The sequence below is a fragment of the Gordonibacter massiliensis (ex Traore et al. 2017) genome (assembly GCF_019731765.1).
GTDB lineage: Bacteria > Actinomycetota > Coriobacteriia > Coriobacteriales > Eggerthellaceae > Gordonibacter > Gordonibacter massiliensis.
The window spans coordinates 1-101,354 of the sequence record NZ_JAASIO010000016.1 but is presented as its reverse complement, the minus strand read 5'-3'; the positions used below and the strand labels follow the sequence as shown (position 1 = coordinate 101,354).

The 101,354-nt window shown below is 66.2% G+C and carries 79 protein-coding genes and 1 riboswitch; of the genes, 28 read left to right on the top strand and 51 right to left on the bottom strand.

Translation table 11 applies throughout. From position 1 onward, the window contains the following. The 3 genes from HCH03_RS14835 to HCH03_RS14825 form a co-directional block, all read right to left on the bottom strand. The coding region (locus HCH03_RS14835) for a 4Fe-4S binding protein (RefSeq protein ID WP_221690116.1) at nt 1-89 on the bottom strand (89 nt) is incomplete at its 3' end. Next, nucleotides 82-2,448 (bottom strand): molybdopterin-dependent oxidoreductase, encoded by a 2,367-nt coding sequence (locus HCH03_RS14830; RefSeq protein ID WP_221690113.1) that lies wholly within the window; start codon nt 2,446-2,448, stop codon nt 82-84. The genes HCH03_RS14835 and HCH03_RS14830, both read right to left, overlap by 8 nt. A gap of 139 nt (nt 2,449-2,587) precedes the next feature. Beyond that, nucleotides 2,588-3,832, bottom strand: coding sequence for an MFS transporter (locus HCH03_RS14825; RefSeq protein WP_221690112.1), 1,245 nt, complete (start codon nt 3,830-3,832; stop codon nt 2,588-2,590). Between the two features lie 261 nt (nt 3,833-4,093). Here HCH03_RS14825 and HCH03_RS14820 point away from each other — a divergent pair, with 261 nt between their 5' ends. Continuing rightward, nucleotides 4,094-5,017 carry a LysR family transcriptional regulator gene (locus HCH03_RS14820; RefSeq protein WP_221690111.1) on the top strand — a complete coding sequence of 308 codons (924 nt, stop codon included), beginning with the start codon at nt 4,094-4,096 and terminating at the stop codon, nt 5,015-5,017. Between the two features lie 54 nt (nt 5,018-5,071). Then, nucleotides 5,072-5,299: a hypothetical protein gene (locus tag HCH03_RS14815; protein WP_221690110.1), complete on the top strand. Its 228-nt coding sequence runs from the start codon at nt 5,072-5,074 to the stop codon at nt 5,297-5,299. Between the two features lie 148 nt (nt 5,300-5,447). On the opposite strand, the gene HCH03_RS14810 is transcribed toward HCH03_RS14815, so the two are convergent. Then, entirely contained in the window at nt 5,448-5,687 is a 240-nt protein-coding gene (locus HCH03_RS14810; RefSeq protein ID WP_221690109.1) for a hypothetical protein, read from the bottom strand. Nucleotides 5,688-5,967: 280 nt separating this feature from the next. Here HCH03_RS14810 and HCH03_RS14805 point away from each other — a divergent pair, with 280 nt between their 5' ends. Next, complete coding sequence (locus HCH03_RS14805) at nt 5,968-7,017, top strand: SMP-30/gluconolactonase/LRE family protein (RefSeq protein ID WP_221690115.1); 1,050 nt, start codon at nt 5,968-5,970, stop codon at nt 7,015-7,017. A 195-nt stretch (nt 7,018-7,212) separates the two neighbouring features. Here the strand turns inward: HCH03_RS14805 and HCH03_RS14800 are convergent, their stop codons facing one another. The 7 genes from HCH03_RS14800 to HCH03_RS14770 form a co-directional block, all read right to left on the bottom strand. Next, entirely contained in the window at nt 7,213-9,555 is a 2,343-nt protein-coding gene (locus tag HCH03_RS14800) for an HAD-IC family P-type ATPase (protein WP_221690108.1), read from the bottom strand. Nucleotides 9,556-9,757: 202 nt separating this feature from the next. Continuing rightward, nucleotides 9,758-10,171 (bottom strand): hypothetical protein, encoded by a 414-nt coding sequence (locus HCH03_RS14795; RefSeq protein ID WP_185904903.1) that lies wholly within the window; start codon nt 10,169-10,171, stop codon nt 9,758-9,760. A gap of 130 nt (nt 10,172-10,301) precedes the next feature. Then, nucleotides 10,302-11,717 (bottom strand): alanine/glycine:cation symporter family protein, encoded by a 1,416-nt coding sequence (locus HCH03_RS14790; RefSeq protein WP_080144845.1) that lies wholly within the window; start codon nt 11,715-11,717, stop codon nt 10,302-10,304. Nucleotides 11,718-11,982: 265 nt separating this feature from the next. After that, nucleotides 11,983-14,265: a lectin like domain-containing protein gene (locus HCH03_RS14785; RefSeq protein WP_221690107.1), complete on the bottom strand. Its 2,283-nt coding sequence runs from the start codon at nt 14,263-14,265 to the stop codon at nt 11,983-11,985. A gap of 292 nt (nt 14,266-14,557) precedes the next feature. Continuing rightward, on the bottom strand, nt 14,558-15,979 hold the full coding sequence (locus tag HCH03_RS14780; protein ID WP_221690106.1) for an alanine/glycine:cation symporter family protein: 1,422 nt from the start codon (nt 15,977-15,979) through the stop codon (nt 14,558-14,560). A 249-nt stretch (nt 15,980-16,228) separates the two neighbouring features. Further along, entirely contained in the window at nt 16,229-16,438 is a 210-nt protein-coding gene (locus HCH03_RS14775) for a hypothetical protein (RefSeq protein ID WP_221690105.1), read from the bottom strand. Nucleotides 16,439-16,655: 217 nt separating this feature from the next. Continuing rightward, nucleotides 16,656-18,059, bottom strand: a complete 1,404-nt coding sequence (locus HCH03_RS14770) for a molybdopterin-binding protein (protein WP_221690104.1) — start codon at nt 18,057-18,059, stop codon at nt 16,656-16,658. Between the two features lie 559 nt (nt 18,060-18,618). Beyond that, nucleotides 18,619-18,813: riboswitch (FMN riboswitch) on the top strand. 154 nt (nt 18,814-18,967) lie between these two features. On the opposite strand from HCH03_RS14770, the gene HCH03_RS14765 reads away from it, so the two are divergent. Genes HCH03_RS14765 through HCH03_RS14750 form a run of 4 tightly spaced genes read left to right on the top strand, consistent with a single transcriptional unit; the run spans nt 18,968 to nt 22,932 of the window. Then, the gene (locus tag HCH03_RS14765) at nt 18,968-19,555 is read left to right on the top strand and encodes an ECF transporter S component (RefSeq protein WP_221690103.1); all 588 of its coding nucleotides are present in this window, start codon (nt 18,968-18,970) and stop codon (nt 19,553-19,555) included. A gap of 57 nt (nt 19,556-19,612) precedes the next feature. Beyond that, nucleotides 19,613-21,670, top strand: a complete 2,058-nt coding sequence (locus HCH03_RS14760) for an energy-coupling factor transporter ATPase (RefSeq protein WP_221690102.1) — start codon at nt 19,613-19,615, stop codon at nt 21,668-21,670. Then, entirely contained in the window at nt 21,667-22,464 is a 798-nt protein-coding gene (locus HCH03_RS14755) for an energy-coupling factor transporter transmembrane component T family protein (protein ID WP_221690101.1), read from the top strand. The genes HCH03_RS14760 and HCH03_RS14755 overlap by 4 nt, the downstream gene beginning before the upstream one ends. A gap of 57 nt (nt 22,465-22,521) precedes the next feature. Then, complete coding sequence (locus HCH03_RS14750) at nt 22,522-22,932, top strand: pyridoxamine 5'-phosphate oxidase family protein (RefSeq protein ID WP_185904911.1); 411 nt, start codon at nt 22,522-22,524, stop codon at nt 22,930-22,932. Between the two features lie 23 nt (nt 22,933-22,955). On the opposite strand, the gene HCH03_RS14745 is transcribed toward HCH03_RS14750, so the two are convergent. Then, a complete protein-coding gene (locus HCH03_RS14745; protein ID WP_185904912.1) occupies nt 22,956-23,174 on the bottom strand; it encodes a helix-turn-helix domain-containing protein in 219 nt (72 codons plus the stop codon). Nucleotides 23,175-23,300: 126 nt separating this feature from the next. Between HCH03_RS14745 and HCH03_RS14740 the strand changes: the two genes are divergently transcribed. Further along, a complete protein-coding gene (locus HCH03_RS14740) occupies nt 23,301-23,495 on the top strand; it encodes a hypothetical protein (RefSeq protein ID WP_080144835.1) in 195 nt (64 codons plus the stop codon). Nucleotides 23,496-23,657: 162 nt separating this feature from the next. Here the strand turns inward: HCH03_RS14740 and HCH03_RS14735 are convergent, their stop codons facing one another. Further along, entirely contained in the window at nt 23,658-23,981 is a 324-nt protein-coding gene (locus HCH03_RS14735) for a DUF1292 domain-containing protein (protein ID WP_080145331.1), read from the bottom strand. A gap of 81 nt (nt 23,982-24,062) precedes the next feature. Further along, on the bottom strand, nt 24,063-25,562 hold the full coding sequence (locus HCH03_RS14730) for a helix-turn-helix transcriptional regulator (RefSeq protein WP_221690100.1): 1,500 nt from the start codon (nt 25,560-25,562) through the stop codon (nt 24,063-24,065). Nucleotides 25,563-25,763: 201 nt separating this feature from the next. Between HCH03_RS14730 and HCH03_RS14725 the strand changes: the two genes are divergently transcribed. The 4 genes from HCH03_RS14725 (at nt 25,764) to HCH03_RS14710 (ending at nt 29,409) form a co-directional block, all read left to right on the top strand. Then, entirely contained in the window at nt 25,764-26,978 is a 1,215-nt protein-coding gene (locus HCH03_RS14725; RefSeq protein WP_221690099.1) for a M20 metallopeptidase family protein, read from the top strand. Beyond that, entirely contained in the window at nt 26,975-28,510 is a 1,536-nt protein-coding gene (locus tag HCH03_RS14720; RefSeq protein WP_221690098.1) for a YfcC family protein, read from the top strand. The genes HCH03_RS14725 and HCH03_RS14720 overlap by 4 nt, the downstream gene beginning before the upstream one ends. Nucleotides 28,511-28,632: 122 nt before the next feature. Continuing rightward, a complete protein-coding gene (locus HCH03_RS14715; protein WP_221690097.1) occupies nt 28,633-28,797 on the top strand; it encodes a hypothetical protein in 165 nt (54 codons plus the stop codon). Beyond that, nucleotides 28,798-29,409, top strand: coding sequence for a Fic/DOC family protein (locus HCH03_RS14710; protein ID WP_221690096.1), 612 nt, complete (start codon nt 28,798-28,800; stop codon nt 29,407-29,409). 51 nt (nt 29,410-29,460) lie between these two features. On the opposite strand, the gene HCH03_RS14705 is transcribed toward HCH03_RS14710, so the two are convergent. Next, a complete protein-coding gene (locus tag HCH03_RS14705) occupies nt 29,461-30,375 on the bottom strand; it encodes a LysR family transcriptional regulator (protein WP_221690095.1) in 915 nt (304 codons plus the stop codon). A gap of 247 nt (nt 30,376-30,622) precedes the next feature. Here HCH03_RS14705 and HCH03_RS14700 point away from each other — a divergent pair, with 247 nt between their 5' ends. The 7 genes from HCH03_RS14700 to HCH03_RS14670 all read left to right on the top strand — a co-directional run bounded on the left by HCH03_RS14700 (nt 30,623) and on the right by HCH03_RS14670 (nt 44,723). Beyond that, the gene (locus tag HCH03_RS14700; RefSeq protein ID WP_221690094.1) at nt 30,623-31,828 is read left to right on the top strand and encodes an MFS transporter; all 1,206 of its coding nucleotides are present in this window, start codon (nt 30,623-30,625) and stop codon (nt 31,826-31,828) included. A 114-nt stretch (nt 31,829-31,942) separates the two neighbouring features. Continuing rightward, on the top strand, nt 31,943-32,839 hold the full coding sequence (locus HCH03_RS14695; protein WP_185904918.1) for a carbon-nitrogen hydrolase family protein: 897 nt from the start codon (nt 31,943-31,945) through the stop codon (nt 32,837-32,839). A 145-nt stretch (nt 32,840-32,984) separates the two neighbouring features. Further along, the gene (locus tag HCH03_RS14690) at nt 32,985-34,055 is read left to right on the top strand and encodes an InlB B-repeat-containing protein (RefSeq protein WP_221690093.1); all 1,071 of its coding nucleotides are present in this window, start codon (nt 32,985-32,987) and stop codon (nt 34,053-34,055) included. A gap of 683 nt (nt 34,056-34,738) precedes the next feature. Further along, nucleotides 34,739-36,217 (top strand): InlB B-repeat-containing protein, encoded by a 1,479-nt coding sequence (locus tag HCH03_RS14685; protein WP_221690092.1) that lies wholly within the window; start codon nt 34,739-34,741, stop codon nt 36,215-36,217. 324 nt (nt 36,218-36,541) lie between these two features. Then, complete coding sequence (locus HCH03_RS14680; protein ID WP_221690091.1) at nt 36,542-39,841, top strand: InlB B-repeat-containing protein; 3,300 nt, start codon at nt 36,542-36,544, stop codon at nt 39,839-39,841. A gap of 334 nt (nt 39,842-40,175) precedes the next feature. Then, entirely contained in the window at nt 40,176-43,001 is a 2,826-nt protein-coding gene (locus HCH03_RS14675) for an InlB B-repeat-containing protein (protein ID WP_221690090.1), read from the top strand. 303 nt (nt 43,002-43,304) lie between these two features. Then, a complete protein-coding gene (locus tag HCH03_RS14670; RefSeq protein ID WP_221690089.1) occupies nt 43,305-44,723 on the top strand; it encodes an InlB B-repeat-containing protein in 1,419 nt (472 codons plus the stop codon). Between the two features lie 298 nt (nt 44,724-45,021). On the opposite strand, the gene secD is transcribed toward HCH03_RS14670, so the two are convergent. From secD to HCH03_RS14655, 3 genes are all read right to left on the bottom strand, one after another. Beyond that, nucleotides 45,022-47,730 carry a protein translocase subunit SecD gene (gene secD, locus HCH03_RS14665; RefSeq protein WP_221690088.1) on the bottom strand — a complete coding sequence of 903 codons (2,709 nt, stop codon included), beginning with the start codon at nt 47,728-47,730 and terminating at the stop codon, nt 45,022-45,024. Between the two features lie 188 nt (nt 47,731-47,918). Beyond that, complete coding sequence (gene tgt, locus HCH03_RS14660) at nt 47,919-49,064, bottom strand: tRNA guanosine(34) transglycosylase Tgt (RefSeq protein ID WP_221690087.1); 1,146 nt, start codon at nt 49,062-49,064, stop codon at nt 47,919-47,921. 1 nt (nt 49,065) lies between these two features. Beyond that, the gene (locus HCH03_RS14655) at nt 49,066-50,055 is read right to left on the bottom strand and encodes an HAD family hydrolase (protein WP_246600062.1); all 990 of its coding nucleotides are present in this window, start codon (nt 50,053-50,055) and stop codon (nt 49,066-49,068) included. Nucleotides 50,056-50,135: 80 nt separating this feature from the next. Between HCH03_RS14655 and HCH03_RS14650 the strand changes: the two genes are divergently transcribed. From HCH03_RS14650 to queA, 4 genes are all read left to right on the top strand, one after another. Further along, nucleotides 50,136-50,906 carry an epoxyqueuosine reductase QueH gene (locus HCH03_RS14650; RefSeq protein WP_221690086.1) on the top strand — a complete coding sequence of 257 codons (771 nt, stop codon included), beginning with the start codon at nt 50,136-50,138 and terminating at the stop codon, nt 50,904-50,906. Between the two features lie 389 nt (nt 50,907-51,295). Next, entirely contained in the window at nt 51,296-51,529 is a 234-nt protein-coding gene (locus tag HCH03_RS14645; protein ID WP_080144821.1) for an antitoxin, read from the top strand. A gap of 9 nt (nt 51,530-51,538) precedes the next feature. Further along, a complete protein-coding gene (locus HCH03_RS14640) occupies nt 51,539-51,952 on the top strand; it encodes a type II toxin-antitoxin system VapC family toxin (RefSeq protein ID WP_185904927.1) in 414 nt (137 codons plus the stop codon). Between the two features lie 84 nt (nt 51,953-52,036). Further along, nucleotides 52,037-53,116, top strand: coding sequence for a tRNA preQ1(34) S-adenosylmethionine ribosyltransferase-isomerase QueA (gene queA / locus HCH03_RS14635; protein ID WP_221690085.1), 1,080 nt, complete (start codon nt 52,037-52,039; stop codon nt 53,114-53,116). Here the strand turns inward: queA and HCH03_RS14630 are convergent. From HCH03_RS14630 to HCH03_RS14540, 19 genes are all read right to left on the bottom strand, one after another. Next, entirely contained in the window at nt 53,113-53,907 is a 795-nt protein-coding gene (locus tag HCH03_RS14630) for a response regulator (protein WP_221690084.1), read from the bottom strand. The two genes, queA and HCH03_RS14630, sit on opposite strands and share 4 nt — an antisense overlap. After that, nucleotides 53,904-55,235: a sensor histidine kinase gene (locus tag HCH03_RS14625; protein WP_221690083.1), complete on the bottom strand. Its 1,332-nt coding sequence runs from the start codon at nt 55,233-55,235 to the stop codon at nt 53,904-53,906. The genes HCH03_RS14630 and HCH03_RS14625 overlap by 4 nt, the downstream gene beginning before the upstream one ends. 196 nt (nt 55,236-55,431) lie before the next feature. Continuing rightward, entirely contained in the window at nt 55,432-55,635 is a 204-nt protein-coding gene (locus tag HCH03_RS14620; protein ID WP_015539962.1) for a cold-shock protein, read from the bottom strand. 203 nt (nt 55,636-55,838) lie between these two features. Then, a complete protein-coding gene (locus HCH03_RS14615) occupies nt 55,839-57,131 on the bottom strand; it encodes a Bcr/CflA family efflux MFS transporter (protein WP_221690082.1) in 1,293 nt (430 codons plus the stop codon). A gap of 772 nt (nt 57,132-57,903) precedes the next feature. Beyond that, the gene (locus HCH03_RS14610) at nt 57,904-58,434 is read right to left on the bottom strand and encodes a hypothetical protein (protein ID WP_221690081.1); all 531 of its coding nucleotides are present in this window, start codon (nt 58,432-58,434) and stop codon (nt 57,904-57,906) included. Nucleotides 58,435-58,533: 99 nt separating this feature from the next. Next, nucleotides 58,534-60,213, bottom strand: coding sequence for an FAD-dependent oxidoreductase (locus HCH03_RS14605; protein WP_221690080.1), 1,680 nt, complete (start codon nt 60,211-60,213; stop codon nt 58,534-58,536). A 186-nt stretch (nt 60,214-60,399) separates the two neighbouring features. Further along, nucleotides 60,400-61,953 (bottom strand): helix-turn-helix transcriptional regulator, encoded by a 1,554-nt coding sequence (locus tag HCH03_RS14600; RefSeq protein WP_221690079.1) that lies wholly within the window; start codon nt 61,951-61,953, stop codon nt 60,400-60,402. A gap of 90 nt (nt 61,954-62,043) precedes the next feature. Beyond that, entirely contained in the window at nt 62,044-62,550 is a 507-nt protein-coding gene (locus HCH03_RS14595; protein WP_221690078.1) for a hypothetical protein, read from the bottom strand. Nucleotides 62,551-62,599: 49 nt separating this feature from the next. Next, on the bottom strand, nt 62,600-63,667 hold the full coding sequence (ruvB, locus tag HCH03_RS14590; RefSeq protein ID WP_080144811.1) for a Holliday junction branch migration DNA helicase RuvB: 1,068 nt from the start codon (nt 63,665-63,667) through the stop codon (nt 62,600-62,602). A gap of 59 nt (nt 63,668-63,726) precedes the next feature. Next, nucleotides 63,727-64,326 (bottom strand): Holliday junction branch migration protein RuvA, encoded by a 600-nt coding sequence (ruvA, locus tag HCH03_RS14585; RefSeq protein ID WP_221690077.1) that lies wholly within the window; start codon nt 64,324-64,326, stop codon nt 63,727-63,729. After that, the gene (gene ruvC / locus HCH03_RS14580) at nt 64,323-64,853 is read right to left on the bottom strand and encodes a crossover junction endodeoxyribonuclease RuvC (protein ID WP_080144809.1); all 531 of its coding nucleotides are present in this window, start codon (nt 64,851-64,853) and stop codon (nt 64,323-64,325) included. Before ruvC ends, ruvA begins: the two co-directional genes overlap by 4 nt. A gap of 201 nt (nt 64,854-65,054) precedes the next feature. Then, nucleotides 65,055-65,855, bottom strand: a complete 801-nt coding sequence (locus HCH03_RS14575; protein WP_221690076.1) for a YebC/PmpR family DNA-binding transcriptional regulator — start codon at nt 65,853-65,855, stop codon at nt 65,055-65,057. Between the two features lie 675 nt (nt 65,856-66,530). Further along, the gene (locus HCH03_RS14570) at nt 66,531-67,808 is read right to left on the bottom strand and encodes an MFS transporter (RefSeq protein ID WP_185904938.1); all 1,278 of its coding nucleotides are present in this window, start codon (nt 67,806-67,808) and stop codon (nt 66,531-66,533) included. Nucleotides 67,809-67,966: 158 nt separating this feature from the next. Continuing rightward, nucleotides 67,967-68,191 carry a hypothetical protein gene (locus HCH03_RS14565; RefSeq protein WP_114600727.1) on the bottom strand — a complete coding sequence of 75 codons (225 nt, stop codon included), beginning with the start codon at nt 68,189-68,191 and terminating at the stop codon, nt 67,967-67,969. Nucleotides 68,192-68,253: 62 nt separating this feature from the next. Next, a complete protein-coding gene (locus tag HCH03_RS14560) occupies nt 68,254-68,472 on the bottom strand; it encodes a hypothetical protein (RefSeq protein WP_080144805.1) in 219 nt (72 codons plus the stop codon). Nucleotides 68,473-68,534: 62 nt separating this feature from the next. Continuing rightward, on the bottom strand, nt 68,535-68,894 hold the full coding sequence (locus HCH03_RS14555) for an oxidoreductase (RefSeq protein WP_080144804.1): 360 nt from the start codon (nt 68,892-68,894) through the stop codon (nt 68,535-68,537). A gap of 15 nt (nt 68,895-68,909) precedes the next feature. After that, the gene (locus tag HCH03_RS14550; protein ID WP_080144803.1) at nt 68,910-71,249 is read right to left on the bottom strand and encodes a molybdopterin-dependent oxidoreductase; all 2,340 of its coding nucleotides are present in this window, start codon (nt 71,247-71,249) and stop codon (nt 68,910-68,912) included. A gap of 439 nt (nt 71,250-71,688) precedes the next feature. After that, nucleotides 71,689-72,828: a hypothetical protein gene (locus HCH03_RS14545; protein WP_221690075.1), complete on the bottom strand. Its 1,140-nt coding sequence runs from the start codon at nt 72,826-72,828 to the stop codon at nt 71,689-71,691. Nucleotides 72,829-72,893: 65 nt separating this feature from the next. Beyond that, a complete protein-coding gene (locus tag HCH03_RS14540; RefSeq protein WP_221690074.1) occupies nt 72,894-73,262 on the bottom strand; it encodes a hypothetical protein in 369 nt (122 codons plus the stop codon). Nucleotides 73,263-73,615: 353 nt separating this feature from the next. On the opposite strand from HCH03_RS14540, the gene HCH03_RS14535 reads away from it, so the two are divergent. The 3 genes from HCH03_RS14535 (at nt 73,616) to HCH03_RS14525 (ending at nt 78,943) form a co-directional block, all read left to right on the top strand. Then, on the top strand, nt 73,616-75,370 hold the full coding sequence (locus HCH03_RS14535) for a LuxR C-terminal-related transcriptional regulator (RefSeq protein WP_221690073.1): 1,755 nt from the start codon (nt 73,616-73,618) through the stop codon (nt 75,368-75,370). 71 nt (nt 75,371-75,441) lie between these two features. Continuing rightward, the gene (gene bfr, locus HCH03_RS14530) at nt 75,442-75,906 is read left to right on the top strand and encodes a bacterioferritin (RefSeq protein WP_080144799.1); all 465 of its coding nucleotides are present in this window, start codon (nt 75,442-75,444) and stop codon (nt 75,904-75,906) included. 205 nt (nt 75,907-76,111) lie between these two features. Continuing rightward, a complete protein-coding gene (locus tag HCH03_RS14525; RefSeq protein WP_221690072.1) occupies nt 76,112-78,943 on the top strand; it encodes a LamG-like jellyroll fold domain-containing protein in 2,832 nt (943 codons plus the stop codon). Between the two features lie 122 nt (nt 78,944-79,065). On the opposite strand, the gene HCH03_RS14520 is transcribed toward HCH03_RS14525, so the two are convergent. Further along, nucleotides 79,066-80,532 carry a LuxR family transcriptional regulator gene (locus tag HCH03_RS14520; protein ID WP_185904944.1) on the bottom strand — a complete coding sequence of 489 codons (1,467 nt, stop codon included), beginning with the start codon at nt 80,530-80,532 and terminating at the stop codon, nt 79,066-79,068. A gap of 271 nt (nt 80,533-80,803) precedes the next feature. Here HCH03_RS14520 and HCH03_RS14515 point away from each other — a divergent pair, with 271 nt between their 5' ends. Then, nucleotides 80,804-82,624, top strand: a complete 1,821-nt coding sequence (locus tag HCH03_RS14515; protein WP_221690071.1) for an FAD-dependent oxidoreductase — start codon at nt 80,804-80,806, stop codon at nt 82,622-82,624. A gap of 741 nt (nt 82,625-83,365) precedes the next feature. On the opposite strand, the gene moaC is transcribed toward HCH03_RS14515, so the two are convergent. The 13 genes from moaC to HCH03_RS14450 all read right to left on the bottom strand — a co-directional run bounded on the left by moaC (nt 83,366) and on the right by HCH03_RS14450 (nt 99,586). Continuing rightward, nucleotides 83,366-83,863, bottom strand: a complete 498-nt coding sequence (moaC, locus tag HCH03_RS14510; RefSeq protein WP_080144795.1) for a cyclic pyranopterin monophosphate synthase MoaC — start codon at nt 83,861-83,863, stop codon at nt 83,366-83,368. Nucleotides 83,864-84,075: 212 nt separating this feature from the next. Continuing rightward, on the bottom strand, nt 84,076-85,077 hold the full coding sequence (moaA, locus tag HCH03_RS14505) for a GTP 3',8-cyclase MoaA (RefSeq protein WP_221690070.1): 1,002 nt from the start codon (nt 85,075-85,077) through the stop codon (nt 84,076-84,078). 105 nt (nt 85,078-85,182) lie between these two features. Continuing rightward, nucleotides 85,183-86,295 carry a sulfate/molybdate ABC transporter ATP-binding protein gene (locus tag HCH03_RS14500; protein WP_221690069.1) on the bottom strand — a complete coding sequence of 371 codons (1,113 nt, stop codon included), beginning with the start codon at nt 86,293-86,295 and terminating at the stop codon, nt 85,183-85,185. Nucleotides 86,296-86,773: 478 nt separating this feature from the next. Then, a complete protein-coding gene (gene modB / locus HCH03_RS14495) occupies nt 86,774-88,303 on the bottom strand; it encodes a molybdate ABC transporter permease subunit (RefSeq protein WP_246600061.1) in 1,530 nt (509 codons plus the stop codon). Nucleotides 88,304-88,380: 77 nt separating this feature from the next. Next, nucleotides 88,381-89,301 carry a molybdate ABC transporter substrate-binding protein gene (modA, locus tag HCH03_RS14490; protein WP_221690068.1) on the bottom strand — a complete coding sequence of 307 codons (921 nt, stop codon included), beginning with the start codon at nt 89,299-89,301 and terminating at the stop codon, nt 88,381-88,383. Between the two features lie 237 nt (nt 89,302-89,538). Continuing rightward, nucleotides 89,539-90,165 carry an ABC transporter ATP-binding protein gene (locus tag HCH03_RS14485; RefSeq protein WP_221690067.1) on the bottom strand — a complete coding sequence of 209 codons (627 nt, stop codon included), beginning with the start codon at nt 90,163-90,165 and terminating at the stop codon, nt 89,539-89,541. After that, on the bottom strand, nt 90,158-91,363 hold the full coding sequence (locus tag HCH03_RS14480; RefSeq protein ID WP_246600060.1) for an ATP-binding cassette domain-containing protein: 1,206 nt from the start codon (nt 91,361-91,363) through the stop codon (nt 90,158-90,160). The genes HCH03_RS14485 and HCH03_RS14480 overlap by 8 nt, the downstream gene beginning before the upstream one ends. A gap of 8 nt (nt 91,364-91,371) precedes the next feature. After that, nucleotides 91,372-92,295, bottom strand: a complete 924-nt coding sequence (locus HCH03_RS14475) for an ABC transporter permease (protein ID WP_221690066.1) — start codon at nt 92,293-92,295, stop codon at nt 91,372-91,374. Further along, nucleotides 92,288-93,271: an ABC transporter permease gene (locus HCH03_RS14470; RefSeq protein ID WP_221690065.1), complete on the bottom strand. Its 984-nt coding sequence runs from the start codon at nt 93,269-93,271 to the stop codon at nt 92,288-92,290. The genes HCH03_RS14475 and HCH03_RS14470 overlap by 8 nt, the downstream gene beginning before the upstream one ends. A 329-nt stretch (nt 93,272-93,600) precedes the next feature. Next, nucleotides 93,601-95,247, bottom strand: coding sequence for an ABC transporter substrate-binding protein (locus HCH03_RS14465; RefSeq protein WP_221690064.1), 1,647 nt, complete (start codon nt 95,245-95,247; stop codon nt 93,601-93,603). Nucleotides 95,248-95,454: 207 nt separating this feature from the next. Next, entirely contained in the window at nt 95,455-97,587 is a 2,133-nt protein-coding gene (gene ligA / locus HCH03_RS14460) for an NAD-dependent DNA ligase LigA (protein ID WP_221690063.1), read from the bottom strand. Nucleotides 97,588-97,771: 184 nt separating this feature from the next. Beyond that, entirely contained in the window at nt 97,772-98,296 is a 525-nt protein-coding gene (locus tag HCH03_RS14455) for an HdeD family acid-resistance protein (RefSeq protein ID WP_185904956.1), read from the bottom strand. Between the two features lie 414 nt (nt 98,297-98,710). Next, nucleotides 98,711-99,586: an NAD(P)H-hydrate dehydratase gene (locus HCH03_RS14450; RefSeq protein ID WP_221690062.1), complete on the bottom strand. Its 876-nt coding sequence runs from the start codon at nt 99,584-99,586 to the stop codon at nt 98,711-98,713. A 468-nt stretch (nt 99,587-100,054) separates the two neighbouring features. On the opposite strand from HCH03_RS14450, the gene HCH03_RS14445 reads away from it, so the two are divergent. Beyond that, nucleotides 100,055-101,089, top strand: a complete 1,035-nt coding sequence (locus HCH03_RS14445; RefSeq protein ID WP_221690061.1) for a hypothetical protein — start codon at nt 100,055-100,057, stop codon at nt 101,087-101,089. The last annotated feature ends 265 nt before the right edge of the window (nt 101,090-101,354 follow it).

Here is a 101,354-nt window from a genome sequence, read left to right as displayed (position 1 = left end):
TGCGGCAGGCCGAGGTGCTTCTTGCAGGCCACCTCGCAGGCGTGGCAGCCCGTGCAGAACTCGTAGTCGATCAAGAGTGCGTTAGCCATAGATGGCACCTACCTTCACGTCGCCGTTGGACTCGTCGATGACCTTGGAATAGCCGCCGTGCTTGGTCACCTGCTCTCCGGGCAGAACCTCGCTGTTCTCCTCGGTGCACCGGTAGACCCGGCACAGCTGGTTGGCGTACGGGGCGCCGAACCCGGTGTCGCCGTTCTCGCACTGCGGGGTGAGGTTGTTGATGTTGGAGTCGAACACGCCGAAGAGGTTGGGTTCGGCGCCCTCGGTCTCGGGGAACCACCAGCCGTGCTCGGCGCGCACGACGCGGTCGTCGAGCGACGGGTTCACGTGCAGCCTCTGGCGGCAGCGGCCGCGCTGGTTCTCGATCCACGCCCAGTCGCCCTCGCTCAAACCGTGCTCGGCGGCGCTCTTGGCGCTCATCTCGAACAGGGGGTCGGGGTGCAGCTCGCGCGAGACGGTGCCCGCTTGGCGATGCTCGGAATGGAAGAACTCGAAGGAGCGCGCGCCGGTGGTGAGCACCAGCGGGTACTTCTCGGCAAGCTCGGGATTGCTCACCGGCGAGCAGCTGGGTTCCTTGAAATCGGGGAGAGGATCGTAGCCCCACAGCATCAGGTTCGTGTTGTACAGCTCGATACGTCCGGACGGCGTGTTGAAGCCCGGCTGGCCGTCGGGGCGCAGCAGGCCCTTCTCGTGCTTGAAGTACTGGAACTCGGGGTAGGACCACACGACCTTCTGCGCTTCCTCGAAGCTCTTGTACGGCAGCTTGTCGTTGGTCTCGTGCTCGAAGATGTGGTTGATCCAGCCGATGTTGTCGTCCCACGGGAAGTTCTCGGGGTGCAGGCGCTTGCCCACCATGGTGACCAAATCGTCGTCGGACACGCACTCCTCGTACTGGGTGACCTTGGTGAGCGTGCGGTTCGGCACCCACCAGCAGCGCTGGGAGTTGCGCTCGGGAGACATGGCGGCCGGCAGGACCAAGTCGGCGAAGGCGACGGCGGTGGGCGTCATGAACAGGTCGTTGACCACCACGAAGTCGACGCCCTTCAAGGCGCGGTAGATGCGCGGCGCGTCGGCGCCCATGTTGGCGATGGGGTTCGTGGACGTCATCCACACCATGCGGATGGGATACGGCTCGCCCGTCTCGATAGCCTGCAGCACGGAGTCGGCGTGGGCCGAAGAGCTGTAGCCCGCCCGGCTCATCAGCGGGAACTCGGCGCCCAAGCGCTTCGCCTGGACCTCGGGCGACAGCAGGTGGTAGCCGTAGCCGTAGGACAGGTTCTGGTCGAAGGCGTTGCGGATGACGATGTTGCCGCCGGGGTTGTCGACGTTGCCCGTCACGACCCAGAGCGAGTTGACGGCGCACGCCGTCGCCGTGGCGTTCGTGGTCTGGTCGAGCTTCAGGCCCCATTGAATGGCGGCGGGCTTGGCCTGGGCGTACAGGCGGGCGGCGCCGACGATGTCCTCGGCCTCGACCCAGCACACCTCGGCGGCGCGTTCGGGCGTCCAATCGCTCACGCGCTCGGCCAGCTCGTCGAACCCGTAGCACCAGCACTCCACGAAGTCGTGGTCGTAGAGGTCCTCGGAGATGATGACGTTCAGCATGGCCATGGCCAGCGCCGCGTCGGTGCCGGGGCGCACGCGCAGCCAGTACTCCGAGCGCGCGGCCAACCAGGTGAGCGACGGATCGACGGTGATCATCTTCGATCCGCGCTGCATGCAGTCGACGATCCAGCCCCCGTAGAAGTTGTCGGAGTTGGACACGACGGCGTTGCATCCCCAGTTCACGATGACCTCGGGGCAGCGCCAGCCCGTGCTCTCGTCGTAGCGCTTCTCGAACTGCTGGGAGCAGTCGGCGATCATGAAGTCGCCGTTTTGGGACGCCATGGACGCCGAACGCGGGCAGAAGCAGGAATCGCCGGCCAGGTAGCCCATGGAGAAGTTCGGCGATCCGAAGGCCGCGTAGCACAGGTAGGGTATCTGGTCGCAGTTGTTGCGGCCGGTGCCGATATGGCAGACGATGGACTCGGGGCCGTAGTCCGCCCAGATGGCGCGCACCTTCTCCTCGATGATGTCGAGCGCTTCCTCCCAGGTTATGCGCTCCCACTTGTTCTCGCCGCGCTCGCCCGCGCGCTTCATCGGGTGGCCCAGGCGGGTGGGGTTGTTCACGAACTCGGGCATCTCCAGGCAGCGCATGCACAGCGTCCCCTGGTTGAACGGGTTGTCGGGATCGCCCTCGACCTTTTCCAGCTTGCCGTTCTTGGTGTAGTACAGAACGCCGCAGCCGTCATGGCAGCCCGGTCCCGACCAAGCGGTGGTGCGCGTGACGGTGTATTCGCCGTCCTGCCATTGCCACTCACCTCGATGGCTCTCGTAGTAGTCTTGCGACATGTGCAGCTCCTCTCTTAGGACTCTCTCGCCTTGGACGTTCAGATAGGTGGAATCGAATCGAAACAAGCAACGCTTTCCCAAGCGCTTCCCTCGGAAGCGCGATTCTCGCCTCTCGAAGAGGCCTATGGTTCGGTTGTGGTTAGTCTTCCGCTGATCCCGCGTCGATCTTGCCGTAGGCGTCGCCGTACTTCTCTATCTTGGTGCAACCGACCAGGATGAGGTCGATCACGCCCAGGACGACGATCGCGATGGCCGTGGGCAGCAGCACGTCGATAACGGACGCCCCGCCGACAAGGCTCATGACCAGCGCGGCGATGGGCGTGCCGATGAAGCAGCCGAGCTGATGGAACGCGGTGTTGAATCCCATGGCCCGCGTTGCCGCCGCGATGGGCGTGAGGTTGGTGACCATGTCGCCCGTGCCCGGGATGATGATGGCGAAGCCCCAGTGGCCGACGAGGAAGGCGACGGCGTACAGCGCCAGGTTGAACGAGCCGGGCTGAGACAGCAGGGCGGCCGCCACGTAGAGCACGCCGAGCACGAGGATGGACACGGGAAGCGTCCACTTCCCCAGCTTCTTGTACACCGGGCCGAGAGTCAAACCGGAAACCGCGCCCACGAGCGTCATGGCGGACAGGATCCATCCCGCGACGATCGGATCGGCTATGACGAACGAGCAGTACAGGATGGTCGGCATGGCGAACCCGGTCACGAGCGTGAGCATGAGCATGTAGCAGAACGTGATGGGCGGGATCTTCGCCTTCACGGCCTGGCCCGTGGCCTTTGCCAAGTCCTCGGCCTGCTGGGCGTCGGTCTCGGGCTCTTTGAGCGTGAATATGACGACGACCAGCGGGATGATGCCGATCAGGTACACGAGGAAGCATGCCTGCCAGCTGATGACGGCAAGGTAGCCGCCTGCGAACTCCATGATCATGCTGCCCAGGTTGAAGCAGCACATGCCCACTCCCAGCCACGAGGCCCTCTTGTGCTCGTCGGCCACCGATTTGAACACCAATGCCTGCGCCAGCGGATACGACCAGCCTACGGCGAAACCGAAAATGAAGCGCGAAACGAGCAGGGCGGCGAACGACGTGCCCTGCGCGATGAACGGCCAGCAACCCGATATCACGTACAGAACGATCGCGGCGATGATGGACGTGCGGTACTTGATGAACTTGCCCGTCACGGCGCCCGAGATGATGCCCGAGGGTATCATGCCCAAAGCCACGATGCTCACGATGTAGGCGATGTTCGCCCCGGCGTCGGGAAACGCCATCGACATCGTGGCCATGCCGGCGTTGACGCCGCCCTGCGATGCTCCCAGGGCGAAGATCGCCATGATGGGCACCATGATCTTCCCGAGTCTTTCCTGAGTTTGCATGCTCATCCTACTCCCCTTTCTTCGGAGAATCCCTGCGTTGCAATGCTCCTCCTACCTATTCGAGTCCCCTCGAACGATGAAAGTATAGGAAGGCGGCGGCGCATACGAAAAATGACGATTGGGAGTAGCCGCATGCCCCGGGCATATCGCTTCCATGCCGTTTTGGAATTGGTGGTATTATCCGCGTGTGTTCTAATATAGTCGAAGGCAGCTTCCTCGCTTCGCGGGAGGAGTATCCGTAGAGTTCTCGTCAAGGGGGTGGGAGCTTTGGATGTCCGCATCGTCTACGAGTTCGTCGAGCTGGCCAAGAACCTGAACTTCACGGAAACGGCCCGGCTTCTCAACATGTCGCAGCCAACGCTGAGCAAGCACATCAACGCGCTCGAAAAAGAGCTGCGCCTCTCCCTGTTCGACCGGACGGGGTCCTCGATGCGCCTGACGACCGCGGGCGCGTCGCTGCTGTCGTACGCCTACAAGCTCATCGAGGCGCAGATGGCCTTCAGCGAACGCGCCAAAGAGCTGCGCGTCGCGCCGTCCGTCCACCTGTCCATCGGCGGGCTCGTCAACGAGGAGATGGTGACGCGGGCGCTGAGCTGCATCCTCGCGGAGCTCGGGCCCGTTTACGGGTTCAACTTCCTCGAGACGAAGCCCTGCCGGCATCAACTGCCCCGGGAGATTCTCGAAGAGGGCGGCTGCGACATCGTCTTCGACTACCTGTCGGAAAGCGATGTGTCGGACGACGACGAAATCGGAGTCGTGCAGCTGGGCAGCTGCACCTGGGTGGCGCTCATGAGCAGCAGCCATCGCCTGGCCCAGCGGGAATCGATCTCGCTTTCGCAGCTGAGGGACGAAACGCTCATAAAGATCGAGGGATCGCACGTGAGCGACGCGTGGCGCTACATCGAGGAAGCCTGCCGCTCGCGGGGCTTCAAGCCGAAAACGCGCAGGCACTACTCCATGAAGGAGACCGACCTGCTCACCACGGCAGCGAGCATCAGGGACGACGTGCTGATCATGGGAACCAACTTCACCAAGCGCGTGGGCATGGGGATCGCCCCCTTCTGCGTGCAGGTTCCCATAACCGACGACGACGCGTTCTTCCCCATATCGGCGGCCTACCGCCTTGACAACGCCAACCCCGTTCTCGACGAGGCCCTCGAGGTGCTCTGCGCAAGCGTCGAGAGGAAATGACGCCGACCGGCGCGGTGCGCCGGCACAACGGGCGCTCGAAAGGAAGTCTTAGCCATGCCCTGCTATCCCTGCTCCCATTGCAACAAATGCGGCATCTTCTCCTTGCGGTTGGACTTGCGCTGCAGCACGTGCGGCGAGCCCATCCCGGCCGGAGGCAGGGTCTGCCGAACGTGCGGAACCCCGTTCCTGCACAACATGGTCCGTGGGAAAATCGGCAAGCCCGAGGGTTCGAAAGACTACTACGCGGACCGCTACGATCCCCCCGGCGCCGCAGGCGCGTGATCGAGCCGAGCGCCAAGGAATTCGAAGGCTGCGGTCGAGGGAGGGGGGGGCTTTCCTCACCTCGGTCGCACGCAGGATCGCGCATGCGCAAAAAACGGGAGCCCGCCTCTTCAAGGCGGGCTCCCGCAGGCGCACTGCGCTCGCGTCGCTACTGGCGCGCTTGGTAGTCGGCCAAGGCGATCTCGACGATCTCCTTGTTCCGGCAAACGGTCCACGTGGGCTCGGTGACGCTTTGCTGAACGGCCATGCCCTCCACGCCGAGCAGGACCTGAGGGTCGCCTTCATCTTCCACCATAACTTTGACCTGGGCTTTCATGGCTCCCGGGTCGAACACGTAACGATCGATTCCGGTGCTCTCGTCATACTCGTGGGAAACAACTGTAAGCATCTCGCTCTCCTTACCTATCCAATCCGCCAACCCCTGCCTCGAAAGTGTAGAACGGATTCCCCGCATAGGGGAAATGCGCATTCGTTCCGAGCCGATGCCGTTTCGGAATAGCGCCAGAGAACAGGCGGCGGACGCGCATCGCCCGCCGAAGTCGCCCGCAAACGGGAATCGCTTCATCCGAGACCAGCATACCCGCATGCCGAATCGCTATTTGGAGAATGCCTTTCGCGGCTCGTATAGTTTCGCGTGGGTTTCCATCATTCGAAGGAGGGAGAAGGAAATGGGCATTATGCAAACGCACGGCATCGACAGGCGGAACTTCCTGAAAGGGTCCGTCATCGCCGGCGGAACGATGGCGCTCGGCTTGCTGGCGGGATGCAGCAACCAAGCGCAAGGGTCGGAAGGCTCCGAGAAGGGATCCGGGGAGGGATCCGCATCCGAATTCGCGCAGGCCGGCCCGAAAACGTTCGCCGACGACTACATCGTCAGCCCGACTGCCGCATGGGAGAAGTACGCGACCGTCGAGAACAGCGGGCTCATCGAGGGCATGAACTTCAAAGACGGCACCCTGTGGTTCATCGACGTGGCGATGTCGAACATCCTCAAAGTGGAAGACGGCAAGGCCGTGGTCGTCTACCACGACGACGCCAAGAAGGCCATGCCCAACGGCGCGAAGTTCATCGACGACACCACGATGCTCATCACCGATCGCTCGCAAGGGCTATGCACGTTCGACATCGAGACGCTCGAGTACAAAATGCTGCTGGGGGATTTCAAAGGAACGCCGTTTCTAGGGCTGAACGACCTCGTTCTCGACGGGCAGGGCGGCGCCTACTTCACCGACCCCGGCCAGTCGGACTACCTCGACAAGAACGGCAACGTGTACTACGTGCGCTACGATGCCGCCGAACCCGAGATAGAGCTCTACAAAACCGGGTTCGCGTACCCCAACGGCATCACCATCTCGCCCGATGCGAACTTCCTGTACGTTGCCGAGTTCAACACGAACTCGATCCTCTGCGTGCCCTCGAAAACCTACGTGGACGCGAAGGACACGCCCTACGTCGCCGCCCGGCTCACCGGCGGCCACGGCCCCGACGGCCTGCTGACCGACGCGGACGGCAACATCTACGCAGCGCACCTGAAAGCCGGCGAGGTCGTAGTCGTCGACCCCGACGGTTGGGACATAACCACCGTGCGGCTTCCCGAAGGCGCCGGCATTTTTGTCTCGAACCTGACGATCCACGACGGCTACCTGTACGCCTGCGAGTTCGGCCAAGGCATAATCTGGAGAATCCCCACCTCCGCCAAACAAAACGCCTTAGGCTAAGCAAAAACCTCCCAACAACACCCTCCCACTAAGCCCAGGAAGATAGCTCAATCCGCAAAAGGCCAGGGCCGGAGGGGTGCGGGGTGCGCCGTAGATTCCGCACGAGCCGAACAGCCCTGTGGGCTGTTCGCGCGAGCCAGGACTGACCGAACGGCGCACCCCGCACCCCTCCGGCCCGACCAGGTTGAACAACCCCTAAGCCATCTTCGCCAGCCGCGCCCCATGCCAGCGTCCGAACACCCCGTACAGCCAGTGGAACACCGCCGCCACGCCCACGGCGCACGCGACGAACAGCACGGTCATCTCCAGCGTGAACGGCACGATGCCGAACAGCCCGTGCAAGAGCGTCGCGCCCAGCACGGTGCCGCCCACCACCACGACCAGCAGCGCCGTGCGTATGGGCGTGAACGGCACCGACAGGCGCACGATGAGCATGGAGCCCACCCATGCCGTGAGCAGCACGCACAGCGTGGACACCTGCCCGTAGTCGAAACCCAGCGCTAGGCGCCCCACCACGTTCACCGTCAGCACGGCCAGCACCGCGCACACGGCGCCGGGGATGGACTTCACGATGACGTTCTCCAAGAAACGGCCGCGTATGCGGTCCTTGTTCGGTTCCAGCGCCAGCACGAACGACGGGATGCCGATGGTGAACGCCGAGATGAGCGTCATCTGGATGGGCTGGAACGGGTACTGCCACGGCAGCAGCACGAACAGCACGGCCAGCGACATGGACAAGAGCGTCTTCACCAGGAACAGCGACGCCGAGCGCTGCAGGTTGTTGATGGAGCGCCGCCCCTCGGCCACCACCTTCGGCATGCTGGCGAAGTCGTTGTCCACCAACACGAGCTGCGCCACGTTGCGCGCCGCGTCCGAGCCGGCCGCCATGGCCACCGAGCAGTCGGCCTGCTTGAGGGCCAGCGTGTCGTTCACGCCGTCGCCCGTCATGGCCACCACGTGGCCGCGCTTCTGCAGCGCGACGACGAACTGCTTCTTCTGCTCGGGCTTCACGCGGCCGAACACGTGGTAGCGCTCCACGGCCTCGGCCACCTGCTCGGGCGTCTCGAGCGTCGTGGCGTCCACGTAGGCGTCGGCCCCGTCCACGCCCACCTGGGCCGCGATGCCCGCCACCGTGCGGGGGTCGTCGCCCGAGATGACGTTCACGGTGACGTCCTGGTCTTTGAAGTAGCCGATGGTCTCGGCCGCCGTGGAGCGTATCTGGTCGTGGATGGCCACGAAGCCCAGCGGCACGGGGGCGCCCACGATGCCCCCGTCCTCGTCGAAGCCCTCCACGCGCGCCACCAGCAGCACGCGCGCCGTGGCGGCCAAGGCAGCCGCCTGCTCCTCCACGACGACGAACGCGTCGCCCAGCACGAACTTGCCGGCACCCATCACGTAGGCGCACTCCCCGAACGCCGCGCCCGACCACTTCTTGTCGGACGAGAACGGCACCACGCGCGACGCCGGCAGCGGCTCGAACCCGCCCGCCGCGCAGTGCGCGGCCACGGCCTGCGCCGTCTCGTTCGGATCCTCGTCGGCCGCGGCGAGCGACGCCAGCGCCCGGCAGAGCTCTGCCTCGTCGGCGCCGTCCACCGCCTCGATCGAGGCCACCTCCATGGCCCCCGTGGTTATGGTGCCCGTCTTGTCCAGGCACAGCGTGTCCACGCGCGCCAGCGTCTCGATGCAGTACAGCTGCTGCACGAGCACCTTGCTCTTGGCCAGGCGGATCACCGCCACGGCCAGCACCGTGGACGTGAGCAGGATGAGGCCCTCAGGTATCATGCCCACGAGCGCGGCCACCGTGGACAGGATGGCGTTGTTGAGCTCGACCCCCTCGCCGCTGAAGAACTGGCGGGCGAACAGCAGCGCGCCCACGGGGAATATGACGAAGCTCACGAACTTGATGATGCGGTTCAGGCTGTTCATGATCTCGGAGTTGACCTTCTTGTGCTGCTTGGCCTCCGCGCTGATCTTCGCCGCGTAGTTCTCGTGCCCCACGTGCACCACCCGCGCGCGCACCGTGCCGGCGTTCACGAACGAACCGCTCATGAGCTCGGCTCCCTCGGCCTTCTTTATGAGGTTGCTCTCGCCGGTGAGCAGGCTCTCGTTCACGTCGGCCGCGCCCGACACCACCACGGCGTCGGCCGGAACCTGGTCGCCGCGGCCTAGCACGATAAGGTCGTCGCGCACGATCTCGTGCAGGGGCACCTCCACGCGCTCGCCGTCGCGCACGACCGTGGCGTGCGAGCCCGCCACGATGCTCAAACGGTCGGTGGTGATTTTCGAGCGTATCTCCTGCACGATGCCGATGACGACGTTGCATGCGATGACAATCATGAACAGCATGTTCTTGTACGAGCCGGTGATCAGCACGAACGCGGCCAGAATCACGTTGATGGCGTTGAACAGCGTGCAGATGTTCTCCAGCACGATCTGCTTGATGGAGCGCGTCTTCACGTCCACATCGGCGTTCACGTCGCCGCGCGCCACGCGCTCGGCCACCTCGGCGGCGGTGAGCCCCCTGGGTTCTTCGACCATGCTGTCCTCTCGCTCTCTGCCCGGCCCGAAGGTCGCCGCCTTCGGGAAAACCCGCATCTCCGCGCTCCATTCTACGGCACCGGACGCGAAACGGCCCCCGCTTCGCCCGGAAGGGGGGCCGTTCACGCGAAACCTGCAAAACCCGACCGACGCATAAGGGTGGCCTTACGCCGGAAGGCAGACGCTTCCCCGGCGCCTCTGCCTACGCCTGCTGCTTCACCCGCATGGCCAGGAACAGGCACACGGCGATGATGACGATGTTGACGAGCGACGCGGGGTCGAACGTGCCCTGGGCGATGGCCATGCCCAGGCCCACGAGGCCAAGCGCGAGGCCGATGATGCACAGCACGAAGAACGGCCCCACCTTGCGCGGGTTCTTCGCGCCGCGCAGCCCCAAAAGGCCAATGACGAGGTCGACCACGCCGCCGATGACAAGCGTGACGCCCAGAACGGCCGCCACAATGCTCGCCGAAGCGGCTGTTCCGTCCACGTCGATGGTTTCGCCGCTCAGGAGCGAGCCGCCCGCCGCCATGAATATGCCCAGCACGAGCAGTACGACGGCGTAGACGATAGTGATGATGGAAATGACCTTCAAAGCCTTCTGGGAACCAGACATATCGTTTCCTTTCGAATCGTTGCCGGCCGCGCATCGCACGGCCGGCAACGATTATACGATCCGCGAAGGGGACCGGGTCGCCACCCCGCACGGTTCAACGGGTTGTTGAAAACCGCGATCGGCCGACCGGCTACTTCGATTCCAGCACGGGAATGGGCGTCTCGTCCGTCTCGTCCAGGTTCTTGTCCCACACGTAGTGCTTCGTCTCGCGCGCGATCAGGCCCGACAGCAGCAGCACCACGATGATGTTCGGCACGGCCATGAGCGCGTTCGTGATGTCGGAGATGGTCCACACCAAGTCGCCGATGCCGATGGCGCCCAAGAACGCCACCACCACGTAGATCACCTGGTAGGGGCGCACGGCGTGCTTGCCGAACAGGTAGGCGGCGCAGCGGTTTCCGTAGTACGACCAACCCAGGATGGTGGAGTAGGCGAACAGGATCATGCCGATGACCAGAATGGGCGTGCCCACGTAGGGAATGGACGCGAACGCCGCGCTCGTGAGGTCGGCTCCGGCCTGGATCTGGCCCGATTCGAGGATCCCGGGGTTGGCGATGAGCGTGGACACCAGCACGATACCCGTGAGCGCGCAGATGACCACGGTGTCCCAGAACGTGCCGGTCATGGACACGAGCGCCTGGCGCGCCGGGTTGCGCGTGGAGGCCGCCGAAGCCACGATGGGGGCCGAACCCAGGCCCGACTCGTTGGAGAACAGGCCGCGCGCGCAGCCGAACTGCAGCGCCATCATGATGCCGGAACCCACCGCGCCGCCGAACGCCGCCTTGGGCGTGAACGCGCACTCGAAGATGAGGCAGATGGCCGGCCACACGTACTCCCAGTTCATGCCGATGATGACAATGCATCCCCACGCGTAGGCGATGGCCATGAACGGCACGAGCTTCTCGCACACCTTCGAGATGACCTTCACGCCGCCGAAGATGACGATGGACACCATGATGACGATGGCCAGGCCGATGCCCCAGGCGGGAATGCCGGGGAAGTTCGACGTGATGATGCCCGTCATGGCGCTGGACTGCACGGCCGAGCCGATGCCGAACGAGGCGATTGCCGCGAACAGGGCGAACGCGCCGGCGCCCAAGAGGCCCCACCACGGCGCCTTGCCGTCCTTCTCGAATGCGCGGCGCCACGCGTACATCGCACCGCCCAGCATGTTGCCGTTGTGGTCCTTCACGCGGTACTTCACCGCGGCGAACGTCTCGGAGTATTTCGTGGCCATGCCGAACACGCCGGTGAGCCACATCCACAGCACCGCGCCGGGGCCGCCCGCCAAGATGGCCGTGGCCACGCCCACGATGTTGCCCGTGCCGATGGTGGCCGACAGCGCCGTGCACAGCGCGCCGAACTGGCTGATGTCGCCCGGAGCGTCCGGGTCCTTCGTCACCGACAGCTTGATGGCCGTGGGCAGCTTGCGCTGGATGAAGCCCGTGCGAAACGTCAGGTACAGGTGCGACCCCAACAGGATCACGATCATCGGCGGCCCCCATACGAAAGCGTCAATGTCGCTGATGAACTGGACGATGTCCATGAATTCCCTCTTTCTCCCGTCGATCCCCAAACGGCGAGGAAGAGCCATTGCCGAAACCGAGTGACAAGCGGCAATCCATTTCGGCAGAAGCACTTTCCCGCACTAAAGTGCTTGGATTATAGCCACACGAAAACGTCATCTTTGTTAACAAGGGAAAAACAATCGGGCGAACGGGCGATTCTCGCACGGGCAACGAGCACAGGCGCGGGGGCTGCCGAGGGGGCCGCTTCACCGCGCCCCCTCGCAAGTTGTCCAGAAAACGACGTCAGCAGCGCGGGCGGCCGCTCCGGCGGCCGCTCATGCGGAATCCCGCGACCGCGACGACGGCGCTGGCAAGCGCGACCGCGAGCGCGCCGGCGATGGGAGCTGCGGTATCGCCCATGGCGGGCATGGGCTTGCCGCCTGCGGTGCCGCCGGCCCCTCCACCGCCCGCGGCTCCGCCCTGCTCCCCGCTTTGCTCCTTGCCGAGCGAAAGGTGGTAGGTGACGATAAAGCCCTTATCGACCTCCGTGCCCGCCGGGGTGCCCTGACGGATCACACGGCCGGCCTCGACGGCGTCGGAGTGCTCGGGCTCGCCCGCCTCGCCCTTAAGGCCCGCCTGTTCCAAAGCCGCCAACGCCTCGGCCTCGGTCATGCCGCCCAGGTCGGGAACGACCACCGCCTCGTGAATGGGAGGCTCGCCCATGGGGTCGGCGTACGCCTTGATGGCGAAGTTGTCGTAATCGAATATGTCACCGGGTTCGGTCTCCGCAGCAGCCGCCTTTATGCTTGCGACTACGTCGAACCAGTCGGCCCATTCGCCATCCTCGAAGGTGAAGCTCTCCCCCTTGTTCACCACGCCCACGGCGTACCGGCTGTAGTTGAGGCCGAGCTCCTCGTTGAGCTTGTCCACGCCCGTCTTGTTGAGCGCCCGGTCGACGGGGATGCAGTACAGCCCGTCGCACTGTTGCGTCACCACCACTGAGAAATGTTGTCCCTGTTCGATGGGCAGGGGCTCTTTGAGCTGGATTCGGTGATATCCGCCGTACTCGTAGGTTTCGGACGCCTTCGCGAGCAGTTTGCCGTCCTTGGGACTCGCGTACCCGTCGTTCAGCAAGTACACCTCGTAGTCGACCTCCGTGCCGGGCTGAGCGGTTTCGCAGGAAAGCGAGCGGACCATCTGATGCTCGCTCGCCTCGAACACGTTCGCCATGGACACGGGATCGTCGCTCAACTGAGCCGTGACGCCTGGCGAGGGCATGAAGTCGTACTGGTTGATGAGGTAGTACTCGGCCGACTCCCCGTAGTTCTCGGTGTAGTAGTCGAACGATTCGGGCAAGACGACGCTCTTGTCATAGTACGACAGGTAGAAGTAGCCGCCGCCGTCAACACCCCATCCGTTCGGGTTGCGATGCGGGAACTCGACGTCCTTCGACCCCCAACTGTTCTTCACGATCCATGCACCGTCGCTGGCGGGGATGCGATTGGAGTCCTCGGCTATCGCCTTCCCATCTTCGTTCAGCTCTCCCGAGACGTCCCCGTCTACGAAGAATTGCGGGTCAAGCTCGCCTTCGGCGGTGGTGAGGTCGGGCTCGAACAGGTACTTGCTATAGGAGTTGTCCCAACCTACGATGCTGACGGCATGGGTTGCAGAAGCGCTTTCATCGTAGGTGTACTGCGCCCAGGTGTTCGGGTTTATGTACCTGCCCTGGGACCCCTGCCCGGGCTGCGACTGGTCGGCTGCGAACAAAATCGACACCGCACGGCCTTCTTGCAACTCGCGCTTGATGGCCTGCGTGCCGCTCTCGTTATAGGTATAGCTGCCGCTGTCGCTTCTTCCCGCAGGCGAGGGAAGGATGCTGCTCTCCTCGAGCTCTATCTCCTGAACGAAGCGCAAGTCCTCGTCAACCGACCAGTCGCCTTCGGACGAATAGTAGACGGGAATGCCGTCCTTTTTTTCTGTACAGCCACACTTGTTGCGATAGGGAACGAGACTCTCGGCCACGGGACCGACGCCCGAGGAGAACACCGAGGTGGTCGTGAACAAGTCTCCACCCTGATCCAGCACGGCAGCGGGATCCGTCGACGTCGTGCGAATGCCCTCGCCCGCCTGCGACCCGGAGCCCTCGGGCAACGGCATGTACGAGAACCAGGCCGTGTGGAGCTCGGACAAGTCCACCGCGCCGTCGTCGGTGGTTATGCCCAGCTCGGACATGATGCTGGTCTCCGAAGCGGCGATAGCGGCGAAGCTCCAGCAGGTGCCCCAGGGGTTCTGAAGCTTCACCGGGGTGACCACGTCCCTATCGCGCAGATCGAGCTTTTCGGGAAGGTCGGCGTTCAAGAGCATGATCCCGTTGCCCTGGTAGGCGCGCACGTCGCGCAGGTCGTCCGGATTCCCGGTGGTCGCGTACCGCGCCACCGCCTGTTCGCTCGAGGCGATGAACCCGTCGGCGATGCCGCTTCGGGGCGACGTCTCGTCGGCGGAGGCTGTCGTGGGGGCAAGGCTGGCCGCAAGCGCGAACGCCAATGCTCCGCGCGCAAGCCTCGCCACCGGATTTGCTTTGTCCAAAGGGGGCCTCCTTCTCGATTCTCTCCACGCGCGAACCCCAAACTTATTGTGTACGCACGCAATAAGGTAAAAGTATAGAGGCGGGAAAGCCGGAAGGCAAGGGACGCGAGGGAACCGATACGGCGGGAAATCGGCGAACCGGAGCGAATCGGCGCCGCTCGGCAAGAAGGGGCATCCGAGGGAAAGCGCGCGGTCGTCCGCTTCGGGCGGCGCGGCGAGTCCGGATTTCGGCAATCGACAAGCAACCGGACGTCGAAGCGCACCAGGTTCGCAGGGAAGCGAAGGCCGCTTTCTACTTGCCCTCCACGACGGGGATGGGATCCTCGTCCACCTCGTCGAGGTGGCGGTCGTACACGTAGTGGCGGGTACCGCGGGCCACGAGTCCGCTCAGCAGCAGGATGGCCACGATGTTGGGAATGGCCATGAGCGCGTTGCCGATGTCGGACACGGTCCACATGACGTCGCCCACGCCGATGGCGCCCAGGAAGGCCACGGCCACGTACAGCACCTGGTACGGCCGGATGGCGCGCTTGCCGAACAGGTACGTGACGCAGCGGTTGCCGTAGTACGACCAACCCAGGATGGTGGAGTACGAGAACGCCACCATGCCCAGCACCAGGATGGGCGTGCCGATGTAGGGTATCTTCGAGAACGCCGCGCTGGCCAACTCGGCGCCCGAGAACACCGTGGGGTTCGCCAGGATGTCGGCCTGGATGCCGGGGTTGGCTATCATGGTGGACACGAGCACGATGCCCGTGAGCGCGCAGATGACCACCGTCGACCAGAACGTGCCGGTCATGGCCACGAGCGCCTGCTCGGCCGGATTGCGCGTCTTGGCGGCCGCCGCGATGATGGGCGCCGAGCCCAGGCCCGACTCGTTGGAGAACAGGCCGCGCGCGCAGCCGAACTGCAGCGCCATCATGATGCCGGAACCAACCGCTCCGCCGAACGCCGCCTTGCCGGTGAACGCGCACTGGAAGATGAGCGCGACGGCCTCCCCCACCACCGGCGCGTTGAGCGCCAGGATGACCAGGCAGCCGCCCGCGTACGCCACGGCCATGACGGGCACGAGCTTCTCGCACACGTTGGAGATGCTGCGCACGCCGCCGAAGACGACCACCGACACCAGCACCACGATGGCGATGCCGATAACCCAGGTGGGAACCGGCACGTTCGACGCGATGATGCCGGTCATGGCGGACGCCTGCACCGCCGACCCCGTGCCGATGGTGGCCACGGTGGCGAACGCGGCGAACGCCACGGCGCCCAGTTTCGCCCACCAGGGCACCCGCCCGTCCTTCTTCTTGAACGCGCGCTCCCACACGTACATGGCGCCGCCCAGCATGTTGCCGGCATGGTCGCGCACACGGTACTTCACCGAGGCGTACACCTCCACGTACTTCGTGGCGATGCCGAACACGCCGGTGATCCACATCCAGAACACCGCGCCCGGCCCGCCGGCCAGAACGGCGGTCGCCACGCCCACGATGGATCCCGTGCCGATGGTGGCCGCCAGCGCCGTGGCCAGGGCGCCGAAGTTGGAGATGTCTCCCTTGCCCTCGGGGTCCTTCCGAAACGACATGCGGATGGCCTGCGGCAGCTTGCGCTGGATGAAGCCGGTCTTGAACGTGAGGAAGACGTGCGTGCCCAGAAGGAGCACGATCATGGCCGGCCCCCAGACGAACGCGTCTATGCTGGAAAGGATTTCAAACATACGGGGCGGTATTGTACCCGACCTGGGGCCCTACGTCGCGAAACTGTTGCCGACCCACACAATTGGGAGGGGCTGCACCCGAAAGCCGTCAATCACGCGCCCTTCGCAGGCGTCCTGTAGGGCAAGGGCTCTGCCCTTGCCGTCAGCCTGCGGAAACGCTGCTTGTCGGGCGGCAAGGGCAGAGCCCTTGCCCTACAGGGCCGGTGAAGCGACATGTTCGGCGCAGCCCCGGTGCAGGCGCGAAGCCGCTTAGGCCTCGGCGCCTATCTTGCGCCAGAAGCGCCTGACGGACTGTAGCGGTATGGCCTCGATGGACCCCTTCGGCGTGCGCACCACCACGTCGTCCCCCTCTACGGACACCACGGTGCGTACCGTCCTGCCGTACTCGCTGCGCAGGATGTCCCCCGGCGCGAGCTCGGCATCGGCCAGGGGGGATGCGTCGGAAACGGGAACGAACATGCAATCACCTATTCTATGCATAATCAAGAATATATATATTCCAGATTAATATGGCCCCAGGGGCAAATCAAGCCCCTGGGGCGCATGTTTCATGGAAAAGTTGACGTTTCGGCTATTCGTTGCATCCTGCAAGGCCCTCGCGCACCGACAAGCGTGTCGCGGCCCCCGTTCGGCGGAGATCGAAACCCGGTCCCCGCCGGAAAGGACTTGGCACAGGCTATCGCAGTTCCACCTCGATCACGTCCCCCACCGCCGGGGGCTCGATGCCGGGGCCGGAGGGCAGCAGGTAGTAGGCGTTGGCCGCCTGGGCCTCGACCGACCCCGGCCGGCCGGCCAAAGGCGTGGTTTCCAGCACGCCGTCGGCGCCCACGGACAGGCTCAGCATCTTGACGCCGAAGAACTCGGGTTCCCCGGGACCCGCGGACGCGGCGCGGGCGGGCGGATGCTCGAGCGGGCGCGCCTCGCCGGGCAGCGGCTCGCCCGGCTCGGGCTTGGGGGCCGAGCCGGGGCCGCCCTGCGGGAACGGGGCCGCCAGGCGCGCCGGGATGCGCGGAACCTCGGGCTCGAGGCCCAGGAACATGCGCATGAGCGGGCGCAGGTAGAAGTTCAGCGTGAACGACGCCCCGCCCGACGGGCCGGAGATGCCCACGATGGGCACGCCGTCCACCAGCGCGTACGAGCTGTGGTGCCCGGGGCCGTGGTTCGTTTGGTGGCAGATGATGTCGCCCAGCTCCTCCATCACCTCGCACGACCAGTCGTCGGACCCCTTGGACGATCCGGCGTTCAGCACCACGATGTCGGCCATCTCGCAAGCGCGCTCGATGGCCTGCCTTATGGCGTCCCGCGCGTCGCGCACGATGTCGAACGGCACGAACTCGCCGCCCCACGCCTCCACCTTGGCGCGCACGAGGATGCTGTTCGTCTCGAAGTTCTTGCCGCGCGCCGCGAACGCCTGCGGCTTGTCGGGGTTGAACGGCACGCCGGGCGGAACCAGCTCGTTTCCGGTGGGGATGAAGGCCACCCGCGGCTTGCGGACCACGGGCACGACGGCGTTGTTGCCGCTCGCGATGCGCGCGGCCAGATCGGCCGTGACGAGCGAGCCGGCCTCGGCGATGACGTCGAGGCGCTTCATCTGGCCGCCCGCCGGGCGCGTGCCGGCGAACCGGCGCGACGGCGCGGCGTCGATGGACACGTGCTGCTCGTCGCACGCCACCCGCACGTGCTCCACCACGATGGCGGCGTCGAAGCCCTCCGGCATGGCCACGCCCGTGTTGGCGAACTCCCAGTCCACTCCGCGCACCCAGCCCGACGTGTCGGGCAGCGCGCCCGGCTCGAGCCCCTCGAAGTCCCGCCAGTGCACGGCGATGGAGTCCATACCGCAGGTCAGGCAGCTGGGTACGTCGCACTGGGCACGCACGTCGTAAGCCAGCACGCGGCCCACGGCATCGGCGACAGGCACCGTCTCGGCGAGCTTGCGCCCGACTTCGCGCCGATGGCTCTCGGCGTCCTGCGGCCCGTCGGCCGCGACGTCGCCCCAGCCGAAGCCGTCGCCCAAACGCGCGAGCATCTGCTCGACGGCCTGCTCGCGCGTCAGTTGGATGTGGTTCGAATGGTCTCTCATGAATCCTCTTTCCCTTGCTCCCACGTGGGCGGCGCGATCTCCCGCAGCGCGCTCCGCACCGACGAAGCTCACTATATCCTAATGGGAATAATACACCACCATAATCCGGCCCCGAGGACAATGCAAGCGAAACCTCCCGTGCACCGGTAGACAAGCAGGCGCGGACAAGCGGTTATGCGAAAAAAAAATTCATTCCCAATCAAAATTATACTTGACCAAGAATAAATTAGGCGTTAAGATACATCTCGAGCAAGGATCGACCCCGACGTTTCTCCTCTCTCACGTCGATTCTCCTCTCACTCGTCTGCGTCGAGGCCGCCTCCCCCTAGCGGCCTCGACCGCGTTATGCGGCGCTTTCGCAAACCGGCATGGGGAAGGCCGCTCTCCTCCCCCCGACGATTCCTTTCCGCTCGCCCGCAGCAGTCGCTTCCACGCCCGCGCTTCTCCCGAATTTCCGCTTTATCGCCCCGCTCGCTCCACAGTTCCGTCAAACTGTCCGACTTTGCCGAACGCCACGGTTGCGCGACGGTGTCGAGGCGACTACAATGGGCCGCGATGGATTCTGTTTCAGGGCGAGGTGAAATTCCTCACTGGCGGTAATCGGGAAGCCGGCGTTCGCGCCGAGCCGAACCGAAAGTCCGCGACCCTGCGAAGGCCCGCTCCGTCCGACCCCGCGTCGAACGAGCGCCCGACCAGGCTGACACCGGTGAAACTCCGGGACCAACGGTTAAAGTCCGGATGGAAGAGGCAGATATCGCAGGCAGCGACCGCGTTCCCCGCAAGCGGCCGCACCAAAGCGAATCACAAGCCCGTATGACAGGAGTGGAATTCATACGGGCTTGTTTCTTTTTCTGCGAGGCTGGAAACGAACCCGACCGAACCGAGCCTCGCGGGAAGAAGGTGCCGCCATGGCGGAGAACGCGCAGAACCTCGAATTCACGAACACGAACAAATGGGACACCCGACAGCTGGTGACGATGGCGCTCATGTGCGCCATCGCGGCGCTGCTGTCGTTCATCCAGATCCCGCTCATACCCGGCGTGACGTTCCTCACCTACGATCCCTCGCTCATGCCGGCCATGGTGTGCGGCTTCGCCTTCGGGCCGGGCGCGGGCATAGCGGTGGGCGCCATCGCCGCGGTCATCCACGGCCTCATCCTGGGAGAATGGGTGGGCTCGCTCATGAACATCGTGGCCACCCTGTGCTTCGTGTGGCCGGCGGCGGCCATCTACCGCCGCAAGCGCACGCTCAAGCGCGGCGTGATCGGCCTGGTGGTGAGCGTGGTGGCAGCCACGCTGGGCGCCGTCGTGGCCAACCTCACCATCGGCGTGTTGTTCTGGTACGGCAGCGTCGACGTCATCCTGCCCATGCTGCTGCCGGCCATCCTGCCGTTCAACCTGGTGAAAGGTGTGGTGAACGCCGTGCTCACCTTGGTTGTGTACAAAGCCGTGTCCAATGTGATAACTCCGAAGAAATCGCAGGTCAAAGGACATTAGATCGAAAACCGAAACCGATTGCAACCCCCTTTGCGGGCAGTGAGGAAGCGCAACGCCATGATCGACTGCACGGACATAGAGTTCACCTACGACGGGGAGCGCCTCGCACTCGCCGGCGTCGACCTGCACGTGGGCGCCGGCGAGTTCGTCTGCATCCTGGGCGGCAACGGCAGCGGCAAGAGCACGCTGGCGAAGCATCTGAACGCCCTGCTGCTGCCCGACAAGGGCAGCGTGACGGTGGACGGTTACAGCACCGCCGAGGCCCGCAACGTCTACCGCATACGCTCCACCGCCGGCATGGTGTTCCAAAACCCCGACGACCAGCTGGTGGCTTCGCTGGTGGAAGACGACGTGGCGTTCGGCCCGGAGAACCTGGGCGTGGAGACCGCCGAGCTGGTCCGACGCGTGGAAGAATGCCTTCGGCAGGTGGGCCTCGTCGGGTTCGAGACGCACGAAACGCAGGCGTTGTCGGGCGGCCAGAAGCAGCGCGTGGCCATCGCCGGCGTGCTCGCCATGCAGCCGAAGGTGCTCATCCTGGACGAAGCCTCGGCCATGCTCGACCCGCGCGGGCGCAAAGGGCTCATGCGCGTGTGCAAGGAGCTCAACGCCCAGGGCATGGCCGTGGTCATGATCACCCACTTCATGGAGGAGGCCGCCGAGGCCGACCGCGTGGTGGTGCTCGACCACGGCAAAGTGGCCTGCAAGGGCGCGCCTCAAGACGTGCTCGTGCGCACCGACGTGCTGGCGAACCTCAACCTGGAGGTCCCGTTCGCCTGCGACCTGTCGCTCAAGCTGCAGGAGCTGGGCCTGGACGTTCCCACCTGCGTGAAGGAACCGCAGCTCGTCGACGCCGTGGCGAGCGCGATCGGCGAGGGAAGCTGCCCCCCTGTCATCCTGAGCGGAGCGACCGGAGGGAGCGCAGTCGAAGGATCCCGCGCGGCGCAAGCGGGGAGCGCCACGGCTGTCGCCGCAGGGGATCCTTCGACTGCGCCGCTGCGCGGCTCCGCTCAGGATGACAAAGAGGGATGCGTTGCGGCTTCCGCTCAGGATGGCGGAGCGGAAAGCGTCGCGGCCTCGACCTGCGACGACAACTCGGACGACGCTGTGATAGCGTTCCAGGGCGTGTCCTTCACCTACAACCCCTCCAAGGGCAAGCGCAAGCGCGGCAAGCGGGCGAAGGCCGAGGCCGAAGCGGGCAAGCGGGCCGACTGGGGCAACGACCCCGATGCCGTGTGGGCCCTGCGCGACATAGACTTCTCCGTCAAGCGCGGCGAGTTCTTCGGCATCGCCGGGCACACGGGGTCGGGGAAGTCGACCCTCATCCAGCACATGAACGGCATCCTGCACCCCACCCGCGGGCGCGTGCTGGTGGAGGGGCGCGACGTGGCCGACAAGGCCCAGGCCGCCAGCGTGCGCGCCGACGTGGGCGTGGTGTTCCAGTACCCCGAGCACCAGCTGTTCGCCGACACCGTGTACAACGACGTGGCGTTCGGCCCCCGCAACCTGAAGCTCTCCGACGACGAGGTGGACGCGCGCGTGCGCGAGTCGCTCGAACTCGTGCGGCTCGACTTCGACGAGGTGCAGGGCCTGAGCCCCTTCGAGCTCTCGGGCGGCCAACAGCGACGCGTGGCGTTCGCGGGCGTGCTGGCCATGCGCCCGGGCATCCTCGTGCTGGACGAGCCCGTGGCCGGCCTCGACCCGGCGGCGCGGCGCGACTTCCTGGCCCTCATCGCGCATCTGCACGAACAGGGCCGCACGGTGGTCATGATCTCGCACAGCATGGACGACCTGGCCGAGCGCTGCGACCGCGTGCTCGTGCTGAACGAAGGGGAAACGTTCGAGGTGGGCACGCCGGGCGACGTGTTCCTGCGCGCCGGCGAGCTCAACGGCATCGGGCTGGGCATCCCCGCCGCGCAGCGCGTGGCGAACGGCTTGCGCGAACGGGGCGTCCCCCTGCCCGCAGGCGTGCTGTTCGACAGCGGATCACTGGCGCGCGCCCTCGTCGAGCTGGCGGGCGGCAAAGCGACCTGCGAAGCGCCCGAAGGCGCGGCGGACGGCTGCGGTGCCGGAAGCGGCAGAGCGGCCGCCAACGACTCCGAGGGCGGCGCGCGATGAACGTGTTCTCCTTCGGCAGCTACTATCCGGGGGACAGCCCCCTGCATCGCATGGACCCGCGCGCGAAGCTGCTGCTGGGCATCGTCTTCATCGTCGTGGCGCTCGCCGCCCGCAACGCGGCCGCGCTCGGCGCGGTGGCCGTGTTCGTGGCGGGCTTCTACCTGCTGTCGCGCATCCCGTTGAAATACGCGGCGAAATCGCTCGCGCCCTTGCTGTTCATCGTGGTGGTGGCCTCGCTGCTGAACCTGTTCGTGGTGCAGGGCGGCCCCGTGATCTTCGAGTGGGCCTTCATCCGCATATCGGAGGGAGGCGTGCAGTCGTGCCTGACCATCGCCGCGCGCCTCGTGCTCATCCTGCTGGGCATGAGCCTGGTCACCATGACCACCATGACGCTCGATTTGACCGAGGCGCTCGAGCGGCTGCTCTCCCCCTTCGCCCGCTTCGGGCTGCCCGCCCACGAGCTGGGCATGATCATGGGCATCGCGCTGCGGTTCCTGCCGCAGTTCGCAAGCGAGCTCGTGACCATCTATCATGCCCAGATAAGCCGCGGCGCGGCGCTGGCAAGCAGCCCCGTGAAGGGCATGCGCATGCTGTCGTCGCTCATGGTCCCTTTGTTCACCAGCGCGTTTCGCCATGCGGAGACGCTTTCGGCCGCCATGGACGCGCGCTGCTACCACGGCGGCGCGGGGCGCACCCGCCTGCACCCGCTGAAATTCTCGGCGCGCGACGGCGTGGCCGTGGCCGTGCTGGCCGTGCTGGCCGCGTGCGTGGGCGCGGCGGACGTGCTGCTCTAGGCTGCGAACCGCGCGGCTGAAAAGAATCCGACGATCCCGACTTCGATAGGAGCCCTCATGACCGGAAACGAAACCGTACTCCAGTACCTCACCGCCGTACCCGCTTGGTACCTGGCCACCAGCGTGGACGACCAACCCCACGTGCGCCCGTTCAGCTTCGCCGCCGAGCAGGACGGCAAGATATGGTTCTGCACGGCCACCACGAAGGACGTGTGGGAAGAACTCGCGATCAACCGGCGCTTCGAGGCGACCTCGTGGTGGCCCGGCCACGGCTGGCTCATCCTGCGCGGCGAGGCGGGGCTCGAGGACTTGGCGCGCGACGACATCCGCCAGGCGGGCTACGACCACATGACCGGGCTGGGCGAGCGCTACGACGGCCCGAACGACCCCACGCTCGTGTTCTTCTCCGTGGAGAACCCGCAGGCCTGGATCTGCAACCACGACGAATGGAAGCCCCTGGCCCTCTAGGGCGCCCGCACGACGACGCCGTCTCACCTCTCGCCGAACAGCTCCCCCACGCTCGTTTCCAGACCGTCGGCTATGCGCTCGAGCACGTCGACGGTCGGATTCGCGGTACCGCGCTCGATTGCCGCAAGATAGGGCCTGCTCACGCCCACCATGAGCGCGAACGTGGTCTTCGACACACCGGCCCCCGTGCGCAATTCCGCAACATTCGCACCGAGTTGGGCTTTCAGTGTATTATTCTCCATGATGGAAAAGGCTAGTATCGGACCAGGGAGATAACGTAAACTATAGTTTACAGCACACGGATAATACAACCGGTCGGTTGATCATAGATGAGCTAGCTGGTCGCATATTGAGATACGGGGTTGACGATGGTGCACGATGAGTACGAACGGCAGATGGGGGCGGTAAAAACCGCGGCAGCGCGCATATTCGACCTGGCGGAGACCGAGGAAGAGGTCTGCCGTCTTGAAAAGGCCATCAACCACGAGATCATGTACCTTGCGGCCATCGCCCAGTCCGAGCTGGTGAAGCCGGCGGGAGGCTGGGACCAGTTCGGCCGCTGATTCGCCTCCGACGCGCCGTCGCGCGCCAATAGCACCGCATCGAACCTGCGCCCTTCGCGCACGGGAGCGCCGTGCGCGAAGGGCGCTGCGCACAGCCGCCCACCCTCGCATGGCGGCCGCGCCGTCGCTCGTCGTTAATCGTTCGTCGCTAATCGCTCATTACTAGTCGGCGAAATCGTAAAGGTCCTTCGTGGCCTGGCGGAAGTCGGCGTACACCTCGGCCGCCACGCCCTCGTCCTCCACGAGCTCGAACGCGGAAGGCTGGCCGTCGTCGTCCAGCTCCGTCACTTCCAAGAGCACGACCTCGCCCGACGACCCCGCCGGCTCGTCTTCCGACACGGGGAAGAAGAAGCCGTAGCGCCGGTCGTTGTGCAGCACGAGCCCCAGGAACTCCAGCACGACGCCGTCGCCGTTCTCGTCGACGAACTCGAGCGTCACGCCCTCCTCGATCGGCGGGCAGAAATTCGGGGCGCTTCCTTCGCGCATGCGCGTCTCCTTCCTCGCAAGGCCCGCGCGCCCATCGCGGCGCGGGCCGTCGTTTTCCCTGAGCAGCATAGCATATCGGCGTCACGCCGCGCCGTCCGCCGCCTCCCCCTCCACGAGATCGATGAGCTCTTGCTGGGTGTGCACGCCCAGCTTCTGGTAGATGTGGCGGATGTGCGTCTTGGCGGTGTTACGGGTGACGCGGCACTCCTCTTGGATGAACGCGCCGTTGCGGCCACGGGCCAGCAGCGCGAACACCTCGCCCTCGCGCTCGGTGAGCCCGTGCGCGCGGGCCAGCCGCTCGCAGCGCGCCTCGATGTCCGTGCGGGACTCGGGCGCGGGCGGCGCCACCTCCTCGACCGGCTTCACGCCCTGGATGGCGTCGGTGAAGCTGAAGCCGCGCAGCCCCATCCATACGTACCCCACGAACGCGGCGGCCACCAAGGCCAGCACGAGCAACCGCACATCGCCCGCCAGCGGGTCGCCCGACGACGACGCCTGCCCCAGCACCACGCCCACCGTGGCGCCGAGGTTCGACGCGCAGAAGCCCTGCCCCAGCGCCGTGACGCCGCCCGCGGGATTGCGCGCGGCCACGATGGACAGCGCGGCCCAGGTGAGCACGTTGAACGTTTGCGCGCCCACCGCGAGCGCCTGCTGCGCCACGGAGCCGAACAACGCGGTCTGCGCCGACGACATGAGGAAGCCGAACACCACGAGCAGCGCCGACACGTGGAACAGCGCGTCCTCACGCCGGGTGCTGCGCGTGCGGGCGCACCACGCCGCCACCGCGAGCAGCGCGGCGCCCGGCACGGCGGCCGTCCACCATGCGCCGAGATCGGCACCGAACTCGATGGACAGGCCGAAGCCCACCTCGAACAGGAATATGCACACGAACAGGCGGTTGAACGGCCCGGGGAACGAGCCGGGATTCGTCACCGCCAGCTCGCCCGGCCCGGAGGCGAGCGATGCGCGGGACTTCGCCACAGGACCGGCCGTCACCGCCAGCGCCGCCACGGGAAGCAGTGCGTAGAGAACCGGCGCGAGGGCGGCCAGCACGGCTCCGAGCGCCAGGTAGGCGACGTACGACAGGAACACGCCTCCCGCAACCGTCACCAGCACTCCGCGCGGGCGCAAGCCCGTCAGCGACAGCCCCGCCACGACGACCGCCCATGCGCGGCCGCACGACAACAGCGCCACGGCGGGCGCCGCGAGCACGACAGGATAGCCCATCGCCGCCGCCGCGACCCACAGCGCAGCGCCTGCCGCAAGGGCCGCGCACGCAACCGCCGACAGCGCGGTCGTCGGCAGCGGCTTGCGCCGACGATGGGCGGCAAGGGCCCACAGCGCGAACGCGGCCGCGTAGGCCAACCCGCAGGCGGCCAGCGCCCAAGGCGCACGGGCTTCGAGAGGAGGATAGAGGAACCCGTTCTGCACGAACGTCGAGAGCGACAGCGCCGCCACGGCCGCGAGGGCGCGGGCGGCCACCAGCGCCCTCGCGGCAGGCGGCTCGCCCGCCGCGGCGTCCTCCGAGCCGCCGCCGGCCGGGCGGCGCGGTCGAGATGCCGGATCGTGCGCGTTTCCCATCGGTAACCTTTCTTCATGCCGCTCGCCGCTTGAAACCTGCCGCTCACCCCCTCGTAACGCCGCCGGGGTGACGCTCGAACCGCCTTCACCCCCGTATTGTACCGCCCGTCAGGCGCCCCGCAACGGGCGCGAACGCGAAACGGCGCTCCCCTTCGCCAGCGAGCGCCAACCATCCCCCATGAACCAAGGAGGTACCACCATATGACCATCTTGGAAGAAGCGCAAGCGCTGGAAGGCGGCATCGTCGCCGACCGCCGTTGGCTGCACGAGCATCCCGAGATCGGGTTCGACCTCCCCCAGACGACGGCCTACGTGGCCGAGCGTCTGCGGGAAATCGGGCTCGAGCCGGAGGAGATCGTGCCGGGCGGCCTGGTGGCCACCGTCGGCGACCCGTCGAAAGGCCGCTGCTTCATGCTGCGCGCCGACATGGACGCGCTGCCCTTGCGCGAGGAGACGGGGCTGCCCTTCGCCTCGCAGACCGACTATATGCACGCCTGCGGCCACGACACGCACACCGCCATGCTGCTGGGCGCCGCCCGCATCCTTAAGGGCCACGAGGCCGAGCTGCCCGGCTGCGTGAAGCTCATGTTCCAGCCCGACGAGGAGGGCTGCGCGCCCGACGAGATCTGCGGCAACGAGGCCATGATCAACGCGGGCGTGCTGGAGAACCCGCACGTCGACGCCGCCACGGCCATCCACCTCATGCCGATGGACTACCGCCGGGGCGAGATCGCCACGCGCCCCGGCACCGGCTTCTCCTCCATCGACGACATCGACATCGTCGTGCACGGCAAAGGCGGCCACGGCTCGCGCCCGCACCAGCTGGTGGACCCGTTCAACATCGCCTGCCACATCTTCTTCGGCGCGCAGAACCTCATCGCCCGCGAGCTGGACCCGAACGACCAGGCCGTCATCACGTTCGGCGCCATGAACGGCGGCACGGCGGCCAACATCGTCCCCGACGACGTGCGCCTGCTGGGCACCCTGCGCACCATCGACGAGGGCACCCGCGCGCACCTCAAAGAGCGCCTGGAGGCCCTGTGCCGGGGCATCGCGGAAGGCTTCGGCGGCAGCGTGGACGTGCGGTTCCTCCGCGGCGTGCCCAGCGTGCACAACGACCCCGTGCTCACCGACGAGCTGATCGGCTACGTGGAGGACCTCACCGGCCGCCCCGTCACCATCCTTGAGAAACCCATCTCGGGCTCCGATGACATGAGCGTCATCTCGCAGGCCGTTCCCACCACGTACTTCGTGCTGGGCACCGGCTCGGAGGACGAGGGCGTGCGCTACCCCGTGCACAACTCCCGCGTGGTGTTCGACGAGAGCGTGTTCGTCGAAGGCGCGGCGATGACCGCGACGATGGCCCTGCGCTGGCTGGAAGCCCGCGCGAACGACGACAAGGAGAACGAGCGATGAGCGAGAACGAGAAGCAGGCGGCGGAAGCCGTCGAGGCCGCCCCCGCCGCCGCAGCCCCCGAGCCCGGCGGCGCGAAGAAGCGCAAGAAGAAGAAAGGCGCGCCGGATTCCTTCATCATCCTGGTCGCGTGCCTGATCGGCGTGGCGCTCGTCACTGTGGCGATGTCGTTCTTCACGAGCGACGTCACGGGGGCGTCCTTCGCCGACGTGCTCACCTCCCCGGTGCTCGGTTTCGCCAGCGCCATGCAGGTGTGCGTGTTCGTGCTGGTGCTGGGCGGCTTCTTGGCCATGGTGAACAAGACCGGCGCGCTCGACACCGGCGTCGCCACGCTCGTGCGCGCCCTCAAGGGCCGCGAGCTGGTGCTCATCCCCATCCTCATGCTGCTGTTCGGCATCTGCGGCTCCACCTACGGCATGATGGAGGAGACGGTGCCGTTCTACATCCTGCTGGCCGCCACCATGTTCGCTGCGGGCTTCGACACGCTCACCGGCGCGCTCGTGGTGCTGCTGGGCGCGGGCGCGGGCTGCATCGGCTCCACGGTGAACCCGTTCTCCGTGGGCGTGGCCTCGGCCGCCCTCACCGACATGGGCATCGCCGTCGACCAGGGCGTCATCATCGGCTTCGGCCTGGTGCTGTTCGTCATCGCCGAGGCCATCTCCATCTTCTTCGTCATGCGCTACGCCAAGAAGGTCAAGGCCGACAAGGGCTCCACGTTCCTGTCGCTGCAGGAGCAGGAGGAATCCGAGAAGGAGTACGGCCAGATGGAGGAGGATGCGGAGAACCCGGCGTTCTCGGCCGTCCTCTCCGGCAAGCAGAAGGCCGTGCTCGTGCTGTTCGCGCTCACGTTCGTCGTCATGATCGTCGGCTTCGTGCCGTGGCAGAACTTCGGCATCGACCTCTTCATGGCAGGCGGATCGGTGGATGACCCGGCCGGCTCCTGGAGCGCGTTTCTGACCGGCGTGCCGCTGGGCATGTGGTACTTCAACGAGGCCACGGCGTGGTTCTTGCTCATGGCCATCGTCATCGGCATCTTCGCGCGCTTCGCCGGCAAGGATATCGTGAAGACGTTCCTCGGCGGGTGCGCCGAGATGGTCAGCGTCGCGCTGGTCATCGCGCTGGCGCGCTCCGTGGCCGTCATCATGGGCGAGACGCAGCTCGACACGTTCATCCTCACGAACGCGGCGAACGCGCTGTCCGGCGTGCCGGCCTTCGTCTTCGCTCCCGCCACGTTCCTGTTCTACTTCGTGCTGTCGTTCGCCATCCCCTCGAGCTCCGGCATGGCCACGCTGGCGATGCCCATCATGGGACCGCTGACCAGCGGGCTGGGCTTCTCGGCCGAGGTCATGGTGATGATCTACGTGGCCGCCCACGGCTTGGTGGCCATCATCACGCCGCTGAACGGCGCCGTGCTGGCCGGCCTTGCGCTGGCGAAGGTGCAGTACGCCACGATGCTCAAGTGGGTAATGAAGGTGATCGTGGTCACCGGCATCGTGCTGGTGGTTGTGCTCACCGTGGCGATGCTGCTCATGTGATCTCAGCGTTGCCCCCTGCTCCTGGCGCAAGAAGCCGACCTCGCGCCGGCCTCTTGCGCCAGAGAGACGCACATACTCTCCATCGGCGTTTGCTATACTTCGAGCAAATGAAAGGATGGGCTGTGAGCGACATTGAAGAGATCATCGCCAACACGGAAGCGACCATGGCAATCGAAAACCTGCAATTGACGCAGGACGACCTCGTTTTGCTGCGCGATTGCCTCGAAGAGCGGTCCGATTTCAACGAGGAAGTCGCACAACTCGTCGCAAAGCACCAGGCAGCATAAATGCCCGAGCGGGATGTCGACTACGCCTATGAATCCTCAGACCCCTATTGTTACCCTGGATCGCATGTTTTGAGGAATAAGCTCGGCCTTACCAACGCCGATGAGCTTGCCGAAGCAGAGCGGTCGATCAGCATGCTTCGTCTAGCGCAGATGGACAAGAACGGCGATTGTTTCCCACGAACTTTCGACGCACAGCACCTTCAGGCCATCCATCGTTTCGCCTTCTCTGACCTATTCGAATGGGCCGGCGAGTATCGTACCGTGAACATTGCGAAGGGTTCTTTTTTCTGCGTCTCAGACTACATCCCCGAGCAAATGGAGAACGTGTTTACGCAATTGCGTAACGAAAAGCACCTCGCGGAAACTCCGGCGCGGAGCATGGCAGCGCGTCTTGCCTATTATCTGGGAGAGATCAATGCGATCCACCCCTTCAGAGAAGGAAACGGTCGCGCGCAGAGGGCTTTCGTCAGACAGCTCGCCTACGAGAACGGCTATCTGCTCTCTTTCGCTCGCACGGGAAGAAACGAGATGATTCAGGCAAGCGTGTCTTCCTTCAACGGGAGCAACGAAGCCCTGGAGCATCTTGTAGCAAAAAGCCTCTCCAAGCGATAGCCCCTCCCCCGGCAAAGGAGGCCGGTCTGTGGCTAGCTTCCTTTGCCGGAATCACGCTCCCGGCCATTGGAACAGGTCGTCGCGGTGGTCGCCCACCCAGGCGAGGGCGAAGTCGCAGAAGTCCTGGGCCTGGGGAGACAGCTCGACGCCGGCCTTGCGCACGATGAACGTTTCCCAAAGGAAGCTCCGGTCGGAGAACGGGCGGATGACCGTGTGCGCACGCTTGCCGCCCCAGGCGGCGAAATCGAACGACACGGCGATAGCGTCGCCCTGCTCGGCCAGCCGATGGCACAAATCCAGCTCGGTGGCCTCCACGACGATGTCCACGTGCGCGCCCGCGTTCGCCAGGCGGTTCACCACCAGATGGTGCGAGGCGAACTCGCGGCTGACCATGGCGAGCGGCTGGCAGTCCAGGTCCGCATAGTCGATGGCCGCCTTGCGCGCGAGCGGGTTCTCCTCGTTGATGACGAGGCACGGACGGTGGGCGGTGAACGGCACGGCATGGAACACCGACAGGTCGATCGGCCCGCCCAGCACCCCGATCTCCACCGTGTTGTCGGCCAGCCGCTGCTTCGCGATGGCGTCGGGGCTCTCCATGACGCGCGGGCTGACCAGCGGATGGCTTTCGGCGAAATCGCGGAAGAACGCGAGCGAAAGGTACTCCGACACGCCCTGCGTCGAGGCGATGTTGAGCGTGTACTTGAGCGCGCGGGCGGCCTCCACCTCGTCTTTCACGCCCTCGAGCAGGCGGATGACCATCTGCGCGCGGCGGTAGAGCGCGTCGCCCTGCGGCGTGGGGCGCACGCCGAAGTGGTTGCGGGCGAACAGCGACGTGCCCAACTCGCCCTCGATCTTCTGGATGATCTTGCTGCAACCCTGCGGGCTCAGGAACTGCTCCTTCGCGGCGCGCGTGATGCTCTTCGTCTCGTAGACGGCCACGAACACCTTGAGATCGCGTGTGTCCATGCCCGCCTCCCTTCCCCGCATCGGTTCCGTTCCTTCATTCTACGCACCGGGGCGCGCGTTTTGAATCGGCCTCACGTGACTATTGATACCCCTCTCCGCATCGTTCATTCCGCTATAGAGCACGCCCGCGTACGCTGGAAGCAGTACGGGAGGTATGAGAGCGGCGCCGCTCGAAACGCGAAGGCGGGGCGCGCCGCGCGATGATGCGCGGCCCGGCGCACGGGCCGCGGGGAAAGGGGTGAGGCGAATGGAGCGGAAGAAGGTTTCTCCCGGCCTCGTGCTGTTCATGATGCTCATGTCCATGACGGCGGGGGCGATGTGCCTGAACAAGGTGGCGCCCATCGTGCCGGTGCTCACGGAGAGCATGGGGCTCTCGGGCGCCGGGCAGGCGGGGCTGCTCATGTCGGTGTTCGTGTTCTCGGGCATCTTCCTGGCCATACCCAGCGGCGTGATCATCGCAAAGCTGGGCTACTACAAAACGGGCGTCATCGCGCTGGCGGCCATTTTGGCGGGCTCGGTGGTGGGTGCGCTCGACCTGGGGTACGCCGTCATGCTGGGCAGCCGCATCGTCGAGGGCGTGGGGCTCATCTTGCTCATGACGCTGGGGCCGGCGGCCGTGGCCAGCTCGTTCGACGACAAGCGGCGCGGCAGCGCCATGGGCCTGCTCATGTGCTTCATGGCGTTCGGCCAGATAGCCATGTTCAACCTGGCCCCGCGCATCGCCGAGGCCGGCGCGTGGGAGAACGTGTGGTGGTTCACGGCCGCGTACGCCGTCGTGTTCCTAGTGGTATGGGTGGTCGCGCTGCGCAACCTGGACGCGTCGCTCGCGGCTGCGGGCGCGCCGAGTGGCACGGAGGCGGACGCTGCGGCCGGCCCGGCCAAGCTGTTCTCGAAGGACGTGTTCTTGAACAAGGGCGTGTGGCTCATCGGCATCACGCTCATGGTGTACCTCATCGCCGAGCAGGGCGTCATCTCGTTCCTGCCCACGTATTTGGCCGAGGTGCGCGGCATGGACGCGGCGGCGGCCAGCTCCATCGTGAGCATCGCGCCGCTCGTGGGCATTCCCGTGGGCATCGTGGCGGGCATGGTGTCCGACAAGATGGGCTCGCGCAAGAAGCCGCTCGGCGTGCTCATGCTGGCGAGCGCCGTGACCTACGCGCTCATGCCCACGTTCCCCACCGGCGTGTTCGTGGTGCTGGTGGTGCTGTTCGGCATCGCGGTCATGGGCATCGTGGGACTGTGCTTCTCGGCCGTGGCCGAGCTCGTGCCGCCCGCGCAGGGCGACATGGCCGTCGCGCTGCTCAACACGTTCCAGTGGGTGGGCATCTTCCTCAGCTCCAGCCTGGTGGGCCTGCTCATCGAAGCGTTCGGCTGGGACGTGATGTTCTACCTCATGGTGCCGCTGGCCGTGGTGGGCGCCGTGTGCACGTTCGTCACGCCGAAGCTGCGCTAGCGCGCCGGGCCGCGTGAGACGCCGTCGGCACCGCGCGCCCGACGCACCTGCCCTGAAAAGACGACGGTCCCCTTTTCAGGGCACACACAACAAGCAACCGAAGGAGGAACACCTATGAAGGACATCATGAACGTCGCCGTGGTCACGTTCGAACCGCGCTGGGGCGACAAGGAGCGCAACCTGAACCGCATCGTGGGCTACATCGAATGCGCCGCCGCGCGCGGGGCGAACCTGGTGGTGCTGCCCGAGACGGCGCTCACCGGCTACGACGTCGTGGCCGCCCCCGAAGGCGAGGCGTGCATGCACCACCGCTTGGCCGAGCCCATTCCCGGGCCGTCGACGGAGGCCGTGGCCGAGGTCACGCATCGTTTGGGCGTGTACGCCGTGTTCGGCTTGGCAGAGCGCGCCGAGGACGGCACCGTCTACAACGCCGCCGTGGCCTGCGGGCCCGACGGGGTGCTCGGCCGCTACCGCAAGATGCACCTGCCGGGGGCGGAGTCCACCTGGGCCGGCCGCGGCGACGAGCCGTTCATGTTCGGCACGCCGTGGGGACCCGTGGGCGTGAGCATCTGCTACGACACGTTCGTGTTCTCCGAGATCATGCGCTACTACCGCGCGAGCGGATGCCGCCTGATAGCGAACCCGTTCGCCGTGAACACGGGCGTCACGGCCCGCAACATAAAAGACTCGCTCGAGTACCTGGCCGCGAACAACGACGTGTACATCGCCTCGGCGAACTGCACCGGTTGCGCCGTCACCGACGACTTCGTGGGCGGCAGCAGCGTGATAGGCCCCGGGAAGAACGTGCCCGCCATCTGCTACTATGCGGGCGGCCCCTGCGGCGCGCCCGGCTCCGACGAGCAGGAGCTGCACCTGGGCACCGTCGACCTGTCCTACGTGGACAAGTCGTTCTTGGCCAAGCAATGGGTCGACGAGGAGCCGGACTTCCGCCCCGGCGTCTACGCCCGCTGGTACAGCGAGCTGGCCGCCCAGGAGCGGTTCAAGGGGTAGAGGCCGTTTTCAACGGCATGATAACGTCAGAGTAACGTTCTGGAAATCTCCTCGTCACGGAAAGGCGACACGTAAATACTTGAAACGCGGTTCGAGCAAGAGGTTCGAACCGCGTTTGTCGTTTCGACGGATGAAGGAGATTCCAATGCACCGAACTCGCACCCTGCCCTCCTCGTCCCTCGCGCGCGGCGCGTTGGCATTGCTGCTCGCGCTGCTGCTGGGACTGTCCCTGCTTCCCCCGACCGCAAACGCGGAGCCCTCTGCGGGAACGGATGCGCTCATCGACCCGCCGGGCAACCTTCAAGCGGTGGCGGCGCATGACCACATCGAGCTTACCTGGGATTCCGTGGGCAACGCCGAGCGCTACTCGATATACCGCAGCGGTTCGTCCACCGGTCCTTGGGACCTTCTCGCGGACAATCTGACAGAAACCTCGTACGAGGACTACTACAACATCTTCCCCGATTATCCCTATTACTACTACGTGACTGCGTTTTACGGCGAAGTGGAAAGCGCTCCGTCCACCATCGCCAGCGTCACGTGGCCCGCGCCCGTGCAAACCTACCCGCTAACCTACGTGCGCAACTACACGCCCGAAGACGCGTGGTTCACGCCCGGCGGAGACTTCGCCGAAGGCGATCCCGTGTCCCCAAGCAGCGCCGCGTCGGTGGGCCTTTTGCAAGACGACTACACCCGCAGCGGCTACCGGTTCTTGGGTTGGAGCACTGATCGATCCGCGACTCAGGGCTCGATGGCTGCGTTCGACATGCCGAATGCGGCCGTGTCGCTGTACGCCGTATGGGCTCCCGAGTACGCCGTGGTCTACGACGGCAACGGCAACGACGGCGGCATCGTGCCGGCGGACGCGGCGGCCTATCTCGAGAACGAAACCGTGACCGTGGCCACAGACGAGCCCACGAGGGACGGCTACACCTTCGCCGGCTGGACCGCCGACCACGACGGCAAGGTCTACCGCGCGGGCGACACGTTCGCCATGCCCAAGGGCGGCGCGCGCCTCGTGGCCAACTGGACGCCGAAGGCGGCCGGACCCCACGACCAAAACCAAGCCGCCAGGCCAAGCGCGCCTGCGAACGCGTCTGCCGCCGGGCCCCTGCCGAAGGCCGGCGACGGGGCGGCCCCGCTCGCCCTCGCCCTGGCTGCTTTGACCGCGCTCGGGGCATCGGGCGCGCTCGTCGCCCGCAGGAAGGCGAAATAAGCGCCTGCCGGAATTCACGCCCTCGCGTTCGATAGAGTCGCAACGACGAAAGCCCCGGACTCCGGGGCTTTCGTCGTTTTACCGCAGATCGACGTCGATCCGAACGCCGTTTGCACGCCCGATCGACCCTTCGCAATCGACCACCGGCGAGCCGAGGCCCCGTCAACGGTCCGATAACGTCGGGGTAACGATACGGAAGTTCCGTGACATGTTCAAAACAGTTTATGAATACTTGAGACACGGTTTGGGTGCGAAACCAAGCCGTGTCTTTTTGTCGCACATCGACAAGCGAAGGAGAAAACCCCATGCACACCATCCGCACCTTGCCCACATCGCCTCCAGCGCGTCGCACGACCGCAGTTCTGCTCGCGCTGCTGCTGGCACTCTCGATGATCCCCCTGGCCGCGTTCGCCGGGACGTCTGAGGAAACGTACGACTTGCCCGCTCCGCCGAGCAACGTCCAGGCGTCGGCCGATCAGGATCTCATTCGGATATCTTGGGATCCGGTCGACGGCCAAGCAATCTATGCCTTGTATCGAAGTGAGACGGGAACAGATCCCTGGCAGACGGTCAATGTGACGTCGTCCACTTCATGGGCGGACACAAGGGCCGAACCGGGCAAAACCTATTACTATTTTCTAATCGCTTATATAAACGAAGAGGGAAGCGACCCTTCCAACATCGTGAGCGCGAGGATCCCCCTGCCAACCTACCCGGCCACGTATTACCGCAACTTCGACGCCGACGACCAAACCAGCTTGTTCATCGGCGATTTCGAACAGGGCGACACCTTCACGCTTGCTAACTCCGCGCCCTCTGATTGGGATCGAAGCGATTACCGGCTCCTAGGCTGGAACACCGACCGCACGAGCACTGAGGGCGACATGGGCGAGTACACCATGCCCAACCATGCGGTGTCGCTGTACGCCATATGGGGCTCTTTGCACCGGGTGACCTACGACGGCGCCGGCGCCGACGGCGGCATCGTACCAGTTGACAGCAACAAGTACCTCGCGGGCGAAGAGGTGACCGTGCCCCGCGAAACGCCCACGAAAACAGGGTACACGTTCGGCGGGTGGAAGGAGCCCGTCAGCGGAAGGGTGTGCCAACCGGGCGGCCTGTTCCTCATGCCGGAGCAGGATACCACCCTCGAAGCCCTCTGGGCCGAGCACGCCGACGCCGGCCAGAACATGCTCGAACTGGACGACGACGACCTCACCGCGGGCGACACCGTGCGGTTCACCGCCACGGGCCACCGCCAGGACGCCACGGGCTCTGCCGGCGGGGAGACGCGCTTCGTCCCCGTGTCGTGGACCATCGCCCCGATCTTCGACGGAGTCTCCTTTCCCTTCGACAGCTCCTACCCCTTCCGGGGCAGCGCCATCATGAGCACGCCCGGCAGCTACACGGTGACGGCGGTCTACCAAGAGCAGTTCTTCAATATCTGCTGCGACACCTGGGAGCCCACGGACAACACGACCACGCTCACGAAGCCCTTCACGGTGAAGGGGCAGCTCCACGACCTCGTCTACAACCGCAACTACACGCCCGACGACGCGACCGTCCAACCCGGCGGCACGTTCCGGCTGAACGACCCGCTGGCCTTCAGCGGCATCGGCTCGGTGGGCGTGAGCGGCGCCGACTGGTCCCGCGACGGCTACCGATTCATGGGCTGGAGCGCCGACCGCGCCGCCGAGCAGGGCGCCATGGACGGCGTCATGCCCGACGAGCCCCTGACGATGTACGCCGTGTGGGCTCCCGAGTACGCCGTAACCTATGCGGGCAACGGTCACGACGGCGGCACCGTGCCCGTGGACGAACTCGCGTACGTCAAGGGCGACACGGTGACCGTGGCTTCCGATGCACCCACGAGAACCGGGTACTCGTTCGCCGGCTGGAAGGCCGACCACGACGGCAAGACGTACCGCGCCGGCGACACGTTCGCCATGCCGGAAGGCGGCGCGCGCCTGGTGGCCCAGTGGACTCCGAAGGCAGCACCGGGGCCGAACGGGGGCGGCTCCAAGGCCGCACCGGCGGCCTTGTCGAAGATGGGCTTCCTGCCCAAGACCGGCGACGAGGCCGTGCCGTTCGTCCTCCTGGGCGTCGCCGCGGCTGCCGGTGCGCTGGGCGTGCGCTCCCTGCGCAGGAGGAGGCAGGGGTAGCGCCATCTGAGAAAAGCCACGCTGAACCGCGTTGATGCCGAACGAGGGGCTTCAGCCCCGAAGCAAAGGGCCGGATGGATTCCGGCCCTTTGCTCTGCGCGAACGGGATGACACGGAGCCTTATGGGAGAAACCGAGCACGCGCTCTCGGTTTTCGTTCCTCGTTTTTGGCCGACCGTGCGTTTTAAACGATACGACAACGCCGGGGTAACGAACGGGCAATCTGCGTGACACAACAAAAACAATTAATAAATACTTACGAAACGGAATCGATAGCAAATCCACTTTGTACGCCCTATCGATCCTCGCAAAGAAGGAGATTCCCATGCACACAATCCGCGCCCTATCCCCCTCTCCCCCTGCGCGCCGCGCGCTGGCGGCCCTGCTCGCGCTGTTGCTCGCGCTCTCGATGCTGCCCCTGAGCGCGTTCGCCGATCAAGGAGCCGCATCGCGCGCGCCCCTTGATCCGCCACCGGATCACTTTCAAGCGCAGGCATTGTCATCGAGCACCATCCTACTAACCTGGGATCCTGTGACCGATGCCCAATCTATCGGGATATACCGATACAACCCCGTTAGCGACGACTACGACATGATCGACGAGGTGGGCTCCGATACCACCTTCTACATCGATCAATTGCTCGAAGCGAACACCACCTACTACTACGCTATCGACTGCTGCAAAGATGGAGTTCGCAGCTATTGGTCCGATTTCATCGGCGCGAAAACTCTTTCGGACAAGGTAGCGCACGAGCTTACCTACTACTGCGTTTATCCCGACGGTCTCGAAATGATCCCCGTGCTTGGAGGAAGCTTTTTTCAAGACGACTCTGTGACCCTTCCCGACATCTCGTCGGTAGGCGGCGAGGATTGGTCTCGATCCGACCTGAGGTTCCTGGGCTGGAGGAACGCGGCCGATGGCCTGGTATACCAGGCTGGAACCAGGTTCTCCATGCCCGACGAAGCGGCGGAGCTCCAAGCCGTCTGGGAGGCCCCGAACAAGGTGACCTACTTGGGCAACGGAGCCGTCGACGGTACCGTGCCCGTGGACAACCAAAAATACTTCCCGGGAGACCCCGTGACCGTGTCGTCTCTCGTTCCCGCATCACCCAAACCCGAGCTCACGTTCAGCAGCTGGCTGAACTCCGCAACCGGCCACCTGGCTCAACCGGGCGACACGTTCGTCATGCCTGAAAGCGACGTTGTGCTCTTCGCCCTCTGGGCCGACAACGCCGACGCAGGGAAGAACGCGTTGGAACTGGACAAGAACTACCTGCGCCCGGGCGAGGCGGTGTCGTTCACGGCCACGGGCGACCGACAGGATGCCGTGGGCGGCACCAACGGAGAAACGCGCTATCTCCCCATGTCGTGGACCATCGAGCCGCTCCACCGCGACGTATCGTTCTCGCACACGTTCCCCTTCACGGAAAGCGTTGTTATCCAAGATCCCGGCACGTACACGCTGAAGGCGTTCTTCGTCAAGCAGGCCTATGACAGCACATCCGACAGCTGGAAGGCCGCAGGCGGGAACGCGACGCTCACGACCGACTTCGTCGTGCGCGAAGCGCAGCAGACCAACCCCGTTCTCTACCGCTGCGATTATCCTATTGGCGGCGGCGGCCTCTTCGAGTACGGCGGAGACTTCGCCGCGAGCGACCACGTGACCTTGAGCGACATCACGTCGGTGGGCACGAACGGAGCCGACTGGTCCCGCCCCGACCTCAAGTTCGTAGGCTGGCAAGACGAGTTCGGCCAGGTGATGTCCGCCGGCACCGAGGTCCTCATGCCCGACCGGCCCCTCGAGCTCACCGCCGTCTGGGAGATCCCGCATCAAGTGCTCTACCTCGGCAACGGCGCCAACCCCGACTCCGTGCCCGTGGACAGCCAAAGCCATTTCGCGGGAGACCTCGTGGCCGTGTCGCCGAACATCCCCGTGTGGCCCGGACACACGTTCACCGGCTGGCTCAGCCTCACCGACAACCTCACCTATCAGCCGGGCGACATGTTCGCCATGCCGGAAAACGACGTTTTGCTCCTAGCCCAATGGTCCGGGCAATCCGGCGCGAGCGAAGCCGATGCAGACAAGAACACGCTCGTACTGGACAACGACGTTCTATATTTGGGCGAACCGGTTTCGTTCACCGCCACGGGCGACCGTCAAGACGCCGCGGGCGTTTCCGACGGCGACACGCGCTACGTCCCCGTCACCTGGACCGTCGACCCGTTTTCCGACATTCCCTTCACCGACCGGTACCCCTTCACGGGCAGCGTCATAGCGCTGAACCTCGGTGTCCAATCGGTGACGGTGACGTTCGACAAGCAGATATACAACGTTTCGCTCGGCAATTGGGTTTCGACTGGCGAGACCGCGACCCTCTCGGAGCCCTTCATCGTGCTGGAGCAGACGAACCCGCTCACCTACCATCGCAACTTCGCTCCCGATGATCCCGTTACCGCGAACGGCGGGGACTTCGCGTCGAACGTCCTCGTCCCCCTGAGCGATATCACGTCGGTGGGCGGCAGCGAGGACTGGAACACGCGCAGCGACTACCGGTTCCTCGGGTGGAGCGAAGATCCCACGAACGCCTGGGGCATCACGACCTGGTACCCCATGCCCGACAAGCCGCTTGACCTGTACGCCGTCTGGGGCCTTCTGTATCCGGTGACCTACGACGGCGACGGCGCCGACGGCGGCACGGTGCCCGTCGATGACAACAAGTACGTGGTGGGCGATTTGGTGGACGTTTCCCTCGACACGCCCACGAAAACCGGGTACACGTTCGGCGGCTGGCTGAACACCTGCACCGGTCGCGTGCATCAGCCGGGCACCTCGTTTTACATGACGGAAGACGGAGCGAACCTCAAAGCCCTGTGGGCCGAGCACGCCGACCAGGGTCAGAACACGCTCGTGATAGATGACGACGACCTGATCTCGGGCGAGATGATGACGTTCACGGCCACGGGCCATCGCCAAGACGTTCAGGGCTCCGCCGGCGGGGAGACGCGCTTCATCCCCGTGTCGTGGACCATCGAATCGGTCCTCCCCTTCCTGCCGTTCGCCAACCAGCATCCTTTCACGGGCAGCTACGTGACGAACGCCCCCGGCACCTACACCCTGACGGCGGTGTTCGTCGAGGAGTTCTACAACATCTGCTGCGGCACCTGGGACCCCACGGGCCAATGCGTGTCGCTCTCGGCTCCCTTCACCGTGAGGGCTCCGGGCGCCTACGCCGTGGTCTACGACGGCAACGGCCACGACGGCGGCACCGTGCCCGTCGACGCGCTCGCCTACGCGAAGGACGACGCCGTGACCGTGGCGGCGGGCGAGCCCACGAAGGCCGGGCACGTGTTCGCCGGCTGGAAGGCCGACCATGACGGCAAGGTCTACCGCGCCGGCGACACGTTCGCCATGCCCGAGGGCGGCGCGCGCCTGGTGGCCCAGTGGACCCCGCAGGCGGCTCCGGGACCGAACGGCCAGCTCGCCAAGCCGGGAACCCCGGCCGCCTTGTCCAAGGCGGGCTTCCTGCCCAAGACCGGCGACGAGGCCGTGCCGTTCGTCCTCCTGGGCGTCGCGGCGGCGGCCGGCGCGCTGGGCGTGCGATCCCTGCGTAGGAAAGCCGAGTAAAGCTCGCCTGCGGCAACCGCGCCCGATACGGCGCGGCAACCCGCGACATTGAAAGGGCTCCGGTTCGCCGGGGCCCTTTTCTGTTGCACGGATGACCTTTTACGTTCTCCTCGGCCAGACGAATTCGGCTTCGACCGCCTCCGCGCCTGCTTGCCCAGAACCGACGTCCCGGTCGAAACCGCCTCTTTTTCAACGCGACGGCAACAGCAGGGAAACGGTACGGCAATGATCGTGACATAGCGGCAACGGCTCGCCTACATCCGCTACGCGATCTGGATAATGGGGTGGCGAAAGTCGCATTACTACCCGTACCCGAAGGATGAAGGAGATTCCCATGCACCCCATCCGCACCCTATCCGCATCGCCCCCGGCACGCCGAGCGCTCGCAATTCTGCTCGCGCTTCTGCTGGGACTGTCCCTGCTCCCCTTGGCCGCATTCGCGGATTCGTCCGCGCAGGATGCCGATCCTCCCGGCCCTCCCACGAACGTCGCGGCTTCCGCCATCACGCCCGGCGATATCATGCTGACTTGGAGCCCCGTCGCTGACGCTGACAGCTACAACGTGTACCGCAGCATGTCGCAGAACGGCCCTTACACACAGTCGGGTCAGACGACGGGAACGAACTATGTCGACTCGGCGCTGCAGCCGGACACAACCTACTACTACGTTGTCACGGCCGTTGTCAGCGGCAGCTCGGGCCCTCGGTCCAGCCCCGTCAGCGCCACAACGCACGCGCTCCCCCCGCAGCAAGCCGACCCGAATTTGAACATGCTCGTGATGGATAACTACGAGCCGTATGTGCACGAAGGATTCGGGTTCACAGCTACAGGTGACCGTCAGGATGCCACGGGCACCGTGAACGGGGACACGCGCTACATCCCCACATCGTGGACCATCAGGTCGGACCTTTCCGGCTTCTTCCCCAGCGCGTCCCCCTACAAAGACAGCGTGATCATCGACCAACCCGGCGACTACACCCTCACGGCCACGTACACCTTGCAGCGATTTATTCCGAGCATAGGCTGGATACCAATGGACAGCACCGCAACGGTCTCAGTCGATTTCACCGTCAAAGCGTACGCCTACGAGCTCACCTACCTGCGCAACTACACGCCTGAGGACGCGTTCTTCTCGCCCGGCGGCAGCTTCGAAGAGCATGCCTTCGTGCCCGCAAGCGACATCACGTCAGTGGGCATTCCGGGCGACGACTGGACCCGCGCCGACGGCTACGCCTTCGGCGGCTGGCTGGACCGGGAAAGGGGCGTCGTGTATCAACCCGGCGAGCAGGTTCCCATGGTGAGAGGCGGCGTGAGCCTGGTCGCCCTCTGGGGCGCGATGCCGGACCCCGGCAAGAACACGCTCGTGCTGGACAACCATGAGCCGTACCAGGGCGAGCCGTTCTCGTTCACAGCCACGGGCGACCGGCAGGACGAACCGGGCACCGTGAGCGGCGAGATGCGCTACACTCCCGTGTTGTGGACCATCACCACGAATCTCTACGGCGACTTCACCAGTTCGTCGCCGTATAAGGTAAGCGTGGCCATCGACCAACCCGGCGACTACACCGTAAAGGCCGTTTTCGCCTTGGAGCAGTACGTCGCGGGCACCGGCTGGCAGCGCATGGGCCGCAACGTGACGCTCTCGGAGAACCTTACCGTCAAGGAGCGCACCTTCGCGCTGTCCTACTATCGCAACCACGCGCCTGACGACACGACCGTCGCGCCGGGAGGCGAATACCCCGCCGGCACGCTGGTTCCCCTGAGCGACGTGTCCGAGCTGAGCCCTGATTTCACCCGCACGGGCTACCGCTTCGTAGGCTGGAACACCGACCGCGCCGGCAACGGGGGCGTCATGGGCAACTACCTCATGCCGAACGGGCCCGTGTCGCTGTACGCCATCTGGGCTCCCGAGTACACGGTGACCTACGACGGCAACGGAGCCGATGCCGGCACGGTGCCCGTCGACAACGGCGCGTACCTCGCGGGCGATCCGGTGAACATCCCCGCCGAGGCTCCCACGAGAACCGGGTCCGGATACGCCTTCGCCGGATGGCAGAGCTCCGCAGACGGCCATGTGTACCAGCCCGGCGACCGCTTCGCCATGCCCGAAGGGGGCATCACCCTCACCGCCCTATGGGCGAAGCAGGCTGACAAAGGCAACAACACGCTCGTGATCGACGACGACGATCTGACCGTGGGCGAAGCGGTTCGGTTCACGGCCACAGGCGACCGGCAAGAGGCCACCGGCGACGTGAACGGCGAAACGCGCTACGATCCCGTGTCGTGGACCATCACGCCGCTTCTCTCGAACCACATGCCCTTCACCAACCAGCACCCCTTCACGGACAGCATGGTGATGGACACCCCGGGCAGCTACGTTCTGACGGCGGCCTTCGCCATGCGGGTGTACGACGCCGGCATGGACGCATGGCATCCCATGGGCGACCTTGAGATGATATCGGTTCCCTTCACCGTGAAGGCCGAGGCCCATCCGCTTACGTACCTGCGCAACCACACGCCCGAAGACGCGTGGTTCGCGCCCGGAGGCGACTTCGCCGCAGGCGACGCCGTGCAGCCGAGCGACATCGCTTCGGTGGGCACCGTGCACGACGACTGGACCCGCGAGGGCTACCGGTTCATGGGTTGGAGCACCGACCGCTCCGCAACCCAAGGCACCATGGACGCCTTCGACATGCCGGACGGGCCCCTGACGCTGTACGCGGTCTGGGCGTCCGAGTACGCCGTGACCTACGACGGCAACGGCCACGACGGCGGCACCGTGCCCGCGGATGCGCTCGCCTACGTCAAGGGCGACGCCGTGACCGTAGCGGCGGGCGAGCCCACGAAGGCCGGGCACGTGTTCACCGGCTGGAAGGCCGATCACGACGGCAAGGTCTACCGCTCCGGCGACACGTTCGCCATGCCGGAAGGCGGCGCGCGCCTGGTGGCTCAGTGGACTCCGCAAACGGGCGGCGGCTCGGGTGAAAACCCTGCCGGCGGATCGAGCGCTGGCGCATCCAAAGGGGCGCCCGCGTCCCTGTCGAAGATAGGCTTCCTGCCCAAGACCGGCGACGAGGCCGTGCCGTTCGTCCTCCTGGGCGTCGCGGCAGCGGCCGGCGCGCTGGGCGTGCGCTCCCTACGCAGGAAGATGCGCGAGTAGCCCCCCCCCCGTTAATCGACGGTGACAGCGGCGCGCTCGCACCCATGAGAACAGGGGCTCCGGTTCATTCGCCGGAGCCCCTCCCTTTCCGAAGCTGCCAGGGCAATGCCCTCACGCCGCAATGCCCGTCTCGGCGCGCGAACGCGCGGCCCGCCGCTCCCCTCACGTGCCGGTAACGGCGAAACAACAATACGGAAAGCGCCGTGACGTGCCGGAAACGACTCGCGGCCAGGCGGTTCGCGCTTCGGATAATGAATGCGCACCGCATTGCTAACCGTTCCCCGAAGAACGAAGGAGACCCCTATGCACAACATCCGCACCTTGCCCGCCCCCTCTCCGGCGCGCGCCGCGCTGGCGATCGTCCTTACGCTGCTGCTGGCGTTCTCGACGCTCGCCCCCGCAGCGTACGCAGAACCGTCTCCAGAAGCGGACGCGAGCATCGAGAAGCCCCTGAACCTGAACGCGCAGGCGCAATCGTCCGACACGATCGTGACGACCTGGAGTTCCGTTGCCGGCGCCCAAACCTACGAGGTGTACCGCAGCACGAGCGAGCCGGGCCCTTACGAGCTCATCGGCATCTCGACGTCGACGGATTTCGTGGACGTCGGCCTCGTTCCGAACACGACCTACTATTACCGCGTCGTAGCCGTGGACGGCAGCGGCAACCGCAGCGACATGTCCGACACCGCCTGGGCAACAACGCTCGACAAGCTCTACCAGCTGTTCTACTACCGCAACTACGACTCCGGCGACACGACCTCCGCCTTCGGCGGCGAGCTCCGCGAAGGCCAAACCCTTCACCTGAGCGACATCGCGTCGGTGGGCCCCGGAGGCGGTGTCGGGGCCGACTGGACGCGCCCCGGCTACCAGTTCGTAGGGTGGGAGGACACGGCCACCGGCGCCGTCTACCAAGCCGGCGAAGCGTTCGCCATGCCGTTCGGCGGCACGTCGCTGCGCGCTCTGTGGGCGGCACGGTACACGGTGACATACGACGGCAACGGGGCCGACGGCGGCACCGTGCCCACCGACGCCAACAACTACGCCGCGGGCGATCCGGTGACGGTGGCATCCGACGAGCCCACCAAGACCGGCTACGCGTTCGCCGGCTGGACGCTCGAGAACGACGGCTCCGTTCACCGCGCGGGCGACACGTTCGCCATGCCCGACGGAGGAGCGCTCCTTACGGCCCGCTGGGCCCCGCAAGCCGACGCGCACCAAAACGCGCTCGCCTTAGACAACGACGACCTGCTCGCGGGCGACGACGTGGCGTTCCTGGCCACGGGCCATCGTCAAGACGAACCGGGCACCGTGGACGGCGAAACGCGCTACGTGCCCGTGTCCTGGACCATCGGCTCGACCGCGAACGGCAGCTTCCCCGCCGCTTCGCCCTACCGCTCCAACGCGACGATGAGCGAGCCCGGCAGCTACACCGTCACGGCGACGTACGCCCAAGAACGCTACGTCGCCGGCACGGGATGGCAGCGCACCGGCGCGACGGAAACGCTCTCGCAGGACTTCACGGTGAGAGCCCGGCCGGTCGACCCCGTCGACCCCGTGAACCCCGTGAATCCGACCGACCCTGCGGACGAGCAACCGCCGCTCGTGCAGGTGTCCAAGGCCGGCCTGCCCAAGACCGGCGACACTGCCCCGTTCGTCGTTCTGGGAGCCCTGGCCGCCCTCGGCGCCTTCGGCGCCCTGGTTGTCCGAAGGAAGCTTAACTAACCGGCTTGCGGGAGCTGTGCCGAATCGCCAAACGCACGCTTCTCGCCACCACCTTGTAGGGCAAGGGCTCTGCCCTTGCCGTTAACCTGGTGAAACGTTGCTTGCCGAGCGGCAAGGGCAGAACCCTTGCCCTACAACATACTTGGAGCAGCGCGTTCGGCGCGGCCCCGTCGAAAAACCTGACAGCAATGCCGACGCGGCTCGTTGGAGCACCTTGGCAACGCCCCTACAACGAGGAAGGCTCCGGATCTCCGGAGCCTTCCTCGTTTTCCGCGCAGTCGTTTTCGCCTTCTGCGCGTTACTTCTTGTCGGGACGCTTCTTGCGCTTCGCCTTGGGCGGTTTAGAGGTCGCCTTCGAGGCGCTCGCGCCGTGCGGCTTGTCGTCGGCAGTTGCATGACCGGCCATCGCAGCCGGTGACGGAGTCGTCGCATCGACCTGCGTGCCGCCCGCCTTCGGAGCGCCCGCCTTCGCCGCAGCCACCGCCATGGCGTTCGGGTTCGCGAACTCGAAGCGGCCCACCTGCGTGCCGTACTTCTTCTGCAGCTTCGCGTAGCGCGGCTCGCGCGTCTTCCACATGGCGTACAGCGGCGTGGCCACCGCCACCGACGAGTACGAGCCGCAGACAAGGCCGATGGCCATGGCGAACGCGAAGTCCTTCAGCGTCTCGCCGCCGAAGAACAGCATGGCCAGCACCGGAATGAGCGAGGTGAGCGTGGTGTTGATGGTGCGCACGAGCACCTGGTTGATGGAGTGGTTCGCCATCGTCATGAACGTGCACTTGATGTCGTCGCCCTGCATGTTGTCGTTGATGCGGTGGAACACCACCACCGTGTCGTAGAGCGAGTAACCCAATATGGTGAGCAGCGCGGCTATGGTGTTCGGGTTCACTTCGCGGCCCACCAACGCGTAGATGCCCATGACCAGAATCAGGTCGTGCAGCAGCGCCACGATGGCCGTGATGCCCATCTTGTAGTCGAACCGGATGGCGATGTAGATGATGATGAGCACGATAGACACAAGGAACGCGATAAGCGACGACTGGATGACGCTCGCGCCCCAGTCGGGCCCGATGGTGGTGACCTCGAAGCTGTCCGTGGACAGGCCCAAACCGTCGGCCACCTGGTTCGCGCGCGCCGTGGCGTCCTCGGCGCTCGTGGTGGTGGTGCGCACGAGGAAGCCCTCCTGGCCGTCGGCGTTCGTCGTCTGGATGACGGCGTCGGGCTCGCCGGCCTGGTCGAAGGCGGTGCGCAGCTGCTCGGTGGTCACGTCGCCCGTGCCGTGGAAGGAGATGGACGTGCCGCCCACGAACTCAATGCCGAAGTTAAGGCCCTTGAAGCCCACGACGGCGAACGACGCGCACACCAGCACCGCCGCCACGGCGAGGAAGATGCGGCGGTACCCCAGGAAGTTGATATCGTGCTTGATGAAGCGCCCGCGCGGCTTGCGCGCGGCTTGCGCGGCCTCTTCGCCGGCCGCACCGGAACGCTTCTCGGCCAAACGCTCGCTCGCGGCGGCGTCCATGGCCTCGCCGGCCTCGGCCGCGGCCGTGCTCGTGCCCTCGGCCAGGGCCAGCGCCTCGTAGTCCTTGGCGGCGGCCTCGGCGTCCTTCACACCCCAGAAACCGGGGTGCTTCGCGATGACCTTCGGCGCAAGCAGGCGGATGAGCGGAGCCTTGAACAGCAGCATCATGACGATGTCGCACACAATGCCCAGCGCGAGCGTCAGGCCGAAGCCCTTGACCGAGGCGCTGGCCAGGAAGAACAGCGACAATGCCGAAACCAAGGTCACGAGGTCGGCGTCCACCGAGGTGACGATGGCGTGGCGCACGCCCGTGATGGACGCGGCGCGCACGCTGCGGCCCATGCGAATCTCCTCGCGGAAGCGCTCCATGGTGAGGATGGACGAGTCGGCCGCCATGCCGATGGTGAGCACGACGCCCGCGATGCCCGCAAGCGACAGGCTGAATAGGCCGAAAGCGGAGAGCGTGGCCAGGATGCCCAGATACAGCACGGCGAAGATGGCCATGGCCGCCGCCGTGATAAGCCCCAAGCCTCGGTAGAAGAACAGCAGGTACAGCATGACCACGGCCAAGCCGATGAGCGCCACCAGCACGCCGGACGCCAGCGCGTCCTGGCCGAGCGTCGGGCCCACCACCTGGCTCTGCGCGTACTCGAAGCTCACGGGCAGCGAACCGCTTTCCAGCACGGTCTGCAGCGACTTGGCGTCGTCGAGCGAGTAGTTGCCTGTGATGGACACGTCGCCGTTTAGAATCTCGTCGTTCACGGCGGGCGCCGACTGCACCTCGCCGTCCAGGATGATGACGATCTTGCCCCTCGTGGGCGCGAGCTCTTTCGTGGCCTCGGCGAACGCGGCGGTGCCTTCGCCGTCCAGCTTCACGTTCACCGCGTAGTCGGTCGATGTCTGCTTGGCCTGGCCTACGGACACGTTCGTGATGTTGCTGCCGGTGACGAGCGGGGTGTACGTGCCGCTCTCAACCTTCAGGTGCTCGGTCTTGCCCGAAGGCAGCGAGTTGCCCAGCTCGTCGGTGACGGTGGCCTCGTTGCCGAACTGGCCGTTCTCGATCTTCGTCTTCACGTCGCTGTCGGTGAACGAGTCGAGGCGCGCGAACTCGAGCTTGCCGGTCTTGCCGATGGTGTTGAGCGCGTCCTCGGTGTTGGTGAGGCCGGGTATCTGCACGAGGATCTGGTCGTTGCCCTGCACCTGCACCACGGCCTCCGAGGCGCCCAGCGCGTTCACGCGGCTCTCGATGATGGCGCGGCTCTTCTCCATGTCGTCGGCGGACACGGCGGCCCCGTCGGCACCCTTCGCCGTGAGAACCACCGACAAGCCGCCTTGGATGTCCAGGCCCTGGTTGATCTTCTCCTGCGGAGGCGCGAACATGAATATCGATCCCACCACGAGCAGGGTCGTGACAATAAGGAGCCAGACGTTGCGCCGGTCGGTTGTGCGGCCGGGCTTCTTCTTCGGTTTCTGGGCTGTCGCCATGGAGGTTCTCCTCGTTCGATTCAGTGTCTTGCGCGTGCGCAGCATGCCCCGCGACACGTCAACTGTCCTATTGTGCCACAAATCCCGACCAGCGAACACCACTTGTCATCAAATTATACTTGACTGCGAACATTTCAAGTCGCATCTACCTACCGGCATCCATCGGACGGGCCGTCCTTGCGGGACGCCTAGTAGTCCTGCGCCGCCGGGCTCGCCATCCATTCCCGGTAGAACTCCTCGTAGGCGCCGGCCAGCACGGCCTCGCGCGCGCGGCGCATGAGGTCGATGAGGTAGTGCAGGTTGTGGATGGACAGCAGGATGCCGCCCAGCATCTCGTTTTGCTTCACCAGGTGGCGGATGTAGGCGCGGCTGTGGTTCTGGCACGTCGGGCACGTGCACGCGGGGTCGAGCGGGCCGAAGTCGCGCGTGAACTTCGCGTTGCGCATGTTCATGCGACCGGTGGAGCTGAACGCCGTGCCCATGCGGGCCGTGCGGGTGGGCAGCACGCAGTCGAACATGTCCACGCCCTCGCGCACCGCGCGCACGAGCGTGGTGGGGTTGCCCACGCCCATGAGGTAGCGCGGACGGTCCTCCGGCAGCGCGCGGGCCACCTGGCCCAGCGTCTCGAACATCACGTCGTGCTCCTCGCCCACCGAGTAGCCGCCGATGCCGAAGCCGCCGAAGCGCCGCCCGCCCGCGGCCAGGCTCTCTTCCTCCACCTCGCGCAGCCGACGCACGCTCTCCAGGCGCAGGTCCAGCTCCATGCCGCCCTGCACGATGCCGAAGAGCGTCTGGTCGGGGCGCTTGTGCGCGGCCAGGCAGCGGCGCGCCCAGTTGGCCGACAGGCCCACGGCGCGCGCCACGAAGGCGCGCTCGGCCGGGTACGGCGTGCACTGGTCCAGCTGCATGGCGATGTCGGCGCCCAGCTGCTCCTGGATGGCCATGTTGCTCTCGGGCGTCCAGCGCACCTTCGTGCCGTCGTAGATGGAGCGGAACGTGAGGCCCTCGTCGTCCAGCTTGAGCGTGTCGGCCAGGCTGAACACCTGGAAGCCGCCCGAGTCGGTGAGCATGGGGCCGTCGTAGTTCATGAAGCGGTGCACCCCTCCCGCCTCGGCCACCACGTCGGCACCGGGGCGCAGCGACAGGTGGTACGTGTTCGCCAGCACCACCTGGCTGTTCAGATCGCGCAGCTGGCCCGTGGTGACGCCCTTCACCGTGGCGCTCGTGCCCACCGGCATGAACATGGGCGTGTGGAAGGAGCCGTGCGCCGTCTCGTAGGTGAGCGCGCGGGCATGCCCGCTGCGCGCGTCGCAGACGCAGTCGAACAGGGCCACGTCAGCCCCTCGCTTCGCCGGCGTCATCGCCCAGCGCGGCACGCGCGGCGATGCGGGAGGCCTCGTCCGCGTCGAGGCCGTCGGCGGCGTCGGCCGCCAGAACCGCCTCGCGCGCCTCGGCGGACACGGTGCCCGCCTCGATGCCGGTCGCTGGGCTTGCGCAAGGAGGCAGTGTTTCCACCCAAGCGGCGAACTCTTCCATGGATCCGTGCTTCACGGACGCCAGGTCGAAGCCCTCCGTCGGATCCAGCAGGTGGTCCGTGACGAGGAACGCGTCGACGCCCAGGCCGCAGGCCGCCAGGTCCTCCACGGTGTTGTTGCCCACCATGAGCACGTCGGCGCCGCGCAGACCGCAGGCGGCCAGGTTCTCGGCGTAGTAGGCCAGCTTCGGCTTCACCGAGGTGGAGTTCTCGAACGAGGTCAGGCGAGAGAACCGCGCCGGATCGACGCCGGCCCAGCTCAAACGCCACTCCACCGCGCGATGCGGGAACATGGGCATGGTGGCCAGCACGAGCGGATAGCCCTTCGCAGCCAGCGTCCCGATGGCGCGTGCGCAGGCGGGGTTCGCCTCCACCCCCTTGCCGATGGCGCCGAAATCGTGCTCGTAGAACTCGTTCAGCAGCGGCGTCCACGCCTCCTCGCCGCCTTCGACGTGCTGGAAGAACGCCTCCCAGTACGCCTCGGCGTTCGTGCGGCCGTCGTCATGGGACGCCATGGCCCCGATGCCCGCCTTGAAGCCGGCCGAGAACGCCTGCGCATCGAGCCCCTGCTCCGCCACGTAGCGCCCGATAGCCTTGAAGTACGTGCCTAGGAACTCCTCTATCTCCATGGGCAGCAGCGTGCCGTCCAAATCGAAGAACACGGCGCGGTAGGCGCGGGCGCCGCCTTCGTCAGCCGACATGGGAGCGTTCGAAGCCGCCCATGCGTTCCACGTGTCCAGCATATCCTCCGCGTCGGCAGGGGCGGAGGATGCCTCGTTGCGTTCGTCCATTGCGTTGTTTCCTTCGGTCGAAGATGCCCGTCTCTCAACGTGGTAGTATAAACGACGCGACGAAGGAGCGTGCGAACCCGATGAAATTGTTACTTCACGCCTGTTGCGGACCGTGCTCGCTCGAGCCGACGCGCATCCTGCGCGCGGCGGGCCACGATCTGACGATAGCTTATTTGAACTCGAACATCTCACCGGCGGCCGAGTACGTCCGCCGCCGGGACACGCTGTGCGCCTGGGCCGCGGGCGAGCGCATTCCCGTGATCGAAGGCGCCTGGGAGCCCGAAGCCTGGGAGGCCGCGGCCGGACGCGTGGGCAAGGCCGCGCTCGCCGCTGCGGGCGGCGACGTGCTGCGCTGCGCGATGGAAACGTCCTTGCGCGAGCCCCGCTGCCGCGCCTGCTACCGCCTGCGCTTCGAGGAGGCTGCGCGCCTTGCTGCCGAACAGGGCTTCGACGCCGTGGGCACCACGCTGTCGGTGAGCCCCTACCAGTTCACCGACGTCATCCGCGAAGAGCTGGAGCGCGCCGCCGCGCAAGCGGGCGTGAACGCCCTGTTCGAGGATTACCGCCCCTTCTACGACGAGGCCACGCGCAGAAGCCGCGAGGCGGGTATGTACCGCCAGAACTTCTGCGGCTGCCGCTTCTCCGAAGCCGAAGCCGCCGCCGAGCGCGCCGAGCGCAAGCGCCAGCGCGCCGCCGAGCGGGAGGCCGAGGCTGCCGCGCACGCCGAAGAGCGTGCCGCCGAGGAAGCCGCCCGCACCGCAAAGAAAGCCGAGCGGGCAGCCTACGCCGAGAAGCAGGCCCGCAAGCGTGCAGCGCTCAAGGCCCTGCGAGACCAGCAGCGCGAGCAATAGGGCGAACCGCCCCAATCAGGCGCCCCGCCCCGGCTTTTGGCACAAAAATCACCGACGCCCCCACAAACTCGAGGCCAAAGCGCCCCAACGGGAGTACGTCATCCATCCGAGTCGGCTATTTTCCCAGGTCGCACGTTTTGGGAGCAGGCCACATGCGCCAAGAGATTCGGGAGCATGGGGGGAATCTGTCAAAAATGCACCGCAGCGGGGTCACCGCCTCGTTGAACGCTCAAGCCGATTTCGATAAGGCTGAGGCATGCCGTTTGGAACGACGGACCGTAACGTTTTACCACGCGTTCGCCATCGGCAGCTTAGGCTGAGAAGCTTGCATTACTCTTGCATTACAAGTATACTTGCAAGTATGTTATTAAACGAACGAGGGAGGAGCCATGCCGCAGCTTTCTTTGTACTTGGACGATCCTACGATGGAGAGCCTGCGCGCCAACGCCGCGCGTGAGGACAAAACGCTCTCGAAGTTCGTGGCGGGCGTGCTGCGCGACCATGCGGAGAGCAACCTGTGGCCGCAGGGGTTTTTCAACTTGTACGGGGCCTGCGACGACGACACCTTCGTCGAACCGCCGGAGATTCCCTGGGAACTCGACGCGCCTCGGAAATGGCTGTAGGTGAAGGCCGTGTATCTTCTCGACTCCAATATCTGCATCGATTTCATGCGCGGAGAACTCCCCTACGCTTACGACATGATGCGCAACAGCAGTCCGAAGCTCTTCAAAATCCCCGCTATCGTGGAAGGCGAATTGAGGCTCGGCATCGAAAAAAGCAAGCGGCCGGAAAAAACCCGTTGGCTCGTCGATGAATTCACGCTGCCGTTCGAAGTGGTGCCGTTCGATTCGAAATGCGCGCACGTCTACGCGCGCATACGCGGAGAGCTTGAAATGGCAGGAAAGAAGATCGGGCCGAACGACCTCATCATCGCCGCCACCGCGGTGGCCAACAACGCAGTGCTCGTCACGAACAACGTGGACGAGTTCAAGCGCGTGCCGGGGCTTTCGCTGGAATGCTGGTACGAGATGGAATGGCACGAATAGGAACCAGTGTCACTCGCCCGCCCCAACGCCTATAATAGGTGGCTCGACAACCCGCGATACGAACCGCACAAAGGACACGCACGCATGAAAACCTCCGACTTCGACTACGACCTTCCCCCCGAGCTCATCGCCCAGGAGCCCGCCGCCGAGCGCGACGGGTGCCGCCTCTTGGTCATGGACCGCACAACCGGCGCGCTGGAGGACCGCATCTTCCGCGACATCGCCGACTACCTGCGCCCGGGCGATCTGCTGGTGGCGAACGAGACGCGCGTCATGCCCGCGCGCCTGCTGGGCGCGAAGCGCGGCACGGGCGGTGCGGCCGAAGTGTTCCTGCTGCGCCAGCACGGCACGCCCACCGAGAACCGCAGCGCGCTGTGGGAAGTGCTCGTGCGCCCCGGCAAGCGCCTCAAGCCCAATACCGGCGCCGTGGTGGACTTCACGGACGCCGTGGGCAACGTGGCGCTGTCGGCCGAGATCGTGGACTGGCTGGAAGATGCCCAGAAAGGCGAGCGCCTGGCGCGCCTCACCACGCCCCTGCCCTCGCTCGACGAGGCGCTGCACGCCGTGGGCCACACGCCGCTTCCGCCCTACATCAAAGGCTACGCCGGCGACGAGGAGCTGTACCAGACGGTGTACTCCCGCCGCGAGAGCTCGGCGGCCGCGCCCACGGCCGGCCTGCACTTCACGCCCCAGCTCATCGAGCGCCTGCGCGCGCAGGGCGTGCGCTGGGAAACCGTCGAGCTGGAAGTGGGCCTGGACACGTTCCGCATCGTGGACGAGGACGACCCCGAGCAGCACGCCATCCACACCGAGCTCTACACGGTGCCCGAGCGCACGGCGGCCGCGATAGCGGAGACACGCAAGCGCGGCGGCCGCGTGGTGGCCGTGGGCACCACGAGCGTGCGCAGCCTGGAGAGCGCCTGGGACGCCGAGGCCGGAGCCGTCACGCCGCGCGAGCGCGAGGCCACGTCGCTCTACCTGCTGCCGGGATCGGAGTTCCACGTGGTGGACGCGCTCGTCACGAACTTCCACGTGCCGCGCTCCACGCTCATGATGCTGGTGAGCGCATTCTCGTCGCGCGAGCGCATCATGGCCGCCTACCGACACGCCATCGACGAGCGCTACCGCCTGCTCTCGTTCGGCGACGCCATGCTCATCGTCTAGCGCGCCTTCCGATCAAGATAGCCCACCACGAACTCGGCCCAGCTGTAGTTCGCCAGGTACTCGCCCGTGTAGGCGTTCACCGCCGAGGCGTCGCCCGCGAGGAAGCGGTAGTAGTCGCAATCGATGGCGTCCACGTCCACGGACAGGCTGTTGTAGTTCTTCACCACCACGTGCTCGGCGCCCACGGCCCGCAGGGCCTTCATCATGGCGGCGATGATCGTCTGCATCTGGCGCTGCACGGACAGCGTGTAGGGACGGTCCTCGAACAGCACCGACGCCAGCTCGCGCACGGCGCAGCTGCTGCCGCGCTTGTGCACGAGGTAGGCCATGAGCTCTTTGGCCTTGCTGCGCGAGAACGTCACCGGGCGCCCGTCGCAGAGCACCTCGAAGTTGCCGAACGTCTTGACGGCCACGCGCGAGCAGGCGGGCAGCTGCAGCGCGGCGCGCAGGTTCTCCAGTTCGCAGGCCACATCTTCCGACGACACGGGCTTCAACACGTAACCCGACGCGTGCAAGGAGAACGCCTCCACCGCGTACTGCGAGTAGGCGGTGGCGAACACGATGCCCGTGCGCGCGTCCACGTCCTTCAGGCGACGCGCGAGCTCGATGCCGCCGATCGAACCGGTTTCCACATCGAGGAACGCCGCGTCGAAGGGCTCCGCCCGCGCGGCTTCGAGCGCCTCGTCGGGATCGAGGCAGCACACCACTTCCGCCGACGGAGCCGCTTCGCGAACGGCCTTCTCGAGGGCGTGCAGCGCGGGCCGCTCGTCGTCGACCGCGAGTATCCTCATAGCCCGCCCCCTTCGCTTTCCAGCGTCTTTGGCCCTTCCCTCGGCACGAACACCGTCACCGTCGCGCCCTCGCCGGGCGCGCTTCGCACCTCAAGCGCGCCTCCGCACATGCGGTCCAGGCGGTCGCGCACGCTCGTCAGGCCCACGTGCGATCGTCCGTCGCCTTCGCACGGCGCGCTCGCGTCGAAACCCACCCCGTCGTCGGCCACGCTCACCGCGAAGCCGCCGGGCACCTCGCACGTCGAGAGGCGCACCGTGCCGCCTTCCCTACGCTTTGTCACGCCGTGGCGCACCGCGTTCTCCACAAGCGGCTGCACCGTGAGCGCCGGCATCGAGAACGCCGTCGTGCGCACGTCCTCGTCCCAACGCAGACGGTCGCCGAAGCGGCGCTGTTCCAACGCCACGTACGTGCGCACGTGCTCGAGCTCCTGCGCGAAGGGAACGGGCTCGGCCTGCGAGAGCGCGTCCATGTTCGCCCGCAGGTACGCGGAGAACTCGCGAATGGCCCTCTGCGCCTCGCGCGCGTCCACATCCACGAGGTCGTGGATGACGGTGAGCACATTGTACAGGAAGTGGGGCTGGATCTGGCTGATCATAAGGTCGGTGCGGCTTCGCTCGAGCGCCAGCCGCTGCTCCTGGAACGCGTGCGCCTGCTCCATCTGCACGCCCAGGTACAACAGCACCGTGGCGAGCGTGACCGCCAAGTACGTTAGCATGATGCCGCCAGCGAACAGCTGCGCCGCATAGGCGACCAGGATGACACCCAAGCTGGTGACCAGCACGCCGAGCGCATAGGGCTCCAAGCTCTTGCGGCTGCGCACGACGCAGATCACGCCCACCGTCAAGAACGCCACCATGACGCCCTCGGAAAGCACGGCCCACAGATCGGTCTCGAGGTAGACGTTGTTCGCGTCAAACGAGTAGAAGACGGGAACGAACGCGTTGAACGCCACCAGAGCCGCCATGACGGCTGCGGCCCCCCAGCCGACCCACGCCAAAAACGGCGGCACGCGCCGATCGCGCTCCGCCAGATACGAGGCGACGTACTGGGCGAGCACGGCGAGCTGCGCGTAATCGAGCAGGAACGTGGCGAGCACCGCCGCCCGCATGACCGCTCCCGCGAAAGGGTCGGAATCGCCCTCGACGAGCCAGGCTGCGGCGTCGAAGAGCTGCGAGCCGGCACCGCACAGAAACGCCGCCAACAACAGCAGGTGCAACCGGCCGCCTCGCCGGCGTATCACGAGCAGGCACACAGCTAGCACAAGCGACAACACGCCGCCGAACGCCTCGAGCTCGACGTTGATGTAGCTGATCGCGCCCAGCGCCATCCGCACCCGCTTTCCCCGGTTCCGCCAACGCTCGATTATAGCAGACGGGGCCAATGCGCCGTCGGTCGAGCATCGGAGGGGAGACGACGCAGCGGAAACGACACCGAAAGCGAGACGCACCGCTTCTCCGGTCCCCTTGACAAAAAAATGGCCCCGCACTGCGGGGCCATTTCGGCATGTTCGTTGTGAATTGCGCTTACGCCTTCGTCACGTTGCTAGCCTGGAGCTTGCCATTCTGACCAGTCGTCACGTCGAACTGGACTGCCTGGCCTTCGTCGAGGGTCTTGAAGCCGTCCATCTTGATCTCAGAGAAGTGGACGAAGAGATCTTCGCCATCGTTCTGAGAGATGAAACCATAGCCTTTTTCGGGGTTGAACCACTTCACGGTACCTTCTGCCATTTTAAATCCTCTTTCCTCTCCTTGACCCTTCAAGGAGGCAACACTGCATGCTGCATGGCGGCAGCACTCGCCCTCACCTCGAGAGCACAAGACCACTATACGCTATCCAAAGACGAAAAGGGTCGGGATTCGCGGTTTAGCCGATTTTTTACCGTTTCGTTAGGTTGGGCGAATTCGAACCACGCACCGGATCGGCGCGATGCCTAGCGGGCCGAGCGCTGGGGCTCGGAACCCGCGGAAGCTTGCGCGCGCGGCCGCTCGGACGACCCGCCCTTGATGCCTTTGAGCGGCACGCCCGACTTCAGCAAGGCCGCCCAGCCGACGCCCGCCGCCGCCATGGACGCCACGATGAGCGCGCCGATGCCGAACACGTAGCTCGGCCACGGCAGCACCGCGAGCAGCATTCCCGCACTGCCGATGGCGGTATGGGTGAAGTTGATGAGCGACGACGCCGCGCCGGTGTCCCCTTCCTGCTGGGACAGCAGGATGTTCGTGCTGTAGGGGCGCACGCAGGCTTCCGTGAGGGCGAACACGAGGAACGTGACGCAGAACAGCACGGGCGAAAGCTCGCCCACCGCGAGCATGGCCACGCCCGAAAGCAGCGCAACGGCCAGAAGGATGCCGGTGAAGCGGCGCGCGCTCATGTACTTGGACGCCTTGAGCCAGATGAAGGGGCCGGCGGCGGTCAGCAGCGCGGCCACGGCGAAGAACGCGCTGTACTCGAGCTCGCTCAACCCGAAGAACGATATGTACACGTAGGAACCCACGGCGATGTAGGCCATGAACGGCAGGTTGTACAGCCCCACGATGGCGAGGAACGAGGAGAAGCCCTTGTTGCGCGCCACGGCGCCCAGCTGGCCGACGCTGCCGAGCACGGTGCCGCGGTAGCGCTCCTCTTGCGAGAGCGTCTCGTCGAACAGAACCGCGAGCGCGCAGCAGAACACACCCACGGCACCCAGGGCGCAAAACGTCATGCGCCAGTCGAACACCTGCAGGATGAGCGCGCCCAGCACCGGGGACAGCACCGGGCCCACCACGAACATAACCTGCACGACGGACAGGATAGCCTCGCGCTTCTCGGCTTTGAAGGCGTCTTTCACCACGGCGGTTGAAACGGCGCTCGCGGCGCCCGCGCCCAAAGCCTGCACGATGCGAAACGCGATGAGCATCTCGATGTTGAGAGCGAGTGCGCACAGCCCACTGGCGGACGTGTACACCACCACGCCGGCCAACAGCACGGGACGGCGGCCGTAGCGGTCGCTCAGGGGACCGAACACCAGCAGGCCCACGGCGAAGAACAAGAAGTAGCCCACGAGCGTGAGGTTCACGGCACCGGCGGTGGCGCTGAAATGCTCCGTCATGTGGGGCACGGCGGGAGTGTACATGTCGAGGGAGAGAGGCGTCACCAAGCTCGCAGTGACCAAAAGGACGACGAGCCCCACCGGTCCGAGCTTGCTTTGAGGTCGGACAAGCCATTGCTGCATATTCTTTTTCATTGCTAGATTCCTTCTAGGTTCCGAAGGCGACCCGAAACGGGATTACGAGGCGATTACTCTAACGCAATGAAATCGAACGGCGTCGCAATCCGCCGATCACCATATAGTCACCATCATCTAACAAAACGAGCGGCCCGAGCAGTTGCGATCCAAGCTTGAAGCCTCGGCGAAGGCGCGCTGGGGCAGGCCGCGCTCATCGCGCAGCTCTTTGATCCCATCCTCGTTTCTCGCATTCGGCCGTTAAGCCGAAAACCGCACGGTCCTTTTCCGGCTGCGCCGATGGACGGACCGCCGGAGAGGGGCGCGAACGCGCGCCAAGGCGGTTTGGTGCGGAAACGAGCGTCCGAAACGCACGAAAATCACCGCTGTGAAGCCTATCCTCCAAACAACGGGCACGCGCGCGTTTCGCGAGCTGGGGAAACGTTCGCGACATGCGAGACGGAGGCGTGCGAGAACCCTTCGAGGGCGCCCCAGGGCCGCCGATCCGCTTCACAGCGGTGATTTTCGTGCGTTTCGGGAGCAGTCCACCGCATCAAGCCTCCGTCGACGAGCGGCGATCTTTGGATAGCGACCGACGGCGACCTGGCGTCGCACGGTTCCGGACGAGTCCGTGCCAACTCTGGTTGAACGGCGGATCCCGCACGATCATTCGATTGGCGAGAGTTTTCGCTCCAGGCCCTTGCGGGGTCGCCGCCCAAAACGCGCGTTACGACGACCGTCGGACGTCGAAGACCGCCGGTGCGGCCACCGGGCGTCAAGACCGCTGGCGTGGTCACCGGGCGTCGAAACCGTCAACGTCGTCGGCGCCCGCGAGCTGCTGGCACCGCTCGAGCGCCTGCGCGTAGGCGCGGCGGTACGCCTCCACCTCTTCTTCCAAGGTCGACAGCGCCTCGTCGTCCATGAGGGCGGCGCGCGCTTCGGACGCGTCGGCGAACGATCCCTCCTCGAGCGCCTGCGCCAGGGCCGCCTCGGCGTTCTTCGCGGGACCGACGCGGAAGCCCTTGAGCGCCCCGGCGTGCAACGCGGCGCGGCGCCGCTCGTCGACGAGCGCGTCGTCGCCGCCGCGCTGCGCCTGCGCGAACGCCTCGCGAGCCGCGCGCTCGCGCGCCTCCGCCTCGTCGAGCAGGACCCGCGCCGTGCGAAGCTCGCCTTCGAGCCGCACGATCGTCTGCGCTTGTCGCGCGCGGGCCAGCGCCTCCCCCCGCTTTTGCATGGCGGGAAGCTTGTCGTAGAGGTCCTGCAGCAGGGAGAGCGCCTCCTCGGCGTCGACGTCCTGCTGCGTGTCGGGTGTGCGGTCGTTCATGCGTCCTTCTTTCGCCACCGCGCCCAAAGGAGCCCGCGAACGGTTGCCGCGAGCCCCTTTGGGCGGAAGGGGGGGGGATACGGTTAGGGCCTCAAGAGCCTAGATCTCTTGGTACACGCCCGCCAGCTGCTCGCCCAGGCACTTGCCCTCGATGAGGCAGCGGCCGTGGCTGTTGCCCTGCACGTTGATGGGATAGTCGTAGGCGTAGATGTCGCCGGCGCAGTTGCCGATGGCGTACAGGCCCTCGACCGGCTTGTCCTCGGCGTCCAGCACCTCGAAGTTGTCGGAGATGTGAATGCCGCCGCACACGCCCAACAGGCCCGGCGCCACCATGCAGGCTGTGAAGGGGCCCTGCTTGATGGGATAGAGGAAGTGGCTCTCCTTGTAGAAGTCCGTGTCCTCGCCCTGCTCGCACATCTTGTTGTAGCGCTCGACCGACGCGAGGAACTCGTCCTTGTCCACGTCGAGCATGCCGGCCAGCTCCTCCAGCGTGTCGGCGCGCTTGTAGTAGTCGGGAACCTTCTCCAGGCCGCTTTCCACGGTCTTCGTGTGCGAGTCCACGGCCACCTGGTAGTCGGTGCCGTAGGGGCGGAAGCTGTCCCAGAACATGCCGCCGCCGTACTGCAGGCTGTCCAGCAGGTCCGTCTGCCAGTTGGCGTCGAACACTGACCACGCGTGGTCGGAGCCGCCGTTCACCATGACGCCCACGCACTTGCCCTGCACCCACGTGGCCTCGTTCATGAAGCGCTTGCCGTCCGGGTTCACGAACATGAAGGGGCCGTGGAACGTGGCGGCCGCCTGCGGGTGCATCATCGTGGGCCACGGACCGTCCTGGAACGCGCCGCCGGCCCATGCGGCCATGTTGTGGCCGTCGCCCACGTTGCCCTGGTCGGAGCACAGACGCGTCATGACCTTCTTCGCGATGGGGGCGTACTCGTCAAGGTACTCGTCGTTGTAGCTCACGTCGCCCGTGGCCAGCACCACGCCCTTGGGGGCGTTGTACTGCACGTAGTCGCCGTCCTTGTTCTGGCAGATGGCGCCCGTGACCTTGCCGGAGTCGTCCTGTACGAGCTGCACGGCCGGCATCTCGTACACGAACTCGGCGCCGTTGGCCTTGGCCTCGCTCTCGAACAGGTACTCCACGAAGTCGGCCATGGTGTGCTGCTCGAATATCTCGCCGCCGGATATCATGTGGTAGCAGTCGATCTCGGGGTGCACCACCGAGCGCGAGCCCACCGTGACCATGCACTTGGCGCCGTTCTTCTCGGCCAGGTCGAGGAACCAGTTCATGCAGCGCTCGGATTCGCGGAACCACTTGGCCACGAGCGACTCGCGGCAGCGGTTGCCGCACGTGGAAACCCAGCGCTCCATCTCCACGGCCTTGTCGAAGCTGATGCCCAGCTTGTCCAGCTCGCGCGAGGCGATGGCGCCCGTGCCGCCCACGCCGTGGCCGTTGAGCATGGCGTCCTTCTCCACCAGTACGACCTTCGCGCCGTTCTCGGCCGCGTTGAGCGCGCAGCACGTGCCCGAGTAGCCGCCGCCGATGACCAGCACCTCGGTGTCCACCGTTTCCTTGATCTTGTCGGCCGGGATGGGGTCGGGCTTGACCTCCCACGTGTGCTTGCCGGCCGCGTCGCCGGTGCCGGCCGCCTTGGCGTCGGCCGAGCCGGCCTCCTTCGGACCGCAGCCGATCATGCCGAGCGCGGCCACGCTGGCAGCGCTGATGGCGGCTCCCTTGAGCAGGTTGCGGCGCGAGATTCCCCTTGTCGATTCTCCCATGGTTCCCTCCTTGGTTCGCTGTTGCTTGCTTGCGGTTCGGTCCCGCATTGCACGCAGCTTACCGCGCATCGAGGGTCGCGCGGTATCCCGCAATTCATGTAGTTTTGCCGTTTAGCCTGGTGACGCGAACATCCTGAAAAGGAATCACCCGCTTTGCGGGGTGCGCCGCGATGCCGGAGGAAGCCGTCAGTCGAACAGGTCGATGAGCTCTTGGCGGGAGTGGATGTCCGCCTTGCGGTAGATGCTCTTCATGTGGTCGCGCGCCGTGTTCTCGGAGATGTAGAGCTTGCGCGCGATGGCGGGCACGTTGTTGCCGCGCAGCACGAGGCCCACCACTTCGCGCTCGCGGGGGCTGAAGGGCTCGGCCAGCCCCAGCGCGTCCATGCGCCGGTCGAGCAGCGCCGCGATGTCGGCGGCCCCCTGCGAGGGGCCGGCTGGCTCCCCCGGTGCCGAGGGGGCGGACTCGACGCAAGTCTCCGCGTCCGCGCTCCGAACCGTCGACTCCGCGCCGAGCGGCGGCTCGTTCGGCGCGGCGCCCGGCGCGTCGTGCCGGGCGCCCACCACAGCCACGTCGTGCGCCGCCTCCGCCGCGCGCTCGCGGCCCCGTCCGCCTTTGCGGGTGAACGCCACCAAGAAAAGCACGAGCGACAGCGCGTACACGCACACGAACAGGATGTTCACCGCCATGGCGAAGTCGTACGTCGCGAGCGGGCTCAGCCCCGTGCCCACGACGTCGCCGGCCAGCATGGCCGCGAGCGTGGGGCCCACGCACAGGGCGTACACCTGGGTCGAGGGCAGGGAGCGCTCGCTTGCGTACACGGCGCATGTCACGATGAGCAGCAGGTTCACGATCTCGAAGCCGAACAGGAGCATGCCCGCCGCGAGCGGAGCGAACTCCAAGCCCAGCAGCGTCGGCAGCAGGAAAACGCCGGTGATGAGCGGGAACAATATCTGGTAGACGCGCAGCACCGCGAAGCCCGTCTCCGAGAACAGCTCTATGAGCACCACCACGGCCACCGCCAGGGCCATGCCCGCCAACGCCGGCGCGGACGACGCGCCTCCCGGAACGGCGAACAGATGCGAGACGAGCTTCCAGATGAACCCGATGGCGCACGTGCAGAACACCGGCTTCCACAGCGCCCGCACCGTTCCTCCGGCGAGCTTCGCCGTCATGCGGGGCATGGGGTCGGCGGGCACGATCTCGCGCAGGCACCGGCGCAGCGAGATGGCGGCGGCGACGGGCAGGACGACGACGGCGCACGCCGCGCGCGCCGGATCGGGCAGCAGCGACACCAGCAGGCTGAGCGCGACGGACAGAAGCGCCGACAGCGGGATGTAGATGGCCGTGCGCGACGCGCCCTCCGACGCGAAGAACTGCTGCCACAGCACGTAGGAGAAGCCCAAGGCCAAGCCGACGAGGACACCGGCGGCGAGAGAGCCCGTCGAAACGTCGAGCACGCCGCCGACCGTCAGGTAGTAGACGCAGGATCCGGCCGCCAGCAGAACGCCCATGCCAACGGCGAACCGCGGGGGGAACGGCGAACGACGACGTTCGTAGAGCACGGCGACGGCGATGGCCGCAAGGGCGCAGGCCTGGTCGCTCAGGCCGAACAGGCGCTGGCCCGCGAATGCCCGGTCTCCCGATGACAGGCCGGCAAACGTGATGGCCCACACGAACGCGAAGCCCAAGTGGTACCACCGCAGCGATTGCAGCAGCGTTTTCGCCTTGCTGACGGACAAATGGATTCCCTCCCCGAAATCATCTCCCGGAAGCATAGTAGCGCACATCGCCCGAAGGGTGAAGCGCGCGGCGAACGTTTCAGGGAGCGGTCAGCGCCGCGCGTCGGCATCCCGCCCGAAGCCCGGATCGTCGTCGGCTGCGACAGAGCCGGGTCCGACGGGCCCGTCTGCGGAGGCGATGTCGATGATGGCCTCCTCGGCGCCCTCGAACTCGTCCAACAGCCCGGGCATGTCGGCGGGGTCGTCGGGAAGGTCGAGCCCGTAGGCGTCGCCCAGCGAGCGCGCCTGTGCGAGGCGCAGGTCGGCGAGGGAGTCCTCGCCCGCCTCGCGCAGGTACAGCGACACCAGCATTAGGCTGCGCGCCACGTACTCGATGACGCGCGGGTCGGTGCCCGAAACCTGCAGGATGGACGCCATGGACTCCGGAGCCAGGGACAGCAGCGTGCCGCCGTCTATGTCGGTGGCCTCGCCCACGGCGTCCTCCAGCATGTCGGCCGCGGCCTTCGGATCGCGATCGTCCCGAGCCCTGATCCAACTGCGCCGCAGTATCTCCGCGAACTGCAGCAGTATGCGCATGAGGTAGTCCTGTTCCAGCATGTTCCGACTCCTGTCTCTTCCGTGCGCTTGTCGCACGGGGCGTTCGTCTTCAGGCTGACGGGGCTTGCATGCCCAAGTGCTCGTAGGCCCGGGGCGTTGCCTGGCGGCCCTTCGGCGTGCGCACCATAAGGCCCTGCTGCATGAGGAACGGCTCGTAGACGTCCTCGAGCGAGTCGGGGTCTTCCGACAGGGCCGAGGCGAGCGTCGTGAGCCCCACGGGGCGGCCGCCGAACTGCACGGTCAGAAGCTCGAGGATGCGGTTGTCCACGGCGTCCAACCCGAGCGCGTCGACCTCGAAGAAGCTCAGGGCCTGCGCGGCCACGTCTTCGTCGATCGTGCCGTCCCCGCGCACCTGCGCCCAGTCGCGCACGCGTTTGAGCAGGCGGTTCGCCAAACGCGGGGTGCCGCGGCTGCGGCGCGCTATCTCCAAGGCGCCGTCCTCGGCGATGTCGATGCCCAAGATGGAGGCCGAGCGCCGCACGATGGAGGCCAGCTCTTCGGGCGTGTAGTACGCCAGACGGAACGAGATGCCGAAGCGGTCGCGCAAGGGCCCGGTGAGCAGGCCCGTGCGGGTGGTGGCCCCCACGAGCGTGAAGTGCGGCAGATCGAGCCGGATGGAGCGGGCGGCCGGACCCTTCCCCACCACGATGTCGAGCGCGAAGTCCTCGAGCGCGGGGTAGAGCACCTCCTCCACCATGCGGTTCAGGCGATGGATCTCGTCGATGAACAGCACGTCGCCCTCTTCGAGGTTCGTGAGGATGGCGGCCAGGTCGCCCGTGCGCTCGATGGCGGGGCCGCTCGTGGTGCGGATGCTCGCGCCCAACTCGTTGGCCACCACGGTGGCGAGCGTCGTCTTGCCCAAGCCGGGAGGGCCCGAGAACAGTATGTGGTCGACCACGTCGCCGCGCGCCCGGGCCGCCTCGATGAGGATGGCGAGCGACTCCTTCACCTTCGTCTGGCCCAGGTAGTCGCCCAGGCGTTTCGGGCGCAGGCTTCGGTCGAGCGCGAGGTCGTCTTCCGTGAGCTCGGCGGCCACGGCGCGCGGCCGCGCGGCCGCAGCGTCCGCGCCGTCGGCCACGTATCCCAAGCCCTCTATCTCTATGTCGCTGCGTTCCATAGCCGCCTATCCTCGCATGCCGCCGTCGCCTACCACGGTACCACAGGTTCCCGCGCGCATCAGTGCTCGGATCCCAACCGTTTGAGGGCGTACTGCAAAAGGGCACCCTCCGCCGCGCCCTCGGGCGCGCCCTTGAGGGCCAGGTCGGCCTCGGCCGACGTGAACCCCATGGACAGCAGCGCCTCGCGTGCGCCCCGCAGCTGCTCGTCGACCTGCGCCGCCGGAGCCGCGACGTCGTCGAACAGCCCCGCAAGACCCTGGTCGAGCGACCCCTTCAACTCCAAGATGATGCGCGAGGCCGTTTTCTTGCCCACGCCGGGGATCTTGGACACGCCGGCCACGTCCTGCGCGGCGATGGCCGACACGAGCGCCTGCGGCGTGAACACCGAGAGCGCCGCCAGCGCCACCTTCGGCCCCACGCCGCTCACGCCGATAAGCCGCTCGAACAGCGCCTTCTCCTCGATCGACAGGAAGCCGTACAACGCGACGGCGTCCTCGCGCACCTGCAGGTACGTGTGCACCTCCACAGGAGCGCCGGCCTCCGGCAGCTTCGCCAGGCTCGCCTGCGACATGCCCACGGCATAGCCCACTCCGTTCACGTCGACGAACGCGGCGGTCGCGGTCTTGCCCGCGAGCCTTCCCTTCAAAAACGCGATCATCGCGCGCCTCCTTGCGTCGCGGCCGCCGCGGCCGCGGCCGCGAAGCCCTCGTGGGTCGTGTAGCAGATGGCGGCCGCGAGCGCGTCGGCCGCATGATCGGGGCTCGGCACCGCCTCGAGCGCCAGCAGCTGGCGCACCATGTACTGCACCTGGTCCTTGTCGGCCGAGCCGGCACCGACCACCGCGAGCTTGATCTGGCTGGGAGAGAATTCTCCCACGTCCAGATCGCCCTCGGCGCACGCCACGAGCGCGGCACCGCGCGCCTGCCCCGTGGCGAAGGCGCTCTGCGTGTTCACGCCGAACCACACCGTCTCGATGCCCACGCAGGTGGGCTCGAAGCGCGCGATGACGGCGGCCATCTGCTCGTGGATCTTGCCCAGCCGACGCGCCAAGGGTGCGGAAGCCGGCGTGGAGATGCAGCCGTAGGCCACGCAGGACAGGCGCGGCCCGCTCTGCGCCACGATGCCCCAGCCCGTGTTCGCCAGGCCCGGGTCGATGCCGAGTATCGTCCGTTCGGTGCGCGCCATCGTCCTCATTTCTTCGCAAACGAATGTTCGCTTGCATAGTACCACAAAACCGCAAAGCCCACGAAAAAGACGCGTCCGAAAGCGCGCCTTCTCTACGTCAGACGCACGCCGCGTCGTCCGCCGCGCCCCGATGCACAAAAAACCGCCGCAAGCTCGGGGCTTGCGGCGGCTTCGTTGATGCTGCGGAACGCACGCGGCGCGTTACTCGTCGAGCGCCTCGGCGATCTCGTCGGTGATGTCCATGGTATGGTAGACGTTCTGCAGGTCCTCGAGCTCCTCCAGCTTGTCCACCAGGCGCATGACCTTCTTCGCGTCGGACACGCTCACCTCGGTGGGCGTGGTGGGGATCATGGTGAGCTCGGCGCCCTTCGTCTCGGTGCCGGCCTCCTCGAGCGCCTTCTTCACGGCCATGAGGTCGGTGGGGCCGGTGTAGACAATCCACTCGTCCTCGGCGTCCTCGTAGTCGTCGCCGCCGGCCTCGGCCACGGCGAGCATGAACTCCTCCTCGTCGGCCGCGGCGCCGTTCGGCTTCACGGGGTTCTTCTTGTCGCCGGTCTCGACCTCCTTGGGCACCATGATCTGGCCCTTGCGCTCGAACTGGAACGCCACGGAGCCCGACGTGCCCAAGCTACCGCCCGCATGCGAGAACGCGCTGCGCACGTCGGCCGCGGTGCGGTTGCGGTTGTCGGTCAGCGCCTCGCAGTACACGGCGATGCCGGCCGGGCCGTAGCCCTCGTACACGACCGTCTCGTAGTTCGCAGCGTCCTTGCCGGAGCCGAACGCCTTGTCGATGGCGGTTTTGATCTTGTCTTTAGGCAGGGAGTAGCCCTTGGCCTTCTCGATGGCGGCCGCGAGCGACGCGTTGTTCTCGGGATTCGGGTCGCCGCCCTCCTTCGCCGCCACCGTGATGATGCGCGACAGCTTGGAGAACAAGGCGGAGCGCTTCGCGTCCTGCGCCGCCTTGCGGTGTTTCGTTGTAGCCCACTTTGAATGCCCAGACATATACGATCCCTTCCAAATACAGCAATACCAACGGTGTATTCTAGCACACCCGTCAAACGCCCCGTTCTCTTTCTCACGGTCTTCAAAAAACGCAGGGGCGCCAAGACGAACGGGCGGGCGGGTGAGATGGGCGGGAGCCCCCGTCGCCACCGCCCGTCCAACCCCGTCGCAGCGCGTATTCGGGCGACGGAGCACAACACCCTCCTATACCCCGCACCTGCCGACGACTCGCCTCGTCATGCGTTGTCGCCCGAAAGCCTCGATTTTCACCTCGAAACCGAGGCTTTCGGGCGACAACGCATGGGCGGAAACGGAAAAACGGCGGCCGGCGGAAACGAGGGGGGGGGCACGCGAACGCTCCCGCATTGGACCGCCTCAGGGGGTAGGCGGCCCAATGCGGGAGCGTCACGGCACAATCGGAACTTTCGGCGGGCGGCGCAACGCGTTTCCCGGATCCGGAAGGGGTTGCACGTCAAAAGTCGCGACAACGCATGTTCCCGACGCCCCCCCCGCAGGGCAAGGGCTCTGCCCTTGCTGGCGACCTGGAGAAACGTTGCCGGTTGGGCGGCAAGGGCAGAGCCCTTGCCCTGCGGGGGCGCCCCGCTCCGTCAACCCTTCCCCGCCCCCTGCGGGGCCCCGGCGCACGGAGCCCCGCACAGGCCGCGCGGGAAGCGGCTAGATGTTCTGCGCGACGCCCTTGGCGTCGTACATCTTCACCAGGGCATAGCAGACCGTCGCCACGAGCTGGGCGCCGCACACCATGTAGGCCAGCGCGCCGAACTCGCCGGAGAACGCGTCGATGAACATGCCGCCCAGCGGGGAACCCAGCATCATGCCCAAATCGACCGCCACGGTGAACATGGCCACCATCGAGGCGCCCGCGCGGGCGTCGGGCACGGCCTGGGGACACAGCGTCCACATGGCCGCGCAGTAGCCCGACTCCACGACCGAGTACACCACCAGCATGATGAGCGCGCCGGGAATGCCGGACACGCGGAACATGAGGAAGAACGCCACGGCCCAGATGAGCGAGTTCACCACCATGAACCGGCGCCGCTTCGTGATGGCGTTCAGGATGAAGCCGAACACAATGCAGCCGATGCACTCGATGAGGTACATGGCACCGGTCATGTTGTTGGCCATGATGGCGTCGGCCGTGCCGGACGCCTGCCAGAACGGCGATATCCAGGCGATGACCGTGGAGTTCGAGATGCCGAACGCGAAGCCGGCCAGGGCCATGATCCAGGCGTTCTTGTACTTGCAGGCGGCGAAGATGCTCACCTTACCGTCGGTCTCGTCGTTGAGGTCGGCGTGGTTCTCGCCCGCAGGCGGCACCTTCACGAACACGGCGTAGATGACGATGGAGATGATGAGCAGCACGATGCCCACGATCCACAGGTTCTTCCACGCGTAGCCGAACGCGTCGCCGAAGGCGTTCGTGATGGGAATGCCGAAGAAGAACGAGGCGCAGATACCCCACATCTGCCACGAGCTCCAGATGCCCATGGGGGCGCCGCGCTTCTCGATGGGGAACCACATGGCTATCGCCGAGGGGGCGATGACGCCGATGAAGCCCAGGCCGAAGCCCTCGATGATGCGGGCGATAATGATGGCCGTGGCGCTGTCGGCGAACACGCCGATGATACCGCCCACGACGGCGAACACGAGCGCCACCAAGCCGCCCACCTTGATGCCCCACTTCTTGATGATAGCCACCGCCGGGAAGGCAAGGAATATGCCCACCAGCGTGAACAGGCTCATGAGCCAGCCCGCCGTGGCGTTGTCGAGCGCCAGGTCGCGGGCGATCGAAGGAGCGGTGGGATCGGGCGAGGCCAAGACGCCGGTTACCTTGTACTGCGCGAAGGCCATCACGATACCGGCCAGGAACACCGAGAGCATGACCACCCAGGCTCCCTTCGGCGTCTTCGCCTTTCCCTTGCTATCTTCTACCATTTCAACCCCTCTCAAGTGAATGGCAGACGCACGCGTCCGCGCGCCGCCGACGCGCGGCGGGCGAAGTCCTTCAGGTGCGGGATACAGCGGCATCTGCCACTTTGATGGATCGCGGCGCGGGCCCGGCTCCCCCCTGGAGCCCGCGCCGCCCTATAAAACTACTTCGGAGCGCCCGGAGCCTTCGGCGCGCCGGGCGCCTGGGGCGCTCCCGGCGCCTTGGGCGCGCCAGGGGCTCCGGATGGAGCGCCCGCGGCGGATATCTCGGGCATGTCCCCCTTGCAATGCGGGCACTTCTTCAGCACCACGCCGCCCATGATGGGCACCTTCTCGCCGCAATGCGGGCATACGGGCACCGATTCCGCCGCTGCTGGTCTGAAACACATACGCACATCCTTTCATGGGCCGGGCCGCAAGCGCGGCGGCCCGGCCCCGTCGAGACCCTTGCCTACCAGGCGAACCCGTTCTCCCCGCGACCGGGCTTGGGCTTCACCTCGTTGCCGAGCTTGATCAACCCGAGGCCGTAGGGCTCGGACTGCCCGGCTTCCTTCTTCGTCAGGCCCACGCTGGCGAGGATGTCCTCGTAGGACTCGCCGCCGGCCAGACGGCCGTTGAAGTACTCGATGCGCTCTTGCATCGACATGTTGAAAATAGCGTCGCGATCCATGTGATACCCCCTTGGTCTGAAGTGGGGCTGCGCCCGGTTTTTCAGGCGCAGCCGGGCAACTGCTAGTGAACCTTGAAGATGGCGACCTTCTCGCCCAGGCCGGCGGCCTTCTTGGCGAGCTCGTCGAGCGGGCCGTAGTCCATGCAGAACGTCAGGCAGTGCTTCACGCACATCGGCTTCTTGCCGGCGTCGAGGCGGCTGGCGCACAGGTCGCAGCGGTCCGTGGGAACGGGAACGTAGTCCCAATCCCAGCCGTCCTCCATCGTGGCGTCGTCCTTCTTCCACGGGCCCTTCTCGAAGACCTTGATGCCGTACTGGTCGGCGGCGAGGCCCTTCTCTTCCTGGCAGGCGACCACGCACGAGCCGCAGTTGTCGCAGTACTTGTAGTCGATCAGAAGACCGTAGTTGCTGTAATCAGCCATCTTTCCCACCCCTTTCTAGTAGATGCGGCCGTGGTTCTCGATGAGAACCGGGGGAACCTGCTGGTAGTTCTCCTCGTTCTGGTCTTCCAAGCTGGCGACCTTGCGGATGTTGGCCATGATGCCCTTCGCCGGGCAGCCGAAGCCGAGGTTGCCGACGTTGAAGTGGGGAACGAGCAGGTTGAAGTTCGCCTTGAACACGCCGTAGAGGTTCGGGGCGTCGCCGTCCTCCTCGGGGAACCACCAGCCGTGCTGGCAGTGGATGGTGCGCTCGTCGATCGTCGGGGTGACGCGGGCGCGCCAGTTGCCCTTGCCGAACATGTTGTACACCTGCACCCAGTCGCCGTTCTGTATGCCGTACTTGGCGGCGGTGACGGGGTTGATCTCGACCTCGGGGTCGGGGTTCAGCGCGCGCAGCTTGGCGATCTGGCGATGCTCGGAGTGGAAGAACGCGGACACGCGGGCGCCGGAGGTGGCCATGAGCGGGTACTCCTCGGCCAGCTCGGGCTTGGACACCTGGGAGTACGTGGGCTCTTCGTAGTACGGCATGGGATCCTCGCCCCAGGCGTCGTAGAGCACCGAGTAGAGCTCGAACTTGCCGGAGACGGTGTTGAAGCCGGGCTCGCCGTCGTTGCGGAGCATGCCCTTCTCGTACTTGCGATAGGTCATCGGCGGGAAGTACACGCCCATTTCCTTGAACTCGTCCCACGTGAACGGCAGCAGCGGCTCGTCGTCGAGCTGCTCTTCCAGCCACTCGGTGACGTCGTTGTACTTGGACCAGTTGGCGTGCGGCGTGACGCGGCGCCCCACCTCGTAGCAGATCTCGAGGTCGGACTTCGTGTCGCCCGTGCTGAACGCCTTGGCCATGCAACCCAGCCACACGTTGTTCGACATGTAGTACGGGATGACGAAACCGTCGTGCTCGGCGAACGTGCTCATGGGGAGGAACAGGTCGGCCAAACCCTCGATGGTGGGGTTCATGTACAAGTCGGAAGCGACCGTGAACTCCATGGGCAGAAGCGCCTTGTACCAGCGCTGGTTCTGGTCGGAGCAGGTGGCGGACACGAAGTTGGAGGAGTTGATCCAGGCCATCTTCGGGGCGTAGGGGATGCCCGTCTCAAGTGTCTCGAGCGTCTCGTCCGGGTGGGTGGACGCCATGGTCGCGGCGAACGCCGGCCACTTGTCCACGCCGATGCGCTTCTCCCAGATCTCGTCGGAGAGGTACTGGCGGGAGTCGGTGCACCAGTGGCCCAGGCGCACGGAGGGATCGCCCACCGTCAGGCCGCCGGGCACGTCGATGTTGCCGGTGATGGCCATGATGGACAGGATGGCGTGGCCGGCCTGCACGCCGTTCTTGTTCTGGTCGATGGCCAGGCCCCACAGGATGCACATGGGGTGCGCGTTGGCCATGACGCGGGCGGCGGTGCGGATCTGGTCGGCGGGAACCCACGTCTGCTTCTCCACGAGCTCCAGGGGGTACTCGTTCACGCGCTCGGCCAGCTCGTCGAAGCCGTAGCACCAGTTATCGACGAAGTCGTGGTCGTAGAGGTCCTCGTTGATGATGACGTTCAGGATGCCGAGCGCCAGCGAGGCGTCGGTGCCGGGCTTCAGCTGCAGGGTCATGTTGCCCTTGCGGGAGCCGAGCCAGGTGACGCGCGGGTCGATGCAGATGATCTTCGTGCCGCGCTTCATCATGTCGATGAGCGAGTGGCCGAAGAAGCCGTCGCCGTTGGACCAAAGGGGCATCTTGCCCCAGCACACGGCCACCTCGGTGAGCTCGTACTCCGGGTTGTCCATGCGGTCGGGGAAGTAACCCGTGTCGATCTCGGGATAGCCGGCGCCCAGGATGTAGTCGGCCACGGAGGAACGCGGGCCGTAACAGGACCAGCCGGACTGCGCGTAGCACAGGTTCGGGGTGTTCAGCACCGAGAAGGCCACCGGGTAGTAGAACATGCACGCCTCGCGGCCGGTGCCGCCGTACACGACGATGGCCTCGCGGCCGTACTTCTGCTCGATGTCGGCGACCTTCTCCTGGATGATCTCGTAGGCTTCGTCCCACGTGATCTGCTCCCAGGCGTCGGACTGGCCGCGCTTCGCGGGGTCGCGCTTCATCGGGTGGATGATGCGCTTGGGGTCGTAGGTGTAGTCTTTCAGGGCCAGGCACCGGGGGCACAGGCGGCCCTGCGTGATCGGGTGGGTCTCGTCGCCCTCCACGTGCACGAGCTTGCCGTCCTTCACGTGCAGCTCGACACCGCATCCAACCGGGTGGTCTCCCGGAGGAGACCAAGCACAGGTCCTGAAGATAGTCGAGCCATCAGGCTGCGGCGTTTGCCACTCATGGTCAAACTGCTTCTCCATCTCACACTCCTCTTCCTCGTCATTCCCTCCATGCGGCTGTCCGCATGCTTTCGACCCTGATCGTCCGGGTCGATTTCGCTCACCATATACTGCGGGGCGCGGTTTACCCATCAAGTAAAAAGTAGTAATTTATCTGGTCATACCTTTGCCTAAAACCGCTGGTATGAGGCGCGGTTCGGCGCTTTCGGCCGGCCGCGTCGAAAGCGCCGCCGCGCTTGTCTTGTAGGGCAAGGGCTCTGCCCTTGCCGTCGACCTGTTGAAACGCTGTTGGTTGAGCGGCAAGGGCCCTGCCCTTGCCCTACAGGAGCGGTCGCTGGGGACGCGACAGGACGGCGCGGCGTATGCGGGCATGAAAAAGAGCCGAAACCCGATGGGGGCCTCGGCTCTTTGCGAGCGGCGCGGGGCATGGCGCCCCGGAAGCGGGAGGGAGCGCGTCGGCTCACCGCAGGGGAACCAGGGGCGGCTTCAGCATGGGATCGGACGTCGCGTGGGCGCGGACCATCTGCTGCTTGCGGTACTTCGCGTCGATCTCGTGCTTGAAGCCCTTGTCCTCCGCCCCGTCCGGGGTTAGGAAGAGCGCGTCGCGGGTGACGAGCTCGGCCACCTTCGCGCGCAGCGCCAGGTCCTTGAACGTGTCGATCTGGCCCGACTGCTCGGCCTCCACCCGGGCCTCGTACGTCCTTTCGGGCGTGGGCTCGCCGAACATGAAGTCGATGTCGCTGTCGTCGAGCTCGATGCCGTAACGGGTGGCCCACGAGGCGAGTGCGATGTCCTGCGCCACGCGGTCGCGGGCGTCCCGGTCGATGCGCTCGGCGAAGGCGACGTCGTCGAGGCCCTGGATGGCCAGGTACGCCGCGCGATCCAGTTCGTACTGCTCGAGGAACCGGTCGAACTCGCGCATCATCTGCTTGACCACCTGGCCCACGACCTCGGCGGGAAGCTCGCCTTTCAGACGCTTGCCGATCTCGTCCATGACCAGGTACTCCACGTTGTTGGCGTATGCGCGGCGGCGCTCCCTGAGCAGCCTGCTCGCGGTCCTCTCGCGAAACTCCTCCACCGTGCTGGAAAGGGCGATGTTCTTGGCCACCCACGCGTCGGTGATCTCGGGCGTGACGAACCGGCGAAGCGCCACTATCTCCATTCGGGACACCAGCTCCACCGTCTCGGGCTCGCCCGCCTCGCCGACGCCGCAGCCGCCGTCGGCCGGCGCCTCCCGCTCCGAGGCCACCTGGGAATAGTCCACGTACGGGAACCGCGCCTCCACCACGTCGCCCACCTCGTGCCCCAGCAGGGCCACCTCGGCCTCCTCGGGCAGCGACCCCACGCCCAGCTGCACGTCCACGTTGTCGTGGGTCAACCCCGGAAACGGGTTCTCCCCCTCCCTGGTCTTGATGTTCATGAGAACCAGGTCGTCGGCCCGCACGGGATGCGGGTCGATGGTGACGTTGGTGGCGTGCCGGGCGGCGATGCGCTCCATCTCCGCCGCAACGTCCTGATCCGACACCGTGAAATCCGGCAGCGTCAGCGCAACCCGATCGTAGGAGCTCAGTTCGTAGTCACCGTACTTTTCCTGAATCATGGCCCTTCCTCTCCTCAACGAAAACGGTCTCAAGTCTTTCGAGCCGGCGCCGACCCTCGCAGGGCCTAGCCCGCCCTTTCGGGATTCTTCGCCAGAACCTGCTTCCTGCAGGGCGCGTCCGCCGCTCCACGCGACCTGTCGCGTCGGCGGCAGGGGTAGGCGCACACGATGCCGCTGTACCGGCACGGCAGAGGGCGCACGGCCTCGCGCACGGCGTCGGCCAGGCTCGCGCCGCAGTGCCGGCAGGAAAAGCGCCGCGCGCCTTCGTCGCCCGACGCGCGTTCCCCTTCCGGCTTCGCAGCCTTCCAATACCCCAGGGCGTACAGGCAGTCGCCACGGGAGAGGATCGTCGCCTTCCCGCACGAGCCGCACACGAAGGCCCTTCTTTCCGCCGGCTTGCACTTGTCGCACATCTGGCTGCAATGCATGCACACGGCACGTCCCCCTTTCTCCATAGCCGAAGGCAACGCCCCTCCCCTTATGCGCCGGCGTTTCCCGGCGATCCGAGCGTCCGCGCGCACCGGGAGCTCGCAGACCCCGACGCGGCCGGAGCCACGGTAACGATCGGGCACCGTTGCGAGGCGGGCCAGCTGCGCGCGGCGGGCCCGCCGGTACAATACCAGCCTGTCCTGTTTGCTTCGATTTTTCTATCGGGCACGAAGGTTGAATGCGCCCGGCGGCAGGCTTCAAACCGCCGAGATTCATACCGCATGCCTTACACGCCCGAGCCTCATTTGCGATAGCTTCTCTTTACATGATTGTTCTTTTATCGGGGGGAGGAAGAACGATGAATGCCGAGGGCAAGGGCGGGAGCGCGACCACCATCGTAGGGGATATCCAGAAAAGGGAAGAGGGGCTGCTGTCGTTTCTCGGCGGCTTCGTCAGCCTGTCGCTGATGATACTGGCGGTTTTCCTCTTGCTGTTCGACTCGTCGCTTTCCGACGGGCGCTTCGCGCTGCTCGGCGTCGAGGTGCCCTACCTGGTCGTGCTTGCGCTGTCGGCCTTCGCCTCGCTGCTGGTGCTGAAGTGGAAGTGCACGTTCTTCATGTCGTCTTGCGGCAAGACGATCATCGTCGTCGCCTCCGTCGTGGGAACCTGCGTCTGCCCCCTGCTCTTCGGGATCGGCGCGACGTGGGCCCTGCCCCTCGTCGCCGTCGGCATCGTGTGCACGAGCTTTCGCTGGTGCCTGCGGATGTGCGAGTTCTCGCATATCCTGCTGGTGTCGCTCATATCGATGGCGTTCGTGTGCGCCATCATAGCCACGGGCCTGTTCTCGATGATGAAGCTGTCGAACCTCGAGGCGACGGCGGTTTCCTCCAGCCTGGCCGTCCTGTCGTGGGTGCTGCTTCGCACCAACAAGACGAGCATCCACGAAGAGCTCATGTCCGTCAGCGGAGCGGAGTCCCGGAAACGGGCGATGACGGCCAGCGCGGACCGATGGACGTACACGACCATCGGCCTGGACTTCGGCTTCGCGCTCGGCCTCGTGTGCACGCAGCGCCACGACCTCATGGAGTACGGCGCGCTGGGAACGCTCGCGCCCGCCGCCCTGTTCGTCGTGCCCGTGGCGCTCGCCGGCTTCGTGCTGCTCGCGTTCCACGAGAAGCGGGACTACGCGCTCGAGCGGTACTCGAAGGACCACCTGGCCCTCACGGTCGCGCTCGGCGCCCTGCCGCTGTTCCCGATGCCCACCGTGGGAAAGTACGCCTGCCTGATGTTCCTGATGCTCGTCGCCTCCGTCCAGATCATCATCGTGATCAACGCGAGCGTCGAGTTCATACGCTTCGAGGAGCTGAACCCCGCCTGGTACATGGGCGAGGAGGCGTTCGTCGGCGGGGGCGTGACGGCGGGCCTGGTTTGCGCCTTCGTCGGCGTTTCGAACGGCTTGGACTCCCCGCTGCTGCTCGCGGCCTGCATACTGGTCGTCCTGTTCAACGTGTTCGCCCAAACGTTCATGAACAAAGGCGCCTACCCGACGTCGGACCTGTTCGACCGCATCCTGTGCATAGAGGACGAGACGCGCCCCGCCGAAGACCGCGAGCCCCTCGCCGCCGCCGACGAGAAACCCTCCGACGAGGGACGCCCGGACCGGCAATCCGGCCCGGTCGGGGAACCGGGCGGCCGCGGGGGCGCGTGGCGCTTCAAAGTCGCCTACGTCTGCAAGAAGTACGACCTGTCCCCCCGGCAGACCGAGATCTTCGAGCTGCTGGCCAAGGGGCGCGACGCCAAGTTCATCGAGGAGACGTTCTGCATCTCCAAGGCCACCACCAAAACGCATATCTACAACATTTACTGCAGGCTGGACATACATTCCAAGCAGGAGCTCATCGACATGGTTGAGTCGGTGTCGCCCGACGAGATACGCTCGGCGGGGGCGCCGCCGCGGAGCAGGGCGACCCTGCTTGACCAGGCGCCGAAAACCGACGGTGGGAACAATGCGCGCGGCGTCGGTGACCCGGCGCGGGCACGTTCGGCCGACGCGATCGGCGAGGCGCAGGTCGCAGATGTCGAAACGGCCACGGAACGCCTACGGTATCGATAAATCGGCGTCGCCTCGAACGCAGCGCCCTACAATCTTGCAAGACGAGAACCTCCAATGGAAGGAGCACCACCGTGAAAGGAAATCCCGAACTCATCGACTCGCTGAACGACCTGCTGGCAAGCGAGCTGGCCGCCATCAACCAGTACATGGTGCACGCGGAAATGGCCGAGGATTGGGGCTACGAGCGCCTGAGCAAGAACTTCAAGACGCGTTCGATCACCGAGATGAAGCATGCGGAGCGCCTCATCGAGCGCATCCTGTTTCTGGAAGGCACGCCTATCGTGTCGAACCTGGACGACATCCATATCGGCTCCACCATCCCCCAGCAGGTGGACAACGACCACGCCTCCGAGCTGACCGCCATCAAGATGTACAACGAGGCCATCGTGCTGGCAGGCAAGGTGCTGGACTACGCCACGCGCGACGTGCTCGAGGGCATCCTGCGCGACGAGGACAAGCACCTCGACGAGCTGGAGGAGCTGCAGGACCAGATCGAGCAGATGACGCTGCCCACGTTCCTCTCCACGCAGAACTAGCGGCAACGCGTCCGCGCGCCCGCAAACGCGGAAAATCGAAGGCCGGTGCCGGTCGGGAGAACCCCGTCCGGCACCGGCCTTTTTTCGCGCGCGGAGCCGCGCCTGCCGCAATCCTTACACGATCCTTGCGCGCGCATGACCTCCGCCTTGCCCGTCCTTTACCTTGCACGCATACGATAGGCGCGCAATCGACCGAAAGGACATCATGGAACCCCTTGAAACCGCGTACGACAAGGGAACGTTCGGCGTGACGCGCCGCACGTTCCTCAAACTGGCCGCCATGGCGGGCGTGAGCGTGGCGGGCGGCATGCTCGTGTTCCCCGACCAGGAAGCGAACGCCGCGTTCACGCAGCCCTCCGAGCCGCAATGGCCCGCGCTCTCCGGCAGCAAGGTGCGCTTCACGGTGCACAGCGACACGCACTACACCGGCTGCGACGTCGAGCAGAAGCTTCCCCACGCTTTCGACGCCATCTACCGGGCCGTGCCCGACTGCGCCGCCCACGTGTTCGACGGCGACTCGGTGAACACGGGCACCGCCAGCGAGTACGCCGCGCTGCTCGCCGGCGCGAACGCCAGCATCAAGAAGCCGGCGCTGTTCGTCATGGGCAACCACGAGTTCGGCGTGGGCGGCACGGCGCTCGGCGGCAACGCGGTGGCGAACTTCAGCTCCTTCCTATCGCAGCTGACCTGCGAGGGAGCCCTCCAGAAGCCGGGCGGGGTCGCCGAGGGCAGGCTCAACGTGCACACGACCGTCGGCGGCTACCACGTGATCGCCGCCAGCTGCGGGCACGGCTACTGGTACGGCGACGCCATGTACGATGACGATGGAACCACCCAGATATCGCGCCTCGACTGGATGAGGCGCGAGATAGCCGCCGCGGCGGCCGACGACCCCACGGGCACCAAGCCCATCTTCTTCATGACGCACCACCCCTTCCCCGACACCGTGTGGTATTCCCCCACCCCGTTCAGCGCCGGCTGGATAGGCGATTTCGGCCCCGACGGCGACCGCAACTCCAAGGCGTTCTACAACGAGCTCAAAGCCGCGTACCCGCAGCTCGTGCATTTCTCGGGGCACACGCACATTCCCGAGGAGGACCCCCGCTCCATCTTCCAAGACCTCGACGGGTTCACGCTCGTGCAGACCGCGACGTTCGGGAACAACTTCTGGATGCGCGGCGGCGCGAACGCCGACGGCTACGACGAGAACGGCTCAGCCGGCGGGCACCCGAACAGCGGCTACGACGCGAGCCAGTGCCTTCTCGTGGAGGTCGACCCGGCCAACGGGCACGAGGTCACCATCCGCCGCATGGACTTCCGGCGCGGAACCTACCTCGGCCGCCCTTGGACGTTCAAGGTGTCCGACAAGTCCACCTGGGTCTACACGCACGAGGCCATGGGAGCCGCCAGCAAGCCGCCCGTGCTGGAGCAAGGCGCCGCCGTGCGCATCGCGGCCGATTCCGTCACGCAGACCGGCGCGTCGTTCACCATCACCGCCGACAAGGTGAAGCCCGACGTCTCGGGCCTGGCCGACGACGTGGTGATGGCCTACCGCATCGTCGTGGTGGACGCGCAGGGCACCGAAGTGTACAACGCCTGCTATATGTCCGATTACTACAAGGCCCCCGTGAACCAGCCGGCCGAGTTCACCCGGCCCCTGTTCGGCGCGAAGCTCGCCCCCGAAAGCGCCTACAGCCTGAAGGCCTACGCCCGCAATCCTTGGGAGAAGGAGACGCTCGTGGGCGAGGTCGTCTTCACCACCGCGGGCCAGGAGGTCGTGCCGGCCACGCCGCTTCTGTCGGTCGACTTCTCGACGGGCTCGGCCGAGGACGCGTCCGACGCGCCCCACGCCGTCACCGCCTTCGGCAACCCCGGATTCGAGCTGGTGGAGGACTTCGGCAAGCAGGTCGCCGTGTTCGACGGATCCTCCGACGCGTTCGGGTACGACTTCGCGACCGAAGACTTCGCCAAGCTGGCCACCTCCACCACCGCCGAGATACTGCTGCAGTTCACCCGGAAACCCGGCTCGGGCTACACCGACGTCTTCTCGTGCGGGCAGGGCGGCGGCCAGTGGCTCGAATACTATCCCGACGGGCGCCTGCACTACTACTTCACCGACGGCTCGACCAACGTGTCGGCCCCGGTGGAGCCCGGCACGTGGACCCATATCACCGCCACGTACGACGGCGCCGCCATCAAGATGTACCAGAACGGCGCGCTGGTCGGCGAGACGGCGGCCTCGGGCCCCATCGCCCCGCCGAGCTCGTCGCCCTATCGCTGGTTCATCGGCGCCGACGTCGACGGCTCCGGCAAACCGCAGGCGTTCAGCGCCGCGAAGGTGGCCTTCGCCAAACTGACGCACGGCACCGTGGCGACCGCCGAAGACGTCGCGGCGAACTACTTGGCAAGCGCCCCCGCCGCCATCGAGCTTCCCGCCGTCGAGGAGTTCGGCTCGCCCACGGCGGGAACGGCGTGCGTCATCGCCCCCGCGACCGCCACGGCGTCGAACGGCGCGGCCCTCGAGGCCGTGCCGAGCGTCACGGACCCCGCCGGCAACCCCGTGGGCCTCTCCATCACCTCGGTGCCCGAGGGCGCCCAGGCGCTTGCCGCCGCAGCCGCCGCGGGAGCCTCCACGCTGTACTCCTTCGTTCCCGCCGACGAGGGCGATTACCTGGTAACCTACCACGCGGGCTATTCGCAGGCCTCCCTGGCCCTGCCGGTGGCAGCCGCCGTCGTCGACCCCGACCCGGACCCCGATCCCAGCCCCACGCCCGATCCGGATCCCGACCCCACGCCCGACCCCGATCCTGCGCCGACGCCCAATCCTGGCGGGCAGGGCGGCGGCACCGGCGGCACCGGCGGATCGGGCTCATCCGAGACCTTCCCCCTCTCGTCCGGCACTTCGAAGCTGGCGAAGACGGGAGACCCGCTCGACTTCGGCGGCGCGCTCGTGGGCATGGCCGCCGCAGCCGGCGCGGCCGTCTGCGTGGCGCGCGGCTTTCTCAACGGCGAGTTCCGCGACGAGGACTCGCGGTAGCCCCGCCATCCCCCCCCCGCTTGGTGCGCCCGCGTCGCGCGCCAAGCGGGCAACGGGGCCTTCTCGCGCGTTGGGCCCTCCAGCCGTGCGCCCGCCAGCCCGAAAGGGAATTGACGGAGGTGCTACTCCTCGACGTCGCTTTCGCGTTCCAGCAGATCGATCAGCTCTTGCTGGGAATGCACGTCGGTTTTCCGGTAGATGCTCTTGATGTGGCTTTTCACGGTCTCGTCGCCGATGACCAGCTCCTCGTGGATGTAGGCCCGGTTGCGTCCCTTCGCCAGCAGGAAGAACACCTCGATCTCGCGCGGCGAAAGATGGCAACGCCGCGCCAGGCGCGTGCCGGCCTTCTCGAAATCGGATGCGGCGTCGGCCTCCTCCATGGGCTTCACGAAGCCCCATCCCGTGCTGGCAGAGCCGCTTCCCATGGCGAACAGCGCGATGAGCAGGACCACGAACACGATGCCGGCCGATAGCATGGCCAGCCCCAAGTCGTCGTTGATGAACACGAGGGCGCTCGAAGCGGCGATCGAGCCGACGAACTGGCCCAGCTGGATGGACAGCATCCCCCACCCCACAACCCAGCCGGTGGGCACCCTCCCCCGCGCGGCCAGCACGGGCCACAGCGCCCACAGCACGATGTAGAAGTACTGGTATCCGAACTGATGCACGGCGGTGCCGATGACGTTCCACGGCTCGTGCAGCGGCAGGAACAAGAACCCCGCCGCCATGAGCGGCAACGCGATCTGGTACGTTAGGTGGTCGAAGTCCATTTTGTACACGCTCATGGTGACGAACGCGGTCAGCGCGCCGCCAGCGATGGCGATGATGTTCAGCTGGTCGCGCACGCCTATCCATTCGCTGTCCACCGGGGCGATGAGCCCTTTCATAGCGCCGAACGACACGCCGAAGAACACGGCTATCACCATCATGCGCACGGGCGGCTTCTCGCGCACGCGCACGTTGCGCATCGCCCGGGGCGGCCGCGGCACGCTGCGCTTGAAATGGACGAAGCACCCCATGCTGACGAGGGGCAGCAGGGCCACCGTCAGCTGGGCCGCGTCGATGGGCAGCAGGCTGATAACCAGGTACGCCACGGCGGCGAGCAGCAGCGAAACCACGCTGTAGTTCACCGTGCGCTGCGACCCCAAAGACGCCAGCAGCTCGGCCCACAGCACCACGACGATGCCGCTGCCCACGCCCGTGAGCAGCGAGCCGGCCAGGTAGACCGCCCAGGCGCCGCCTCCCGTCAAAGCGAGCGAGGGGTGGGAGATGGCCAGCGTGCCCAGCGCGGTGAACGCGGCGGCAAGGACGGGAAGGCACCTCACGTCGGACAGCGGGTTCCTTGCATAGGAGAGCAGCAGCAGAAACGCGATGGTCACCACGTTCGCCAGCAACGAGGTCACCCACAGAGGCTCCAGCGCGATGGCCGCGAAGCCCGTCGCGGCGCCGACCGGAGCCGACGAGCCGAGCAGCGTTCCTTCGGCATAGAACAGCGAGCTCCAAAACACGCACCAGATCCACGTCCAGTGCGCCGCGAAGCCGAGCACGTCGGGCGTGCGCCACAGCTCTTTCCGCAACGATGGTGTCATGCATCCCTCCCCTTGCGTGCGGCGGAAGCCCGCGCTGCGCCCTGCGGCGCGCGAGCGAATCCGGCAGCTATCCCCGCGCAAGATTATACGCGAAGGGCTTATATTTTTCGGAGGCGTCCGTGCAAATAGCCTCCCCCAGGTAGGGGGAAATCACGCCTGAAGCCAAAGTTCCCCCGTCCGACGGGATGATGGCGCGCAGGGCCAAGCGTATGGTCGGGGCAATGCGGCGGTAAGGGGCCGCGAGCTTTGGCAACAGAGGAGGGAATCACGTATGAAGGAAGAGAAGAAGCGGGATCTATCGCGTCGAGCGTTCTTGGGCTTGGGCGGCACCGCGCTTGCGGGCGCGGCGGTTGCCGGACTGGCGGGGTGCGCTCCGCAGAGCAGCAGCGACGCGGGCAAGTCGTCGGGGGCGAACGGATCCGGCGCCGCGGACGGTATCCCCGTGGCCAAAAGCGGCGCCTCGGCAGGTCCCGACGTGGCCGGCATGCACAGCTGGGAGATTGCGCCCGAGGCCATCGAAGGCGGCAAGATCGCCAAAACCGAAGACTGCGACGTGCTCGTCATCGGCGCGGGCCTGGGCGGCTGCTGCGCCACCATCGCCGCGCTCGAAGAGGGCGCGAAGAAGGTCATCACCATCGACAAGAACCCCGAAACGGTGGTCGCGCGCGGCGTGCACATCGCCGGCTTCCACACGAAGGTGCAGCAGGGCCTCGTGGACAAGGGGCTCGTCGAGGAACCGAACTACAACAACGTCGTGCGCCGCTGGATCAACTGGGCGCAGGGCCGCGTGAAGGAGCCGCTGCTGTGGGAGTTCGCGCACAAGAGCGGCGCGTGCTTCGACTGGCTGTACGACCTGGCCACCAAGAAGGGCCTCGAGGCGCTTCTGTGGGACGGCTACTACAAGGGCCCCGACTACACCGAGTACCCGGTCACGCACATCTTCTACAAGGCCGACAAGTACGAGGAGACCATCAACTTCACGTTCTACGAGGGCTCGGGCGTGGGCGACGTGTACGGCAACGCGGTGCTCGTGCCGGCGCTGTACGAGACCATCGCCGACAAGGGCGGCGAGATTCGCTGGGAAACGAAGAGCGAGCGCCTCGTCCGCGATGGCGACGGCCCGGTGACCGGTGCCATCGTGTCCACCGGCAAGGACGAGTACACGCAGATCAACGCGAAATCGGTCATCATCGCCTCGGGCGACTACGCGGCCGACAACGAGATGTTCCAGTACTACTCGCCCATGACCGCCTACGCCATGGACGGCCGCTTCTACAACCCGCCCGACTGCGACACCGGCGACATGCACAAGCAGGCCATCTGGGCCGGCGCGGCCATGCAGAAGTCCGAGCCGCACGCGGCCGTCATGCACCTCGACTTCGGCGCGGCCAGCTACGGCTTCCTGCACGTGAACTGGGACGGCAAGCGCTTCAAGAACGAGGACGTGAACACCCAGTCGAAGAGCGTCACGAAGGCGCTGCAGACGCAGAAGGACGCTTGGACCATCTACGACTCCCATGGCCTGGAGCAGGTGAAAGCGCAGATGGACGCCGGCCTCGGCGGCGGTTTGCAGTGGGGCCAGCTCACGCAGCCCGTGGGCGGCGAGTACAACCTGGAAGCCCAGAAGCTCGTGCTCGAGGGCGAGATCGAAAAGGGCCAGACGGTGAAGGCCGACTCTCTGGATGAGCTCGCCGAGAAGATGGGCGTGCCGGCCGCGAACCTCAAGGCCACGGTCGATCGCTACAACGAGCTGTGCGATTTGGGCAAGGACCTCGACTACGGCAAGCGCCCCGAAGTCATGGGCAAGGTGCAGGATCCGCCCTTCTACGCGGGCAAGCTGGTGGCCAGCCTGCTCACCATGTGCGGCGGCCTGCGCACGAACACCGATTGCCAGGTGCTCGACGCCGAGGACCAGCCGATCGAGGGCCTGTACGTGTGCGGCTCGGCCGCCGGCGAGTTCTTCGGCGCGGGCGACTATCCCACGTACGTGCCGGGCATCGGCCACGGCCGCTGCGTCACCTTCGGGCGCATCGCCGGCATCAACGCCGCCGGCGGCGACGCCGAGACGAAGATACCCAGCCTCGACATCTAAGCACACCCCTTGCGGGCGCCGCCTTCCAACGGGTGCCCGCACTCCTTCCCGAACCGCCGTCCAACCCCTCCCCGGACGGCGGTTCTCTTTTGCGCGGTCCGCTGTTAAACCAATATTGACACGGCCCCCTTTCCGGGACAGTCGAGAAGGGGGCCTTGGCCTGCGATGCGGCCGTCGGCGAAGCATCGAGGAGGAGGGCCTGCGGACCGGATCGTGGGCCGAATCAAGGGCATGGCCCTCGCGGAGAAGCGCGAGCCGGCCGGCGCGAGCGGTTCCGCAACGGGGCGCGGGACCGCAGGGAGCTCCCATTCGCCCACGAGGCTTCGGGGCGCCGCGTCTGCACGCGGGTCCCGACCCGCCTCGAAGCGCGCCCCCTTTTCAGCCGCGTCGGCAGGCGGACCGCCGGAGAAGGGCGCGGCTGCGCGTCGACGGCGGCTCAACGGCGGGAACCGGGTCTGCGGTGCGAAAATCACCGACGCCCCCGTTGCCTGAGCCCTCAGCGCGTCCGTCGCGCCCAAGCCGGATCCCGCGATCTGGGGAAACGCCGCGGTTGAGCGCAGGGCGCGCGGCCGAGGGGGCTTTTCGGGTTCGCGCCTAGGGGGCCGTCGGTGATTTTTGCGCGGAGGCGGCCTCGAATGCGGCCACGCTCCTGTGCGCCGACGGGCGGGCGGATCGTCCGAGCCGGAAAGCCCCAGGGCGACGCGGCTGCGAGGCTCCGGCGAGTCGGGAAGCGGAAGGACCCTAGCGCTCCCAGAGGCCCGTCTTGCCGCCGTCCTTCTTCAGCAGGCGCACGTCCATGATCTCCATGCCGCGGTCGACGGCCTTGCACATGTCGTACACGGTGAGGCACGCCACGCTAGCGGCGGTGAGTGCTTCCATCTCGATGCCGGTCTTGCCGGTGACTCCGCAGGTGGTGGTCACGTGGATGCCCACGAGGCCGTCCTCGCGTTCACCGGCCTCCACCGGAGCGCACTCCACCTTGGCCTTCGTGATGTTCAGCGGGTGGCACATGGGAATGAGGTCGCTCGTGCGCTTCGACGCCATGACGCCCGCCACGCGCGCGCAGGCCAGCACGTCGCCCTTGGCGGCCTTGCCCTCCACGATGAGCGCGAGCGTTTCCGGCTTCATGCTGATGAAGCCCTCGGCCACCGCCACACGCTCGGTGTCGGCCTTCTGCGACACGTCCACCATGCGCACGTCGCCGTGCTCGTCGATATGGGTGAGTTGCTGTTCGGTCATGGGTTCTCCTTAGCTCTAACGGCTGCTCGCCGCATTCTTCTTGCTGTTGCGCTCGCTCGCGCCGGGCGATCTGGAGATCGCCCCTACGGGGATTTCGCCGCTCGCGACGCGCGTCCGGACAACGTAAGCCTCCGTCGGGGCGGCCTGCTGGCCGCCCGGCGCGGACTCCCACCGCCCGCATGCACGTCGCGGCGAGCAGCGGAAACTGCTCCCTACCCGCCTATTTGGCTCATCCCGCGCTCGGTTCCCACCTTGTCGTGATGCTCGTCGGGCTTGGCGCCCAGGGCCTCGGCGAACACGGCGCGGGCCGCTTGCGCGTCGCCGGCGCGCAGCGCGCCTCGCAGGTCGTACTCGTCGTCCGAGAACAGGCACGGGCGCAGCTTGCCGTCGGCCGTGAGGCGCAGGCGGTTGCACTCGCTGCAGAAGTGGCGCGACAGCGGCGAGATGAAGCCCACCGTGCCCTGCGCGTTCGGGAACTCGAAGTAGCGCGCCGGACCCCAGCCGAGCGGCTTGTCGTCGCCGGCGGGCACCAGCTCGTCCATGCCGGCAGCGCGGGCGCGTTCGTTGATGATGTCGTGCAGCTCCTCGCTGGGCACGACGTCCTCCTTGCCCCAGCCGCAGCCGTGGCTGCCGGAGCTCTCGCCCACGGGCATGTACTCGATGAAGCGCACGTGCAGCGGTCGGTCGATGGACAGCTTCGCGAACGCCAGGTAGTCCTGGTTCAGGCTGCGCACGGCCACGGCGTTGATCTTGACGGGGTTGAAGCCCGCCTCGAGCGCGGCGTCGATGCCGTCGAGCGTCTGCTGCAGCTCGCCTCGGCGGGTGATGTACTTGAACTGCTCGGGGTCGAGCGTGTCGAGCGAGATGTTCACGCGCGACAGGCCGGCCTGCTTAAGGTCGTTCGCCATCTTCGGCAGCAGCACGCCGTTCGTGGTCATGGACACGTTCTCGATGCCGGGCGTGTGCGCGATGGCGCGCACCAAGTCAACCACGCCCAAGCGCACGAGCGGCTCGCCGCCCGTCAGGCGGATGCTGCGGATGCCCATGCCGGCGGCGACGCGCACCGCCTCCTCCATCTCCTCGAGGCTCAGGATGTCCTCGTGGGCAAGCGACTCCACGCCTTCTTCCGGCATGCAGTAGATGCACCGGAAGTTGCAGCGGTCGGTAAGCGATATCCTTAAATAGTCGATGGTACGACCATGGCTGTCTTTCATAGGGCCCCTTCCCTTCTCATGGGAGAATATTATAGGACATGATCCTATGCTCGCGAGGCGCAATCTGGCCGAACAGGCAAAAGGCCCGCCATTCGCGCAGCCGGACTATCGCGACACCAGGTACACCTTGTCGGGCGGGATGCGGATCCACAGCTCTTCGCCTTCGTAGGGCAGCCGGTCCGCAGGCGTCGAGAGTTTGTCGATGCGCCAGAACAGGTGCTGGTGCAGGTACTTCATCTCATCTTCCGTGCGCTCGACCGTGGGCACCTCCGTCTCGTCGCGATCGAGGAAGCCCAAGAGCACCGTGCGCTCGAAGCGCGAATCGCTCACGCGGTCCACGCGCACGCGGTAGACGTTTTCGCCGGGCCCGTCGGCACGCTCGAGGAAGAAGGCGCGCACGCCCAGGTGCTTGACGTCCTCGGCCACGAACGCCTCCGTGGCCACCTCCACGCCCCACTTGGGCAGGCGCACCAGATGATCGCCGCGGCGCTCGGCCGGCGTGGCGTTCTTGCAACCCGACAGCTTGATGCCCGCGAGCGACTGGGGGCTGTTCACCAGATCGTCGCCCGTGCCCGTCTCCATGATGCGCCCGGCTTCCACCACGGCGATGCGGTCGCAGAAGCGCAGCGCCTCGTCGATGTCGTGGCTCACGTACAGCACCGTGCCGTGGAACGCGTCGAACAGGCTCACCAGGTTCTGCTCGAGCACGCTCTTCAAGTGCGAGTCGAGCGCCGAGAACGGCTCGTCAAGCATGAGGATGCCGGGGTGGGCCGCCAGCATGCGGGCGAGCGCCACGCGCTGCTGCTGGCCACCCGAAAGCTGCGCCGGGTAGCGCTTGTCGAAGCCTTCCAGGCCGAACCGCTTGAGCTCGGCCGCCACGATGGCGGCTCGCTTGGCTTTCGGCACGTCGCGCCCGATGCCCGCGCCCACGTTCTCGGCCACGGTCAGGTTCGGGAACAGCATGTAGCTTTGGAACAGCAGCGCCGTCTTGCGCTGCTGCGGTTTCAGGTTGACCTTCCGCGCGGAGTCGAAGAACACCTGCCCGTTCACCACGATGCGCCCTTCGTCGGGCGTCTCGATACCGGCGATGCAACGCATGGTGAGGCTCTTGCCGCACCCCGACGCGCCGAGGAACCCCAGCGTCTCGTCCCCCGCCTCGAACGCCACGTCCAGCGTGAACGACGAGAACCGCTTCTTGATGTTGACTTCAAGGCTCATGCCGGCATCGGCTCCTTCCCAAAGGTTTTCGGCTGACGCCACACGGGATCCTTCGACTTCGCGCTACGCGCTCCGCTCAGGATGACAGAGGGCGGTACGCAATACGTCATCGCTTCGCGACGTCTTCCTGCGCTCGCTTCGCATGTTCGGGAGCGCGACGGTCCTCCGAACTGTCGCATGCCCAAGATGACAACCCACGGCAAACCTCGCAGGCCGAACCCCTCACCCAGCCGACGATTCCGCAGGTCTTCAGCAAAGGAAGCCTCGCGAAGCGGGCGGGCGGCGATGCCCGCCTGACGAGTTCCGCAACGTTCGGGCAGCAGGCGGAGGCGCGGCCGTCCACCAAGCGAGTTCCGCAGCGCAGCGAGGACTGTCCGAGCGACTGGACGGCCGCGCCTCCGCCTGCGGGCAGGTTCGCAAAAAGCCGCCCCTACAAGCAACGGGGCATCGCCGCCCGACCGCGCCACAAAGGTCCCCATCATGCTTCGGCCTTTCTGCGGTACTTCGTCGTGCGCCTGCTCCACAGGTTGATGAACAGGATGACGATGAAGCTGAATATCATGATGACGATGGTCCAGAAGATGGCCACGTCGGTGTTGCCGTTCATCCACTCGAAGTAGATGGCGATGGGGATGGTGCGCGTGATGCCCAGGTAGTTGCCGGCCAAAAACAGCGTGGCGCCGAACTCGCCCAAGGCGCGCGCGAACGACAGCACGGTGCCGGCCGCGATGGACGACCACGACAGCGGCAGCATGAGCTTGAAGAATATCTTCGCGTTGCTCCAGCCCAGCGTGCGGGCCGCGTCGAGCATGTTCGGATCGAGGTTCTCGAACGCGCCGCGCGCGTTGCGGTACATGAGGGGGAACGCCACCACCACGGCGGCGATGACGGTTGCCTGCCAGCTGAAGATGAGAGGGAAGCCGATGTCGATGAACCACTGCCCCACCGCCGTGTTCTTGCCGAACGCCAGCAGCAGCAGAAAGCCGCACACCGTGGGCGGCAGCACCATGGGAATGGTGAAGATGGAGTCGGCGATGTCCTGCGCCCGGGCGGGGATGCGCAGGCTGAAGTACGCGGCCGCCAGGCCCAGCACGAAGATGAACACGATGGCCGTGAGCGTGGTCTTGAGCGTCACCCACAGGGGGCTCAAATCGATGCCGCCCAGGAACTCCGCAAGCGCGGCCAGGCCGGTGGCGGCGCCCACCACTTCGACGTCGCCCGCCGGGGCGAGCGTCGCGAAGTCGGCGTGCGTGAGTCGCACATGGGCGGGATTCGATGCCTCGGTGACGTCCGAGCCGTCCGCTCCGACGACGCAGGCGTAGTACTCTCCCGGCTTGAGCTCCTGGTCGAACTTGTACGCCACACCGTCCTGCTCAAGCTCGGTCGCGCCCGTGAACAGCCATTCCCCCTCCACGGACAGCGTGGCGCCGCCCTTCGAGTTCTGGGCGTCCAAAGCGACCAGCAAGCGCTTGAGGTACGAGCGGCTTTCGGACGAGCCGGCGTCGAAGCCCACCCGCTGCGCCGTGTCGGCGGGCACGTACACCACGGTGAGGCCCTCGACGGCGATGACCACCAGGCTGCCGGGCTCGTCCGACACGAAGTAGCGGTAGCCCGCGTACGCGCCGCCGATGTCGCTGTTGCTGCCCACCTGGGAGCGCGAGAAGTCCTTGAGCGCGAAGGGGCTTCCGTCGAGGGAGGCGGACGCGCCGTCGGCGGAAAGGCTCACGGCATCGTCGGCCGCCGTGGCGCTCTGCGCGGCGTCGGCGTTCGTCCCCGCAGCCGGGTTCGGCGCGTCCAAGTCGCCCAAGTCATCGGCGCCCGCGAAGGCGAGGCCGGGAACAAGGGCGAGCATGCATGCGAGGGCGAACGCAAGGAGGAGGGCCGCAGCCCGCTTCGTCTTATCCTGCGCGGCCGTTGACGCGGCCGCACCCGAGCGCGCGGCGTCCCTCGCTTCGCGAGCCAGCCTGTCCCGTCCGCCCGCAGGAGCGTCTGTCTGGAAGATTCTCATGGCTTTCCTTATCGCACGGAGAGGATGGGCGCTTCGCCCATCCTCTCCTGGTCATGATACCGTATGTGCGGGAATCGTTACTCGGTAACGAGCTCGAAGCCCCACTCCTGCCACAGCTTCTTGGCATCGGCGTTGGTGGTGGCCCAGTCGAGGAACTCCTGGGCGGCCTCGGCCTGCTTGGAATCCTTGCAGATAGCGGCCGGGTAGATGATCTTCTTGTGCGTGTCGCTCGGCACGACGCCGATAACCTTCACGCCAGTAAAACGAGCGACATCGGAACTGTATACGAATGCAACATCCACGGCGCCGGATTCGGCCTGCTTGCACACGTTGCCTACGGAGGCCTGCAGGTTCACCTTACCAGCAAGCGGAGTACCTTCAAACGTACCTCCCTTACCGGTGATGTCAGCACCGGTTTTCCCGGACGGGTCAACATAGCAGCCAACAGTTGACAACGCTTGATCGGCATAATTGCCAGCCGGCACAGACTCATCGCCCACGGCTACGGCGTAATTGCCCGTTGCCACGTCATCGAGCGTAAAATTCTGTTCGGTACCGTACTTGGTGGCCAACTCGGAGCTCTCACCCGTGACCATGACCAGATCGTTCTTGAACATGTCGAAACGCGTTGCCTCGTCAACGTAGCCGCCCTCAACAGCCTCGTCCATCTTGGCTTTAGAAGCAGAGATCAGTATGTCGGCATATGCGCCGCCGGCCAGCTGCTCGTTCAACTCGCCCGAGGACAGGTACTGGGTGTCCTTGAACGTGACCCAGTCGTGATCTTGCGCATAAAGCTGCTGCACGGCATCCATAGCCTTCTGCAGCGAGTTGGCCGCGAACAGCTGCAGCTCCACGGCCTCGTGCTGCTCGGCCTTGGGCTCGTCGGCCTTGGGTTCGTCGGCCTTCTGCTCGTTGGATGAGCAGCCGAACAGCGCGAACGCGCCCACCATGGCGAACGCGCAAGCTGCCGCCACCGCAATGCGAATGTGCTTCTTCATAGGTTCCCTTCCCTGGTTCTTTTCCTGACATCGTCCCAACGGCACCGATCGACCAGCCCCCTGAACTCGATCGATCCATGCTCGGATATACCTATACTATTCATTTTTTAGTATATAGTCAAACACAAATATCGTCATGAGAGCAGAAAGGGCGCAAAAGAATCGGTGCCGGAACGGGGAATTCGACAGCGTACGCCGTTCGCCGAGAAGGCGAAACCTTCGAAAGAAGAACCCGGCCTACGAAAGGGACGACGGAAACGCAGCTTCCTCCGCGTCGAGCCTTACCACGCGGGTTGCCACGCGCTCGGCGAGCGCCGGGGAGTGGGACACGAGCACCAACCCGATACCCTGCCGCTCGGTTTCCGCCACTAGGAAGCGCCATATCTGAGCCTGGGTGACGGCGTCGAGCATGGTCGATATCTCATCGGCCACGAGGTAGCGCGGGCGCACGGCCAGCGCGCGGGCAATGCAGAAGCGCTGCAGTTCGCCGCCGGAAAGCTCGTGCGGGTAGCGGAAGAGCCACGTGCGCCGAATGCCCAGGTCGTCGAGCAGCCGGTCGGGCACCTCCCCCGCCTCGGCCAGCGTGTTCGCCATGCGCATGCGCGGGTCGACGGCCGTCTCGGGATGCTGCCATATCATCTGCACCGGGCACACACCGCGCTTCGGCAGAGGCTCCCCGTCCACGAGCACCTCGCCCTTCTGCGGCCGCTCGTATCCGGCCAGCAACCGGCACAGCGTCGTCTTCCCGAACCCCGAGGGCGCGCTGATAGCCACCCGCTCGTCAGACGCCACCGACAGGCTAAACCCCCGATACAACGGCGCAGCCCCCGGATGGGCATAGGTTATGCCACAAGCCTCAAGCACGACTTCCCCCTTGGCCGACGCGTTTCTCTCCTCCAGCCTCGACGCGAGCTTCGCCCCCGGCCCCCGCAGGTTCAAGGGCTTCGCCAAGGCGACCATCGCGCTCGGAAGACTTCGACTCCCCTTGGAGCTCGCCGGGGGCGGGGTCGCCCACCAAGCGAGTTCCGCAGCGAAGCGAGGACTGTTCGAGCGACTGGGCGACCTCGCTCCCGGCGAGCGGACTCGCAGGTGGAACGGCGAAGTCGTGCTCCGGCAACGCATGCCACAGCTCGCGCGAGAACGGATGCTCCAGCGTGTCCGGCGACGCGAAGTTCGCCACGGCGGTCTCCTCCACCACGGTGCCGTCCTTGAACACCGCCACGCGATCGGCCACGCGCAAGGCCAGCTCGATGTCGTGCGTGATGAGCAGCACGCCGCCGCCCGCGTCCGCGAAGTCGCGGAAATCGCCGAGCGCGCGCACGGCCAGATCGAGGTCGAGGCCCGGCGTGGGCTCGTCGGCGATGACGAGCCGCGGGTCGTCCATGAGCGCGCAGCACAGCAGCACGCGACGGGCCATGCCTCCCGACAGTTGATGGGGATAGAGGTCCGCCGCCTCCTCCGAAAGCCCGTAGCGCGCGAACAGCCTCTCGCGATGCCGTGCGCGCTCGGCGTGCGGGACGTCCGTGCGCGCGAAGCCCTCCACCTGCCGGCCCACCTTCATGAGCGGATCCAGATGGTTCACGCTCTGGGGCACGAGCGAGATGCCGTTGCCGCGGCGCTCCGCGAGCGACGCGGCGTCTTGGAGCTCTCCGTCGTACCAGATGCGGCCGGTCACGGTAGCGTTCGGCTCGAACAAGCCCAGAATGGCGTCGGCCAGAAGCGTCTTGCCCGAGCCCGACGCTCCCACCACGGCCACGATCTCGCCCACGTGCACCGAGATGCTCAGACGGTGGATGACCTCCACCACGCGCTGCCGCGCACGGAAAAACGACGCGTCCTCTTCGTACATGCGGAAACCCACGCTCAAATCCTCCACCTGCAGCAAATGATGCCCGTGCTCGTGGTGCGACACCGGAGCGTGCGTGTGGTGGTGGTGCTTCTGGGCGTCGGCGTGGCTCGTGCGCTCGTGGTCGTGCGCGGCGAGCAGCGCCTCCGACACCGCATCGAGCTCGGCTGCGCGAAGCGCCTGCGATTCGTCTTGCATCCTGGTGCGATCCTCCATGAGCGCCCCTACTCCTGCGAGCTGTGGGGGTCGATGAGCTTGCGCAGGTTCGAACCCGCCGCGTCGAACAGCAGCACCGTGGCGATGAGCGCCAAGCCGGGAAACACGGCGAGCCACCACATGCCGGCCGACAGGTAGCCCATCGACTCGCTCAGGATGACGCCGATCGCCGGCTGCTCGGGCGGCAGGCCGAATCCCAAAAACGTGACGGCGGCCTCGTGCAGGATGGCGTGCGGGAACAGCAGGATGAGGCCCACGAGGAACTGCGGCAGCACGTAGGGCATCATGTGCTTCGCGGCGATGCTCGCGGGCCCCTGGCCCAGCTTGCGCGCGGCCGCCACGAACGCGGACTGCTTGCACTGCAGGATCTCGGCGCGCACGACGCGGGCGAGGCTCGGCCAGTGCGTCACCGCCACGCCGATGGTCACGCCCCAGAAGCCCTTCCCCAAAGCGAACGAGATGAGGATGAGCAGCACGATGTGCGGCACGCCCATCATGAGGTCGATGAGCCACGTGACCACCGCGTCGGCCTTTTTGCCGCCGAGCGCGGCCACCGCGCCCATGATAAGGGCGATGACCGACGACACGCCGGCGGCCAGCAGCCCCACGAGCACGCTGGTGGACAAGCCCGCCAACGTGCGCAGCAGCATGTCGCGGCCCATCCAGTCGGTGCCGAACGGGTGCTGCAAGCTGGGAGCGAGGTTCTTGATGGAGAAGTCGGTGGCCGTGGCGGCGTCGGTCACGGCAACGCCGGCCACCACCACGGCCGCCAGCGCGGCCACGGCCACGACGAACGCCGCGAGCGTCAGCTTGCGGTTCGCCACGCGCGCCTTGCGCGGGCGGTACAGCACGGGAGCGAGATCGCCCGCAAAATGCCCTAAAAGGGAGCTGCCCCCCCTTAGGGCATTCGCGCTCTTCGCGTCCTCAGGCATGGGCCTCCCCCTTCCGAATGCGCGGGTCCACGACGCCGTACAGCACGTTGGCCACCAGGTTGCCGCCGAACACGAACGCCGCCGAGAACAGGGCGATGCCGGCCAGAAGGGCCACGTCGCCGCCCAGGCCGGCCGTAACGGCCGCCTGTCCGAGGCCGGGATACGAGAACACCTGCTCTACCAGCACCGATCCGCCGAATATCTCCGAAATGGACGCGAACTGCAGCGTGAGCGCCGGCAGCGCCAGGTTCCGCAGCCCGTGATGGCGCAGCGCGCCCCAGGTGGAGAGCCCGCGCGCGCGGGCGAACCGCACGTAGTCGCTCTCCAGCACGTCGATGGTCTTCTCACGCGTGTGCAGCGCGATGTTGGCAACGCCCACCACCGACAACGTGAGCGCCGGCAGCGCCAAATGGTGCAGCGCGTCGGCCAGCGTCACGTCGGCCGCCGACACCCCGATGGGCACCGAGAAGCCGAAGGGGAACCACCCCAGCCAAACCGAGAACACGATAAGGAACACGAGCCCCAACCAGAACGTGGGAACGGAAGCCAGAAGGAAGCAGTACCCCTTCACCACGCGGTCGACGATCCTGCCCCGGTTCGCCCCCGCCAGAACGCCCAGCGCGAAGCCCAGAACGCCGCTCACCACCCAAGCCGTGGCCATGAGCGCGAGCGAGTTCACCGCCCGCGTGGCGATGACGTCGGCCACCGGCGCGTTGAACCGCAGCGACGTGCCCAAGTCCCCGTGCAGCAGGTCGCCGAACCAGTTGGCGTAGCGTTCCCACAAAGGAGTGTTCACGCCCCAGTACTCAGCCAGCTGCGCGCGCTTCGCCTCGCTCATGTTGATATAGGCCGTCTGCCCCACGTTGACCTGCACCGGGTCGACCGGCGAGATGCTCACCAGCACGAACGTCACCATGCTCACGGCGATCATGAGCAGCACGAACTTCGCTATGTTCCGAAGGATGAAGTTTCCCACCCTGTTTCCTCGACCGCCGTCCCGTCCATCGCCCAATCCGGCGAAGCCGGATAACTCTACCAGAATTCAAGTTTTCGCGCTCCGCGCGAACGGGCGATCAGGAGATCGCCCCTACAAAACACAACCCACCAGCGCCCCGCTCTTTCCCCCAACGAGGGAAAACGTCGACCAGCCCCGCCGCAGGTTCGCACCGGTCAGCGGGTGGGGCCGGACAGCATCCACAAAGCGAGTTCCGCACGAGCCGAAACGCCCAGTGGGCGTTTCGTGCGAGCAGGACTGCCGAGCGACTGGATGCTGCCCGGCCCCATCCGCGTCGGCAACGGAAAATCCTAAGCCCAGCTCCACTGGTCGACGTTGTTCACGAGCGACCAGCCGTGCCCGTGCGGATGCGGCTTCTGCTCCGCGACCTTCAGGTTCTCCTTCGCGAAGTACAGGTGGTCGATGTTCGCGAACCACACCCACGGCGCCGCGCCCTGCGGGGCGATGCCGGTCTGGCCGTCCCACTGGGCCTTCTGCCACAGCTCGAAGGAGTCTTCCACCTTGGGCTGGGCCAGCGCCTCGTCCAGGTACGCGTCGGTCGTCGCGTTCTCGTAGCAAGCGTAGTTGCCCGTGCCCTTGGAGTAGAACAGGTTGTACGTCTCGGTGGGCGCGTTCGTGCCCCAGCCCCACACCACCGGGTCGGTGAACTGGTGCGGGTACAGGTCGTCCCAGCTGGCGCCCTTGATGGACACGTCGATGCCGAGCTCCTTCATCTGGTTGGCGAATTCGGATGCGATGGCCTGGCGCACCGTGTCGCTGGCCGAGTAGTACAGGTTGAACGCGGCGCGCGTGCCGTCCTTTTCGCGGATGCCGTCGGAACCGACCGCCCAGCCGCCGTCGTCCAGCAGCTTCTTCGCCTTCTCGACGTCGGTCGAGCACTTCATGTCGGGCGAGGACCACGGCATGCCGTCGCCCACGCTGTAGGCCACGGTGCCGTAGCCGTTCAGCACGTTGTCGATCATCTTGTCGCGGTCGACGCCGTAGTTGATGGCCTGGCGCACGGCCAAGTCGCAGGTGACGTCGTTGCCGGCGGCCGCCTCGCCCTTCTCGTCGGTCTTCGTGGCACCCGACGGGATGACCGGCAGCGAGATGCCGCGCGAGTCGACGGAAGCGCAGTTCAGCAGGTCGTAGCCGCCCGGAAGCTTGTCGGCGAACGTCGCGGAGGTGTAGGCGACGTCCACCTGGCCGGATTGCGCCGCCGCGAGGGACGCGTCCTCCTCCATGAACACCACCACCACGCGCTCGATCTTCGGGGCGGAGCCGTAGTAGTCGGGGTTGGCCTTGAGGATGACCTGCTGCCCCTTGTCCCACTGCTCCAGCATATAGCGCCCCGAGCCGATGGGGTTGTCGCCGTACGCGTCGCCGTAGGCGTGCTCGGGCACGATGCCCACCACGGCCAACGTGTACAGCAGCGCGTTGAACGGCTTCTCCATGTGCACGACCACCGTGGTATCGTCGGTGGCCACGGCCTCCTTCACCATGGACATGTCGCACTCGGACGCCTCGGAGTTCAAGATGCCGTTGATGGTGAACGCCACGTCGCGCGCCGTGAGGGGCTCGCCGTCGGTGAACTTGACGTCGTCGCGAACGGTGAACGTCCACGTCATGCCGTCGTCGGAGCATTCGTACGACGTGGCCAGGTCGTTCGCGAACTCGAGCTCGGTCGTGGTCGTGATGAGCGTGGATTGGATGAGCGGCTCGTGCACGTGCTCGCCGCAGCCCCACGACACCATCGGGTCGAAGCCGGCCGCCGGCTCGGAGCCCGTCGTCATGGACACGACGACCTGCGCGGGAGCCTCTTCGCCCCCCTTCGCCGCGTCTTCGGCGGGCTTGCTCGCCTCGCCGCTCGCACAGCCCGCCAGCAGGCCGCCCAGCGACAGCGTGGCGGCCGTCGCTCCCGTCAGTTTCGCGAAATCGCGACGCGTCAATACCGTCATACCGTTGATCCCTTCCCTCGCACCCGGCATCGTTGCCGCCGTTGGTGTTACGTACGTAAATTACGTAACACACTATAGCAGAGGGAAGGCGCAAAGGATGTTACGATGATATTTTTCGTAACTCCATCGGCGAACGGCACCGGCGAGAGGGCGAAGGAGACGTTCGACATCTAAACGAGAAATGTCCTAAAAGGTGCCTGACCCCAATTAGGACGTCTCCGGCGCCTCGCCGGTTTCCAATATGCGCATGAGGGCGGCCTCGTCCAGCACGGGCACGCCCAGGGCCACGGCCTTGTCGTACTTGGAGCCGGCGGCCTCGCCGGCCACCACGAAGCTCGTCTTCTTCGACACGCTGCCGGACACCTTCGCGCCGCGCGCCTTGAGCGCGGCCCCGGCCTCGTCGCGCGTCATGCCGCTTTCCACCAGGCTTCCCGTGAGCACGAACGTGAGGCCCTCGAGCGTCTGGGGCAGCTGCTCGCCCGCGTCGGTCGCCTCGTCGGCCAGCGTCACGCCGCGCTTCTGCAGCCGCTCGATGACGGCCACGTTGTCGGGCGTGCGCAGGAACAGGAACACGCTGTGCGCGATCTTCGGACCCACGCCATCAACGGCGGCCAGGGCCTCTTCGTCGGCCGCGCGCAGCTCGTCGATGCTCGGATACGCCGCCGCCAAAAGCTCGGCGATGGTCTTGCCCACATGGCGAATGCCCAGCCCGAACAACGCGCGCGCGAACGGGCGGCCGCGGCTCGCGTCGATGGCGGCCACGAGCTTCTTCGCCATCGTCTGGCCCAGCCGAATGGGCTCGCCCTCCTTGTTCACGCGGCCCATGTCCAACAGCGACAGCTCCACCTCGTCGAGCGTGTAGTAGTCGGCCACGTCGGCGAGGCGCCCGCTTTCCACCAGGCGCGACACGATCTCCTCGCCCATGCCGTCGATGTCCATGGCACCGCGGCTGGCCCAGTGCAGCAAGCGCTCCAGCGCCTGTGCCGGGCAGTCGATGGAGATGCAGCGGAAGTCCACCTCGCCCTCCTCGCGGATGACGGGGCTGCCGCAGCTCGGGCACTCCTTCGGCATGTGCCACGCCTGCGCGTCGGCGGGACGCAGCGCCAGCACCGGCCCCAGCACCTCGGGGATCACGTCGCCGGCCTTGCGCACGATGACGGTGTCGCCCACGCGCACGTCCTTGCGCTGCACCTCGTCCTCGTTGTGCAGCGTCGCGCGCGCCACGGTGGAGCCGGCCACCACCACGGGATCCATCTCGGCCACGGGCGTGAGCTTGCCGGTGCGCCCCACCTGCACGGTGATGTCGCGCAGGAGCGTGGTCTTCTCCTCGGGCGGGAACTTGAACGCGATGGCCCAGCGCGGCGCGCGGGCCGTGTAGCCCATCGACTCCTGCTGCGAGAACGAGTTCACCTTCACCACCACGCCGTCTATCTCGTAGGGCAGGCTGTCGCGTCGCTCGATGGCGCGCTCGCAGAACGCGTGGACCGCCTCGCGCGTCTCGCACAGCTCCACGTCGGGATTCACGTGGAAGCCTGCCTCGCGCAGCCACTGCAAAAGCTCCCACTGCCCGTCGGCGGCGAGGGCGCGCTCGTCGGCCACGGCGTACAGGAACGTGGACAGGTCGCGCATCGCCGTGATGGACGGGTCTTTCTGCCGCAGGCTGCCGGCGGCGGCGTTGCGCGGGTTCGCGAACGCGGCCTTCCCGTTGGCCTCGGCGGAGGCGTTGAGCGCGTCGAAGCTCGCCTTCGGCATGTACACCTCGCCGCGCAGCTCGACCGGCGCCTCCGCGTCCCGCAGTCCCGCCAGGGCCTCCGCGCGTAGGCGCAGCGGCACGTCCTTCACCGTGCGCATGTTCGCCGTCACGTCCTCGCCCGTCGTGCCGTCGCCGCGCGTGGCGGCCCGAACCAGGCGGCCGTTCTCGTACGTGAGCGCGATGGACGAGCCGTCGATCTTCAGCTCGCACACCACGGGCACCATGCGCCCGAACGCCTCCGTCACGCGATCGATCCACGCGTCCAGCTCGCCCAGGTCCATAGCGTTGTCCAGCGAGTACATGCGCCGGGCGTGCCGCACGGCCGAGAACTGCTCGCCCACGTAGCCGCCCACGCGCTGCGTGGGGCTGGCCGGATCGATGAGCTCGGGGTGGGCCGCCTCCAGCTCGCGCAGCTCGCGCATGAGGGAATCGAACGCGCCGTCGGATATCTCGGGCGCGTCCTGGGCGTAGTAGAGGTAGGTGTGGTGCTCGATCTCGCGCCGGAGCGCCTCGATGCGCGCCGCCGGATCGCTCGTCGCCTCGGCCAGCGCGCGTTCGTCGAGCAAGGTTCGCTGTTCGTCTGCCATAAAAATCCGCCGTCCTCTGAAACGTGGCGCCCATCGCGGAGTGCCTATCGGGAAGAAGGCCCCGCTATCGGGGCCTTCTCGTGGGTTCGAACCGATTTTATCACGTCGCGGCCGCGCCGCGCCGAATGCCCAAGGTTTGCGCACGGAAGCGGTTGAAGCTCCGCATACCGGGCCGGGCGTCGCGCTAGATCATCGCCTTGCTGGTGTTCCATCCGTAGAACACGAGCGAGACGCCGCGCATGAGGATGAACACGGACAGGAAGATGCTGAACGACGCCGGCGACACGAAGAACGTCACGCCGCACAGCGCTCCCACGATGCCCGAGAACAGCATCCAGCCCCACATGGGGATGCCCGTCTTGCGCACGCGAAACGCGCCGACGATCTCGAACACGCCGAACACGAGGAAGAACGCGCCGATGACCCAGGGGATGACGGCGGCGAACGCCAGCGGATGCACCAGGAACATGAGGCCGATGATGATGTCGAGCACCGCATAGGCGATGGCCCAGCCCGACAGGTTCATGACTTTGTGGAACCGCGCGTAATTGATGATGTCGAACACGCCGGACACGAGGAAGGCCGCGCCCGCGATGGCCGTGATGGTGACGAGCGTGAGGCCCGGGGCCACCAAGAAGAAAAATGCGCACAGAACGAGCAGGACGCCCGCAACGATCAATCCCCAGTCATGCTTTTTCGCCGTATTCACGCTTCACGCTCCTCGATCGGTTGGACAGCCCCGCCGCATCCTCGAACAAGAAGGGGTGCGCGACGCCGTCATGGTTACCTGATATTCTAGCGCACCGAGCGCCCGCGTCGAGCCGTTCCCTGATCCGTTTACGCTTGGTTACGGGCCTTTCGTGCCAGAAGGCTTGCGGCCGGCACGGCCTCGGCAGACGAGCAGGTCCCGCGTTCGCGATCGGCGGAAGCGGGGCACCGGCCGTGGGACCGGCACCGAGCTGGGCGAAGCGACGATCCCGGCGAGTCGACGCCGGCCCCTGCGAAGCCGCGGCTCTTCGCCACTCGGTTCCACCGCACTCGCGGCCGGCTTCGAAGCGGGCGCCGCGCGCGACGGCACCAGCCCTCGCGGCGCGCAACCTCCTTCCGTTTCAGCCCCGCCGCGCTAGGCTTCCGCCGCCAGCGACGCGATGGCAAGGGGAATGGCGTCGACCACGTCCTCGGCCGCCACGGAGATGGACGTGAGGCGTTCCGCCGCGGCCGCGCCGGCACGCGCGTGCAAGGTCGCGCCGAGCACGGCGGCGTCCACCGGCTCCATGCCCTGGGCCAGCAGCGCGCCCACCATACCAGCGAGCACGTCGCCCGTGCCGGCCTTGGCGAGCGCCGCCGTGCCTTCGGCCATGCGCACGACCCCGTCGCCGTCGGACACGAACGTATCGGGGCCCTTGAGCACCACCGTCACGCCGTACGCCTGCGCCAGCAGCTGCGACAAACGCGCCGGATCCTCTTCTTCGAGCTCGAAAGCACGCGCGAGGCGCGCCGCTTCGCCGCCGTGCGGCGTGACGACCGTGGGCCATCCATGGATGAAGCGGCGCTTGAGCAGGCGCTGCCCCTTCTTCGAAGCGAGCGCCGCCAGGCCGCCGCCGTCCACGAGCACGGGAACCTGCGCGTGCTTCAGCACCAGATGGACGAGACGCGCCGACGCGGCGTCGTCGGCATCGAAGCCCGAGCCCACCGCGTATGCGACCGGCTTGCCTGGACGCGCGGGCGCGATATCGGAGCTTTGGAACCCCTCCCATGCCCGCACGACGAGCGAGGGGCGGAAGCCGCGTACGAGCGGCACGGCGTCGGGCGCGCAGACGACCTCGGTGTACCCCGCACCCATGCGCTGGCTCGCAGCCGCCGCCAAGCACGCGGCGCCGGGATAGCGGGCGCTGCCCGCCACCAGCACGAACGTGCCGCGCGTGTACTTGTTCGCATCATCGTCGGGAAGCGGCAGCAAAGCCACCAGCTCGTCGGCCGTGTATTCGCGAACATTCATACCGCACCTTCTTCCCGTCGATGCCGAAACGCGCCCGCTCGACCGGCTGCGCGGCGAGCCGCTTCGCCACACCGAAGCGCATCGCCCAAGCCGGAGTCGCGGACAGGTAGTTTCCGCATCCATTATAGCGTCGTCCGCACCGTACGTGTCGCAGCCGCCGTGTTAAACGCAACGCGTCGCGAAAGCGGTCACGCCACGAAACGGTTCCGGCACGAGCCGAATAGGAGCCGGGAAGGAATGTCGGCAGACACGTGGAAGCACCGCGAAGAACCTGCACAATCGCCGCAAGAACCTTGCGGGAGCGCCGTGCGAACCTTGCACGAACGCGGCGCGGATCTTGCAGGAACGTCGTGTGAACCTTGCGGGAGCGCCGTCGCAAAACCGTGCGGAAACCGCCTGGAACTTGCACGGATCCAACGCCGAAAAATTCTGCGTTTAACCTGTTCAAATGCATGGTAAACTCCCCGCATGAAACTCGTTCTCAGCCATAGGAGCGCCTTGGAATATTGGCGGTCGGTCGGCACGCTTCGCCTACCCCGCCCCAAGCCCACGCGCGCCCGCACGCCGGGCGACCGCATCGCCGACACCGAGGTTCTCGCGCTGTGCCGAGCGCACGCCCTAAGCCGCCCCCTCCACCTGCTGGTTCCGAAAAGCGAACGGAGATTCCGCACCCGCGACGTCGTCTACCACGCGCGCGACGAGCTTCTGCCGCAGGGTTCGCTCGCCGTCATCGATGACGGACTCTTCGTTGTTTCGCCCGAGCTGGCCTTCGTTCAAAGATCCGCCGAAGTGAATTTCGCGAAACTCGTGAATACGGGGTACGAGCTATGCGGAACGTACACGCCCTCGGATTCGCCCACGGATAGGGATTTCGGTCAACTCCCTCAAACAAACCCGGTGAAACTGAGTTCCTACCTCGAAAAAGCCGGCGCCATGCACGGCATCGCCCAAGCGAGAAGAGCGCTTCGTCACGTATTGCCCAATTCGGCCTCGCCTGCGGAGACGGCCCTTTCGATGCTGCTCACCTTGCCGTACCAGCAAGGAGGATGCTCGCTGCCCCATCCGCAGCTCAACTATCGTATCGATCCCGGAAAGCACGCCCGAAAGAACGTGAGCCAAAACTATTACCGATGCGACCTTTTCTGGGATAAGACCAACCTCGCCGTCGAGTACGACAGCAACCTCTACCACACGGGCGCCGAAAGGATCGCACGCGACTCGAAGCGCCGTGACGAGCTTTTAGGGTTGGGCGTGACCGTGGTCACCGTCACGGCAGGCCAGCTGTTCAACTTCCAAGAGTTCAACAAAGTGGCGCGAACGGTGGCAAAGCGTCTTGGCGAGCGCATTCGGCCGCGCAACGAGGACTTCGCGACACAGCAGCTCGCGCTGCGCTCTATCTTGCTGACAAAGCTCGAACGACCCCTACGCGTACCCTCCACTCGATCCGTGGGATCGGCCCAACCTATAACCGATGTAAACGGCGCAGTGCAAATCGATCCATGATTTCTGGACGAAAATGAGGGTAGGGCACCGCCAAGGCTTCGATGCCCGAGCTACTGGAAGATGTTTTCCCTGTACGCGCTTTTTCGCGATAAGAGTCGTGGGGGACGAAGGGGTCTTGAAGGCGCTCACAAACCCGAAAAGCGGTGCCCTACCCTCATTTTTGTCCAGAGAACGACCTTTCCGCTGTTAAACCACCATTGACATATACCCGTACCTTTCGCCGATTGTCCACCTATTGATGCAGCTCATAAACGGATGAGGCTCC

What these genes read in the sequence shown, in the direction of transcription:
- HCH03_RS14830 (WP_221690113.1), bottom strand. Translation starts at nt 2,448, where the DNA reads ATGTCGCAAGACTACTACGAGAGCCATCGAGGTGAGTGGCAATGGCAG.
- HCH03_RS14825 (WP_221690112.1), bottom strand. Translation starts at nt 3,832, where the DNA reads ATGAGCATGCAAACTCAGGAAAGACTCGGGAAGATCATGGTGCCCATC.
- HCH03_RS14815 (WP_221690110.1), top strand. Translation starts at nt 5,072, where the DNA reads ATGCCCTGCTATCCCTGCTCCCATTGCAACAAATGCGGCATCTTCTCC.
- HCH03_RS14810 (WP_221690109.1), bottom strand. Translation starts at nt 5,687, where the DNA reads ATGCTTACAGTTGTTTCCCACGAGTATGACGAGAGCACCGGAATCGAT.
- HCH03_RS14805 (WP_221690115.1), top strand. Translation starts at nt 5,968, where the DNA reads ATGGGCATTATGCAAACGCACGGCATCGACAGGCGGAACTTCCTGAAA.
- HCH03_RS14800 (WP_221690108.1), bottom strand. Translation starts at nt 9,555, where the DNA reads ATGGTCGAAGAACCCAGGGGGCTCACCGCCGCCGAGGTGGCCGAGCGC.
- HCH03_RS14795 (WP_185904903.1), bottom strand. Translation starts at nt 10,171, where the DNA reads ATGTCTGGTTCCCAGAAGGCTTTGAAGGTCATTTCCATCATCACTATC.
- HCH03_RS14790 (WP_080144845.1), bottom strand. Translation starts at nt 11,717, where the DNA reads ATGGACATCGTCCAGTTCATCAGCGACATTGACGCTTTCGTATGGGGG.
- HCH03_RS14780 (WP_221690106.1), bottom strand. Translation starts at nt 15,979, where the DNA reads ATGTTTGAAATCCTTTCCAGCATAGACGCGTTCGTCTGGGGGCCGGCC.
- HCH03_RS14775 (WP_221690105.1), bottom strand. Translation starts at nt 16,438, where the DNA reads ATGTTCGTTCCCGTTTCCGACGCATCCCCCCTGGCCGATGCCGAGCTC.
- HCH03_RS14770 (WP_221690104.1), bottom strand. Translation starts at nt 18,059, where the DNA reads ATGAGAGACCATTCGAACCACATCCAACTGACGCGCGAGCAGGCCGTC.
- HCH03_RS14765 (WP_221690103.1), top strand. Translation starts at nt 18,968, where the DNA reads ATGGCGGAGAACGCGCAGAACCTCGAATTCACGAACACGAACAAATGG.
- HCH03_RS14760 (WP_221690102.1), top strand. Translation starts at nt 19,613, where the DNA reads ATGATCGACTGCACGGACATAGAGTTCACCTACGACGGGGAGCGCCTC.
- HCH03_RS14755 (WP_221690101.1), top strand. Translation starts at nt 21,667, where the DNA reads ATGAACGTGTTCTCCTTCGGCAGCTACTATCCGGGGGACAGCCCCCTG.
- HCH03_RS14750 (WP_185904911.1), top strand. Translation starts at nt 22,522, where the DNA reads ATGACCGGAAACGAAACCGTACTCCAGTACCTCACCGCCGTACCCGCT.
- HCH03_RS14745 (WP_185904912.1), bottom strand. Translation starts at nt 23,174, where the DNA reads ATGGAGAATAATACACTGAAAGCCCAACTCGGTGCGAATGTTGCGGAA.
- HCH03_RS14740 (WP_080144835.1), top strand. Translation starts at nt 23,301, where the DNA reads ATGGTGCACGATGAGTACGAACGGCAGATGGGGGCGGTAAAAACCGCG.
- HCH03_RS14735 (WP_080145331.1), bottom strand. Translation starts at nt 23,981, where the DNA reads ATGCGCGAAGGAAGCGCCCCGAATTTCTGCCCGCCGATCGAGGAGGGC.
- HCH03_RS14730 (WP_221690100.1), bottom strand. Translation starts at nt 25,562, where the DNA reads ATGGGAAACGCGCACGATCCGGCATCTCGACCGCGCCGCCCGGCCGGC.
- HCH03_RS14725 (WP_221690099.1), top strand. Translation starts at nt 25,764, where the DNA reads ATGACCATCTTGGAAGAAGCGCAAGCGCTGGAAGGCGGCATCGTCGCC.
- HCH03_RS14720 (WP_221690098.1), top strand. Translation starts at nt 26,975, where the DNA reads ATGAGCGAGAACGAGAAGCAGGCGGCGGAAGCCGTCGAGGCCGCCCCC.
- HCH03_RS14710 (WP_221690096.1), top strand. Translation starts at nt 28,798, where the DNA reads ATGCCCGAGCGGGATGTCGACTACGCCTATGAATCCTCAGACCCCTAT.
- HCH03_RS14705 (WP_221690095.1), bottom strand. Translation starts at nt 30,375, where the DNA reads ATGGACACACGCGATCTCAAGGTGTTCGTGGCCGTCTACGAGACGAAG.
- HCH03_RS14700 (WP_221690094.1), top strand. Translation starts at nt 30,623, where the DNA reads ATGGAGCGGAAGAAGGTTTCTCCCGGCCTCGTGCTGTTCATGATGCTC.
- HCH03_RS14695 (WP_185904918.1), top strand. Translation starts at nt 31,943, where the DNA reads ATGAAGGACATCATGAACGTCGCCGTGGTCACGTTCGAACCGCGCTGG.
- HCH03_RS14690 (WP_221690093.1), top strand. Translation starts at nt 32,985, where the DNA reads ATGCACCGAACTCGCACCCTGCCCTCCTCGTCCCTCGCGCGCGGCGCG.
- HCH03_RS14680 (WP_221690091.1), top strand. Translation starts at nt 36,542, where the DNA reads ATGCACACAATCCGCGCCCTATCCCCCTCTCCCCCTGCGCGCCGCGCG.
- HCH03_RS14675 (WP_221690090.1), top strand. Translation starts at nt 40,176, where the DNA reads ATGCACCCCATCCGCACCCTATCCGCATCGCCCCCGGCACGCCGAGCG.
- HCH03_RS14670 (WP_221690089.1), top strand. Translation starts at nt 43,305, where the DNA reads ATGCACAACATCCGCACCTTGCCCGCCCCCTCTCCGGCGCGCGCCGCG.
- secD (WP_221690088.1), bottom strand. Translation starts at nt 47,730, where the DNA reads ATGGCGACAGCCCAGAAACCGAAGAAGAAGCCCGGCCGCACAACCGAC.
- HCH03_RS14655 (WP_246600062.1), bottom strand. Translation starts at nt 50,055, where the DNA reads ATGGACGAACGCAACGAGGCATCCTCCGCCCCTGCCGACGCGGAGGAT.
- HCH03_RS14650 (WP_221690086.1), top strand. Translation starts at nt 50,136, where the DNA reads ATGAAATTGTTACTTCACGCCTGTTGCGGACCGTGCTCGCTCGAGCCG.
- HCH03_RS14645 (WP_080144821.1), top strand. Translation starts at nt 51,296, where the DNA reads ATGCCGCAGCTTTCTTTGTACTTGGACGATCCTACGATGGAGAGCCTG.
- queA (WP_221690085.1), top strand. Translation starts at nt 52,037, where the DNA reads ATGAAAACCTCCGACTTCGACTACGACCTTCCCCCCGAGCTCATCGCC.
- HCH03_RS14630 (WP_221690084.1), bottom strand. Translation starts at nt 53,907, where the DNA reads ATGAGGATACTCGCGGTCGACGACGAGCGGCCCGCGCTGCACGCCCTC.
- HCH03_RS14625 (WP_221690083.1), bottom strand. Translation starts at nt 55,235, where the DNA reads ATGGCGCTGGGCGCGATCAGCTACATCAACGTCGAGCTCGAGGCGTTC.
- HCH03_RS14620 (WP_015539962.1), bottom strand. Translation starts at nt 55,635, where the DNA reads ATGGCAGAAGGTACCGTGAAGTGGTTCAACCCCGAAAAAGGCTATGGT.
- HCH03_RS14615 (WP_221690082.1), bottom strand. Translation starts at nt 57,131, where the DNA reads ATGAAAAAGAATATGCAGCAATGGCTTGTCCGACCTCAAAGCAAGCTC.
- HCH03_RS14610 (WP_221690081.1), bottom strand. Translation starts at nt 58,434, where the DNA reads ATGAACGACCGCACACCCGACACGCAGCAGGACGTCGACGCCGAGGAG.
- HCH03_RS14605 (WP_221690080.1), bottom strand. Translation starts at nt 60,213, where the DNA reads ATGGGAGAATCGACAAGGGGAATCTCGCGCCGCAACCTGCTCAAGGGA.
- HCH03_RS14595 (WP_221690078.1), bottom strand. Translation starts at nt 62,550, where the DNA reads ATGCTGGAACAGGACTACCTCATGCGCATACTGCTGCAGTTCGCGGAG.
- ruvB (WP_080144811.1), bottom strand. Translation starts at nt 63,667, where the DNA reads ATGGAACGCAGCGACATAGAGATAGAGGGCTTGGGATACGTGGCCGAC.
- ruvA (WP_221690077.1), bottom strand. Translation starts at nt 64,326, where the DNA reads ATGATCGCGTTTTTGAAGGGAAGGCTCGCGGGCAAGACCGCGACCGCC.
- ruvC (WP_080144809.1), bottom strand. Translation starts at nt 64,853, where the DNA reads ATGGCGCGCACCGAACGGACGATACTCGGCATCGACCCGGGCCTGGCG.
- HCH03_RS14575 (WP_221690076.1), bottom strand. Translation starts at nt 65,855, where the DNA reads ATGTCTGGGCATTCAAAGTGGGCTACAACGAAACACCGCAAGGCGGCG.
- HCH03_RS14570 (WP_185904938.1), bottom strand. Translation starts at nt 67,808, where the DNA reads ATGGTAGAAGATAGCAAGGGAAAGGCGAAGACGCCGAAGGGAGCCTGG.
- HCH03_RS14565 (WP_114600727.1), bottom strand. Translation starts at nt 68,191, where the DNA reads ATGTGTTTCAGACCAGCAGCGGCGGAATCGGTGCCCGTATGCCCGCAT.
- HCH03_RS14560 (WP_080144805.1), bottom strand. Translation starts at nt 68,472, where the DNA reads ATGGATCGCGACGCTATTTTCAACATGTCGATGCAAGAGCGCATCGAG.
- HCH03_RS14555 (WP_080144804.1), bottom strand. Translation starts at nt 68,894, where the DNA reads ATGGCTGATTACAGCAACTACGGTCTTCTGATCGACTACAAGTACTGC.
- HCH03_RS14550 (WP_080144803.1), bottom strand. Translation starts at nt 71,249, where the DNA reads ATGGAGAAGCAGTTTGACCATGAGTGGCAAACGCCGCAGCCTGATGGC.
- HCH03_RS14545 (WP_221690075.1), bottom strand. Translation starts at nt 72,828, where the DNA reads ATGATTCAGGAAAAGTACGGTGACTACGAACTGAGCTCCTACGATCGG.
- HCH03_RS14535 (WP_221690073.1), top strand. Translation starts at nt 73,616, where the DNA reads ATGAATGCCGAGGGCAAGGGCGGGAGCGCGACCACCATCGTAGGGGAT.
- HCH03_RS14525 (WP_221690072.1), top strand. Translation starts at nt 76,112, where the DNA reads ATGGAACCCCTTGAAACCGCGTACGACAAGGGAACGTTCGGCGTGACG.
- HCH03_RS14520 (WP_185904944.1), bottom strand. Translation starts at nt 80,532, where the DNA reads ATGACACCATCGTTGCGGAAAGAGCTGTGGCGCACGCCCGACGTGCTC.
- HCH03_RS14515 (WP_221690071.1), top strand. Translation starts at nt 80,804, where the DNA reads ATGAAGGAAGAGAAGAAGCGGGATCTATCGCGTCGAGCGTTCTTGGGC.
- moaC (WP_080144795.1), bottom strand. Translation starts at nt 83,863, where the DNA reads ATGACCGAACAGCAACTCACCCATATCGACGAGCACGGCGACGTGCGC.
- moaA (WP_221690070.1), bottom strand. Translation starts at nt 85,077, where the DNA reads ATGAAAGACAGCCATGGTCGTACCATCGACTATTTAAGGATATCGCTT.
- HCH03_RS14500 (WP_221690069.1), bottom strand. Translation starts at nt 86,295, where the DNA reads ATGAGCCTTGAAGTCAACATCAAGAAGCGGTTCTCGTCGTTCACGCTG.
- modB (WP_246600061.1), bottom strand. Translation starts at nt 88,303, where the DNA reads ATGAGAATCTTCCAGACAGACGCTCCTGCGGGCGGACGGGACAGGCTG.
- modA (WP_221690068.1), bottom strand. Translation starts at nt 89,301, where the DNA reads ATGAAGAAGCACATTCGCATTGCGGTGGCGGCAGCTTGCGCGTTCGCC.
- HCH03_RS14480 (WP_246600060.1), bottom strand. Translation starts at nt 91,363, where the DNA reads ATGGAGGATCGCACCAGGATGCAAGACGAATCGCAGGCGCTTCGCGCA.
- HCH03_RS14475 (WP_221690066.1), bottom strand. Translation starts at nt 92,295, where the DNA reads ATGCCTGAGGACGCGAAGAGCGCGAATGCCCTAAGGGGGGGCAGCTCC.
- HCH03_RS14465 (WP_221690064.1), bottom strand. Translation starts at nt 95,247, where the DNA reads ATGACGGTATTGACGCGTCGCGATTTCGCGAAACTGACGGGAGCGACG.
- ligA (WP_221690063.1), bottom strand. Translation starts at nt 97,587, where the DNA reads ATGGCAGACGAACAGCGAACCTTGCTCGACGAACGCGCGCTGGCCGAG.
- HCH03_RS14450 (WP_221690062.1), bottom strand. Translation starts at nt 99,586, where the DNA reads ATGAATGTTCGCGAATACACGGCCGACGAGCTGGTGGCTTTGCTGCCG.
- HCH03_RS14445 (WP_221690061.1), top strand. Translation starts at nt 100,055, where the DNA reads ATGAAACTCGTTCTCAGCCATAGGAGCGCCTTGGAATATTGGCGGTCG.